Consider the following 109165-nt stretch of genomic DNA (forward strand, 5'->3'; position numbering starts at 1 on the left):
GCTCCTTCAAAATTTTTATATCCTCAGTTATGAAGGTAGCATCGCCTATCTGAAGGATAGGACTGTCGATGAAGCCCTCAACAACGGCCCTTATGAGCTCACTAGAAGAGGAAGAGACGTAGAGAGACATCATCAGAGAGAACTCTTATGCCTCTGTCAGGAATGAGCTCGCGCTTCCTCACCATCATGCGGGAAAACGTAAAGTAATCAACGTGGCTCACTTCAGCCTCACGGGCAATCTCGGGAGAAACGATGGCCATCTTCTCTATGAGCTGAGTATAGATATCGTAATTGTAGTTGAAAGGAAGAATCGTGTCCTCCTCTGTGGGTCTAAACTTTATCTCAACCCTCATTCCATCACCCCTTGCTACAGCACCCCTCTGTAATTGGCACTCATAGTTAATAAAAATTTCGCAAAGAAACCCGCTACCCATTACTTCAAAACTAAGTCAAGAAGAGTCCACACATCTGTTACCAAAAATATATAAAGAAACACAAATCAAAACTTATAAGGAAGGACTTATAATGTAAGGATAGAGTTAAAAAGGCCCTTCTACACAAGTTGACCCGTGAGAGGTGAAAGATTATGAGTATTGAAGATGTCGGGATAAAACCCTCCGAAGAGTACGATGATTACATCATGTACCTTAAAAAGAGGATTAGGCAGCTTGAGCTCCAGGTAAGAACCCTTGAGGCAGATAAGGAAAGGCTCGAGAGAGAGCTCTCACGGTTGAGAATGGAGATGTCAAGACTCAGGCAACCACCGGCTTTCGCTGGAACACTGATAGAGCTTCTCGACGAGGACAGAGCGATAGTCCAGAACTACAACGGCCCGCGCTTTGTCGTCAGGATAGCTCCCTGGATCGAAAGGGAGAACTTGAAGCCCGGCGCGAGGGTTGCCCTTGACCAGAGGACAATGGCCATCGTTGAGCTCCTTCCAAGCGAAAAGGATCCAAGTGTCCTTGGCTTCGAGGTCATTGAGAGGCCGACAGTAAGTTACAATGACATAGGCGGTCTGGACAAACAGCTCCAGGAGCTGAGGGAGGCAATAGAACTCCCGCTCAAGCACCCCGAGCTCTTCGAGAAGGTCGGCATAGAGCCCCCCAAGGGTGTTCTCCTCTACGGCCCACCCGGTTGTGGAAAGACCCTCATGGCAAAGGCCCTAGCCCATGAGGTTAACGCAACATTCATCCGCGTCGTTGGAAGCGAACTCGTGAGAAAGTTCATCGGTGAGGGCGCTCGTTTAGTCCACGAACTCTTCGAGCTGGCAAAGGAGAAGGCACCTGCTATCATATTCATTGATGAGATTGACGCCATTGGAGCAAAGAGAATGGACGAGACAACTGGTGGTGAGAGGGAGGTCAACAGAACCCTTATGCAGCTTCTAGCGGAGATGGACGGCTTCGACCCAAGCGGCAATGTCAAGATCATCGCCGCCACCAACAGGCCGGACATCCTCGATCCAGCACTCCTCAGGCCAGGGAGGTTCGACAGGCTCATAGAAGTTCCACTGCCCAACTTCAAGAGCAGGCTCGAGATACTCAAGATCCACACTAAGAGGATGAACCTCAAGGGCGTCGACCTGAGAATAATAGCAGAAATGACTGAGGGAGCGAGCGGTGCAGATCTGAAGGCCATAACCATGGAGGCTGGAATGTTTGCCATAAGGGACAGACGTGAGTACGTGACACAGGAAGACTTCCTCAAAGCTATTGAGAAAGTTCTTGGCTCGGAGCAGAGGCTCTCCCAGCAGATAGCCATGCACGAGGTCATGTACGGCTGAGATCTTCCTTTTCTTCTAGCTTTTCTTCAACTTTGATTATTGCCCAGGCAAGGAGATACATCACAGGAATTGATAAGAAAGCCATCTTGTAGCCAAAGCCATCTATCAGAAGGCCAAGGAAGTAAGGGCCTATCGTTGCCCCGAAGAATCCAACCATATTAACGAAGCCCATGACTGAGCCGAGGTTTTCCCCACTGGCCTTCTCCGAAGTATAAGCTGTGACTATGGCTCCCACGGAGTAAAAGGTGAGACCAAGAGGTACGATGACCAAGGGCGATGCCGTAACTGTTAAAACAAAGGTCAACAAGGCGTTGAGTCCAAATACAACCGTGATGCTCTTCCTTCCGATTCTATCGTAAAGTCCTCCCCCAAAGAGAGAACCCGCTATGCCTATGACAGATAGGAGCGAAAAAAGCAGGGAGGCCATCTCAATGGAAACGCCGGAATTTACAAGAAATGAAACGAGGAATGTGAGAAGGCCGAAAAAGGCAGCTAGAACTATGAAGTTGGCAGCACTCAAGAGGAAAACATTTTTGGGGATTGAAAAGCTCACTCTGCTTGGCTTTGAAACTTCTCCCCTTACCACAAAGGCCAGCGCAAGGCCAACGAGGAGGCTCATAACAGAGAGAACCAAGAAAGCATAGCGCCACTCAAGGTCGAGAGCTATGGGCACGACTATAATGGGTGCTATTCCACTTCCAACCGGAGGACCTATCATGAAGACGCCCAGGGCAGAGCCCTTTCTCTCACGGTAGACCTCGCTTATTAGAGCAGTTGCAGGGGCATAGTAGAGACCAGAAAATAGGCCGTAGATGGCCCTAACTGCAAGAAGCTCCCAGTACTCCCGTGCAAAGATTATCAGAGCGGATGAAAGTGAGTAACCTATTATGCTGAGCACGAGGAGTCTTTTTCGCCCGATTCTATCGCCGAAATAGCCCGCAGGAACCTGAATGAGAGCGTAAGGAAGGAGCAGGGAGGTCATCAGAAGCCCAGCCTCAGCGTTGTTTATTCCGAGTTCTGCCTTTATCATCGGAATCAGGGGTGGAATCGCCATCCTGTGGGCGTAGTTGAAAATCCAGCCAAGGGATACAAGGAGTAAAAGCCTGCGGCGCATGTTTTCGATAAAAAGTTAAGCGCTTAAAAAATTGTCTGTCCAAAGGCTTAAGAACAATTATAGATAGTAATTTATGGGCAGCTATGACGAAGAAAGAGTTATTCCTAGCTATCGGGATCATTGCAGTGGTCATGATTGGAATGCTATATCTGACAGCTCCAAGGGAACTGACCGTCAAAGAGTATCTAAGTGGGCCTGTGGAGTTTGGTAACTTGACAACCGTATTGCTCTATTACAAGGGGGAGAATCTAGCCCACGTCAGCACTCGAGCAGAGATGAACGGGCATATCCTGATCTCGATCCCCCATTCGGGAGATACAGCCATAACTTCCATCAAAGTGACCATAAAGAGTCCCGGAGACGGAACAGTGTATTTCCTCTTCCCGAGGGGTGGTCCTTGGAAGAGCATTAGGATGGAAAAGCAGTTTGAAGACTACCTCACGATCAATGTGGTGGAACTCAGCGATCTAGGCATTCTAGGAAAAGGAACAATTACACTTGAATATTTAATCGCACCAATTTGTGACTTCACCAATCCAGTTGAAGTTAGCGTAGAAATTCATCTAAGAAATGGATTACAGAGATATTCTGGAAAGGTACATTTCGTCTACAACTTCTGCTCCCAGGCCAACTAACGTTTATAAATATCCAACCCAAAGCGAATTCAGGGAGAGAACATGGTAAGCAAGTTACTTGCATTGGAGGCCTATCCAAAACTGCGAGACCTGGACTTCCGCATACTCAGAGGGATAGAGCTCAATATGCGTCACCACAAGTGGGTCCCTCTGGAGGACATAGCACGCTTTGCGAGGGTTGATATTGAAACAGCCTCGTTCCGCCTCGGAAAGCTCGACGACTGGTCGCTTGTCAAGAGAAGGAGTGACATCGGCTACATCGGTTACCAGCTGACGATACACGGCTATGATGTTTTAGCCATAAGGGCACTGGCGAAAAAAGGCGTTGTAGAAGCGATAAGCACGGCACAGATAGGCGTTGGCAAGGACGCGGATGTTTACATTGGCATAACATCAGGCGGAGAGAAAGTTGCCGTCAAGTTCAACCGCATAGGCGGGAGAACGAGCTCCAGAAAAGCTGGCTACCACGGAGTAGTCTTTCAGGATAAGCACCATACGAGCTGGCTCTACGTTTCGAGGTTGATAGCCAAGAAGGAATATGAGGCACTGACTCTGCTCAGCCCTATAGCCAGAGTTCCTAAGCCAATAGCCTGGAACAGGCATGTTGTGGTGATGGAGTTCGTGGAAGGAACTGAATTAGCGGAGCTCCGTGACACAGATTTAACCCGAGAAGAAGCGGAGCGTATACTTGACCGCGTCCTCGAGGAATATCTCAAGATAGTGCGCTTTGGAATAGTGCACTCCGACATGAGTGAGTTCAATATCGTCTTAACAAGCAATGACGACGTTCTAATAATCGACTGGGCACAGTACCTGACGACAGCCTATCCTGAAAGCTACGAGCTTCTGAAGAGAGACATAACAGTTCTCCTTAACGCCTTCAGGCGAAGGTGGCGCATCGAGAGGAAGTTTGATAATGTGTGGCCGGCCTTTGAGGAGGCCTGGAACGAGAGTAGGGGGGAGGTAAATGGTTATTAAGTACGAACCTCTCAACAGACGGGAGAGAATAGTGAAACTTTTTAGAGAGGCCATAGAGGCCGAGAACGTGAAGGATTTGAATGCCGCCAAGAGGAAGCTCGATAAGATAATGGAGCTCGCTAAGGACAAAGAGCCAGAGTTCTACTTCGAGGCCTGCTTCAGAATGGCAGACGTCTTTGTTCAGGAGGACAACTACCGTGGGGCTGTTAAGTGCGCTATCAGGGGTATATACCGAGCTCCAAGTAGGGACCTTTACAGGCTCGGCATCAAGAGATTAGGGGATCTCCTGTTTATTATGAAGAAAGAAGGCAGGCTCCGTGAACTGGCCGAGAGTATGGAAGTCACGCTTAGCCTCGTAAAGGATGACGAAGAGCTGCACCGTTTCACTCAAGCTCTGGTGAGGCTCGCGAAGGGAGAAAATGTCAAGCCAGACTTCTCGCTGAAGGAATTCAACGAAATTATAGAGGCACTTAAAGAATAGAGTCGAGGACTCTTTTTACGTACTCTTTTTCTGGTCTTAGAGGGAAGTTGTAAGGCTCCTTTTTGGGCCTCTCATTGTAGTAGGGTCTGTTGCAGCCAGGACAGCCGTGGGTTGCAAAAACATCAGGAGGAACTATCTCAACCAGCTCTTCTTTGGGAATCCCAAAGCTTATTAGCGAGCCGTTCACGTCGAACTCGAGATCATCCAGCCCGATAATTCCTTCCTCAAGCAAGTAGTTCGCGAGCTGAATCTTTCTGTAGCGTTCGAGGCTGGGCGGTTGTGCGGTCCCAAGGAGTGTTCCCCTAATTGGAGTGAATGCAAAAAGCGAGACCTGGGCACCCATAGAATAAGCCTTTGCTATGGTTTCAACTGCCTCTCTGTCAGTCTCACCAAGGCCAATTATCAGATGGACAAAAGCCTTACCATCACCAAAAACTTCGATGATATCCTCAGTAAAATCCCACATATCGTCCCACGAGTAAAGAGAGTCCTTAATCTCTGGATAGAGCCTCTCACTAGCCACGTCAAGGCCAACACCGATGTAGTCAACGCCAAGGGCTTTAAACTCTTCCAAGATTTCCCTATCCACTGGTGTTATGGAGACGGAAATGGGCAAGCCCAAAGGCCGGAAAAGTCCGAGGAGTTCAAGAACATCGTCCACTAGCCCTGGATGATCGACCGTCTGAAGGCAAATTCTGGCAAAGTTCCCATCGGAAAGCTTCTCCACGACCCTCTCAACCTCGAAAGTAGGCCACGTCACACGGGAAAGTCTGCTTAGATCCGCCCTGCTCTCCCTTGCCTGGGGGCAGAAGGCACAGTTGTTCCTGCAGCGGCCATCGTAATGTGTCATGAGGTAAGCGGTGGTTGGTCTGGCGAGCATCCTAGCATTGATTAGACCCATCGCTATAGCCGTCCCATAGGAGACCCTTATCAGCACCCTCATCCCCCTGTGGAGTTTTTACCATCTTTTAAAAGCCTTGGCAACTGGGCAATGAGAAGGGACAGCGCCATTATGATGGGTAGGAGCGGAAACACAGCGGTGTAGCCTTTGAGCTGGGCGACGTATCCAAGGACTATTGGCCCAGTCAAGTAGCCAAGGTCAAAGAACATCGTATAGACACTGGAACCAAAGGTTCTTATCCTTTTTGGCAGATTCGCCAATGCCATCATCTGTAGGGATGGAACTGCCAAACCGAAGCCGGCTCCAAGTATGGCAGCGCTAGCGTAAGCCCAAGGTGGCTCGGTGTATAGGGCCAGTAGAATATAGGCTATCAGAACACCGCTCAGGCCGACCGTTGCCACCGGCAGGGGGCCCCTCCTGTCAGCCTCCTTCCCACCGAGTACCCTCGTCAGAAGACTGGTCCCGCCCATCACGCTCGCGTAGAGGCCAAAGACGCTCGTTCCAAGGTCGATAGACTTATAGAGGGCCGGAAGGAAAGTACTCATCCCACCGTAGGCAACCGCCATAAAAAATAGGGCGAGCGAAGCGGCCACGAAGAAGGGCTTGAGCAGAGCCCTGTACTGCGGCTTTTCGTGCCTCTCATGGTGCCGAAGTTCAGCCCTACCTTTGACCTTAGAATACGCTAAGAGAACGAAGCCTATAGCTGTTATTGAAAGTAGCACTGTGAGCAGGAAAGCCGCCTGAAAGCCAAGTAAATCTGCCACGAAGCCACCTATGGCAGGCCCCATAAGGTTGCCAAAGGAGAACATCATCCCACGCCATCCAAGGGTCTCCCCAATCCTTCCCTCAGGGGCTAGGTCTATAGCGGAGGAGAGAGAGGATGGAAAGAACAGAGCCATTCCGAAGCCATGAACTGCCCTGCCAATGGCAAAGATCATCAGATTGTCAGTTAGGATTGAGACAACGTAGAGACCACCCGCAAGTGCGCCGAAGAAAGAGCCAAGAGCCATCATCTGAAAACGCAGGCCCCTGTCACCGAGGACTCCCCCCAAGGGCTTGGATACCAACGCCACTATTGAGGCTATCGCCGCAATCATTCCGACGACGAACGGATCAGCGCCGAGGGTCATAGCTAGGGGGGAGATTAGAGGATTGACTACCGCCATTCCAAGGAAGAAGAAAAACGTTGAAGCGTGGAGGAACCAGATATCCCACTTTCCCATTCAGACACCTGCGTGAGGTTCTTCCATTCCTTCTTTCATGAAAGCGTAGCTCATGTGTTTGGTGTTCTTGGCGAAGCCAATGTTTCCGCGGGAATCAACCATTATGATGCCCATGGTATCGGGGCCAAAGTACCTTGTGGCAAGGCTTATCGCGACCTCGCTGGCAGCCTGAGCATCCATTCCCAAGCGGACGAAGTCGGTCGCGCTCTTGGCCAGAGCCAGCTTTATAGCGACCTCACCGAGGCCAGTACAGGAAGCCCCGGCAACTTCGTTAGCGTAGGTTCCGCCTCCGATTATCGGTGTATCACCAACGCGGCCGAACATCTTGAGGAAAACGCCGCCGGTTGATGTACCAGCCACAACCTCCTCGCCGTCGAAGGCAACCGCACCAACCGTGCTCCTCAGGACTTCGGGATACTCCTTAATCAACTCACTCAGCTTCTTCCAGTGCTTTACTTCTCCAGTTTCAAGGAGCTTCTTCCTGAGCTCTTCCCACTGCTTGAGTCTCTCCTCTGTCCTCGGGTCGTACTCTTCAAAGCCCATCAACCGGGCGAACTTAACAGCACCCTCTCCACTGAGGATAACGTGATCGGTCTTCTCCATTACCTTCCTCGCAACGCTTATGGGGTTCTTAACGCCCCATATCCCGGCAACTGCACCGGCTTCAAGGGTTTTGCCGCGCATTATTGCCGCATCCATCTCGACCTTGCCGTCGAGAGTCAGGACGGAACCAGTTCCGGCGTTGAAGATAGGGTTATCCTCAAGAGCTTTGAGGGCCTCCTCAACGGCATCCAAAGCCGAACCCCTCTTCAGCTCGCGCCAGCCGGCAAGAACAGCCTCTCTAACACCTTCAATAACCTTTGGAATACGTTCCTCCTTCCTTATGGTACCAGCACCACCGTGAACTATTATCGCAACCATGAGAATCACCGTAGGCAATGAATCTCGAATGGTTAAAAGAGTTGTGGAAACGAAAAGATTGGAACTTCAGCTCAGCGCCATGTTGATTATAGTTTCACCTATGTTCTCCAGGTACTCCAGAATCCTGCGGTAGCTCTCGAGGGCTATTGAGCTGCGGTAGTCAATGGAGCGTATTTCCTCCTTGAGCTCGAGCATCAGCCGGTCTATTTTACCCAGATCACGCTCCTCTATCTGTGCCATCATCTGACTGAACTTTTCTTTGAGGTACGGGACGTTTATCTCGCTCGGGTTCTCGGCTATGCGCGTTATGTGGTCACCGATGCGCTCGATGTTCCTGACTATGAACAGTATGCCAAGAAGATCGAATGTCCTCCTGATTATGCCACTCTCCTCTGTGACGCCTCTTTTGGTGAGGAGCCTGTTGACTGCACGAATTATGAGGAAGTAGAATCTGTCGAGCTCATTCTCGAGGTCATTAATGTCACGGAGTATTTCTTCCTCCCCAGGCGCGGCTATAAGCATCTCGAGATCACCGAGCATAGAGATTATCAGTGAGCGTATCCTGTTGAGAAGCTCCGCAAGATTGACCTCCTCCTCATCAAGAAGGCTCTTGGCAACCATTCGCTGAGGCTCGTCGAGAATTATCTCAACACCAGGAAGGCTCTGGAGAACCTTGCGTATTTTGACCTTATATATTGGCATCTCCTCGGCGAGATGTATCTCGAGAACGTCATAGCCCTGAATGTACGCCGAGATGACAAGTCTCACTGCCATGTCTGGTGAGTACTCACGCGAGATCTTGAGAATCTTTCTCTCACTTACCTCCCTCGGCTCCTTTGGAAAAATCGTTATGCTTCCGTCGGGATTTATAGCTAGAGGAACGACGTCGCCCTGCTTCAGGTTGTGCTCCGTAACCCATTTCTTGGGTAGAGAAATTATGTAGGAGCTCCTTCCGGTAAATTGAATCTTCCTGAACTCCATAGATATCACCGCCGGTATATAGCTAACTGGGCATGTATAAAAGGCTTCACTTCGACAATCTTATAAACGCTAAGATTTAGATTGCAAACATGCTTGGAGAGTACACCAAGGACGCCAAGGTGCTCATACTCGCGAATGCCGCTGGACAGCTTTTCCTCCAGTTCTCGATATTCATAATGCCGTTTTACCTGACCGCCCTCGGCTACGACATGGCCCAAATGGGAACGTTCTTTTCAATCCAGACTCTCGTCGGGGGCCTCTTCTTCCTCATAGCGGGCCAGATTTCGTTAAGGATGGGATACAAGAAAACCCTAATACTAAGCGCTCTCTTAGGACTGACTGGAAGACTCCTACAGGTGCTCGCAATTAACGATTACGTCCTTGCCCTCGGCTTCTTCCTGGTGGGCGCAAATATGGGGCTCAGACAGCCCAACTTCTCGGCACTCCTCAGTGAGGAGGTAAAGGAGGAGCAGAGACACCATGCATTCTCGATAAGCTTTGGGCTGGGAACACTGTTCAACGCCCTTGGAGTCCTCATAGCGGGCTTTGCCCCCGAGTTCTTCATAAGCCTTGGACTGACGGAGAGCCTAGCCTACAGGCTTGTCGTTTCGCTCGCGCTCCTTCAGTTCGTCCTGGTTATTCCTGCGCTCCTCATAATCAGCGACGTCCCAGTTAAGAACCCGAAGATAGACTGGAACCGTGAGCTGATAATCAAGATACTCAAATTCTCCCTGCCGAGCGCACTAATAGGTCTCGGCGCGGGGATAACAATACCATACATGAGCCTCTACTTCAAGCTCCAGTTCGGACAAACGCTCGCCGCGATAAGCGGCATCTTCTTCTTTCAGCAGCTCGCGATGGGTCTCGGTTCCTTCGGGCTGCCAAGGCTTGTCGAAAGGATAGGGCCCGTTAAGGTCATAACGTCCTTCCAAAGCTTTGCAGCCTTTCTCTTCCTGATATTCCCATCGGTAGAGACGTTTTTGCTGGCGGCGGCGCTCTACATACTCCGCTCCATACTCATGAACATAGTCTGGCCCATAAACGACTCCTTCATGATGGGCTTCTTCAGTACCGAGGAGAAGGCGACCGCGGCCGGAATAAGAAGGGCCTTCTCAACCTTCATGCGTGGCGCTGGAAACTATATAGGTGGTCTCCTCTTCGGCATGTCCTTGAGCTATCCATTTTACACAACGGCATTCCTCTACATAGTAGCGACGGTGATTTTCTATGCATTTTTCATAAAACACAATAAGTGAAAATCAGCGGGCAAGCTCGATGCCCCTTTCCAGGGCTTTGAAGTTTACCTCCCAGAGCTTTTCGCGGAGGGTGGCCTTTATACCTCCGTAGATGCTCTCCTTCTTGAGGGGAATCAGCTCTTTGCCGTAGGCGTAGCCGAGCATGAGGACGCCCAGCGTTTTTGGGTTTATTTTGTCGGCTTCCTCCTGGAAGTTGAGCATGTCAACGGAGCAGATCCTACCGATGGCATCCTTAATTTCATCGAGATCAGGGTACTTCTCCTTGCCAACAAGGGTTGTTGCCGTGTGAATTGGATAGGCGTTGATTATTGCGTAACTGTTTTTCCCAAGGAAGCGGGCGTTCCTGAGGGCTTCTGCAGGCTCGAGGGCGAGCATAAGGTTCGCTTTTCCCTCCTCGATGAGCGGGGAGTAGACTTCTTCGCCGAAGCGAAGGTAGCTGAGAACGCTCCCATACCTCTGGCTCATTCCAAGAGTTTCACCGATTCTAACGTTGTATCCCTCGGCCATAGCGGCGTTCCCGACTATACGCGAGAGGGTCAAACCACCCTGGCCACCGACTCCAGTGATTATGAAATTGAACTCCATGAGCACCACCGTACATACTTAGATCCAGAGAAATAAAAAACCTATTGTCGAGAAAATTCAAAGAATCTCCGTGTCTTTCGAAAGAAATGTACATTCAAGCGGCAAATATTTAAAGAATAATGATAACCTCCAACCATGAGCTTCGAGAAATATTACACAGTCTTCAAAGCCTACAGCGATATATATTCCAATGAATATAAGAAAAGGATCAAGACGCTGGAGCCGCTGCTTCTCAAGCACATGACTTCCAGAGGGAAAGTTCTTGATCTCGCCTGTGGCGTGGGAGGCTTTTCTTTCCTGCTCGAAGATCTCGGGTTTGATGTTGTAGCCCTTGACTCAAGTGAGTCAATGCTAGAAAAAGCCAGGAAGTTCGCAAAGGACAAGATGTCCAGAGTTGAGTTCGTTAAGGGGAACGCAGAGAACCTTCCCTTTGAGGACAATTCATTTGAGTACGTGATCTTTATAGACAGCCTTGTCCACTTTGAACCAGCCGAGTTGAATGTGGTCTTCAAAGAAACTGCAAGGGTACTCAAACCGGGCGGAAAGTTTATCCTCCAGTTCACAGATCTAAGAGAACTTCTCCCGGTTCTAATGAGTGGTCAGGTTGTGGGAACAGAGTACTGGATAAGCAGGGTTCTTCCAGATCCAGAGGAAAAGACCGTCGTTATTGAGTTCCAGAGTGAGAATGACCATTTCCGAGTTCGCTTCAACGTGTGGGGAAGAACTGCCGTTGAACTCCTCGCAAAGCTCTATTTCAGACAGCTCCACAGTGAAAAGCTCAACGAGCATAGCTACTTCCAAGTGTACACCCCAAAAAAGTGATAAAATCAGGCCTCCATGCGGAGGCGCTTGATGACGAACTCCCTGTTCATTGAAGCGAGGAGCGGTGCCAGTTTTGGACCTCTATCTTTACCAATGAAGATATTGTAGAGCACCTTGAACCATTCTTTGCTCGGAATGCTGCGCTTCTTGGCCGCGTCGAAGATAATATTGTTGAGCTCATCGACGGTGAAGCTTTCGTTGGCCTCGAGCCAGTTGGCCACCTCCTCAATAGCATCCTTTATCTCAGGCGTAAGCTCAACCTTCGGCGGCTTTTCTAGGATACTGAACTTAACGTTGTCTGGCGCGTACTTCTCGATCCAGTTCTTGGCCAATTCAATGCGGAGCCTTATCCTCTCGATGTCCTCCTCACTCAGTTCTCTGGGTATGTGTCCCTGCTCCTTGAGGACTTCAATTACGCCGTCCTCGTCGAGGTGAGGCATCTGAACGAGTGTAACCAGGAACCTGAAAGGTGCCTGAGCGATGAGTCTCTCCGGAACCTTCGGCATCGAGAGCTCATAGGTTCTCTTGAGCTCCTCTTCCTCCTCGGGGTTCTTTGCGTGCTCAAGGCCAAAGTATATCCTCTCGACCTTATCAAACTCATCATAGAGGTTGAGCAGACCGAGGCCGAGGTCTATCTTAAGCTCCTTGTTGGGCCTGTGCTTGGCGTAGATGAAGCGAATTATACCGGGCTCAAGAACCTCGTAGAGGTCGCTGAGGAGAATCACGTTACCCTTGCTTCCGCTCATCTTGCCCTTCTCTCCCTTTATGCCGACAAACTCGTACATGAGCGTTAGCGGAGCGGGCTTTCCGAAGACCTTCTCCACTATCTCGCTGCCAGTATCGTAGGAACTACCGGCGGCGAGGTGATCCTTGCCAGCGGGCTCGAAGTCCACACTGAAGTGTGCCCAGCGCATCGGCCAGTCAACACGCCAGCGGAGCTTGACGTTGCCCTCGCGGATGTCTGTTTCTCCCTCGCTTCCGCAGTGGGGACACTTATAGGCTACCTTCCACTCGCCGTCCCAAGAAACGAACTCAGCCTCCCTTCTGCACTTGGGACAGTAAACCATGACAGGCTGCCAGCTCTCTTCGAGAGGCGGCTGCTTGGCCCTCTCGCGGTACTTGTCGAGGATTGCCTTTATCTCGTTGCGCCTCTCCAGAGCAAGCCTGATGTCCTCTGCATACTCTCCCGACTTGTAGAGCTCGCTCGCGTAGAGGAAGTCAGCCTCGATGCCAAGCTTGGCAACTTCTTTCTCGAAGAGGCTCATAAAGTGCTCGGCATAGCTATTGTGGCAGCCCCAGGGATCTGGAACCTCACGGACAGGCATGGTGAGGTATTCCTTCCACTCGCTCGGAACGTTCTTGGGAACCTTCCTAAAGCGGTCGTAGTCGTCCCACATGTGAATGTGGCGAACCTTCTTTCCCCTGTCCCTGAGGGCATGACCGACAATATATGCAGTGAAAAACTCCCTGAAGTTGCCTATGTGAACGTAACCACTCGGGGTTATGCCGCTCTCTACCACGTACTCCTCCTTGTCTCCCATTTCCTGGATGATCTTCTCAGCCATGTAGTCAGCCCAGTGCACCATTTTCTTCACCCGAGGTAGCTTGGTGGAGGGGCTTTTAAGTTTAAGCTCACTGACCCAATAACAACTAAAAGACGGAAAAATTTATAAGCATTGATAGTAAACAACTCAAGAGCGTAAAAAGGAGGTCTTCGAATGGAGTTAGAGCTCGAGAGGATGCAGATATTCTTTCCGGCGTCGCTGGAGATACAAGAGGAGCTCCTTAAGGCGGGCTTTAAGGTACCCTACGACAAGGAAACCGGGAGAAAAACACCGGTCCCCGTTGTTGTTAGCTCAAGAGATGGAAGAAAGCTTAGGAGGGACAGGCTGCTCAAAGCCAGTGACTTCGAAGAGTATGATAAATTCGCATTTGTGCCCGGAGGAAGGGCACTGGTCGATGTTGAGGCAACAGACAAGGGATTCCTAATACTGAAGCCGAAAGCCATAAAATACCATCTGGAGGACATGAACTTTGTCTCAATACCCCCTAGAGTATGGGGAACATGGGCAAGCTTTTCTCTTCCATTCTCAGCCTATGAAGCGCTCATGGATCTTCTGGAGGAGTTCAGGGGTGAGGAGCCAAAGGGATTCTACTTGGCATCAAAGAGTTCGGGGAGGCGAATAGAGGTCTACACGTACAAAGGCAGGAGCAGGAAGGATTTAGGCATACCCGTCTTCGGCTACGCGCTCGGCCTCCATGGGCTAACTTTAGTCGAAGAATACCTAAAAGAAAAAGCCGAGGAGAACGACATCCCGGGGGAGAGACTGCGCTATCTGAAGCTCTGCCTCAGGAAAAGGAAGGAAACAAAAGCCGGACTAAAGGTTGGAATAGTCTGGGAAGATGGGAAGCCTGTAGAGATAACGATGAAGCTCTCCACGACTGCACCCAGAGTCCGGATTCAGGGACTCTACGGCGAGCTAGTGGGAAAATCAAGGGGAGAGCTCGTTAAAACCGATGAGTGGTACTTTGTGGTACACGCCAGCGACCTCTACTGGGGTCTCAGGATAGTCCGGTCGGCTTTCGGCAGCTAGCTAAAAACACTAAGGTATTGAGCGAAAAGCATATTAACATTCTTTCATTTTTAACTTCAGGTGGAATCAAATGGCCTCGTGGCCCATCTACACAATAATCGCCGCGACGTTTATACTCGCCGCTATATGGCTAACACGGCATCTAGGAGAAGACTACGCATGGATCAACAGAAAAATCATTCACTTCAGCATTGTTCCAGCAGTTCTGATGTACTATCAAGGCTTGATCCCAAAGGAGGTCTTCAGTGCTGCAGCCTTTATCTTCGGCGCCTTTCAGCTTTGGCCGCACCTGAAGAACAGCGAGTTTTCGTGGTATCAGATCAAGCACAACTACGGAGAGGTCTTCTTTGCATTCTCTGCTTCAGCTGTTGCGTTTTTCCTGCCTAGAGAGTACGCAACGGCACTGCTTTTGGCCATGGCAGTAAGCGACGGAGTTACAGGGATCATCAGGCATCACTATTTCAAACGGCATGGTTTCAACGTCAAGCTCAAGAAGCACTGGACCGGAAGCCTTGGCTACGTAGTAACTGCCACGATAATAGCCTTCGCACTGCTTGATGGAGCAACAATAATGAAAATAGCATGGCCAGGAATTCTGATGCTTGCAGAGTACCAGCCCTACGTGGATGACAACTTGGCCGTTCCACTCGTGGGAAGCGCCCTCTTTTGGGCGTTTTAGCTCGCCCATCTGACCTTCAGACTGTCCTTCTTTACCTTTTTGAACTCCTCGACGAGGGCCTTTCCGGTTTTCTCCATGAAGCCGCCGATGTCCTCGATGCCGAGCTCCTTAAGGCCAATAGCCTCGACGCCCTCGGGAATTCCCTTTGCCTCGACATTAATGCCTATGTGGATCTTGATGCTGACAGGTGAAACGGTCGCTATTGATATGCTGAGTTTCCTCCCGTTAACGTAGATGTCGTCGCCCTTCCTGATGGTTTTGATACCGTAATCACCAAGAACTTCACAGAGTTTGGCCATGAAAAGCTTCTGAAGGGCCGAGGCAAGCAGGACATTGGGAAAGTCGAAGACCTCGATGATGTAGTGCACCATATCGTCGCTCTTTATCTCCTTGTTCTGCCTCAGATCCTCGATGTCAATCATCTCTTCCACTTTCACATCACACTTACCGCGGAAGACAACGAGTGAGTTGCCAAGTATTCCAAAGTTCCTATAAGTCCAATGGCTCTGGATTGCAGAACCGTCGTAGTCAATACGCTTGTCCTTAACTATGAGCAGCTCCATCACAAACCCTCCAGCAGTTTTTTCAGCTCGTCTAAACCTTTAACGTCCATCCACATATAAATGAAATGAATCTTTAAAAAGACTTCATCGACATGGAGCGTTCTGTCATCTACGTAGATTACTTCCCCGATTTCGTGGCCAATCGATTGGAGCTCTTCGATTGTGCGAAGTATCATGTCGGCCTTGTTCGGATGCCCCTCGATTTTAGGGAAGAGGAAGTAGTCCCACAATCCAAAACCCTCAAGAATTGGCCTAACCTTCTCTTCAAGATTCCAGCTAGCTATGCTGAGTATAAAGCGCTCGCTCGCCCACTCAATGAACTCGCGAACTCCTGAAAACAGACGGAGCTCTTCACCGTGGCATCTACGAGGTAATCGTCGTAAAATTCATAGGGTGGAGTAAGGAGTGATGCGTCTTCGTGATCCCAGAGTGTGCCGTCCAAATCGAGAACGAGCAGGCTTCACTGCCATCACCGAAGTTAGAATCCACAGGCAAGTTTTAACAATTGCGATTGAAGTGCACAGAAGCGCGAGAGGTTAAGGGCTTTGAGGACCGTGCATAGGTGGATTGACCTATCAAATGCCCAGCCCCCCTTTCAGAGGCAGAAACCTCGGGCTGTTGGGAGCGGCAGGCTGAACGGGTCGGTTTCCCTTCCCGCTTACACCCCCGCCCCATCAAACGGGTCTTCTTCCCGAGCCCTCGTCCCAGGCAAAGGACCGGTCGCCCGACCCCCTGCGCCCGGGAGTGGCCGCCTATTTTCGGGGACCGCTTCGGCCTTAGATGCTTTCAGGCCTTATCGGACGCGGCGTAGCTGCCCGGCTATGCCCTGTAGGACAACCGGTAGACCAGAGGCCGCGGCTCCCTGTTCCTCTCGTACTGGGGGAGCCTTCCCCTCAGGCGGCCAACACCTCCGGTAGATAGCATCCGACCTGTCTCACGACGGTCTAAACCCAGCTCACGTTCCCCTTTAATGGGTGAACACCCCCACCCTTGGCCCCTGCTGCAGGGCCAGGATGGGAAGAGCCGACAGCGAGGTAGCAAGCCTCGGGGTCGATATGGGCTCTCGCCCGAGACGACTCTGTTATCCCCAGGGTAGCTTTTCTGTCATCCCTGGCCCCCACCGGGGAGGCACAGGGGTTCGCTAGGCCACGCTTTCGCGGCTGGACCCGCCTCTGTTACGGGTCCAGTCAGGCCGGCTTTTGCCCTTGCACTCTACGGCGGATTCCTGACCCGCCTGAGCCGACCTTAGGGCACCCTCGATACCTTTTCGAGGGTGTGCCGCCCCAGCCAAACTGCCCACCTACCGCTGTCCCCCCATCGGGGGTTAGCTGTACGGCAGAGGGTGGGCGGTGTCTCATGGACGGCTCCACCCGCCCCGGAGGACGGGCTTCGACGCCTCCCGCCTACGCTGCGCACCCCCCGCCGTACAGCAACGGCAGGCTGCAGTAAAGCTCCATGGGGTCTTCGCTTCCCACCGGAGGTCCCAGGCATATGCGCCTGGCAGTGGTTTCGCCGGGCCCCAGCCGGGGACAGTGGGGACCTCGTTACGCCATTCATGCAGGTCGGCATTTAACCGACAAGGAATTTCGCTACCTTAAGAGGGTTATAGTTACCCCCGCCGTTTACCGGTGCTTCACCCGGTTGTACCCGGGCTTCACATACCGGCACTGGGCAGGCGTCGGCCCCAGTACAAACCCTTTCGGGCTAGCTGGGACCTGTGTTTTTACTAAACAGTCGGGCCCCCCTAGTCACTGCGACCTGCGGGTTACGCACCCGCAGGCACCCCTTCTCCCGAAGTTACGGGGCCAATTTGCCGAGTTCCCTCGGCTGGGTTTCCCCCGACACGCCTTAGGCTTCTCACCCAGGGGCACCGGTGTCGGTTCTCGGTACGGTCGCGGTGGATCGTTCCCAAGGGGCTTTTCACGGGCCCCAGGGATCGGCGGAACCCCCCTTACGGGAGGCCATTCGCGCTTTCACCCGGTTCTCGCCATTACGGCACTCCCCGGGCTTATACGCTTAGCCGGCCTTGTGGACCGGTCCGCCTACCCCGAGGCGTCACCCCTCGGGCTTGCGTTGCCGCACCTACCACCGCGGTACGGGAATATAAACCCGTTTCCCTTTCGCCAGCGCCGAGTTACGGGCTGGCTTAGGACCGACTAACCCACGGCTGACGAACATTGCCGTGGAACCCTGGCCCCTACGGCGGCCGGGATTCTCACCCGGCTATGCTGCTACTCCCGGCAGGATCCGCAATACCGACGGGTCCACTGGACCTTACGGCCCAGCTTCCGCCCCATCGGCACGCCCGCCTACCCGATCACGGACCAATCGGTCCGTGCGCCGGGGTCTCGGCAGCCGGCTTAAGCCCCGTCCATTTTCGGGGCCCCTGACCTCGACGGGTGAGCTGTTACGCACTCTTTAAAGGATGGCTGCTTCTAAGCCTACCTCCCCGCTGTCTAAGGCCAGGGACACCCTTTGGAGTAACACTTAGCCGGCATTTAGGGGCCTTAACCCCGGTCTGGGTTGTTCCCCTCTCGGGTGACGGCTTACACCGCCCCCCTACTCCGGCCATCTACGGCGGTGGTGGGTTCGGAGTTTGACAGGGAGCCGGGGGATTTCTCCCCCTAAACCCCCAATCAGTGCTCTACCCCACCACCTACCTCCGGCCGGGCTATCCTGAGGGATAATTCGGCGGGAACCAGCTATCGCCGGCCTCGATTGGCCTTTCACCCCTAGCCCGAGGTCACGGGAGCGAATTGCACGTCAGCATCCCTAGCGGGCCTCCATCCCTCTGTTGAGGGACTTCACCCTGCCCCGGGCTAGATCGACCGGCTTCGGGTCTCACGGCCGTGACTCCGGGCGCTTTCACACCCCGTCCCTCGGCGAAGCGCCTGCGGACCTGTCGGTTTCCCTGTGGCTTCGGGGCTTAACCCCCTTAACCTCGCCACGGCCGTGAACTCCCTGCCCCGTGATCCAAGACGGACGGTGCAACCCCGGTCCCCTCCCCTCGTACTCCACGGTCGCCCGTGTTTCCTTCGGGGAGGCTCAACCCTTTCGGGCCGCACCCACCTATCGCCGCCTGGTTTCAGGCTCTTTTCACCCCCTGCCAGGGGTGCTTTTCAGCTTTCCCTCACGGTACTAGTTCGCTATCGGTCTCGGGACGTATTTAGGGTTGGGAGCCGATGCCTCCCAGCTTCCCGCCGGATATCCGACCGACGGTACTCAGGAACCCTGCAGGAGCCTGAGGGCTTACGCCTACGGGGCTTTCACCCTCTACGGCGCCGCGTTCCAGCGGACTTCGGCTTCACCCTCGAGGCTCCGACGCAGGGCCCTACAACACCACATCCCCTCCGGGTTTCCCCGAAGGGTTCAGTTTGCCCTGTGCCGCTTTCGGTCGCCCCTACTCACGGCATCGCTTTTGCTTTCTTTTCCTGCGGGTACTAAGATGTTTCAATTCCCCGCGTTCCCCCTCCCGACTGGGAGTGCGGCAAATGCCGCAGGAGGTCCCATTCGGGAATCCCCGGTTCGACGGCTGCCTGCGCCTCGCCGGGGCTTATCGCAGCTTGCCACGCCCTTCGTCGGCGCCCCGAGCCGAGCCATCCACCAGGCGGCTTAGGTTTTCTGCCCCCTACTCAGGGGGCTGGGCATTTTTTGGGTCAATCCACCTATGCACGGTCCTCATCGTGACCCCTGTTCGGGGCCTAGGACCCTTCCACCCCGAGCCGTGCTCGGGATGTGCACCTCTTCGTGGTGGACCGGCCGGGATTCGAACCCGGGGCCTTCGGCTTGCAAAGCCGACGCTCTCCCAGGCTGAGCTACCGGCCCACGGATGGCAGGCCCGGCACCCCTTAAACCCCCCGGACGGATTTCCGGCGATAGGAGGTGATCGAGCCGTAGGTTCCCCTACGGCTACCTTGTTACGACTTCTCCCCCCTCACGGAGCCCAGGCTCGACCCGACCTCCCCGAAGGGAGATCAGGCCTCACCCGGACCCCGCTCGGGTGGAGTGACGGGCGGTGTGTGCAAGGAGCAGGGACGTATTCGCCGCGCGATGATGACACGCGGGTACTAGGGATTCCAGCTTCACGCGGGCGAGTTGCAGCCCGCGATCCGAACTGGGGGCGGGTTTAGGGGATTCCCTTCCCCTTTCGGGGTCGGATCCCATTGTCCCGCCCATTGTAGCGCGCGTGTAGCCCGGGGGTTTCGGGGCATACTGACCTACCGTCGCCCGCTCCTTCCTCCGGCTTATCGCCGGCGGTCCCCCCAGAGTGCCTCCTCCCCAACGGGGAGGACTGGCAACTGGGGGCGCGGGTCTCGCTCGTTACCACACTTAAGTGGACGCCTCACGGTACGAGCTGACGGCGGCCATGCACCTCCTCTCGGCGTGTCCGGCAAGACCTTCAGCCTGGCCTTCATCCTGCCGTCGCCCCCGGTGAGGTTCCCGGCGTTGAATCCAATTAAACCGCACGCTCCACCCCTTGTAGTGCTCCCCCGCCAATTCCTTTAAGTTTCAGCCTTGCGGCCGTACTCCCCAGGCGGCGGGCTTAACGGCTTCCCTTCGGCACCGGGCGAGCTCGAAGCTCGCCCGACACCTAGCCCGCATCCTTTACAGCCAGGACTACCCGGGTATCTAATCCGGTTCGCTCCCCTGGCCTTCGTCCCTCACCGTCGGACCCGTTCCAGCCGGGCGCCTTCGCCACTGGCGGTCCCCCTGGGATTATAGGATTTCACCCCTACCCCAGGGGTACCCCCGGCCTCTCCCGGTCCCAAGGCCCGCAGTATCCCCAGCAAGCCCCACGGTTGAGCCGTGAGATTTCGCCAGGGACTTACGGGCCCGGCTACGGACGCTTTAGGCCCAATAATAGCGGCCACCACTCGGGCCGCCGGTATTACCGCGGCGGCTGCCACCGGCCTTGCCCAGCCCTTATTCCCGGAGCTTTTTACACTCCGGAAAAGCCGTGGCGATGCCACGGCACTGGGGGTCCCCCCGTCGCGGTTTCCCGCATTGCGGAGGTTTCGCGCCTGCTGCGCCCCGTAGGGCCTGGACCCGTGTCTCAGTGTCCATCTCCGGGCTCCCACTCTCATGGCCCGTACCGATCTTCGGCTTGGTGGGCCGTTACCCCACCAACTACCTAATCGGCCGCCGGCCCATCCTCGGGCGGGCAGAAGCCCCTTTCGGCCTGAGGACCTTCCAGTACCTCAGGCCTATGGGGGATTAGCCCCAGTTTCCCGGGGTTATCCCCCTCCCGAGGGTAGGTTACCGACGTGTTACTGAGCCGTCCGCCGGTGCGCGCAAGGCGCCCCATGACTCGCATGGCTTAGTCGGACCCCCATAGCAGTGGCCTCCGGCAGGATCAACCGGAATTGAGCAAGGAGTACGGCCGGTGGGACTTCCCATGGCGGGAAGTACCAAATTCCGTCCGGGGTTTAGTCGGGGTACCGGGCCTGCCTTACCCCCGAGGGGTCCGCCTTTCGGCGTTTCCTCGGGAGCGCACATTGCTGTGCCCATGGCTGGAGGGCGGGGTTCATCTTGGGCGCTTTGCGCCCTTTCCCCCCGACGCCGCCGTCTTGGCGCCTGGGCTTCGTCGCGCCCTGTTCGGGCGCTCCACCCAATAGGGGGGAACCCCAGCAGTGAAAAATTTTTGCAAAACCTCTCTTGGACCATCTCCTTAAAAAAGAAATTATCAAAAAACGCCTTAAAAATACGGATTCTTAAACACAAAAGAAGCAAAAATTTTGCAAGATCAGAAGTAATGAAAAAACATAGCCATGAACACGAGAACAGAGGCAGTGACTCCTATAGTGAGGGATTCATCGTCATTTAGCTCAAGGCTATCACCTACCATTCTCGCAACACATCCTCCAAGGGAGATCATCGGAAGAGATGCCACAAATGGCAGTAAATGGCCGTCCATGTGAAACAGCAGGGCTAAAGAAGCAATCATGCGGACGTGGCAAAGAGCGTCATGAATGTGAAGACCAATGTGCAGCCCACTACTTTGGGACGCATTCACACATCCCCACAACCTGGACGGCATAGAACAGAACGACCGAAATAAGGCCAACGGTAGCGGTCACTCGTCTCGCGAGTTCACCATCAGGCTCAACACAGAGGACGAGACGCTTGGTGAGTGAGAGCACTAGTAACAGAGCAACACCACCGAGAGACCATCGCCCCAGGAAGACGACACATCGGCAAGGTTCAGAACTAGAAACGAGCTCAGGAGGAGCAAACCTATCCGAAAAATGATAGGAAAAAACTCAATGCAACCAAGCGTTTCCTGCGTTCTACATCCATAGAGCACCCCATCACAGATTCAGTATATCCGGCACTATGCTTATCCTCGAAACCGGCGTCGGTATTGTGTTGGTTACGGCGAGCTCATCCACGGCTTTACTAACTCTCTCTATTGCACCCTCAGCGAAGACGCCGTGCGTTGCCGCCACGAATATTTTCTCAGCACCCATCTCTCTGAGCAGGTTCGCGGCTCTAACCATCGTGCCGCCCGTGCTTATGATGTCGTCCACTATAAGCACGTTTTTGCCTTTCACGTCGATATCAACTGGCCACATCTGAACCTCAGTTGGGGAAATCCTCCTCTTCTCGAAGTGGCTGTACTCCAGCCCGAGCTTCTCGGCAACCACTCTAGCCCTCTCCCGGGCACCCTTGTCCGGGGCAAGGATTATACCATCGCCGAGTTTCTCGCCGAAGTACTCAGCTATCGCCCTTGCCGGCGAGAGGTTCACCGCCTTACCTAGGAAGAACCTGAGAGTTTCGGGATTGTGCAGATCAAAGACGTAAAGCTCGTCGTAGTAGAGGCCAAGCGCTCTCATGATAGCCCTAACGCTTACCGGTTCGCCCTCCTTTGTAACCCTGTCCTGCCTGGAATAGGCCAGGTATGGGACAATGGCACTGAGGTTCTCAAAGCCCCTCTCGCGGAGGGCGTCGCCTATGAGGAGCAGCTCGATGAGGTTCTCATCCTGCGGCTTAAATGTCGACTGAACCACAAAGGCCTCATCGCCCGAGCCAAGAACGCGAACATACTTCTCCCCATCCGGGAACTTCTTAATCTCGACGTCGAGAACCTCACCGCCGAGCTTCCTTATCTCGTCCTCCAGGTGCCTCGCACCGCTTCCGACCACTATCATGAGCATCACCCCATAACCGCGGATCTTGCCACTTCCATGTTTAACCCAGGCCTTATAAACCCACCGTTATGCCAGGAGAACGGCAATCAGACCGGCCAGAAAGATACCGTCGAAGGTTCCGGCCCCACCTATGCTCACCATCGGTGCGCCGAGGTTCTTGATTTTGCGCCAGTTCATCAAATCTGCCCCTATGAGAACTCCCATCGTTCCGCTCACGTAGGCCACCAGCGGAGGGTTTCCGTCACCAAGAAGAAGGGCTAGGATCAGAGCCATCAAAGGAGGCAAAAATAGCGGCATTGCTATTCCTAGACCCTTAACCGGCTTCGCTATGGCATGGCTAAAGAGGGCCGCTATCGCAACCGCGAGGAGCGTGTTGAAGAGTAGCCCGAATTGCCCGAGATAGACGAGCCTGAGAAGCTCGTAGATGACGATACTGAGGGGAACCAAAGCGCCGCCAACGTTTATGGCTATTATGACCTTTCTCTCTTCCCAATCAAAATAGGGGACTGGATAGGGGATTCCAAAGAACCGAACCTCCCCCACCCGTATGACCGGCTCGTAGGAGGTTTCCTCAGCTATGGGGATGTTGATGAAGCTGCCGAGCAATGCGAAAAGGAAAAGCGCATAGGCGACCTGCGGAGGGATTCCAAGCTTCGCAAAGGCCGCCATAACTATGCTCGAGAACAGGAGAAAAACGAGGAGAAAGAGGATGAAGATGACTACAAGGACTGGCAGTGAGACCGGCGGAATTATGAGGCGCCTATTGTTCATCCTTCATCACCACGTTCGCCCACACCTGGACTCCCTTGGCAATGTTCACCTTCGCAGGTTTTTCGAACTTCTCCGCGTTGCGGAGAACCCACGCATAGAGGGGCCTTCCATTCGAATAGGCCCTGAGGAACTCGAGATCAGCGAGGTGTTTGTCCCTGTGCTCAGCAAGCTCTTCGGGCGTGAATGGTCCAAGAACCTCGACCAGTTCAGCCTTTCCCAGAGCCTTCCCTCCATTCAGAATCAGGATCTCACCTCTCACCCTCGTGCGGGACTTCCTTATTTCCCAGACCTTTTTACCCTCAACGATGAGCGTCGCGAAGGGCTCTCTCACTATTAGACCCTTCTTTCGGGTTTCAACTTCCACCGCCATCAAAGAGATAATGCACTCCCGACTTATAAAACCAACGTCGGAAAGGAGCAAACAAAAAACTTTAAGTCCACCTCACCGAACCCATGAAAGGAGGTACTACCTATGAGGATTATCTGGTATGGACACGCGTGCTTCTGGGTCGAGACAAAGGGTGTGAGACTGCTCATCGACCCGTATCCCGAGGTTGACGACGACAGAATAGGCGAAGTCGACTACATCCTGATAACCCACGAGCACAGCGACCACTACGGCAAGGTCGAGCTCCTCTCGAGGTTGCGCGATGCAACTGTTATCGGACCGAAGCCAGTATATCTCATGGCTATCAGCGACGGGGTAACAAAAGTCAGGGAAATCGAGGAGGATCAGACCATAGAGCTCGAGAACGGCGTCAAGGTTACCGCAATATACGTTGAGCATCCCTCCAGCCAGTACCCGGTTGGATACCTAATAGAAGGGGACAAAACGTTGTTTCACACGGGGGACACATATTCGACGCCGACCATTCAGAGACTCCGCGGAAAGGTCGACGTTCTGCTGGTGCCCATAAGCGGCCGCTCGACGGCGAACGAACGCGAAGCAGCTCAGATAATCGAGGACATAAGGCCGAGAATGGTCATCCCGATGCACTATGGAGTCTACGGAGGGGGAAGCGTCGAGAAGCTCCTGGAGGAACTCAAGAAGAGGCGCATCTGGACCTTGGTGAAGCCCCTCAAGCTCTACGAGGAGCTCTCGCTTTAGCGGTGGAGGTAATGCTGAGCACGGGAATCAAATCACTGGATGAACTTCTCGGAGGGGGCATAGCCCCCGAGGTTCTGACCCAAGTTTATGGGAGTTTCGCCACCGGAAAGACCACCCTTGCCGTTCAGATTGGCCTCCTGAGCGGCGGGAAGGTTGCATACGTCGATACAGAGGGCGGCTTTTCTCCCGAGAGGCTCGCCCAGATGGCTGAATCCAGGGGCCTCGACCCTGAGGAAGCCCTCCAGAGATTCATTCTTTTCACTCCAGCAGATTTCAAGGAACAGAGAAGGACAATAGGAAGCCTGAAGAAGATCGTCGATAAGAGTTTCTCCCTCATCGTCGTGGATTCCATAACGGCTCACTACAGGGTTGAAGAGCAGAGGAAGAACCTCACCGCTGAACTCGGGAAGCAGTTGCAGGTTCTCCTGTGGCTCGCAAGGAAGCTCGGTATCCCAGTAATCGTGATAAATCAGGTGCACTTCGACAGCCGCGCCGAGAGAATGAAGCCAGTTGCCGAGCACACCCTCGGATACCGCTGCAAGGACATTCTGAGGTTGGATAAGCTGAACACACCTGGATTGCGCGTGGCCCTTCTGGAGAGGCACAGGTTCAGGCCAGAGGGCGGCATGGTGTACTTCAGGATAACCGAGAAGGGCATAGAGGACGCGCTCGGAGGAGAGAAATAGTCGAACAAATATTGCTGGCCAAGTATATTACTGATTGGTAATATCTCACAGGAAGAAAAGGAGGAAGTGTGTTCAGCCCACTAGGATTTTCTCAAGCTCCCTAACAAGCTCTATCGTCCTTTTCAGTATCTCAACGACCTTGTAAATGTGCTCAAGCTCCTCCAAGCTGAGCTTCCTTCCCTTCCTGCCCTTGAGGTACTTCTCTATCACGCGATAGCCGCCGATAGTGTACTCCCAGACCTCAGGCGGGATTCCGCAGAGCTTGGTGGTCTTGTTTATGGCCACGCAGTTCTTACCGTCGTACTTGACCTTCTCAACGGTTAGGTCGTCCCCTACGAGCTTCGGCTCGATTGGGAAGTCCACCTTCATTAGGTGGAGCTTGACCAGCTCCTCGCCGATGTCCCTGTACTTCTTGAAGGTCTCCCTGTCGTAGAGCGGTATCCTCGGGAAGTCAAACTTCAGGAACTCGGCGTAGCGCCTGCGATACTTGGGGTCGTGTAAAACCGCGTAGGCGTAGTAGAGGAAGTCCTCCGGCGTTATCTCCCCGTAGCGCTTCCTGAGCTCTTCAAGGAACTCGGGCTTGATGTTGGGCCTTTTAGTCTTGCTGTCGTCGGAGTAGAGATAGAGAGGAAAGAGATAGGTCCGGTTCACATTTTGAGCTGCAAAAATCCTATTAACAGTTATTGTTGTGACGACAAAAGCTGCATCAAATTCGTTAAGAACCTGCCTCGATGTTGCAAGTGCCATATTACCATGTGTAAGGTGTCTCATAGTGTCATGCTGGGCTCTTCTTAAGATCTGAGGCTCATAGTATACCCATCTCATATCAAAAGGCCGGTAACTCAATTTTCTGAACTTTGAATAATCCAACGGTGCTCCTACTATCCTTCTCCTTTTCTCTCTAAAGCTCCATCCTGAAGTCGAAGATATACCATACCTTTCTGCTAACTTAGAATCTGGAATGTTTGGATCTAGAATATCACTGATAACAGGTACTAGCTCATCTTCTGAAAACGCAATTAGGACATTATCCTTTCCAGTCTCGACTCCAGTGCTATAAACTTCAAAAATCTCGTCCAGCTTCGGGAACTTGCTGTACTCTTCCTCAAGGCTGAGGTCTTTTGGTACAAAGAAGTAGTATGGCTCTTTGGGCTTGAGTTCCTTCCACTCAACCGTTTTCCAGCTCTCGCTCCTCAGGAAATTATACTTCTCTTCCCTCGTCGTCTTTCCGCTATCGTGGACTATTGAGTAGTGATAGACTTTACATTCCTCGGCTTTGTGCTTCCCCTCCTTCAGCTTCACGAAGAGCGCTATGGCAACACCTTGCTGTATGTCAAAGACGTTCTCGTCGCTTTCGCCCTTCCTCGCGTTCCCGTGGAGGTTGAGAATGTAGATTTCATCGAAGCTCTCCATGAGGCTCTGCCTCATCCTCCTGTGGACGAGGCCGTCAAGGTACGAGTTGTTCGTGATGAAGCCGACTATTCCTTTACCGTTCTGGTCTATCTTCCACTGGGCGAAGCGGATAAACTTAACGTAATCGTCCTGTAGGGCGTTTCTGGATTTCTCCTTCTCAACCCCCAAGCCTTTCATGTAGTCTTTTAGGAGAGTCTGAATGTAAGTCTCATCTTTTCTTGTTTCATAAGGCGGGTTACCGATGACCACGAATATCTTTGCCTCCTTCTTCACCCTGTCGGCTTCCTCGCTCTCCTTGTCCAAAGCCCTCTCGAATAGACCAGCCTGTCCCCTCTCCCGCATCAAGTCAAGGGCGTTGGTGAGGTAAATCCTGAACCTCTCATCGTCCCTCAGAGTTATCCCCCACTGGTTGAGCACCATCGAGAGCTTGAGATGGGCGACAAGGTATGGAGAGATTAGGATTTCAAAGCCGTAGATGTTGTTCAACAGGCGTTCCTTGAGGTAGAGCTGGAAGAGGGTCCCCTTGATGTTTTTGTGTATCCTGTCGAGGACGCCACCCAGGAACGTTCCAGTTCCGGTGGCGGGGTCGAGTATAGTAACGCCCTCATCGTGGAGCCTCTTCCCAAACCTCTCGCGGAGTATCTCGTCCACCGAGTTGATTATGAACTCAACGACGGGAATAGGAGTGTAATAGACCCCCTTCGACTTCCTGAGCATGGGATTATACTCGGCTAAAAACGTCTCGTAGAAGTGAAGGAACGGGTCGAACTCGCCGTTTCCGAAGTGGAAGCGTCTCTTAAGCTCCTCAACGTCCACGTTGTTGAGTATCGCGATGAGCTCCTCCACTATCCATTCGAGGTAGTCGGGCAGGTCGGAAGCTACGTACTTGAATATCCCATGGACGACGCGGAGGGACTTGGGAACACCCCTAAATGCCACATTCTCCCTCGTGAGCCTGCCTTTTATCGTGAACCTCGCCATGAAGAGACCGTAAACTACCGTTTGAGCGTAGGCATCGGCGAAACTCACTCGGCTTCATTCCACTCATCAGGTGTTCTTTAAATGCCCTGTGCAGGTACTGGAGCTGTTCATCCTCCTTGAGGTTTTCCAGAACCACATCCTTTAGGATTTTTGCCCTCTTGGCAAGCACATGCGCAAGTGTTTCGGGGTCTTTGATTTTGGGAACGGTAAAGCTAAGAAATCCGTCGATGAGCCTCTGGAACCTCTCGACGTTCGATTCGATTAAATTGAAGTCCTCATCTAGAAGGGAAACCTCCTCTACCTTCTCACCTTTCTGATAGAGTATGAAGTCGCGGTAATTGGTTAGGATAAAGTTGTCGAGCCTCTCAGAATAGCGTTTGATCTGGCTTTTATCTCTCTTTGGAAGTCTGTGGAGGTCAAGTCAGGGGCTTTCGTCTCTATTTATCCGATTATTCCAGAATCCGTGAATATCTTGAAGTCTGGGGCACCAAAGGTTTCCCTACCCGGCTCGTGGATTATTTTGACGTTGTACTCCCTCGGGAACAGACCGCGCAAGAACTCGTGAAAAGCGGTACGGTAAGAATACTCAGTAGTCGCGCCCGCCCCATGAACCTTTTTGAGGGCCCTGGAATAACCCCTCAGAACACCCGGCTTCATTTTATCACCAGAGATAGAAAGTGCTCATTGCTTAAAGGCTTTCCCAGAAAACTTTTTATCACCAGATTCCAACTATATTTGGTGAGACTATGGGACTTACAAAGGTAACTAGGAACTATCAAATTACTATACCAAGCGATGTTAGGAAGAAGCTGGGGATTAGGGTAGGGGACGTTCTAGTGGTCGAGGTTAAAGACGGAAAGGTAGTGCTCAAAAAAAGCGAACTTGAGCTTCCCCTCCTTCCGGGAGGAAAAGGGTTGAAGGTGGAGGACATCGAAGAGGCCATAAGAAGAGGTCAGGGTGAAGAGGAGTGACGGTAATAGACACCAATGTCTTTATCTATGCCGTTCTGAAAGACTCGCAATTCAATGAAGAGGCAAGAAACCTCTTGGCATCCTTTGAGAGGTGGACGGTTCCAAGCATCGTCCTCTACGAACTGTACTGGTTCTTTCGGGAGGAGGGATACGAAAGGAGCGACATAGAAAAAGTTGTACTAGCCATCCTAAACAGCCCCCGGACTAAGGTGATAGGAGACAGTGGAAAGTACACCAACCGTGCCCTTCAACTCACCAAAAATCCAAAACGTTTCAACGACATGATTATACTGGCAACTGCTGAGGAGTTTGGGAAACTTGCAACCTACGATAAAAAGCTGAGAAAAGATGCAGAAAGGCTGGGCATCGAGGTGATGCCCTGACTCAAACCCTCTCAAACACTTCCTGGGTTATCCTGAGCACGGCTTTGTAGAGCTTCTCTGTGATGATGCCCTCTTCGTAGTGCTCGGTGAGCTTGTCCTTGTCGATTATCTCCTTCTTGCCGTCCGGCCACTTGACGATGTCGACCTCAAGGTCAACGTAGCGCGCCCTGTCAGGGTAAATCTCGACGGGAGTGTTGATGTTGTAGTACTCGCCCTTCAGGTTGCCGTCTCTGTCGTAATACCTGTGGACGAACCACCATTTACCTGCCTCTATCTCAGTAATCACATAGTCGCCGAACTCTATCGGAATGTCAAGGCCGTCGTAGAACTTGCCGGGCTTGAGGTGGCGCTTTATGGTAACCTTGAGCGGGTTCATGGAGACCTCAACTATCTCGCCCGGCCCTATCTTTATCCTCTGGCCGTCGGGCTTGTAGTGCTCCAGGCTGAAAAGCCAGCCCTTCTTCGGCCCCCTGTTACTAATCAAAGCCTCCCAGAAGCCCTGCCTCACCTTTCCCCTCTGGCCCGGAACCTTGGCGAGGATTCCCTCGGCTATTTCAACCGCAAAACTGAGCTCTGGGTCATAGGCTTTCAGCTGGTGGTGACCCTCAACGGTGGGAACAACCTTGTTTCTTATCTCGTCGAGCTTCTTCTTTGCCCCTCCACCGAACTCGACCTCGTAGATGTTCCTGCCCTCAATTATGACGGATGGAGCCGTGTAGGAGTCCGCCTTCTTGAGCTTGTCGGCGAGCTTGGAAAGCTTTATTATCTCATCCCTGAGGGTGTTCCAGTCCTTATAGGCTGCGGCAGTCCTCCAGAGTATTCCCCACTCCCCGAGGTCTATGCTGAGTCCGAGGATCCTAAGCCTCTCCCTCTCGCTCTGGTCGCGTATCTTTCTGGATATCTTCACGTGCCTCTGCGCCCCTATCGGCTTTGGAATGAGCACCGCGTAGTCACCGGGAATGGTCAAAGTAACGCTCAGATGCGGCAGGAGGTTGTGCTTCTTGACCTGGACGAGGACTTCGTCGCCTTCCATAGCGTTTGGAAGCTCGTCGGCAACGACTGTGCCTATGGCACTGCCTATGTCGATGTAAACGTAACGCTCGTCTCTCTTGACGATCATTCCCTTGTATATCCCATAGAGCTGGTAGGGAAGCTTTCTAAAGAAAACATCTATCAGCTCGTCCTCAAGGACCTTCCTAACCTCCTCAACCCTCGTCCCAACGAGAACGACACCGTGATGGTTCTTCTTGTCGTAAACATCAACGTCAAACTCGTCGTAGGTCTTTTCGAGGTTGAAGCGCTCGACGATCTTCTGGCTCGGCTGGGAGATGCCAAAGCCCCTGTCAAGGAAGAGCTTCGTGAGGGCCGTGCTGTAGATGCCCCTAACCCGAACTGAAACTCCTGTGTCTGTAGACACTTTCACCACCCCTCATTTTCTTTTCCACCACTCCTATGAGCGTCAGACCTTCGAGTATCTCGCCGGCTCTCCCAACGCCGCTGAGCTTCTCCACGTTCCTCGCCTCGACCCACAACAGGCCCCTTGAATGCCAGTCCTTTAGGGCCTCCTCAACCTTGTGAACGTCGCCAGGGTGAGAGTAAAGCCTGAGCATGAAGGTTTTCACAACCTCAAGCTCAGCCTCAAGCTCTTCAATCTTCCGGAGCTTGTCCATTATACTCACGGGTACCTTTTTCTCCTTTTCGCCCTCGGCCAGAAGGGTGAGTCCCTCAACCTCAGTGGCAAGTTCTTGAATTGCCCTGCTCACAGCGTAATCGTAAACCCGGTGGAAATGAACAAGTCTGTCAAGAGCAGTGTTCAGCCGTAGCCGAGCGTCATAGTCGGTTGCTTTCGCCAGCAGAGACAGGATCTCCTCAAGGCGGAACTTCATCTGGTGCTCGTTCCTGTGGAGCTCCTTGGCAAGTTCCTCAGCTCTTCCACCAATCTGGGCCATCTCCCGGTAGAGAACAGAGGCTATCTCAAGCTTCTCTCTGGAGAGCATGTAAAGTCCCTTGATCCTTGCAAGAAGAGCCTCATAGTCCTTCTCCTCGTAGATGCCAGGAAACTGATGCTCAAATTGAGCGTGGAGCTCCTCGAGACGGGACAGCCTGGCCCTCAGTTCGTCAACGTTCATGCGAAAACCCCCTGAGGGTTATCTAGATTTCTCCCCCTACTTGTAGTTTTCGATAATCGTTGGGTAAACAGAATCACTTACCCAAACCTTTTTTTAAGCCAAAATGTTAATCATCTTGGTGCTTGAAATGGTGCTCTATGACCGCTTTGGCAGGCCGGTGACGAACCTCAGGATTTCAATCACACGGGACTGCAACTACAGATGTTTCTTCTGCCATCGAGAGGGCCAGCACTTCAACGTAAGGTTAGAACTCACTCCAGCAGAAATCGAAAGGCTCGTTAAAGTGGCCTCAAACCTAGGGATAAAGAAGGTCAAGCTAACCGGCGGCGAGCCGACTGTGAGGGACGATATTATCGAGATAGTTAGAAGGATAAAACCCTACCTAAGGGACCTCTCGATGACGACCAACGGAAGTCGTTTAAAAGAGCTAGCAAAACCCCTGGCAAAAGCAGGCCTTGACAGGGTGAACGTCTCGCTCCACAGCCTTAAGCCCGATGTTTATAAGAAAATAACCGGCGTTGACATGCTCGATGTCGTTCTTGATGGCATTGAGGAGGCCGTCAGATACCTCAGCCCGGTCAAGCTCAACATGACAGTGATGAAAGGCCTCAACGACAGCGAGATATGGGATATGATAGGCTTTGCGGCCAAGACCGGCACGATACTCCAGCTGATAGAGCTCGAGGCACCGAGAGAGATGACACAAACGAGCTTTTTCAGGAAATATTTTTACCCGCTCAAGCCCGTTGAGCAGAAGCTCGAAGAGATGGCTGTAGAGACTCGTGAGAGAAGAATGCACAGGCGCAAGAAGTACTTTGTTCCGACAGAGTATGGAATAGCCGAGGTCGAAGTCGTCAGAGCTATGCACAACACGATTTTCTGCGCCAACTGCACTCGCCTTAGGGTCACCTCAGACGGCAAGTTCAAAACCTGTCTGCTGAGAAAGAGAGACCTCATAGACTTTGCAACTGCTCTAAGGAACAATGCCAGCGATGCAGAACTTGTTGAGCTCTTCCGGAAGGCAGTCCTAATGAGAGAGCCCTACTGGAAATAGTTTAATACTACTTTGCCCTAAACTACAAGGGTGACTGGATGGGAGTTGACCTCATAACCTTCGAGGGAATTTTGCTATTCATCATTACCACCTACTGGCTCGTCAGGGTTAGACGTTACTATTATCTCGCAAACAGCCACTCCAAAAAGGCTATTATTGGACTCGCAGTCACGCTAACTCTCCTCGGACTCCTCGGCGGGACAGTTATTATCCTCACGGCCTTTGGGAGAAACGTACTATGCCCCATACTCGAGCTTATAACAATCGGAATGTTCTTGCTCCTATCACTTCTGTCACTCAGGTGTCTAGAGCGGGAGATTTGTGAAATATATGCCAGGAAAGAAGAAGGGGAGAGCGGGATAAAAAAGTCTGATGTCTTTCTCGTCGAGAGCACTGAAGAGGCCAAGCTTTTGCTGAAGGCGCTCCACAGAGAGAAAGTGCCGATCCTCGTCATTAGCAGGCGAACATGGGAAGAGTGGGTGCGCGAATTTGGAATAGAGCCGGAGAGATTCCTGTGGCTCAGTGGGGTGTCCCACAGGCATGCCGTCAGCCCCAGCAGTCTGCATATCCTCCGGGAAGAGGCCGTCAAATTCATGAGGAACCACGAGAAAAGTGCAATTTACATCGAGGGAATAGAGTACTTGATGTTCTACTCGGAGTTCAGCGCCATAGCAAAGTTCCTCTTCACTCTCAAGGATTATGCAGTTGTCAGCGGTGCATACATGATAGTCCTCGCCATACCGCAGATTCTAGATGAGAAGCAGTTCAACATCCTGGCCAGGGAATTCAAGAGACCCAACATAAAAGAGATCGAGGAACTGCTTTCCAGCAAGGCATTCTTTGGAACTCTACTGCGCGAGGATTTAGACAAACTGGCAAAGAGAACAAACGTTAAAAGCCGGGAGCAAGAGGGAGAAAACAATGCCAGCAATAAGAGTGCCGAAGGAGAAAGCGGAGCCAGTAAAGAGGAAACTGAAAAAGCTTAACCTATATGATGGAAAGAGGAGGCCAGAGAGGGAAGAAAACCATGTTCTCCTGCCCGTCCTGGACGATCCCATAGTCAAGGAACTCGGCTACGAAGTCCTTGAGGTTGAGCTCCCCCTCAGACCGGAGAGGCAGATTTACAAAAACCTAGAAAGTGTTCTGGCAGAGCGCCTTAGCGAAGAGGAGCTCTCCTATCTGAGGCGCTACGACGTCGTGGGGGACATCGCAATAATCCAGATCCCGCCCGAGCTGGAGCACAGGATCAAGGATATCATCTGGGGCCTGAGGAAGGTTCACCCGTTTCTGAAGGTCATTGCAAAGAAGGGCTTCCATGAGGGGGCATTTAGAATTCGTGATTATTCCATAATCTGGGGCGAGAAGAGGCTGACGACAGTTCACAAGGAGAACGGCGTTAGGATAAAGGTGGACTTAAGCAAAGCCTTCTTCAACCCGAGGATGAAGGGCGAGAGGTATAGATTAGCTCAGCTCGTAAACGATGGTGAGATGGTTCTGATTCCCTTCGCCGGTGTTCTACCGTACGCCCTCGTCATAGCGCGCTATAAACGGGTCAAGATTACCGCCGTCGAGCTGAACGGAGATGCTTACAGGCTCGGCCTTGAGAACATCGAGCTGAACAGGAAAAACCTGAAGGGCGAGATAGAGTTCCTCCACGGCGATGCCTTCAAGGTTCTCCCAGAGCTGCCAGTGTTCGACCGCGTGATAAGCCCCACACCAAGAGGGGTGGATGCCCTGGCCCTAGCCCTGAGCAGGGCCGAGAAATGGCTCCACTACTATGACTTCGTCCACGAGGACAAGATCGAGTCCTTCAGACGGAGAATCCTTGAAGAATGCAGGAGGCAGGGAAAAGATTGCGAGGTTAAAGTAAAAAAGGTGAGCGACTTCAAGCCGCACGTGTTCAAAGTGTGTGCGGACGTGAAAATTTTGAAATAAAGCCTCACTTCTTCAGAAAGTCAAAGAGCGTAGCCTGCTTGCCCTTCTTCTTGGGCTTGTCGATCTTCTCGGCCTTCTTCTCCTTCTCGACGGCTTCCATCTCTTCCTCTGCCTTTTCGAGCTCCTCTTCTCTTATCCCCTCTTCTTCGAGCTCTTCTGCTTCCTCGACTTTTTCTTCGGATTCTTTCACCTCAGCTGTCTCGACTGCTGCCTTAACGTGCTCCTTGAGCTCGCTCCGCTCCTCCTTAAGGCGCTTGTGAATGTTGAGGCTCTTGCCCCATATCGTCTTCGCCTTCTCCTTGTCGCCAACTATGAACTCGACCTCCTTCTCACTCAGGTCGAGGAAGACGACGAAGTGCGCCGCCATGTCGGGATTGTGCTCGAATATAGCCTTGAGGATGTTGAGGGTTTCAAGGGCCTCGAGCTTCGCCATGTGCATCTCGCTCATTATCTTCTTGACCACCGAATCCCTGAGCGAGCGCTCCTCCTTGCTCTCGGTGAGGAGCTTTATCGTCTTCGGCGGGTAAATCCTCACGAAGCCCTTCTTCTTGACGCCAGCCACTGCAACGCCGGCGGTCATCATGTCCGTGGCGTACTTCCAGAGTCCGTAGTTACCCGTCCTCTGGGCCCTGCCAAGGTATATATCAGCTCTGCTAAGCGCTTCGTAGGCCCTCGCTATGTCCTCCGGCTTGTAATAGACGTAAGGCAGGTTCTCGTCTATCCACTGGAGGAGCTCATTGGGGAACATGTCAACGCCGAGAACGGCCAACTTTGCGCGTTTGGCGTTGTCCGTTGCGAACAGCTGAGCCAATGCCTGGAAGACGCTCTTCTCCACGTCACGGTACGCGAGAACCTCTCTGGCGTCCTCGATTCCACCCGAGACAACAGTCTGAAGGTCGTTTATTGCCGCCCTCAAGTCGCCATTGGCGCGCTTGGCTATCTCTTGGAGGATTTCCTTCGGAACGGTTACACCCTCTGCCTTTAGAATCCTTATGAGGGCCTTCATTATGTCCCTCTGGCTCAGACGCTTGTATTCAACTATCTGGGTCTTGTTTCTTATCTCCCTCGGAACCTCCCAGTAGTGGTTGGCTGACATGATTATCGGGTTCCTGGCTTTGTCGATGAGCTTCGCTATCTCTCTTGCTCCGCTTGGTTCTATGTTGTCTGACTCGTCGAGGAATATCAGCTTCCTCCTCTTTCCAAGAATGTCCATCGTGTATGCTGCTTGGACGTAGCGCTCTATCTTCTCGTAGGTCCTCTCGTCGCTCGCGTTGAGCTCGATGACCTCGAAGCCGTACTCTCTGGCCAGGGCGTAGATGGTGGTGGTCTTGCCCGTCCCCGGAGGTCCAGCGAGGAGGAGAGCCTTCTTCTTCGGCGGATTACCGTGCAGCCATGTCTCTATCCATGCCCTTACCTGCTCCAAAGCCTTGTCCTGATTCACTATCTCGCTCAGCCTTCTCGGGCGGTACTTCTCAACCCAGGGAACATCGAAGGAGGGCATGGCCATCACTTACCCATCAGGGTGAACTGAGCGAGCAGAGCCTCGAGCTGAATCATCTCGTTCGCTCCCTCAACGAGCCTGAAGTTGTACTCGCCTATCTTGTCCGCCAAAGCGACCTTTCTGTCCTCTGGAATTGTGAGGTTGAACACTTCCTTGTGCATCTGGATGAGAACGTCCTCGCCGCTGAGCCCCTGCTTGAGGAGAATCTCCCTCAGCTTCTCTCTGGCCTTGAGGAAGTTGCCCTCGAGGGCAAGGTTCATCATCTCACGTACATCTTCCGGACGAGCCCTGCTCGCAACGAGGAAGACGTTCTCATCGGTTATCTTTCTGTCGAGCGCAGCAGCTGCCTGAAGGACATTTATTGCCCTCCTGAGGTCGCCTTCAGCGACATAAAGGAGCGCCTGAAGGCCGTCCTCAGTGAGCTCAAGCCCCTCGTTCTCGGCTATGTACTTGATGCGCTTTGCTATGTCATTATCGTTGAGCGGTCTGAAGCGGAAGATGGCACACCTCGACTGTATTGGCTCGATTATCTTGCTGCTGTAATTACAGCTGAGTATGAACCTCACGTTGGTCGAGAACATCTCCATTGTTCTCCTAAGCGCCTGCTGGGCATCCTGGGTTAAAGCGTCCGCCTCGTCGAGGAAGATTATCTTAAAGCTTGCACCACCTATCGGCTTAGTTCTCGCGAACTCCTTCACCTTCTCGCGGATGACGTTTATACCGCGCTCATCGCTCGCGTTGAGCTCGAGGAAGTTGTGTCTCCAGTGCTCGCCGAAGAGTTCCCTCGCCAAGGCTAAAGCAGCCGTGGTCTTTCCGACACCAGGCGGTCCTGCGAAGAGGAGGTGGGGCATCGAACCAGTTTTAACGTAGTGTTTGAGGCGCTTGACTATATGCTCCTGACCGACTATATTTTCCAGCCTCTGCGGCCTGTACTTCTCAACCCACGGCTTTTCAAGGATTTTAACCTCCTGGACTTCCTCTGGCATAGCTATCACCTTTCCTAAAAGGCTTATGCGCCTCCGGGGTATTAAGCCTTTTGCCCTTCCGAACCCCCACTTCCAGGCTCTGATGAACCTAAAGGAGAAGTGCAAAACTTTTATACCTCGGTGTCCAAAAACTTTCGGTGGTTCTCATGGCGAAGCTCGACTGGATTAGGGAAGAGCTCCAGGAGCTTAAGGAAAAGGGCCTCTACGTGACTATTAGAAAGCTCGAGAGCGCCCAGGGGCCCTGGGTTGTAGTTGACGGAAAGCGCGTTCTCAACATGTGTTCGAACAACTATCTCGGACTCGCTGCACATCCCAAGATTAAGGAAGCTGCCATCAGGGCTATTCTCGACTACGGTGTTGGTGCCGGCGCCGTCAGAACCATAGCCGGTACCATGGAGCTCCACGTTGAGCTGGAGGAGAAGCTGGCCAAGTTCAAGAAGAGAGAAGCCGCAATTCTCTTCCAGAGCGGCTACAACGCCAACCTGGGAGCTATAAGTGCGCTCCTCAAGAAGGGCGAGGATGGAGTATTCATTAGCGAGGAGCTCAACCACGCGAGCATAATCGACGGAATGCGCCTTAGCGGCGCCCCAAAGGTCATTTACAAGCATCTCGATATGGAGGATCTCAAGAAGAGGCTGGAGGAGAACAAGGACAAGAAGAAGAAAATCATCGTCAGCGACGGTGTCTTCTCGATGGACGGCGACCTCGCCCCGCTCCCCGAGATGGCGGAGCTCGCCGAGCAGTACGATGCTATACTCTACATCGACGACGCCCATGGTGAGGGTGTCCTCGGAGACAGCGGAAGGGGTATAGTAGACCACTTCAAGCTCCACGACAGGGTTGACTTCGAGATGGGTACGCTGAGCAAGGCCTTCGGCGTCATAGGCGGCTACGTCGCCGGTCCTGAGGAGGCCATCGAGTACCTCCGCCAGAGGGCCAGGCCGTTCCTCTTCTCGAGTGCCCCGAACCCACCTGACGTTGCCGCGGCAATAGCGGCCGTTGAGATACTCCAGAAGAGCGACGAACTTGTCAGGCAGCTCTGGGACAACACTCACTTCCTCCAGAACGGATTGAGAGACCTCGGCTACGACCTCGGCAACACCAAGCACCCGATTACCCCAGTCATGCTCTACGACGAGAAGCTCGCCCAGGAGTTCAGCAGGAGGCTCTACGAGGAGTACAACATCTTCGCGCAGGCAATCGTCTATCCGACTGTCCCACTCGGAACTGCCAGAATAAGACTCGAGCCGTCAGCGGCCCACAGCAAGGAGGATCTCCAGTACGTCATCGACGCCTTCGAGGACCTCGGAAAGAAGACTGGGTTCCTGAAGTGAATCTGGCCTCTGTTCTTTTCTTCTCCATTACTCAGCCGCCAAATAAATAAACGGTCTGCCAGTTTTTCTGAATTTTGATAGTAAATTTTATAAGCCAATATAAAGCAATTAGTATGGTAACTCACTATGGTAAGCAAGAAACCTTTGTTAATAGTTTTGGTGTTGATCCTCCTCGGAGGAACCGCAGCAGGGGCCTTGAACTACACTGCAGGCAACGAAGACTCCGTAACCAGAATCCTTGGTTACGACGTATACAAAATAGAAGGCTCTGGTGATTACATCATCTACTATCCTCTCCCCAATGGGAGCATTAAAGTTCTCAAGAAAGGGGAAGCAGGGGGGTTCTTCCCAACCTTTGTGAAGGTGCCAAGGCAGGAATGGATTAGGGAGCTCTCGACGGGCGAAGAAGCCCTCTACGCCCCACCAACTCCCCTAATACTCTACGTCACCAAAGACGGAAAACTGGGGATCAAAAGTCTAACTTCCAGTAGGGTCGAACTCGACGGGGAGAAGACATTGAACCTGAAGGGAGGGGTTGGAGTCCAAGTCATCGGCTCGTGTCCAAGGGGCTGGATAGACTTCGGAGGCAGATACTGCCTTAACCCCCAATGGGACCTGTACTTTGAAAGCAGGGCAAAATCAAAAACCTTCAACGAATGGGTCTCAGTGATGGGACTAAAAATAGAAAACAAAGTCGCAGAAGAGATAGATTTCGACTGGGATCTCGTGCTCAGCAGGAGTACCTACAGCTACTGGACGATTGGAATTGACGTTGGGCCCTTAACGGTGCTTAGCGTATCCAAGGGACACCGCTTCGAAGGCTGGGCACTGGATATAAGCTATCAATCATTAGGGCCCTTAACAGTTAATTCAAACACTTGGGAGAGGTATCTTAACATCAAGGTGGAGTACATTGTGGCCCACGCTAAGGTTCCCGCGTACGACAAGCTCACGAGGAGGTATGTGGACATAGAGATAGCACAAACATACCCAATCAAAATCCACAGCACCGGAAAGTACACGATATGGGAGTCTCCTACAAGGGGCATCTACTTCACAGAGTCGCAAGGGAACAACCCTCCAAGGATCACCACAACCCCCAACATCTGAAGCATCTCAAAAGAAGCGGAGTGGAAAAGGAAGTGGATAAGTGCTGGGAGTTGGAAAAGTGCCGTCTATGTTAGACAATCTCAAAGTGAGGTCTTCTCATCGAGCTCCAGCCTGAGCATCCCAATAGGCTATGCCGCCGGAAAGTACCTTGCGGGCATAAATCCCACCCTTGGAAGACTGGCCAGCGCGCTCAGCCTGACGTTTGGGTTCCACAAGTACATGAACGCAGCTTCAATGGCAGAATACAGCGTCGACGTCAAGCCCAAAAAGAGTTGCTACGCAATGTACAGCGTTCTGGGGGTGAAGGTGAGGACTAGTGGGCCGAAGGTCAGCGTGCCGCTTGTGTTTGGCGTTATAACCGACGGCAGGTCCCCGTCCCCACCCTGCGATCCAAGAACAGGCATGTGCGTGAATTCTGACAACGATATCATAGGCTAAAGATCTCTTTCCTTTTTTCAGAACTTAACCCACTCAATCTTATAGTACACGACGTCATTGTCCTCATCAACGACCGCCATCACCATATTTTTCCTGACGCCGTGGGCAACTCTCACGCGAGCCGTTATATCGTTAGGGCTGAAGCGGAGGTTCTCCGGAACGACCCATATCAGCCACTGGGAGTGCTCGTCCATTCCGCGCCTGTAAACCCTGAAGTGGGAGCCGAACTTAAGGGCCGACTTGACGATATAGCCCCTGTCGCGCAGGTCTTTGTAAACGAGGTATTTGATGTCGAACTGGTCGTCTTTTTTCCGGCCGAGTTCAAAGAGCTCCTCAAAGGAGAGCTCCTTACCACCGTCAAGAACCTTTATCTTGCCCCTCTCCATCAGATAGGCCGCCTCGATGAGCGAAAGAAAGAGCTTTCCGTTGACGACCTCGCCGAAATAGCGCTTGTTGTAGAGCTGATTTATTGCCTTCTCCCTCTCGCTGAAGGCCCTGTCACCGCTGAGTTTGAACTCTATCGGCTCCTTCAATTCCTTCCACCCCACTCGTCGGCCGGCATAAGCATGTAGTAGGCATCCTCGCCGTCGGCGTAGTAGCCTATTATCCTTTTAATCTTTCTAAAGCCGAAGCGCTCGTAGAGCTTTATGGCATTTTCGTTGCTGACACGAACCTCAAGCCCTATGTAGCGCGCGCCCTTCTTTATCAGTCTTTCTATCGCCTCACTCAATAAAGCAGAGCCTATGCCGTTGCCTCTGTAAGCCGGATCGACGGCGATGCTCATTATGTGGCCCTCCAGGTCGGGCCTCAGGTAGGCCATGATGTAGCCGATAACCCTGCCGTTGTACTCCGCGACAAGAAATGTATCCGGGTTGTTTTCGAGAAAAATGAGAAAGACGCCCCTGGGGTACTGCTCACGAAACGAGGCACGCTCTATCCTAACTATATCTGGAATGTCAAAGAGCTTGGCGGGCCTTATAACCACCATCGAGAGGGGAATCCTTCCCCCCAGTTCCCGGACGGAGACACTCATATTATAACCTACGTGCCAAGGCTTTTAATGTTTAGCCTCAAAAAAGAAAATTAAAGAGAGCCCATTCTTCAGAATACTCTGTGGCCTCAATGCATATCCCAGTATTTGGATCGCATATCGGAATCCAATATGATTCTGGCACGTATATGTCCGCATACATAGAACCAAGGTAGTATCCCTGGCCGTTATAGTCAAACCTCACCGGACTGCGATAGAAAGTAGCCTGGAATGTCTTGTCTTTGTCAGTAGGCAGGACTGTTATACCAACAAGGGCATATTCCTGACGGTCTTCAGTTAGCCCAATTCCAACTGAAAGCAGCAGAGGGTAGAGAACAACGCCCTCTGGCAGTGAAAGAGCCGGTAAAACTGCCGCCGAAGCGCTAAGCAGCGGAATAGTCGAGACATCGTGTGCAACAACAATGTTGTTCACATCGAGGTAGTTTGTATTTACAGTACCTCCAGGTTCCCAGTATTTCTGTGTATAGTACATGATTCTTGATAATGTGCCACCATACGGAGAAGGATATCCATACTCCTTCAAGGAAACAGCCTGGAGTTGATTATAATTTACGACTGGCTGGGCCATGAGAATATATGCAGTTGGATCGAGTTCTACATCTACCGCACCAACCAAGTGCAAACGATATTTCGTTATGGCAGCATCACCTTTAATACCGACCCCAACTATGGTGGGATTACTAATTTCATCATTATGTATCCATTCTGAATACGAAAGCCAAATATTGTCCCCCCCTAGTGTGTAAACCGTTCCTACAACACTGCCCTCGTAACTTGAACCGGTTCCCGTTTTGTCAACCGCAGCGACGGCAGAGAAGGTTATTTCAATGCCATAGCTTGTGGAAGATTCAAACTGCTCTCTGAGAACAATGTCATCCATATCATTAACGTCCCCATGGACATACGCCACTGCCAAAGGAATCTCAGTGTCTCTTTCAATATCAATAACCTCCTCAAGCTCCCATACATAGCAATATGGATAATACGGATCAGAATAACACTCCTCTAAAAACCAATCCGGAGGAAAGCTCTCCACACTAACATCTTGACTTGTTGAATCGGAGCTAACATTTAGTTCAAGTTTTTGAAGTTGTTCCCTAGAAAGCAACTTTTGGAATCTCTTGGTTACTTGGATTTCTACGGTGTTATCTTCACGGAATTTTCCGATATCAAGTGGAACCCCACCGATGAAGTAGTAGAGCCCATCGTCTTCATAGCTCGTGCCAAGAAGAATTATTCCCGGTCTTACCCAAGAAGGATTCGTGCCAGAGGCCCTCAACTGCAGTTCCCAGTTTTCTGCATACTCCTTAAGTCTATTATAGTCAAGTTTAATTTCATTTCTCCCGGAATAAACTCCCAAACTCAATGGAGTCCCATCTGGAAGCATTGCAATAACTGTCACTGTTTTAAGACCCTTGCCCTGCAGTATTACCCTAACCACCGGCTCTTTTAGCGGAGGACTCTTGTAGTAAACAACTTTGACTCCGGCATAGTCGCTCGCCTCAACCGGCGTGCTGAAAACTGTCCACAGGAAGGGCCCTATTATCAAGAGGCCGAGAATTAACACAACAGCTTTTCTGCGTTCTATTGTCATAACCTAGGAAAGTAAACAACTTGTAGTATAAAAACTTTTCGATTTGATAATTATAACCTAACACACCAAAGCTTTTAAGGCTTGAGGGAACTCTAAGCGGGGTGGCCACCCCGGCGTGATGAGCACTCTCGAACCTGACCCAGGGATGATGACCGGATTCCTGGCTGATTGCCGCCGTTTTCTTCACTCCCACTATCCCGTTGAGTAAAACTTATAGCCCGGAAAAACCAACCTACTCGACAGGTGGTGTTATGCGAATTAAAGAGGAAGCCGTTGGAATAGTAACCGGTGAAGCCACCGTCAGCTCATTTCAGTTCTACGCTCAGCCCGATGTAGACCTGAAGTTCGGCGACTTCGTCGTCGCCAAGCTCTGCAAGGAGGCGAAAGAGAGAGACTGCCGCTGGAGTGACGACGTCGAGTGGGTAATAGGCACGATTAGAGGCCTCAAAAACATAAACTGGCTCCTTAGCGAGGGGAAGAGCACTTTCCACTCCCTCCAGCTCGACATAAAGGAGTACGGTGAGAGCATAGGCGAGAACGAGGCTTTGATAGTGAACGTCCGCGTGCTCGGTAAGGTCCTCCTTAACGGCGAGAAGGCTGAGATAGTGCCCAACCGAGTGCCGGTTCCAAACGGCAACACCGTCTATAAGGCCAGCTCGGAGCTGCTCAAGGCGATTTATTACGGTGGAGAGGGATTCATTGAGGTGGGAACACTCCTACTGAGAGAGGACGTGCCGATTTACCTCGACGCCGATGAGCTGGTTTCAAGGCACTTTGCGGTTCTGGCCGTTACGGGAGCGGGCAAGTCCAACACTGTTGCTGTTCTGATAGGAGGTATAGTCAACGATCTGAGGGGAACGGTGATAGTCCTCGACCCTCACGGCGACTACGTCAAGCTAAAGCTTCCGGGAACCGGGAAGGACTACGTCAAGCTCATCGAGGCAAAGATAATGCCGGAAGAAATGGACAGCGAAGAGTTGGCCGACCTCATAGAGGTCGCCAGCAACGCTACGATACAGAGGGAGTTCCTGGCCAAGGCATGGGAGACGGTTAAGTACGAAAACCCAGATTTAGGTGGAAGGGAGCTCATGGAAGCTCTGATGAACACGCTCAACGACTGGATAGCCAACAGAACTGCCTACTTCTGGGATGAGGGCAAAGGGGCCTATATCACGGAAGAGTTAAAGAGCGAGAGGATCGAAACGCTTCGCGGAGTGGTCTACAGGATTAGGCGTTTCCTGAGGAACTACGGCTCTCTCCTCACGAGCGAAGATTTAATAGCCCAGATAGAGCCCGGCAAGGCCAACGTGATCGACCTCGGTCCTCTTGACGAGGGTCAGATGAAGGTCGTTGTGGGCAAGCTTCTTGGAAAGGTCTTCGAGGCTCGCGTTGACTACGAACAGGCGAGAAAGAACCTCTTCAGGCTGAGGGAGGAGCTGAAAGAGAGACCGAACTCGAAGACAGCCGAAGAGATAGAGAAGTTCGAGAAGGTAATGCGCGAAATCGAGAGGAGGAGCCCAGCTTTAGCGGAGCCCGTGCTGATAATAGTCGAGGAGGCCCATATCTTTGCACCTCATGGGGAGCACAACGACGCCGTCAGGATTCTGAGCAGGATAGCGCGCGAGGGAAGGAAGTTCGGCGTTGGTCTTGGCATAGTCTCCCAGAGGCCCAACAAGCTCAACGAAGACGTATTGAGCCAGACCAACACAAAAATCATCCTCAGGATAGTCAATCCCAAGGACCAGGACTACGTTCTCAAGGCGAGCGAACAGCTGAGCTCCGATCTGCTCGGAGATATCGCAGCACTCGGCAAGGGTGAGGCGGTCATAGTCGGCCAGGCTATAAGCCTGCCCGCACTTGTCAAGATACACAACTTCAAGGCATTGGGAGGAGACTACGGCGGCGAGGACATAGGTGTAGTCGCCCGCTGGCGCGAAAGGACGCTTCGGGAGAAGGAGGAGCTGGAGAAACAGGCCTTCTACGAGGAGGAGGGCATAGAGATAGACCTCTGAGGTGTTAGAATGAGGTTCGCACACCTGGCAGACATCCATCTGGGCTTCGAACAGTACAGGTTGCCGTACAGGGCTGAAGAGTTCGCCCAGGCCTTCAGAGAGACAATAGAGAAAGTCGTCGAGGAAAAAGTCGATTTCATACTCATCGCCGGCGACCTCTTCCACCAGAGCAGGCCAAGCCCCGAGACCATAAAGGAAGCCATTGAAATCTTAAGCATTCCAAAAGAGAATGGCATTCCCGTCTTCGCCATAGAGGGCAACCACGACAGAACTCAGAGGAGGATTTCAGCCTATCACCTCCTCGAAAGCCTCGACCTCCTTTACCTCGTCGGCCTGAGGGAGGAGAAGGTCGAGAACGAGTACCTGACGAGCGAGAAGATAGGCGGGAAGTACCTCGTCAAGGGTGTCTTTGAGAGAGGAGGAAAAAGTGTCGAGATTCACGGACTCAAGTACATGAGCGCCGCCTGGTTAGAGCGCAATAGGTTGAGTGATATCTTCAAGCCAGAGAGCGATGCAATCCTCATGCTCCATCAGGGCATCAAGGAGCTCATAGAGAGAATGATGGGTGTCATTCCCGAGAGCCAGCGCGACTACTTCGAGCTGAAGATGGAGGACTTACCGAAGGGCTACGTCTACTATGCCCTCGGCCACATCCACAGGAGGTTCGAGACCAACTACGACATCGGGAAGGTCGTCTATCCCGGCTCCCTCCAGCGCTGGGACTTTGGCGACTACGAGCTCAGATACCGCTGGGACGGTAGAGCCTTCAAGCCGAAGGCCGGAATCGAAAAGGGCTTTTACATCGTGGAGGACTTCGAACCGCGTTTCGTTGAGCTTAAAGTTCGGCCATTCGTGGACATCAGAATAGAGGCAGATGAAGAAACCGCTAAGAGAGAGATTAAACGCTTGAGCACAAAAATCCCGAGCGAGGCCTTTGTGAGGCTCGACCTCAAGTGGGAGAGGCCCTTCGATGTCTCGACATTTCGTGATCTCCTGGACGTTAAGTATCTCTACATCAGGACGCGCTTCGAGAGGAAGCTGAAGACGGCTAAAGGTGGTGAACTGCCCAGGCCAAGCGAGTACTTCCTCCCGGTCGAGCTGAAAGCCATAGAGCTGACGGGCGAGAAAAAGTTTGAGGCTGTTGATGCCGTCGTTGAGCTCTTCCTCGGTGAGGGCTGGGATGAGAAACCCAAAAACAAACCGAGAGAAAAGCCCGAAGAGAAGCTGAAAGACGAAGAAAAACCGACAGAGAAAGATGAAATTTCAGAGAAAAGAGAAGCCAAAAAGCTCGAAAAAGTGGAGAAGAAAGAGGAGACCAAAGCAAAAGTCAAGCCTAAGAAGGGTTCTGACCTCTTAGCCTGGCTCGGTGGTGAGAGATGAAGATAGAAAAGCTCATAATCAAGGACTTCCGCTCCCACAAGCTCACGAAGGTAACCTTCACGAGTGGGATAAACCTCATAATTGGCCAGAACGGGAGCGGAAAGAGCTCCCTGTTGGACGCACTCCTGATAGGCCTCTACTGGCCGAGCAAGCCGAAAGACTTGAAGAAGGATGACTTCCTGAGGATAGGCGGCACCACGACTGAAATCACAGTCTTCTTCGAGAAGGACGGCGTCAAGTACCAGATACACCGCAACATAACGCGCGGACTTTCTTTCGTCAAGTACCACGACGGAAGCAGCTGGAGGGGATTGGAGAGCGGCCAGAAGCAGGTAAGGGACTGGATGGAGAAGCTCGTCCCCTACGACGTCTTCCTCAACGCGATTTACATAAGACAGGGTGAGATAGACGCCATCCTTGAGAGCGACGAGAGCAGGGAGAAAGTTGTCAGGCAGGTTCTCGGCCTCGACAGGTACGAGAACGCCTACAAGAACCTGCTCGAGGTAAGAAAGGAGATAGACGCAAGGATAAGGGCGATAGAGGACTACCTCAAGAGCACGGAGAACATAGACGAACTGATTGGAAACATGGAGAAGGAGCTGGCCGAGACCCTCAAGGTCATAAATGAGCTCTCGCCCGAGATTCCAAAGCTGATAAAGGAGCTGGAAGGCGTTGAAAAGAGGCTCAGGGATCTCGACGCCCTCGCCGAAGAAATCAACGCTCTCCAACTCGAGACCAGGAAGAGGGAAGGGAATGTAAAGGCCCTCGAAGCAAAGCTCCAGGAGCTGGAGAAGAGAATCGAAGAGAGCCGGAGCCGCCTTAGGGAGCTGGAAGAGAAGGTTAGGGAGTCCAACAAGCTTAAGGGAAGCGCCGAGCTCTATCTCAAGCTGGTGGAGTTCAGGAAGCAGTATGTTGATGAAAAGGCAAATGGAGAGAAGCTCGCCGAGAACTACAGGGTGCAGATTTCAGGCATAGAGGAGCGCCTGGCCGAACTCAGCGGTATGAAGAATCACCTCGGAGAGCTGGAGAAGAAGAGGGAAGAGCTCAAGAAAAAGCTCGCTGAACTCGAGGAGAGCGTTAAGGCCTACGAAGAGGCCAAAACCCTGAAGGCCAACCTAGATCGGCTGAGAATGAGGCTCAAGCTCGAGCCAGAAGAGATTGAGAGACTAGCCGCAGAGATTGAGGCTGCCAAAAAGAGGAAGGAAGAAATCCAGAGGGAGCTCGAGGAGATAAACGAGAAGAGGGGAGAGCTGAAGAACAGGGTCAGCGAGAGGAACAAGGCCATCATAGAGCTCAAAAAGGCCAAAGGCAAGTGCCCGGTCTGCAACAGGGAGCTGACGGAGGAGCACAGGAAGGGGCTGATGGAGAGGTACCTAGCCGAGGTTAAGGATGTCTCCAAGGAGATTAAGGAGCTCGACTCGCAGGAGAGAAAGCTCAGACGGGAGCTCGTGAAAGTCGAGGGGGTTCTCAAGGGGGAGCGCGAGCTGATAACCCAGCGGGAGCTCCTCGAGCAGATAAAGGAGCTCGAGGAGAAGCTCAAGTCCTATGACCTCAAGAAGCTCGAGAAAAAGGCAGAAGACTACGAGAACCTGAAGGGGGAGCTTGGAAAGATCGAAGGCGAGCTCAGAAGCCTGAAGGACGAGCTTGAAAAAGCCAAAGCCCTCGAGAAAAAGAAGGCAGTTCTCGAGAAGAAGCTGAAGAGCATCGAAGAAAAGCTCGCCGAACTCGAGAATGAACTCGGAGAACTCGGCTTCTCTGACATCAAGGAACTCGACGAGAAGCTCTCGGAGCTTGAGCCGATATACAGGAGGTACCTGGAGCTTAAAGGGGCGGAAAGTGAGCTTGAAAGAGAAAAGAAGCGCCTCAAACGGACGGAGGAAGAGATGGAAGAGACAAGAGAGAAGCTTCAGGGAGAGTTCTCTTCCCTCGAGGAGCTGAGGAAGAGGCTTAATGAGAAGGAGAAGCTCTACAGCCCGGAGGAGCACGCCGGGACCAGAGAGAGGTTCACCTCATTGAGAGAGGAGCTTGCAGGAAAGAGGGCTCAGCTCGAAGCCCTGGAGAAGAAGCGGAAGGAAACCCTGGAGAACCTCAAAAAGCTCAAGGAGGAAAAAGAGGAGAGGAAAGAAAAAATCAAAGGGCTTGAAAACCTAAAGAAGGCCCGGGAGAGAGTGCAGAACCTCAGGGAGAAAGTGAGGCGCTACAAGGCCATGCTGAAGGAGGGGGCCTTGGCCAAGGTCGGTGAGCTGGCAAGCGAGATATTCGAGGAGCTGACGGAGGAGAAGTACTCCGGAGTTACCGTCAAGGCCGAGGAAAACAAGGTGAAGCTGGGCGTCATCTACAATGGAAAGGAATACGGCCTCGGCTTCCTCAGCGGCGGCGAGAGGATTGCCCTCGGCCTGGCGTTCAGACTTGCACTCTCACTCTACCTAGCCGGAGAAATAAGCCTGCTTATACTCGACGAGCCAACGCCCTACCTCGACGACGAGAGAAGGAGAAGGCTCGTTGACATAATGCAGCGCTACCTCAGAAAGATTCCGCAGGTCATCGTGGTTTCCCACGACGAAGAGCTGAAGGACGCGGCCGACAGGGTGATACGGGTAAGCCTCGAGAACGGCGTTTCGAGCGTGAGGGAGGTGGAGCTAAGTGTATAGGCTCATAGACAGGGCGAGCGTCGACAGGATAAAGGCGATGCTCCAGAGGAGCTACGCGGAGGCACAGAACCAGCTGAAGGATATAGAGTGGCGTGAGCTTCCAGAGGAGCGGGTCAATAGCAGGGTTTATGCCGTCGACGGAAGCCAGGGCAAGCAGAGGCTCAGCGGGACGATATTCTACGCCGTTTCTTCTTATGCATTCGGAAACGGTCCGGCATACAGACTCGTCTATACCAACGCGATGCTATACAACCAGGGCATATCGGACCAGATTATCCGCCTCCAGATGGAAACCCTTGAGAACAAGCTCGGCTACCTCGCGGCGAAGATTGGAAACGTTGACTACGTCATGATGGACGGTACGCTTACCGGCTCGCTCACGAGGCCTCCGGTTTATCCGGAGAGTGTGAAGGGGATAACTACGATAAGGGGCGCTCTCGAGGAGGAAGGCCTCAAAGACCTCGTGAAGAAGTTCATAGGGATGCTCGACGAGCACTATTCGGAGCTTAAAGAGGGGCTGGAGGAAGGCGGGAAAATCAACGGGAGAGTGATTCTCGCCGATGAGAGGCTTGATGACTTTGAGGAGTTCTACAAGGCGATGGAGGGATTTCCGGTTAGAGACCTAGCGGCAACCCTGCCTAACAGAGGGGTCAGGATATCCGGAAAGACCCTCGACGCATACCTCAAAGGCGAGAAGAGCGCCGAAGAAATATTCCGGGAGATTCTGAATGAGTACGGAGAGGAGAAAAAGCTGTCCCTTGACGACGCCAGAAATGCCGTCCATGTCGTCCTTGGATACCTTGAGTACCTCTACTCCCTCGAGAAGCTGCTCAAGAAGAATCTCGTCTACATCGCCAAGAGCTTCTACAACAGGAAGATAACTCAAAAGCTTGGCATAGACATCGTGGACGTCCCCTATCTCGACGCCTACCTCAGGAGCCGCTTTGGAGAGGAGCGGGCAGGATACTACGTCATAACGCAGGGAGGAAAGGCGATAAGCCACAGGATGCCAAAGGTTCTGAGGAAGCACTTCCCCACCGTCGAGCACTACATCGAGAAGGGTGTGGCAATGGCCTACATCAGAACCATGAAGGGCGGCGTTATATACCTGCTCCAGAGCAACAGGGAAATTAACGATGAGCTTTTGAGCGAAATCCTCTGGCACGAGAGCAACGGCTACTTCAGACCCCTTCAGAGGGCGCATGAAGGAGTAAAGATAGAGAAGAAGGCCTTCGAGGCCGAGCTCGCGGCCCTGCTCAACATAATAAAGAGGGAATCGCCCGAGCTGAGAGTCTTCCTGAAGTACGGAAGGAGCCCGCTGGAGTGATACCAAAATCTTTAAACGGGTGGACAAATAATCCACGGCCATGAAGAAGTGGCTCCCCGCGCTGATAACCCTCTCCATTATCGCCTGCTTCCTGGGCGTTTACATCGGCTCGGTAAACGTGAGTCCTTCCGACGTCACTGGGAGCATATATTACGGGATAAAATCTGTCCTCGCACGATTATTCCCTTCGATTGAGACGGGGGAGGAGCCAAAGTACTTCATCATCATCTGGAAGCTCCGCCTGCCCAGGGTTCTGCTAGCTTACCTCGTCGGGATGAGCCTGGCCTCGGCTGGAGTCGCTTCTCAGGCACTTTTCAAGAACCCGCTAGCTGACCCGTACATAATAGGCGTAAGTGCTGGTGCCGGAATAGGGGCCGCGCTTGCCGCCATATACGCACCTGCGCATATGGGAGCTTTTGCACTGGTTTTTGCTATCATCTCTGTCTTCGTCGTTTATTCTGTTTCCAAAGTTGACGGTCACATCCCGGTCGATACGCTTCTCCTGGCTGGCATAGCTTACGGCTTCTTAGCGAGTGCGATAACATGGTACCTCGTCATAAGTCAGGGGGAAAAGGCCCACGTGACGTGGATGTGGCTCATGGGGACCTTCAATGGCTCTGACTGGGACGACGTGGGAGAGATGTTCATCATCGCCTTGTTTGGGGTTGGATTTCTCCTCTCGAGGTGGCGCGAGCTGAATCTAATACTCTTCGGCGAGGAAAGCATAGCGCTCGGTCTGGACGTGCACCTTTACAGAAAGCTGTTCATTGGAGTTATAGCACTTCTAACTGCCTTTGCCGTCTCCACTGCAGGAATAATCGGCTTCGTCGGCCTCGTCAGTCCCCACATAGTACGTCTCATTCTCGGCCCCAACCACAGGGAACTCACTCCGGCGTCGGCGCTCTTCGGTGGGGTCCTCCTGGTGATGGCTGACCTTCTCGCGAGAACCGTGGCGAAGCCAACCGAGCTTCCGGTGGGAATAATCACCGCCCTGATGGGGGCACCATTCTTCCTCTACCTCCTGATGAAGCACAAGAGGGGGGAGCTGTACTCATGATGGATGTGAGCGTTTCCTTCTCCTACGGCGAGAGGCAGATACTGAAGAGCGTCGAGTTTAGTGCAGATAAGGGCGAGCTGCTCGCGATAATCGGTCCCAACGGGGCGGGAAAATCAACGCTCCTGAAGTCCCTGGTGGGAATACTCAAGCCCATCGGCCACGTAAAGCTCAACGGGATTGACGTCCTCTCCCTCAAGCCCAAGGAAAGAGCGAAGCTGATAACCTACGTGCCGCAGAGCTCCTATCCGGAGTTTGCCTTCACGATAGAGGAGTTCGTCGAACTCGGAACCTACGCAACCAGGGGCGACGTCAAGGGAGCTTTGAAGAAGGTGGGCCTGTGGGGACGCAGAAAGGAGCAGATAACTAACCTAAGCGGTGGTGAGTACCAGCTCGCCTTGATAGCGAGGGCCCTAGCTCAGGGCAGCGACGTCATCCTCCTCGACGAACCGACTTCCCACCTCGATATCAATCATGCACTCCAGGTAATGGAACTGCTCCGCGAGCTTAGCAATGAGAAAATTGTGATAGCGGTTCTCCACGACCTGAATTTAGCGCTCCGCTACGCGGACAGACTGATTCTCCTCCACAGAGGAGAGAAGCGCTGGGAGGGAAGGCCCGAAGAGCTGAGCCCGAGAGTTCTGGGGGAAGTTTACGGCGTGAAAGCCAAAATAGTCGAGGTAAGCGGCCACAGGATAGTTCTTCCTGAGCTCGCAAAAGTTTAAAACGTCCGGTGAGAATATGGAGCAGAGGTGAGAGAATGGAAACGAAGAAGACCGGCACCACCACTGTGGGAATAAAGGCCAAGGACGGTATCGTCCTCGCGGCCGATACTCAGGCCTCGCTCGGCCACATGGTCGAAACGCTCAACATCAGGAAGATAATCCCGATCACCGACAGGATAGCCATAACAACCGCCGGGAGCGTCGGCGACGTTCAGGCCTTGGCGAGAATGCTCGAGGCAGAGGCACGCTATTACCAGTTCACGTGGGGCAAACCAATGAGCACGAAGGCAATGGCCAACCTGCTTAGCAACATCCTCAACGGGAACAAGTGGTTCCCATACCTGGTTCAGATAATCCTCGGCGGCTACGTTGAGGAACCAACTTTAGCCAACCTCGACCCACTTGGCGGATTGATATTCGACGACTATACGGCAACGGGTTCAGGAAGCCCCTTCGCGATAGCCGTCCTCGAAGACGGCTACAAAAAGGACATGAGCATCGAAGAAGCCAAGGAGCTTGCCGTTAGAGCGGTAAGAACCGCCGGAAAGAGGGACGTTTACACGGGAAGCAGGAAAATCCAGGTCGTTGCCATAACAAAGGAAGGCATAACGGAGGAGTTCGTCGAGTTCAATGATTGAACCAAAGCTCTTTTTAATTCCCTTTTTCGAGCTGGTCATATGAAAGATGGGACTCAACAGCTTGTATCAATAACACTCATCCTACTCCTCATTCTTGCACTCTACGGGGCCGAAAGGGTGACTGTTACTCCCAACATCGTTCTTGAGCAGGTAAATGAAATCCTCGACCAGGTTCAGGAGATAAGGAACCTCACCTTCAAGGAGATGCCCCAGATAATAGTGATCACCGAAAGCGAGGCCCTCGCTATGTGGAAACCCTCAAAAGCCGACGTGGAGAGGATGAAAATCGAGGAGCTCACCTACAAGATGACATTGATGCTCCCTCCAGATTACCAGTACATCAAGGAAGAGACCGAAAGGAGAGCCAACTGGATAGCGGCAACGATGGGAGACAGGATATATATCATTCAGGAGAACTTCATGGCCAGTCTCGACGTCGCAAAGAGAACGATAGCCCACGAGTCGGTTCATGTCCTCCAGAAGCAGTGGTTCGACGCCAAATACAGTGCCGACACTTTTGATGCAACTCTAGCTGTACGGGCGCTCGTTGAGGGCGACGCTGATCTTGTGGCGGATCTCTACTGCGAGAGGAACGGGATTCCAATCCACAAGATACGCTCCCTGAGCGAGAATCCGCTCACGGACATCAACATATTCTCCTACTTCTTTGGTGACAGGTTTGTGAGGTACCTCTACGAGAAAGGTAACTGGGAGCTTGTGAATGAAGCCTACAGCCGCTATCCTATCTCAACCCAGCAGGTTATGCACCCTGAGCTTTACCTTGAGAACATTGCGCCGGTAAACGTCACCCTGAGCATTCCGGAGAGCTCTCGGGTTCTGAAGGACGACAGGATGGGCGAGTTCTACGTTTACATCCTCCTGAGAGACCACGGCTACGACAACAAGACTGCGTGGAGTATTTCCTCGGCCTGGCGTGGCGACAGACTGCTTTTGACTCAAAACGCAAGCGGCTATCTTCTCCAGTGGAAGGTAGTCTTCTCCAACGAAGAGAGCGCGAAAGCCTTTGGAGAGGCCCTCGAGAAGCTGGCCAAAGGCAACGCCTACGCGAACTACACGATAAGGATTGAGGGGGATTCCGTTCTCCTCATCGCCGAGAGGAGGGAGTAGTGTGAAGATGAAGTGCCCAATGTGTGGGAAGGAGTACACCGAACCCGTTCAGAGGTGTGAGTGCGGCGAGCCCGTTGAGTTCGAGCTCTTCCATGGCGAGCCGTACATAGCAAAGAGTGTCTGGGAGCGCTTTTACGACTTCTGGCCGGTCGAGCCAAACCTCGAGCTGAGCCTCGGTGAGGGGGACACTCCACTGATTAGGTCAAGGCTCGGCAAAGAGCTCGGCGTAAAGCTCTACCTCAAGAACGAGACAGCCAATCCAACGTGGAGCTTCAAGGATAGGGGGACGTTTTTGGCGATGAGCTACGCAGTTAAGGTCGGCTACAAAGCCGTTGGGACTGTATCGACCGGCAACATGGCGGCGAGCGTTGCAGCCTACGCCGCAAGAGCGGGCCTGAAAGCCAGGATACTCGTCTCAGGGAGCGCGAGCGATGAGAAGCTCAAGGCCGTATCCGTCTACGGAGCCGACGTGATAAGAGTAATGGGCGACTACGGAAGGCTCTACTTCGAGAGTCTGGAACTCGGAGAAGAGCTCGGCATCTATTTCATGAACTCGGACAACCCCTTCAGAGTGGAGGGGTATAAGAGCATCGCCTTCGAAATCGCCGAGGAGCTAACGCCCGACTACGTTCTGATTCCGACCTCATCTGGCGGACTTTTCAGAGGAATAGCAAAGGGCTTTCTCGAGCTCTTCGCGAGCGGACTGATTGACAAGATCCCAACGCTCATAGCGGTTCAGGCAGAGGGCTGCTCGCCTATATGCAGGGCTTTCTCTGAAGGGAAAGAGAGGATAGAGCGCTTTGAGACTCCACGGACGATAGCCCATGCCATAGAGAATCCTTATCCCCCAAGCGGGAACGTCGTCCTTAAGCTCCTCCGTGAGCTGGGCGGAAAGTGCGTGACTGTTAGCGACGAAGAGATTTTAGAGGCACAAAAGAGACTCGCCGAAGAAGGCTTCTTCGTCCAGCCCTCAAGCGCGACAGGAATAGCCGCCCTCAAAAAGCTCAACATCCCCGAGGAAGCGAAAGTTGTCTCAATCCTCACCGGTTCCGGCCTGAAAACCATTTCCCAGATAGAAGGGAGAAGCGTTAGGGAGTGCGAGCTTGAAAAGCTTGAGGGATGTCTCAAAAGCGATTCATAAAGAATTTCCTGCCCCTCTCCCTGTTCAGCTCGTTCTCACTCTCCATTTTCCTAGGATTCTCAGCGAAGAGGAACAGGTAGAGCTTCGCCATGCCGGCCATCAGAAAGGCATACACTCCCACGAGTAGAGGGGCTATTCCACCGGTGAAATAGCCCCAAAACGCGAAGAGACCAGCTATTATCCCAAACGCCGATAGAATCATGACACGAAGGAGAATCTCGTAGCCGTAGCGCTCCATGAAGAGCGCGAAATCCATCGGCAACACCACTTTTACTTTCAAGTAAAAGTTTAAAAAGCTTTTGAACAAGGACACTAGGGCACATCAATATGCAGCAAGGCCTATAAATCGACCAGGATACTTCGAAACCGGTGGTGGCAATGCTCAGCGGAGTCGCCATGATGCCCCACGGCAACGACGTTCTTGACCCGAAGGATAAAAAGACGAAAAAGCTCGCCGAGACGCTGAAGGAAATCGGAAGGACATTCTCTGGAGCGGAAGCTTACGTTCTGGTCAGCCCGCACAACGTCAGAATGAGCGACCATCTCGGCATTATAATGACCGAACACCTCGTTTCGTGGCTCGGTTTTGCGGGCGTTGAGCTTCCAGGAGAATACGACACTGACCGCGAGTTGGCGGGAAGGATCTACGAGAAGGCTAAAGCCAAAGGCATTCCGGTGGTTGACATCAACTTCGCTGCCCTGAGCGGCGAGTATTCCCGCTTCCCGCTGACGTGGGGAGAACTAATACCACTCCACTTTCTCGAAAAGAGGCCGCTTGTCCTCGTAACGCCGGCGAGGAAAGTGCCGAGGGAAACCCTAGTCCGCTTCGGCGAGGTTCTTGCCGAGGTTCTCGAAGACTACGAGAAGAAGGTCGCCCTTATAATCAGCGCCGACCATGGGCACGCTCACGATCCAAACGGCCCCTATGGATACGCCCCCGAATCGAAGGAGTATGACGAACTCATTATGGGGCTCATTCGCGAGGACAGACTGGAAGAGCTTCTGAACATCGACGATGAGCTCATAAGAAAGGCCCTGCCCGACAGCTACTGGCAGCTGTTGATAATGCTCGGCTCGCTGAGAAAGGTTCCAATGGAGCTCAAAATCACCGCCTACGCCTGCCCGAGCTACTTCGGTATGGGGGCGGCGCTCTACGTGAGACCCTGAGTTTGTGCATCTCAAATACACAGCCCTTTATATACGCTTGGAAGTAGCAGTACACAGACTCAGAGCACGTCAAAGCTTATCTCCAAAAGCTCCTTGCTCTTCCTAAAGCGAACCTTCCTTATCTTTATCCTCCCTATTTCGCCCGTCGTTGCCGTGTGTTCCTCCTTGCAAGCATTTACGTTCCAGTCCTCGATGACGGCAACCTTGAGCGTTTTGACCTCCGGCAGTATCGGAAAGAGGTCGTACATATCCTCACCAAATCTTTTTTCGGCCTCATTCCTCGGAAGCTCATAGATGTGAATTGGAACGTTTTCTTTTACCTTCTCATTGGCGAGGCGCTCAATCTCTGCTACTTCCTCAGGAGTTAGTTTCCTGTCGAACTTGACGGTTAACCTTCCATGGTCCCCACCAACATAAACGCTCGTCGTCCACTTAGCACCCTCGCCAAGAACTTTAACGACCGCACCCTTGACCACGTGGAGGGCAGTGTGAGCTCTAACCTCAACTGGCTCCATAAGGCACCCTAATAGGTTGGAATATATGTTTATTAAAGCTACGGGTAAACTGAAACAGGGATTATTCAGTCTGATTTGAATGTTTTTCAGTTCATAAATGCCCCCATCGAATAATTCCCGCAAGGAACTTGCATTATTCAACAAAAACCGTTATAACTGTCAAGAACGATACATCAGTGCCAACCTAAAAACTTTTGAGGTGGTTAACATGGCTGAAAAGAAGAGAAAAAGGGTACTCATTCTCGGTGCCGCCGGAAGGGACTTCCACAACTTCAACGTCTTCTTCAGGGACAACCCCGAGTACGAAGTCGTTGCTTTCACCGCAACCCAGATTCCCGACATAGAGGGTAGACTCTACCCACCCGAGCTTGCCGGCGAGCTCTACCCGAACGGAATACCGATATGGAGCGAGGACGACCTTGAGAAGATAATCAAGGAGCACAACATTGATATCGTTGTCTTCGCCTACTCAGACGTCTCCCACGAGCACGTCATGCATCTAGCCTCTCGCGCTCACTCCGCTGGCGCCGACTTCTGGCTCCTCGGTCCAAAGAGCACCATGCTCAAGTCCAGCAAGCCGGTCATAGCGGTTACCGCCGTCAGAACCGGCTGTGGAAAGAGCCAGACCAGCAGAAAGGTTGCCCAAATACTTCAGGAGATGGGATACAAGGTCGTCGCTATAAGACACCCGATGCCCTACGGCGACCTTAGGAAGCAGGTCGTCCAGCGCTTCGCCAGCTACGAGGACCTCGACAAGCACGAGTGCACCATCGAGGAGAGGGAAGAGTACGAGCCATACATCGACAGGGGCATGGTTGTCTACGCAGGTGTTGATTACGAGAAGATACTCCGCGAGGCCGAGAAGGAGGCTGACATAATCCTCTGGGACGGCGGAAACAACGACTTCCCGTTCTACGAGCCTGACCTCTGGATAGTCGTCACCGACCCGCACAGGCCAGGCCACGAGCTCAAGTACCACCCAGGTGAGACCAACTTCAGGGCCGCTGACGTCATAATCATCAACAAGATAGACACCGCCAACAGGGACGACATCCAGAAGGTCAGAGAGAGCATCGAGAAGGTCAACCCGAACGCCATCGTCATCGATGGAGCTTCACCCCTCTACGTGGACAAGCCGGAGCTCATCAAGGGCAAGCGCGTTCTCGTCGTTGAGGACGGTCCGACCCTCACCCACGGCGGCATGAAGTACGGTGCCGGTTACATCGCCGCCAAGAAGTACGGCGCGGCCGAGATAGTCGACCCGAGGCCCTACGCCGTCGGTTCAATCGTTGACACCTACAAGAAGTACAGCCACCTTGACGTTATCCTGCCGGCCATGGGCTACGGTGCCAAGCAGATCAAGGAGCTCGAGGAGACCATCAACAGGGCCGACGCTGACGTCGTCATCATGGGTACCCCCATCGACCTCCGCCGCGTCATGAAGCTCAACAAGCCGGCCGTCAGGGTCAGGTACGAGCTTGAGGAGATCGGCGAGCCGAAGCTCAAGGATGTTCTCAAGGAGTTCGTCGAGAAGTGCGAGAAGCTCAAGAAGTGAGCTTCTTAATCTCCCGTTTTCTTTTCCATACTATTAGCCAAAAGTAATCTTTTTATAAAAAGAGACCCACTCAATCTTTGGTGAATGCCATGATAGGATCAGGAATATTTTTTGCACTATGGGGATTTGGATGGATTTTGGGCATTTTAGGCCTTGTCGCGATTGTGTGGGTGATCTACGACGTGCTGGTTAACCAGAAACGTATGCCCGACGTTGAGAAGGTGGTATGGATCATTGTAGCGCTCTTTCTCGGAATAATAGGCGCGATAATCTACTACGTTATCGTTAAGTCCAGCCACAAGTACGAGGAGCCGAGGGAGGAAAGTCCCTAATCCAACGATGACATTCCGGTTTACTGACCGGAAGCCTTTTAGGTATGACGACCAACTACCTCTGCCCGGGGAGCACCGCCGAAGGCGGAGTCAATGAACTTGGGCGGGTTATTACCCCCTTATAATTAGAACTTGCTCTTCTCAAGGTTCATAAATGGTTGAAAAGATGAGTTCTCAGCCTTTATAAATCACTCACCCAAGACCTGAACTATCACCCTTCTCCTCCTTGGCCTCACGTCGAGCTCAACGAAAAATATTTGCTGCCACGTTCCCCGGAGGAGCCTGCCGTCAGCGACGGGGAAGCACTCGCTCGCGCCGAGCAGGGTTGCCCTCAGGTGAGAGTGAGCGTTGTCGTCGATTCTGTCATGGAGGTAGTCTTTACCTTTGGGTACCAGCTCCCTCAGGGCCCTCCTGAAGTCCTCCAAGAGACCTGACTCGTGCTCTATCGTCACTATTGCCCCAGTTGCACCAGGAACAAAGACAAGAACCTGGCCGTTCTTTATTCCTGACTCCTCGACAATTCTCTCGACATCATGAGTTATGTCAATGAGATCAATTTCACCCTTCGTTGAGAAACGGAGCTCTTTCTTAACGACCTTCATACCACCACCCAAAGAGAACTCCAAGGGTAAAGCCTATTAGGTTTGCGGCCATGTCGTAGGGCGAGAAAGTCCTGCCCGGGACGAATAGCTGGAGAAACTCAAGGAGAAATGGCAGGGGAGTGAGGTAACGCCAGAGAGGCCAGCCCAGAAAACCTAGAATTAGGAACTCGGCAAAGTGTGCGAGCTTGTCGCCATTTTCAACCGGAGCGGAAGGAATCCTAGGGGTTAGATTGAGGAAGATGAGCAGAAGTATATAAAAAGCAAGGAGTTTTCGCCTCAAAGGAGTCCCACCAGCCTTTTGAGCTTCTCTACAACCTCGACGGGGTCTTTCCCGAAGAAGTAAACGACGGGCTCGACACCGAAGCCACCCTCGTCGATGACGGCCTCGTAGACTCCATCCTTGAAAACCGCTGCGATCCTCTTAATAGCCTCATCCTCACTCAGTCCACCGGTTTTAACCCTTGCAACCTTAAAGCCAGCCTTTTTGAGGGCATTCTCCACATCCTCACCGTACCTTATGTTCAGGACGCTCCTGATTTCAGGCCGTATTTTTCCAAGTTCAACGAGTATCCCGGCTGTAAAGCTGCTTGCACCGAACTCTGGGGGCAGTGCGAAGGATTTCCCTTTGACGGAGGTTATCCTACCCGGGATAGCAGCAACGTCCTCCGAGCCTCTTGGGTTGGGAAGAGCATAGGCGAAGTTGCTCCTAACCTCAGGAATCAGCGAGGGGAACGTCTCATCTCTAAGCAATTCGTTGAGGGCCAGACTGAGCATTTCAAGGATTTCTCCCCTAGCGGGCTGGGCCGAGAAGAGCGAGCGGCAGGATTCCTCACTTACTCCTGCATACTCAGCATAGAACCTGCACAGAAGGCCATTCTGGAAGAGCTCGAAGAGCCTGCGGGAGGTGAGAACTATGGCGTCTTCTCTGCTTCCCCCGAAGAGTATGAGCTTTGACACTTCTGAGGCCAGCTTTTCAAGCTCGCCCGCGACTTCCTTTGGCGGGACTTTGTACTTACTGGCAAGATACTTGCTCACCATCGCCTGAGTTATACCGAGGTACTCGGCAATCTGAACCTGCTTCATGCCGCTTTTGTACAGGCTTTCAGCTATCTTGGCCCTGAGGAACGGCATGAGTTCCTCGGCAATATAGAGGCTCGGCGTCCTCATGCTACCACCCTAAAACCCGGTTATTGAAAATTCGAACCAGAGTTTAAAGCATTACTGTCAACAAATTTATGTCAAAAAATGTTTAAAAACTCATCAATTTTTACATCAGAAGGGCACTTATGGAATGGAAAGGGCGCGACGTGATAAGCGTTAGGGACTTCTCCAAGGAAGACATCGAGTTTGTTTTGAAGATTGCCGAAAGGCTTGAAGAGAGACTTAACAAGAAAGGCCATCTTGAGTACGCGAGGGGCAAGATTTTAGCCACGCTCTTCTTCGAGCCATCGACGAGGACGAGGCTTAGCTTCGAGAGCGCAATGCATCGCCTCGGAGGCTCTGTGATAGGATTCTCCTCCGCGGCAAGCACGAGCGTCAAAAAGGGAGAGAGTTTAGCCGACACCATAAAAACAGTTGAGCAGTACAGCGACGTAATAGTTATACGCCACCCGATGGAGGGTGCGGCAAGACTAGCCGCCGAAGTGGCTGAAATCCCCGTCATCAATGCCGGCGATGGAAGCAACCAGCACCCCACGCAGACTCTTCTCGACCTCTACACTATAAAGCGCGCCTTCGGGAGGATAGACGGCCTCAGAATAGGCCTTCTCGGTGATTTGAAGTACGGGAGAACAGTGCATAGTCTGGCGGAGGCTTTAGCTTTCTACGACGTCGAGCTTTACCTCATCTCACCGGAACTCCTCAGAATGCCCAAGCATATAGTCGAGGAGCTACGCGAGAAGGGCGTTAAGGTCCATGAGACGACAGACCTAGAGGGAACGGTTCCCGAGCTGGACGTCCTATATGTGACGAGGATCCAGAGGGAGCGCTTCCCCGACGAACAGGAGTACCTCAAGGTCAAGGGGAGCTATCAGGTGAACTGCGCCGTTCTGAAGAACGCAAAGGAGAGCCTCAAGATAATGCACCCGCTCCCAAGGGTCGACGAGATACATCCAGAGGTTGACAGGACACCCCACGCCCTCTACTTCCGCCAGGTCTTCTCGGGCGTTCCGGTTAGAATGGCTTTGCTCGGACTCACTCTTGGAGTTCTGGAGGGATAAAGATGGCCGAGCTCAAGGTCACCGCTATTAAGGAAGGAACCGTTATAGACCATATTCCGGCCGGAAAGGGCCTCAAGGTCATCAAGATACTCCACCTAAGCAGGCCTAACGGGGGAGTTTTGCTCCTTGCCTCGAATGTCCACAGCAAGAAGCTAGGCAAGAAGGACATCGTTAAAATCGAGGGCAAGTTCCTGAGCGAGGAAGAGGTCAACAAGATATCGCTTATCGCGCCAACCGCCACGGTTAACATCGTGAGGGACTATGGGGTGGCGGAGAAGTTCAACGTGGAGATTCCGGACGAAATAGTGGGAATCCTCCGCTGCGCCAATCCCAACTGCGTCAGCAACCACGAATACGTCACTTCGAAGTTCTACGTCGTCTCAAGGGAGCCTCTGAAGGTGCGCTGCCATTACTGCGAGAGGACGATGGAGGAAAGTGAGATTCTGAGCAACCTCTGAGAAAGGCTTATAATCCATGTCCCCTTTATTTTTTAATTGTGAGTGGTATGAAAAGAGCCATCGCCGCGTTAGTAATTGCGTTCATTCTCATCGTGAGCATAGTAGGATTCGTTTACAGGGGGAGCCCATCAAAGACAGGCCCCCTCGGAACCCAGATCACAAAAAACGATGGAGATATTATGATATACGCAATGATCGAAAACAAAAACGCCGCCTTTGAGATGGCCCTTTTTAATATTGAGATCGGTGATGCAAAGATAAACGAGACCAACGTTCCGATGCTGGCATACACTGGAGCGCCCGGAAGGGTTGTGTTCAAGATTAAAGGATGGGCAATCAACTGGAACGGCATTGAATTTGATGTCAGTGGAGAAGTAACCGTAAGCACAGAGGCCGGAAAGACCTACCTGATAACGCTGGAGCCCGTTCACGAGCCGGGCATCTTTGTCATGAGGCTCGACGAAAAGCTCAGCGGCGTCATCGGCCGGGACGTGCCGACCACCATATTTCTCGAGGATTCTACAGCTGTAGGGGATACCCTCGCGCGGGCAGGCTTTCCTACCGAGCTCACGGTCAACAAAGAGCTGAGGGAGAAGTACTTTAACTTATGGAAGGAAACCGGGAACCCGAGCTACCTCCAGGCATACAGGGATTTAAGCTACCACATCAAAACACTTGGCCAGATGGCCAAGCTTGGCAGCCTCGATGGGCCCGCAGTCAGAACTCTAGTTCTGGGCCTCAGGGCCACGGATTATTACTATTCCCACTGGAGCGAGCCGGGAAGGAAAGACATGATCCTTGTTTTCTTCAATGACTCCCCGTATTACGGGGCACTCAAAGTCGCTGACGGCCCGATTTGGAGCAGGCTACCCTTCATCTACTACACCGCGAGGGGCTTCAACTTATACCCGGTCTCGGCACTCCACTGGACGGAGATATACTACAAGAGAGGCGATTACGAGGCCATGCTCGAAATCCTAGACGAGCTTCTTCCGTTCGCCACCTACGGAAGGTACAGAGGCACCGAATACGCTGTCTTCCACATCTATTTCCACTTCCAGAACGCGAGCGTCCCGTGGGTTTCAGGCTACGCCCAGGGCATGGCGGCAGGGCTTTATGCACTGGCATACAACCTCACCGGAAACGAAACTTATCTCGAAACCGCAAGGCTCTTCCTGAACTCATTCGACCTCCCGCTCGATCAGAACGGCTTCGTTGTCCAGACGAAATATGGCCCCTGGTACTTGGAGTACAACTACCACCCGGAGCAACTCGTTCTGAACGGCCATATAATAGCTCTCCAGGGGCTGTACCACTACTGGAAAGTCACCGGTGACGAGAGGGCTTACAATCTCTTCTGGGAGGGTGCAATGAGCGTCAAAAAAGCCCTGCCCGGCTTTGACACCGGGGACTGGAGCAGGTACGCGAGCATCTACGACTCCTCGAGCGAGTTCTACCACAGGCTGCACATAAAGCTCCTCATCTGGCTCTACATGAAAACAGGCGACGAGATCTTCCTGGAGTACGCGAAGAAGTGGAACGAATATCTAAAAGAAAGAGGACTAGAGCCAGAGAACATTCCCCGGCTACTCAAGGAGATGGGGAAGTGACCTCAACACGGGCAGCGTTGCCGCCAGACCAACGAAAACGTCAATGGCGCTCTGTACCGCGTTTGGAAGCCCTATCGCAACCCAGAAGGGAACACCCGTCCACTCCTCAACGGTGCTTATCACTGCCTCCCTCGGAACGCCGAGCCATATGGGGAGGGCGTAGTAGTAGTTGAGAGCCACCATGAGAGGTATCCTGATGGCTATTCCGGCGAGAAAGCCGACGATGGCGAAGAGGACAATTCTGTTTGGGGATGCACTCTCGATGTCAAAGCGCGTTGCTCTCTTCGCTATTTCAAGGCCAACCAGAACCGCCAGGGTCGCGGTGGCCTTCATACTGGCTCCGAGCCAGCTTGACGGGGAAATTATACTCAGCCCAACGAAGAGCAGGAAAAGCGCTATCAGTCCTCCGGTGAAACCCACGAGGAGGTAGACCATAACTATCGGGACTGCAACGAGGTCTATCTTCATGCCCCATATGGTGGGCATCTCTATTGGCATGACCTCAAGCATCAGCGAAAGACCGAGCATAATTCCTATTACCGCTATCTCCTTGGGCTTGAGACTCCTCATCCTCATCACCAGCCCGAAGTTTGTTCCACAATTTATAAATTTTTGTTCCCAATATGAAACACTCGCGAGGACAACCTCCAAAAGAATCCTTAAAAACCGGCCGGCCAAAATAGGGACGCTAAAAGGTGGTTCGATGATAGGCGTTGAAGAGATAACTAAGCTCGTGAGAGGAATCAGGTTAGAAAATGGATTTCCCGACAGCCCATTCAGGATAGACGAAGTTCGCTACGACCCCGAAGGAGACAAGCTTTTCATTATAGCCCACGATAGAACCGACAAGAGCGTCGTCATAGGCAACAGCTTCGTCATCGGAAAGCTGAAGGAAAGGCTCGGCGTCAGGCAGGTAACCGTTTACTCAAATCTTGACCTCGAGATAAAGCGGAGGAAGCTGAGGAAAAACGTGGAGCTCGTCAAAGGGACTGCTCTTGAGTTTCTCCTGCCAATAATCGAGGCCGAGCTAAACTTCCCGCCGAGAAAGTGGCCCGAAGTTGAAGGAGACCTAAAAACGCTCGTTTTCCTCAGCTTCAACGCAAAGGCTTTGCTCGGCTTCGCAGAGAGGCTCAACCTCCCATACGAGGCCGTCGGAATACGCTACGCGTTCCCGAAGATGAAATACGAGCCAATTGAGGGCGAACCAATCGAAGTTCTCTTCCCTGACGAGGAAAAGCTCCTGAACCTCGCGAAGGAGAGAAACGCAAAGCTTGTTCTGACCGATTTTCCATTTGATCTGAAGTTTAAAGACGGAATAGCACTCCTCAATCCCTTCCGCTCCCTGCACATGGGCTTCTTCGAGCTGAAGTACCTGTTTGGCTTCGAGAAGCCCGTGGTGTACGATAAAAAGGCCCTCGTGGATTTTGTAATAGACCTGACCTATGAGGGCCTGATGGAATCAACGGACGGTGCTAACTTAATCTGGAGGATGTGGCGGCGATGATAGTCGGCGTGGTTGGCAAGATAGCGGCCGGGAAGACAACGGTGGCGAAGTTCTTTGAGGAGAGGGGCTTCTGTAGAGTCAGTTGCAGTGATCCGCTTATAGACCTGCTCACCCACAACGTCGAGGACTACTCGTGGATTCCGGAGCTGCCTGAGGAGGCCGAGCCCACAAGGGAGAAGCTGATAGAGTTCGGTAAGTATCTTAAAGACAAATACGGCGGCGATATACTCATCAGGCTCGCCATAGACAAGAAGAGGCACTGCAAGAACATAATCATAGATGGCGTCCGCTCTCGGGAGGAAATCGAGGCGATAAAGCGCTTTGGGGGAAAGGTCATCTACGTCGAGGCAAAGCCCGAGATAAGGTTCGAGAGACTGGTAAGGAGGAAGGCAGGAAAGGATAAGAGCATCAAAAGCTTCGAGGACTTTAAGAGGATGGATGACGCCGAAGAGGAGCTGTACCAGACTTCAAAGCTGAAGGACATGGCGGATTACGTGGTAGTGAACGAGGGAACTCTGGAAGAGCTCCGTCGAAGGGTCGAGAAGATCATTAAAGAGGTGGTTGGATGAAGCTTCTCATCATTGCTCCCTGTTTGCTCAGCCCGTTTTACGTCTACAGGGGTCCGAAGGAGAAGGAGTACAAGACGGCGGAGGAACTGAGAAAGCTTTTCTCTCAGCTTGGCGATGAGTGGCAGGTTCTGGCCTACCCATGCCCCGAATACGAGCTGATAGGCTGGCCAAGACCGCCCATGAGCAGGGAAGCTTACATGCACCTCGGGATGGTAGAGAAGGCAAAAACGATAGCCGATTTCATAGGCCGGGTTCTGACTGAGGAGATGCCCGAGAAAGTGGTTTTTCTTGGGGTCAGGGGTTCCCCAACGTGCGGCGTCTTCCACACGAGCTCGAGTGACCCGGAGAGCTATCCCTACAAGGCTGTCCAGGAGTTCTTCTACCTGAGCAAGGAGGAGAGGCTGAAGCGCTCGAAGGAGCTGGTGATGGAGCAGAACTTCAGGCTCGTCCAGATGCCCGGAATACTGTTTGAAATCCTAATGGCGAGGTTCCCGGAGGCGGTTTACGTCGAGTTCGATAAGGAGGATATCGAGGATAGTATTGAAAGGGTAAAAGAAGCCCTTGGGAACTAAGCCCTCGCTATCGCCTCCTTCACCAGCCTCTCGGCCTTCTCCATCAGTTCTTTCGCCTTCTCTTTGGTGTGGGCCTCGAGGGTTATCCTCATTATCGGCTCCGTTCCGCTCGGTCTAAAGAGAATCCACCAGTCACCGTTCTCAATCCTGACGCCGTCGATGTCTATAAGTCGCTCGTAGTCGAAGGACTTCAGCGCCTCGTGAGCGATTATCTCCATGGCCCTTGCCTTCTTTCCGTTGGGACACGGAATCTTGGCCCTGAGTGTCACGTAGCGAGGCACTTCCTTGGCGAGTTCACTTATCGGGCCGAGCCTATCTATCATCTCAAGAACGAGAGCTCCTGCGAAGATACCATCGGGGGTGAGGTTCCACTGGGGAATGATCCAGGTTCCGCTCGGCTCGCCGCCGAAAATTCCGCCGTGTTTGGCAAGCTCATCGGCCACCGCAACGTCACCGACGCGCGTCCTCAGAACCTCACCGCCAAGGGGCTTGATGTAGTCATCTAGGGCAAAGCCGGCATCGACGGTTGTAACTACCTTACCCTTCCCGAACTTCCTGAGCATGTAGCCCGCGATAAGCGAGAGCATCACCTCATATTCAACGAAGTTGCCCTGGTCATCAACAACGCCTATTCTATCCGCGTCACCGTCGTGGGCGATTCCAACGTCGGCTTTCATGGCTTTGACTGTCTTAGCGAGCATGGCTAAGCTCTTCGCGTTCGGCTCAAGCTCCCTCACGAAGAAACCGCTTGGGTGAGAGTTAAGGCTGATAACCTTGTTCCCAAGCTCGCGCTGGAGGTAGGGACTGAGGATTGAACCGGCACCGTTGCCAGAATCAATTACAACGGTGTAAGAATTATCAAGGTGCACTATCCTCAGCGCTTCTCTAAGGTATTCCTCCTTAGGGTCGGCCGTTCTAACCTTCCCAATTTCGTTCCACGCGGCCTTTCTGAAGTTCCCGGAATCAATTATCGCCTCAAGCTGGTTCTCCATCTCTGGCGTGTATGCCATCCCGTTGGGCTGCCAGACCTTTATGCCGTTGTACTGGGAAGGGTTGTGGGAGGCGGTTATTGTAACCCCTGCGTCAGCCCCGTAGAGCTTGATGGCAAAACCGGTGAGCGGGGTAGGTGCGAGGCCTATGTCGATGACGTCAACACCAGTTGATAGAAGTCCGCTTATTAACGCCCGTTTGAGCATCCCGCCGCTCGTCCTCGTGTCCCTGCCGACGACAACGGTTCCGCCGCCGAGGTAGGTGCCCAGCGCCCTTCCGACGTTCAGAGCAAGCTCTGGAGTCAGCTTTTCGTTGACGATCTCCCTGATGCCGCTTGTGCCGAAGTACTTCCCCATGAGAACCACCCGTGAAAATGATGGAGAAAAGTAGAATGGGCAAAATATAACCCTTTCGTCACTTCTTCACGAGCCTGTATATGGCCACCTTGACCTCGTAGCTATCGACATTCATAGGAGCCTTGTAGTCCACCCTAACCTGGAAGGGCTGGCTTGAGCCGTAGATCATGCTCTCCATTTCAGATTCAGTCAGAACGTTGCCGTTCTCGTCGAGTATCACTATCTTCTCAACGGTTCCCTCGCTTTCAGCAGTGATGTAGTACTTGCCCGGCTCGAGGACGTTCGAAAGGTAGAAGACGTCTCCAGAGACCATTTCGGTCTTGCCCTCAACCAAGACCTGGTCGTAGGCGTTGAGGTAGTAGTACTGAACACCAAAAACAGCGACTACGCCTATGACTATGAGCAGGAAGAAGCCAACGATCAGCTTTTTGATCAGTCCCATATCATCACCTCCTCCGAGTTATTGCAATCACCAGCAGCGCGAGCAGGGCCATTATTCCCGGCCCGCAGGTCACGTCTACCGAAACTCCCCCGTCAGTGCCTGTTCCCTCGCTGCTGGAGCCGCTGGATGGGCTTGGGCTTGTGAAGCCGGAACCTTCAGATGTGGTGGCTGGCGAGTGAACCGATGTGGCAGGGCCGGCAGAGTCCTCAGTTCCCCCCTCGGATGAACCCGTCTGGTTGCAGGCTTCCTCAACGTGGAAGTACTCGCTTGGGTGGTCGTGAACCCAAACATCCACCGGGGCAACCCTGTACCACTCCCACGTCGGGAGGTCGTCGAACTCAAAGGTTCCTTCAAAGCTGGCCTCAGAGTAGAGGGGAACCTTCACGAACTTCACGTCGTCCTTTCCCAGGTCCACGAAGTTCGGAACCCACGCGGTCAGTTCGCCTCCCTTCTCGACATGGTGGACGTCACAGCCAGCAAAGCTCATGTTGGAGTCCAGCTTCAGGAGCCTGTCAGGAAGAAGGAAGATAGCAAAGCCGTTTCCGGCGCGGGCTATATACCAGCTGTGGGGCTGGACGTCGTAGTAAACTCTGAGAACATCTCCGGAGGGGGACATCTTAACGAGCGGGTCGAAGAAAACGTAGTTCCCGTCATCGGCGAGGGCAAAGCCGGCAGGGGATTCTCCATTGTAGAGGGTCGTGTTCCAGAAGCCGCTCCAGAGGATGTTGCCCTTCCTGTCGAGCTTTACCCAGATTGAGGCACCGCCGTCGTACTTCCCGGGAAGGCCGTTGGTGTAGAGCCATCCGTCGGGGACGCTGTAGAGCATCGGTCTTCCACCAGAGAGGGTGTTGAAGCGCCCCATCTTCCAGAGCTCACCGCCGTCTACCGCCTGCTTGTACTCCCTGACCCACTCAGGTTTTCCGGTTTCGGGGTCTATTGCCAGGAATCCGAGGTCCGGACCGCCGAGGGAGGAAGAGAATGCTATGGCAACTTCACTCCCGTCGAAGCCCACTGCGTTCACGTACTCGTGGATGCTCTCCCTGCCGTAGATGTGGATCCACTCCAGGTTTCCGGAGGAGTCGAACTTTATCGCCCCTATGTCAAGGGCCGAGGCTATGCCTTCCCAATCATATGGATCGTCCGGGTTTTTATGATGCATGTGCGCGTAGACGGGGGCCACAACAATGGCCCCATCGCCCGTGGGCTGAACCCTGATGCCCGAATAACCACCTTTTGAGTTCTTGAAGGCCCTCACCCAGACGGGATTTCCTGAGAAGTCGAACTTGACCAGCGTGAAAAGCGGGTCCCCCTTGATCCAGTCATCCGGTGCCGAGACATTGAGGACGCCGTTCGTTCTTAAGACAACATAGATGCCATCATTTCCTACGGCGATGTCCGATACAACCTGATACTGCCCGTAGGGGAGGTTAAGGGGAAGTTCCTGGCTGAGGCTGAGATTCTTGACCCAGAGTACCTCCCCCATCGGTGAGAGGTGTATCAGAACCGCCAATCCGGCCCCGTGGCTTCCGAGGAGGTAGTAGTCCCCCGCGTTCCCCGGAACGAATGCCACGGGGTTGTAGACGCTGTCGAACATCGTTTTATCGCGCTGGACGCCGTAAACAACCTCCCACGCGCTGGAGGGACTTGTAAGGGGCAGGAAAAGGCCCATAACAAGGAAAAATGCAACGAAGATGCCGGATTTTCTCATTTTCCACACTCCCTCATGGTTTTCTGATTTTAACAACGCTTATCGAGTTCGCGAACTCCTCTGCCGAGAGCTCCCCGGAGAGGGCCTTCAGTAGGTCGCCGCTGGAAACAGAAACGTTGACCTTCCTCTCCCAGAGGGAGACTATCTCCACTCTGCTTACCCAGGGCACGTCTTCAAGAACGGCGAGGCTCATCTTGGCGTAGTCCCTCCAGAAGGAGTCCTCCCCAGCTAAATACTCGAGGGAAACGCTCGCGGTATCGTTCGTAACCCTCACGTCGTGCACGATGCCGTCGAAGAGACCCAGGTCGTTCTCAATCCTGAACTCCGGGCGGCGAATGTCCTCGAAGACGGGGTTGTCGGAGTCCCCGTTTTTGACCGTCAGAGCCGACAACAGAACAACGCCTAGAAAAAGGGCCAGTTTTTTGAACATCATACCGACCTCCGAAGGAGCCCCAGGAACCACCTCGCGAGCAGGAGGAAAACTATAACTGCCCCAAGGATCAGAAAAAGCCCGATCAGCGGACCGAGAATGTGGAAGCCCGTGAGGGGTTCCGAACTCATATACTCACTTCCGCAACAAACCCATCTCGTGGAAAAGAAAAGCGGGACAGGGCTTGCATTTCTACAAATTACGCAGTTATGGGTAATAAGGCTTTTGGAAAAGAAAATTCGAAATTGGAAAATTCAGAACAAGCTTTCCCGAAGATTTTTCACAAGTTCAACCAGTTTTCTGGCCCTCTCAAGCGAGACCTCGTTCTCGACTTTTCCCCCGCGCTTTATCCACGTGCCAATTATGAAGCCATCCGCATGCTTCCAGAGCAGGGGAAGGTTGTCATAGGAAGTTCCAGAACCAACTACGACCGGCACGGGGGAGATTTTCTTCGCCAGGGCGAGCTTTTCTAGGTCAACGGGCTTTCCTGTTGCCCTCCCACTCACCACGACTGCATCGGCAAGACCTCTCTCTACGGTGTCCAGCAAGGCGTCCTCAAAGTCCCCGAAATGAACCGCGTGTTTGACGTGGACGTCGGCAAAGACCTTTATTTTGCTCGGAAGCAGCTTCTTGATCCGGGCGAGCTCGTGGGCTATGCCCTCTATTATCCCTTGGTCGGTGTAGGCCACTCCACTCAGGACGTTCACTCTGATGAAGTCGGCCTTTACGGCGTAGGCAATCGAATAGGCTGCAACCCCGTCGTTCCTGAGGACGTTTATCCCGAGGGGAATTGAAACCTCCTCGCGTATGGCCCTGGCAACGACCGCCAGAGACGCGACTGTAGTTTTGTCAACGTACTTCGGGAAGGGCACGTCCCCGAAGTTTTCCACCATGATCGCGTCGAAGCCAGCTTCCTCAATCGTTCTCGCGTCCGCTATGGCCCGCTCAATGAGGGAATCAAAGTCACCATCGTAGAGGTATGAACCCGGCAGGGGCTTGAGGTGCACCATCCCGATAAGGAGCTTTTTCTCAAAGTCCATGGAATACCACCAGTTAGGGTTGGAAGGAGAGATATTAAACTTTGCCCAGGTGGAACGTATCAGGATAGAAGCAGAGCTGAAAGAGAGACCTAAGGAAGTCTTTCTGAAGATGGGAGAGAAGAGAAAGCCCCTCAAACCCCTCATAGAAAGTGTTGATAGGGAGATGCTCTTTCTCCTGTATCGCAAGGAAAGTTAATATAACACGAACACCACAAGAACTGGCGGTGAGTTAACGTGGAGAAAGAACTACCCAAGGCCGTACTCAGGCACCTTGAGCACGGTGAGAAGGTGCTCTTTTCAATAAGGAAGAAGATCAGCCTGGAGAAACCCAAGTGGCTCCTCGTGACTGATAGGAGGATAATATACCTCGACGAGAAGATCCTCGGAAGATACGAGATGAAAGCTATCCCTTACCAGAAGCTGGAGCAGATAACGGTGAAGCTTGGAGTAATGTCCTCGGAGTTCATAATCCAGGGAGAGGAGGACATCACCCTCAGACTCGGCTGGATGAACAAGGAGGAGGCGAGAAATGCTATAAACGCTATAAAGGACGCCCTCAACGCTATAGCCGTCGAACCGGTTTCCATCGACGTGAAGAAGGGCCTGACTAGCGAGACGTGGACGTTAAAGAAGCCTAAGGAGTTCATAACGAGAACCGTGCCTGCAGAAGCCATCGTCCAGCACCCGCCTGCCAAAAAAGAAGAGGATCCGCTCGAAAAGCTCAAGAAGCTCAAGGAGCTCTACGATATGGGCGTTATTACTCAGGAGGAGTACGAGGAAAAGAGAAAGAAGCTGCTGGAGCAGATTTAGTTTTTTCCTCCCCTTAATCTCCCCAAAAGGGAGAAAAATCAAAGCCTGCCCTTTCTAAAGGCCAACAGGAGCAGGAGTGCTCCGAGTATCACAAGGCCTGCATAAGAAATCCAGTCAGAGGATTCGCCCGGCATTTCTGGGGACGTTGTGGTCGGTCTTTCCGTCGGAATTTCTATGGGTTCCGTGCTAAGGAGAACCGTTGAGTTTACCCTCCCGTAGAGGGTGATGTTAAGCGGCTCAAGCTCACCCCATGGCAGACCCCTGTAGAGCTCGACCGAAAAGATCGTCCCGTTGGGAAGCGGCACGACTGTAAAGTAGTAGCCCGTGCTCGACTTTATCAGCGGCCTCGGCTCGGCCAACTCCGGGAGGCTTCCCTTGATCCAGAGGAAGCCCGTCAGGTTGCTGCCATTGACGACTATCAACGAGGGAACGTCCTCACCGGAATAGTAGCGCAGCTTTACGGTGTTGCTCTTTCCGTAACTCGTCTCAACGTAGACGGAAATCCACGAGTCCTCAGTTTCCACCTCAGGGACCTCAACAAGTATCTGGTCGTCCTCCCACAAGAGCACCTTCGCCTTCTCGCCGCCGATGAATACCTCTCCATCGTTTCCAAAGCCCGCTCCGGCTATGAGAACCCTCTGGCCCGGCTGAGCCGGGTAAGGCGTGAGCGAGCCTATGAGAGGTTCTTTCTGCTCGCTCTCCACGTGGAAGATGTAGATGGAATTGCGCGGGAGTGTCACGCTTGCTCTACCATTTTCAACCACCATTTCGGCCCCATGGAGGGCATCGACGTATCTCCTATCGCTCCAGTCGAGCGAAAGCGTGAGGTTTTTGTCCGGACCCTTGTTCATGACCACAAGGAGTCTATGAGTCCCGAAGGCTCTCTCAAATGCCCAGACGTTGTAGTCAGCGTAGAGGGTTCTGAAATCGCCGAAGGCTAAAGCGTCGTTGGTCTTTCTCAGCTCCGCAAGGGTTCTGATTATCCGCGCCGCCTCCGTTGTGTTGTTGAAGACCATCATGGGCCTGTTGTAGGGGTCGCCCTTTCCGTCCTTGCTAACCAGATAGCTCTCGTCGCCGTAGTAGATAACCGGAATGCCAGGAAGAGTCATTGTCAGTGCTAGCGCCATGTGGTAGCGATCCAGACGATGATTCTCGTTGAGGAAGCGAACGAGGTCGTGGCTGTCGAGGAAGTTGACCTGTTTGTTGGGATAAACAAAGAGTGAATAATAATCCTCGAGCTCCCTCGCGAGATCCTTCATGCTTCCCCCGTAGGCGAAGGTTCTCACGATGTCGTTCCTTATCGGTATACCGAGCAAGGGAGAGACGTTCGAGTAGAGGTAGAAGTAGTACATATCGTCGGTTTTCTGGGGGCTGAGGGAGTAGTACTCACCGTAGATGAAGAGCGGCCTTTCAGAGCTCGAGTAGAGGTCCAGGTAGAAGCTCTCCAGCCATCCCAGATCCATATGCTTTACTGCGTCGATCCTGAAGCCGCAGGCGCCGGCCTCGACGAAGAGCCTCGCACCGTCCTTCAGGTATGAATCCACCCAGGGGTTGAGCTGATTGAAGTCGGCTAAGCCAAAGAGGTTAGCGTATTTGAGCTGAAAGCCAAACCAGTCGCCTATGTCCCCATTGTGGTGATATATTAACTCCTTACTGCCGGTGTAAGGGTTCACCGTTGCATTTTTGGCGTCGTAATAGTAGTTCGTCACGAGCGTTCCGTTGTCGTAGAGCGAGCCGAGTTCACCGTCCGTCGCAGGGTTCGAATGATTGGGAACGTAGTCAACGATGATGCAGATTCCCCTCTTTTCTGCATCTTCAACGAGCCTCTTGAAGGTTTTCCAGTCACCGAAGTGCTCCTCTATGCGTTTATAGTCGTGCGTCCAGTAGCCATGGTAGGGAGCGCTTCCACCGGCCATCCTGTTGATGTTGTCGTTCAGGGGCGAGAGCCATATCATCGAGACACCGAGGCTCTGGATGTAGTCGAGCTTCTCTATAAGACCCTCCAGATCGCCGCCCCAGTAGAGGCGGTAGTTGGTGTGCATTGGATCGTAGAAGGGTTCGTTGTTGCTCTGGTTACCGTCGTAGAACCTGTCCACCATGACCTGATAGATGACCCCGCGCTCGGGGACGCTGTACGCCTCCACTGAGGGCAGGATGAGAAGGAGTATGAAAACCAGCACGAGTGCTCGCTTCATTATATCACCAGAAGTGATAAGGGAAAGGGCTTAAAAAAGTTCATATTCCGGCTATGTCTCTGAAGCGCAGGGAGATGTTGGAACCCATTATCTCATCGTTCGCAGCCTTGAGGGTCCTGAGCCTGTACTTGCCCTTGTCGGCGTTCCATTGGAGCACAGTGCTGGCAGTCTCCTCGAGGAGATCCAGGAGCTCAGGTACTTTCTTCTCCATGACATCCCTGTTAATGAAGTAGAGCGCGAAGCGGCTCTTCTTCCCAACAAACATCGAGATATTACGGACGAGCCTTATAACTTCCTGCCTTTCAAGGGCCACGAAAAGCTTGTAAATGCCTAATACGGGATTGCAAATGACCTCTTTTGGTACGACTTTCTCGTAAATTTTTTCATAATACTTGAAATCCAGGGAGTACTTATCAACCCCAACCTTTCCAAGAACATTTCCTACCTCGCGATTTCCACCAATTTTTATTACGGGAACCCTCAGAAGATCATCAGTGTTCAGACCCATAAGATCAAGTCTAACAACGTATTCAGCGAAGGTGTCAGAGATGTCGTCGATTAAAATAGGACGACCTCTTTCCATGCACCTGCGGCACATAAGATACAGAAGAAGCTCGGGTGAGGACACTGAACTGTATTCAACCAGCACGGTCTCTCCTGGCCTGAGTTTAAAGAGTATCGAGTCAATTCCATGACCGACCATGCTTGTACCACCCAGCATATTTTTGACTACTGAAGTATAAAAGCTTACCGAGGGGATACAGGTTTCATATTATTTTGCCAATTGCTAGAACCCTGGGCGAGTAAAAGGAGCCTCTTCTGATGAGCTCTTTTCCAACGGCCCTTATTGAGTCCAGTAACTCAAAGACGTTGCCGACGAGCATGTTATCCTTGAAGGGCTCAACCTTACCATCTCTGACTACATATCCAAGCTCAACCGTCAGGGAAAAGTCGCCGCTTATCGGGTTTGCAGTGTGCTCGCCGAAGACCTTCTTGATTACAATTCCCTCAAAGTCCTCCAGGCTTTCCTTTCCCGGCTCAACCACCACGTTGCTCGTCCCTATGTGGGGGACGGTTCTAAAGTCCCTCACTGCATTACCGGTGCTTTCCATGCCCAAAAGCCATCCATAGGTTTCATCAAGGAGAAATCCCCTCAAGAAACCTTCCTCAACAAGCACCGTTTTCCTTCCCGGATTACCCTCGCCATCAAAGGGATAGCTCCCAATCCCGTTATCAATTGTGGCATCATCAGTTATCGTCAGCTTCTCGCTGGCAACTCTCTTCCCAAGATCAACAAAGCGCGAGCGGCCGTAGTGGACATTGTCTCCGAAGAGGTTCTCTAGAAAGATACCCACTATGGCCCTGAAAGCCGGGGGCTCGAGAAGAAGCTCGCCCTCGTACGGCCGAAACCTTTCCGCATCCCAGCTCATATCCGCCTCCTCAATCGCCAGTTTTATTGCCCTTTCCAGCTCTTCAAACGGCTGGAGCGAGCGGTAGGACTGGTAGTATGAGCCGCTCCCGGTTCTGGTTCCCTTCTTAACCGCGTATGTGCTCACGCTCATTCCGGTGCTTTTATCCTCCAGGAAAATTCCGTTGGAGTTCGCTATGCCATAGAAGTTCACTCCAAATGCTAAGGAGCCGGAGAGAGTGTACTCTCCTCTCCCCGCTTTCAGTTCGATCATTCTTTCGGCGAAGTTTTGCGCCATGGCATGGGCGTCCTCAAAAGGTATCTCGTCTATACGCTTATCATATAGATCCCTAATCTTGGCAGGCTTTTTCTCGGACGGGAAGCCCCTGAAGGGAACCTCACTGACCCTAGCGAGCTTTATCGTTCTCTTCACAAAGTTCTCAAGGGTCTCTATATCATGGCCGATGCCTGTTATATAGGAAAACCCAAGCCTGCCTTTATAACCGACCCTGAGACCTATTCCTGAGTAGAACTTCCTTTGGGAGCGCTCGAGCTTCTCGTTCTCTATCTTAAAGGAACCGCCACGACCCCTCTCCCAGTAAATCTCCCACTCAACGTTTTCCCGCTCCAGGATTCTGATGAGTCTCTCGATCATCTTAATCCCCCAACAACAGCCCTCGTTAGAACGTGCGGCCCACCATCGTCAACCGGAACCCACTGGCCCTTGCCGCAGTAGCCGGGGAACTCAACGACCAGGTCGCTCCCTATGGCACGTATATTCTTCAGGACGTCAAGTATCTTGCCGGATAGAGCGACGTCACGAACCTGCTCCTTTATCTCGCCGTTCTCGATTATGTAGCCCTCTTTAGCTCCAAAGGTGAACGTCCCGTTGGCGGTATCAACCTCACCGCCCTTGTCGCCTATCATGTAGAGGCCATGCTTAACCTCGCTCAGTATCTCCTCAAAGCTCCAGTCCCGGGGTTCAACGTAGGTGTTGGACATCCTCACGAGGGGCTGGTAGCTGTAGCCCTGAGCCCTGCCGTGACCGTTAGGCTCTAAACCCAAAACTGCCGCTGTCTCTCTGTCGTTGAGGTAGTTGAGGAGAACGCCGTTCTTGATTATCTCCACGCGCTTCGCCCTGATCCCCTCGTCGTCGTAGATATAGGAGCCGAACTTGCCGGGCAGAGTTGGGTCGTCAACGACGGTGAGCTCCTCCACGGCTATTCTCTCACCGAGCCTTCCCGTCAGGATGCTCTCGCCCGTCTTTATAGCATCTGCCTCGGCCGCATGACCCAGAGCCTCGTGGATGAAGACGCCTGTAAGCTCAGGATCCATTATCACGTCAAACTCCCCGGAGGGAGGGGACTTCGCGCTGAGCAGGGAGATGGCCTTCTTCCTCACAAAGGCCGTCCAGTGAGTCAGATCAACCCCTTCAACCAACTCCCAGCCGGCTGCTCCCCCGAAGCTCTTCCAGTACTGCTGCATCTCACCGTTGCCTTTGGCCGTGACCGAAAAGCTCAGCCTTATCCTCGGAACTACCGTCTCTATCTCGCTCCCGAGGGAGTTGAAGTAGAGCTGTTCCTTTAGACCGTCTCCATAGGAAACGCTCCTGTTTGAAATGGAATCTCCTTTAAGGAGTGAATCAACCTCCTTGACAAGAGAAAGCTTGTCCTCGATGTCAACGTCCAAAAAAGATTGCTTGACCTTTATCTCCGCCCTGTCCTTCACGGGATCGCCAAGGTATATCCTCGAGTCACCCTTCGAGAGCTTCGCTATCTTCATGGCCGTTTCTATCGCCCTCTCCGCCCTGCTCATGTCATTGGCGCTTGAGAAGCCCCAGGCCCCATTGAAGGCCCTTACGCCTATACCGATTTCGGTGTTAAGAGCAAGCTCCTCAAGCTGAGAGTTCTGCATGGTGAGGTGTGAAGCGGTGACCTTGGTTATCCGTATTTCATAATATAATATACCGTAACGTCTCGCCAGCTCCTCAGCTTTTCTCATCAATCTCTCCATACTCTCACCAGAGGACATAAAAGGGAGAGCATTTATATTCGTTCCTATAGAGGGGTGAACCACAAGAGTTTAAGTGTTGGACATGGAGAGGCGTAATGAAATCCTCCACCGCATCCAAAGCAAACCCGGGATAACCTTCAGAGAGCTGGCAAGAGAGCTGGGAGTAGGCATAGGCGACCTGCAATACCACCTCTACAGGCTGGAGAAGGAAGGCAGGATTTTTTCAAAAAAGCTCGGCAAGAGGCGCTACATCTTCCCCAGGGGCTTCGAGAAGGAGTACCAGAAGCTTGTCATAGCGATATCAACGGAAACGAGAAGGAAGATCCTGCTCCTCCTCATGGAGGGGCCCATGGGACAAAGCGAGATAGCAAAGCGCCTGAATCTCAGCCAGCCGACGGTGAGCTACCACATGGGAGAGCTGGTGAAGCTTGGAATAGTTGAGGCAAGACGAGAAGGAAAGAACGTGATATACACCCTCACCTACGACCCCGCGATAATAGCACGCGTAATAAGGGACTACCGCCCGAGCCTCTGGGAGAAGCTTGCCGACAGCCTGATAGACTTGCTCACAAGCGTGGGTGATGAGGAATGATTGAGACCGTCCTAGCAATTGTAGCAATAATCCTTGCCCTGGCTTTAGCCGGAGTGTCGCTCATAGCCTACAGAAAGAGCCACATCCGCGCGGCGCTCTACCTTATAATCGCCTTCCTCCTGATGGCGATAAAGAAAATACTGGAGGCACTTCACTTGGCCGCGTGGATAGAGAGAGACATAAGCATAGCCGTGGGCGGACTGGAGGTAATCGTCCTGCTCCTCTTCGTCCTGGCACTATGGAAGCGTTAGCGGACGATCATGACGGGCGGCTCTATGGAGCCCACGACCTCCTCAAGCAGGCTTCCTATTCTCGTCTTTCCGCTCCTTCCGTAGGCCCCCATGACAACAAGGCCATACTTCCCGGAGTTCGCCTCCTCAAGGATTTTCTCCTTCGCGTTCCCCTCCACTATCCTGAATGAGCAATTTACCTCTTCCTGGTGGCAGAGCTCAAGGAGGTTCGTCATTATGTCCCTTATGCTCTTCTTCATTTCCCTCCAGATCTCCTCCTCGAACTTCTGGACGTTTTTCAAATCCTGGCTCAGCATGCCCATATTGAAAGCAAGGGCCTTCGCCTCCCTTCTGTCGAGAACCGAGAAGAGGGTGACCTTACCCTTCTTTTTCTTGGCCATCGAGATAGCATGAAGCGCCGCCTTCTGACTCCACTTTGAGCCATCAACGAGCACGAGTATCCTCATCGTTCACACCCCTATGTACCTAATCCAGAGCAGGCCCATGCCAGCAGCAACCGTTGTGAACATTATGACCAGGCCTATCTTCAGGAAGTCCATGAAGGTGATTTTCACTCCCTCGCGGGAGGCTATACCAAGGACAACTATGTTGGCGGAGGCACCTATGGCCGTGCCATTGCCTCCGAGACACGCACCCAAGCTTAAAGCCCACCAAAGGGGATACACGTCCATTGAGGTTCCCATCGACTTTATGAGCGGTATCATGGCGGCCGTTAGCGGAATGTTGTCCACTATGGCCGACGCTATCGCCGAGAACCAGGTCACCATCACGAGCGCCTGGCCGGTTGTGTGAACGTAGCCTAAAAGCCACTGGGCGACATCATCGATAACGCCAGTTTCCACGAGGGAGCCGACTATTATGAACAGCCCCATGAAGAAGAATATCGCCGTCCACTCGATCTTTTCGAGTATCTCCGTGGGCTCCATCCTGCTCCACATGAGCAGAACCGAGGCTCCGGTAAGGGCGACGACGGCCGGCGGTATCTCCAGCCTGTCGTGGACGAAAAAGAGCAGGACAACGCCGATTATCACGGTTACAGACTTTTTGAAAAGGGTGTAGTCCCTTATGGCCTCGTCCTCCCTCAGCCTCTCAATGGTGGAAAGAATCCTCTCCCTCTTCGCCTTGCTGGTCTTCATCTCATTCCTGTAGGCGAGGTAGATTATTCCAAGTGCGATGGCCAGATCGATGGCAGCTATTGGCCCCATGTTCAGGAGGAACTCGGTAAAACTCAGCCCCGCAGCAGAGCCTATCATTATGTTCGGGGGGTCTCCGATGAGAGTCGCCGTTCCGCCTATGTTGGAGGCGAATATCTCCGCCAGGAGGAACGGGATTGGGTTAACGTCCATGAGGCGTGTTATGTAGAGGAGCATCGGGGTGAGCAGCAAAACCGTCGTGACGTTATCGAGGACAGAGCTTACAAGAGCTGTGACAAACGAAAACATGATCAGGACTTTCATCGGACTTCCTTTTGCAAACTTGGCTGTTTTTATCGCTATGAACTCGAAGAGACCGCTCGCCTTGGCAGTGTTGACAATTATCATCATACCTATGAGGAGGAGAAGCGTTCCAAGGTCAAGGTACTCCGGGAGCATCTCCCATGGGACAATGCCCAGAAAAAGTACTATCGATGCCCCAAAGAGAGCCGCTACAGTTCTGTGAACTCTCTCGCTGATTATGAGCGCATATGTAAAGAGGAACACTGCAACCGCTATGATCACCTGCTCCATCGACATCACCTAATAAATTATCGTTGGCTTAACCACGTGCTGAACTATCTTAAGGACGACCGGGCTGAGCGGGGACATCTTGGTTATCTCCGAGCCGTAGCCCCGTGAGATCACGAGGAGGTCAAACTCTTCGGCGAGTTTGATAACGACGTCACTCTTGCTCCCGAATATGTGCCTCTTGCTTACCCTCAGACCGATATCATTCAGGCTAGACGCTATTTCCGTGAGCATCTTCTCCCCCAACGCCCTTTCAGCGATCTTCAGTTTTTCGGCCTCAAGCTTTCCGAGGGTCTGCTCAATCATTCTGAATGCCATGCTCTCGGAGACGTAAACAAGTGTAACTGACGCCCCGGCGTAGGCCTCAAGCGTTTCGTAGAGCTCGGATGGAATCCCATGGGCAAAGCGGTCAATGGGAATCAGAATCGAGTTTATCTCTGGAAGAACGAACTCCTCAGGAAGGAGAAGGAACTCCCGATAGCGCTTCGTTATCTCTTCGTACCTATCGCCCGCGATGTTCTTGAACTTCTTCGCGATGAGTTTGCTGAAGATGTCCATAACCACCCCCAACCTGGGAGGATAAAGAGATGATTTAAGCTTTTTGCCGCCCATTTTAGAGGGTTGAACCACAAACGCTTTATTATGCCTTAACGAGCTAAAATCAGGGTGAGAAAAATGAAAAAGGCAGTAGTCTCGCTGCTGATACTCATGCTTCTGCTGCCGTTCGCGTCCTTCACAGCAGCTCAATGTCCCAGTGAAGGGCACACGGTAGTTCTCAAAGCTCCAGCCGTTTCAAGAACTGCCGAAGGAGAGCTCGTTGGCGTTGCCACGGACTTTGTCATAACAGTCGCCCCGGGAAGCGGACACGTCTACGTCGAGACGTGGCCGTTGGCGGAGGTGGACATGCAGGCGAGCGCGAGACTTGCGGCGCAGATAGCCGGAAAGGTTCTCGGCGTCGACATGAGCAAGTACGACGTTTTCATCCAGATAAAGGCGGATTCTCCAATCATAGGCGGTCCCTCAGCTGGAGGAACTATGACCGTTGGAATAATCGCGGCCCTTGAGGGCTGGCAGGTCAACCCGAAGGTCATGATGACGGGCATGATAAACCCCGACGGAACCATAGGGCCCGTTGGCGGGATACTTGAAAAGGCCGCCGCAGCCCATGATGTAGGTGCGGAGGTATTTCTCATTCCCCAAGGCCAGAGGATTCAGTACGTTGAAGAGACCCAGAAGAGAGAAATCGGGGGAATAGTTGAGATAAACACCCAGACCAAGAAGGTCGACGTCGTCGAGTACGCCAAGGAGCGCTGGGGTCTTCAGGTAATCGAGATTAAAGACATCTACGATGCCGTTTACTACTTCACCGGCCACAGAATTCCGAGGCCAGAGGCTCCGGCCTACGTCAAGATAGACACCTCATTCCTCAGGGATGACGCTCTGAAGGATTACCAGAACACAACTGCTTACTACCAAGAGACCCTCGAGAAGCTGAAGAAGAGCGACGTGAACTATGCGATGTACACGACCCTTAGGGAGGCCCTTAACAAGGCCGATGGAATACTGAACCAGTCAAAGAGCGCCCTCGACGACGGAAGGTACTACACCACCCTCAGCAAGGACTTCCAGGCGAGGATAATAATCCGCCACGTGGACTGGTACCTGGGTGTTGAGGGTCCCGAGGACGTCCAGAAGATTCTGAAAACCGTGGAGTCTCAGATAAACGCCTCTGAGAAAATAGTCTCCAACATCACGATAAGGGGCACTACGATGCTCCAGGCGGTGGCCGCCGCCGAGGAGAGGGTTGAGCAGGCAAAGAGCATACTCGACGAGGCCTGGAAGTACTACTACAGCAACGACTACTGGAACGCCGTTGGGGATGCCGCCTTTGCGTATGAGAGGGCAAAGACGGCCATATTCTGGGCCCGGCTCGGCGAAAGATTTGCCGGGGGCGATGTTATAAGCAGTGAAGTCGTCAAAGCCGTTGCGAGGGACTACATCGATGAGTCCAACCTTATAGTCACATACATAGAGTCAATGTACGGGACAGTCGGAGGAGACCTGAGTCAGAGCATAGTACAGGCGGAGCAGTACTACGAGGACGGCAAGTACTCTGCGGCACTGTTTACGGCAATGGAAGCCCGCGTACAGGCACAGGTATTCCTCGACACCCTCGGAATAGACAACCAGACCGTCCTCCTAGACAAGCTCAAGCGCATGAAGGAGGACGCCAAAGTTGCCATAGCCCTTGCCCAGAGCCAGGGCATAACGCCCGTGCTGGCGATGGCCTACTACGAGTTCGCCGAGAGTTACGAGGAGAATGGAAGCCCCGAGGACATTCAAACGGCTATGATATTCTACATGTACGCAAAGGAAACCGCTGGGCTCTTCCTCAGCACACTACCGACACCAGTGAACGTTCTGCAGGACAACACCACGGGCATTCCCCAGATAGTGATTCCAACCTCAACGGACTCCAAAACTGCAACGAACTCAGCAACGTCAACATCAAAGGCTCTAAGCGACGGACTGATAATAGCGCTCCTCGTTGGATCGTTCATCGTCGGAGCGGCCGTTGGTAAAAAGCTATGAATAGCCCGAGGGGAGAACCTTCACTCCCCTCTTCTTTAACAGTTTGACCTCCCATTCTGCAAGGCTCGGACAGACTGTGCAGCCCAGACGGTAGAAGCCTTCGTAATACAGTGGGTGCAGTTCGAAACCGCGCATGATAATGAAGAGCTGAACCATCATTCCGCTCCAGAACTTGATGGGCATGACTTCAAGGAACTTTCCGAGGATATCGTTCTTCCTCTCGATGACCGGAGGTTTAAGCCTCCTCCTTGCACTCTCCCCATCGCGGTCGCCGACCACTAAAAGCGGCCTCTCAAACTCACCCGCCGCTTTGTAGAGCGCCTCCACCTTCTGCCTCGTGCACCAGCGGTTCCTGTGGATCGGCATGCCAAACTCATCGAGCGACATCGGGACATCCACGCGAACTAAGTTGATTTTAAGTTTTCTGGCGAGCTTCTCAACGTATTCATCCGTGAGCGGCATCTCGTATTCCATTCTGACGTAGATAGCCGTGACGTCCTTGAAGACCTCGCTGGCCAGTATCAGTGTGGCAGTCGAGTCTTTCCCACCGCTCCATGGGACGATGATGTCATAATCCTCAAACTGCCGCAGGAAGGCCTTGCTCGCCTCTGCAAGGGCATCGATGTAATCTTGGTTGAGCTCTATCAGACTCTCAAGGGGAACGTCCTCCGGACATGGGCACCTCCAAAGAACCTCAGTCGGAACGCCGAGCTTTTTGCTGACCTCAGCAACTTTGTTCGGACCGGAGAAGTAGACCTCCTGATTCATAAGCTTTCTAAGAACGAGGGAGTTTTCTCCCAGCTCAACGTCGAGAATACCTTTCATCGCCTTTCTGAAGTCCTCGCCGAGAGCCAGGTAGATGTCATAGTCGGGGTTTATCTCGATGCCCAAGGGATTATCCGGATTGAGCCTGTAAGCGCCACTCCACTCGATTCCAAGTCTGAATCTGGCCTTTATCTCCTCCAGGTGGCCGTAGAGCTCATCGACGCGCATGTTTCTGACGCGCTTGGTTCTCAAGAGCCGAACGTAGAAGGGATTTCCAGTCTCGCGAAGGACCGGCAAAACATCTTCCATCAAATCCTTCTCCTTCTCGCCGAAGAGCAGAATAGGAATGTAGGGATCCCTCAGGAGTTCTTTGAGGACATTCTCAACCTCCCCAAAAGTCCTTCCGCCGCCGAGGCCCGAAACCTTTAGAAAACCCCCGTAGTTGCGCTCGTTTATATACTGAAGGGCTTTGGTGTCTTTCCTTGCCCTGGCCATCACGTGGAACATAGAAAAAGATTTTAGGAGAAGCTTAAAACCTTTGCCGCCGATGACGAGAACTCCCTGGACTGAGCCGTGATGAAGACCGGTTTCCTGAGGCTATGCCAGAGCCTTCAGGTACTCCACGTAGACCTTCTTAACCCTCCTCAGTGACTCTACACTCACCCACTCATCGGCGGAGTGCCAGTTCCCTCCAATGGGCCCGTAAACGATTGTTGGCTTGCCCAGATATGTTCCGAAGTAGTTGAAGTCCCCGACGCTCCTGCCATAAGTTATCCCCAGCCCCCTTCCGAAGAGCGAGCCGCGGACCTTTTTGAAAAGGTTCACAAAGCGGTCGTTTTCCCTTACAGTGTAGGGCAGCATCTCGGGCGTTGGCCTCGGGAACCTCTCTATTTTGAGTTCGACCTTTAGATCGAGCCTCTCAGCAAGTTTTAGGAGCTCGCCCCTGACTTTTTCCCAGTCCTCACCAACGACAACGTGCCTGTCTATTATCGCTTTCGCATAGTCGGGAACGCTCAGGCCGTCGGCGGTTCCTTCGATGTGGAGCGTGCAGTATGAGCCCGTGCCGAGCTTCCTGTGCCTCTTAAAACGTATCCTTGAGAGGTTTCCAACGAGTTTCCCAAGCTCCTCAACGGCATTGATTCCAAACTCCGGCCGGGCTGCGTGGGCCTTTCTTCCAAAGGCCTCGACTTGGATCACGAACCGTCCCCTCGCGCCGAGCATCAGCTTCTCGTTAGTAGGCTCGGCAACGAGCACGATGTCGGCATCACTAAGTTTTCCACTCTCTATGAGCCTCCAGGTTCCCCGGGAATAGCCCTCCTCGTCGGAGACTGCGGTGAATATGATGTTCGGCCGCTCTCTTCTCGGAAGCTCAGCTATCTCAATGAAGGCAGCCATGATAGCGGCAAGACCTGCTTTCATGTCCGCACTGCCGAGGCCGTAAAGTCTATCGCCATCGAGCTCGCCCCAGGGATTCCTTGTCCAGCCCTTCGAGAGATTCACGGTGTCCATGTGGCCGTTCAGAACAACGGTGTGGCCCTTACCAGGGAGATAGACAATCACGTCGTCGCCAAAGCCTTCAACCGGGAGGAGCTCCACCCTAAAGCCGTGCTCTTCAAGAAACGAGGCAATAAAACGGGAGATTTCTCCTTCTTCGCCAAAGGGAGAGCGAATGGAGACGAGCTTCTTGAGGAGTTCGAACTCCATGAGGATCACCAAAGACTAAAAACGAAGAAGGACTTAAGGGTTTTTCTTTAATTTTACAAGAGCATGGTAACCCCTATGTCTTTCTTTTCGTCTTGAATAAATAATTCAAATTGTCTACGATTATATAAACAACTATACAGAAAGTATTATATAGTTTAAATTCAAACAATATAGCTGATACCACTCTAGCTCAAAATAGGTTGGGGAGGTGAACTTATGGAGAGAAAAATGCTCAGAATTATCGCCGCGGTTGTGATTCTAGTTGTACTTTTTTTGCCCGTATTCCAAGCGTGTGAAGAAGTCCCATATCAAACCACAGAAAAGTATGAGGTACCAGTTAACTACAAAGTTGTGGATGCTTCTTGCTATGGGACAGGCATTCTGGATTGGGAAATCGAATGCACAGTCAAAATTGAAAATGTAGACTCGCAAGGAGGCACATTTACAGTCACGCTAGATTACTACGATTCTGGTAGTTTAGCATACTCAACTAGTGATTCCAAATACATAGGGCCAGGACAAAGTGTGGAATTCAGGTTTAAAAGCCATGGATTAAGTTATTCAACAGACTGGAAAAATAGGTACAGTGTGGATTACGATGTCGATCCCCCTAAAAAGATAGAAACAAGAGTTGTCACAAAATACAGAAAAGAATGTAGATCAGTAAATCTACTCCAATTAATACTCGGATCATGAGTTTAATCTAGTGATTTCCTTGCTTCTTTTTCTTTTTAACCGCTACCAAAAATTTTTAAACCCCTGCCAGATTCACTATAACCGGGAGTGGGCCGGTAGCTCAGCCTGGTATGAGCGCCGCCCTCGCAAGGCGGAGGCCGCGGGTTCAAATCCCGCCCGGTCCACCATAAGAAACTTTGTCTATGCAAAGTTCATCAAAGTTCGTACGTCTCCTTTGGACGAGTTTTCTTCCAAGAGCTTCGCTTCCAACTTGTTCGTTTTACAGTGTTTCACTGATAACAGCGTCTTTGGACGCTGGGAAAGTTAAAAACAAGTTCATACTCACCAGTTCCATAGACACAACGTAGATGAAAAATAGACGGTAGAAGGAAAGGCCATCACTTCTTTAGAATCTCAACTATCTGCTCGGCGACCTGGACGCCGGCCCTCATCTGGGCCTCGACGGTCGAGGCGCCGATGTGCGGGGTGAGGACAACGTTGTCGAACTTCGTAAGCGGATGACCCTCAGGCAGGGGCTCCTCCTCGAAGACGTCCAAGCCAGCTCCAGCAATCCAGCCCTCCCCGAGGGCCTTGACAAGGGCTTCGGTGTCTATAACGGCTCCCCTGGCCGCGTTGATAAGGATGGCGGTCGGCTTCATCAGCTTCAGTCGCTCCTCGTTTATCATGTGGTAGGTAGCATCGATAAGCGGGACGTGAAGCGTAACAACATCGCTCTCCTTGAGAAGCTCCTCCAGGCTGACGAACTTTCCTCCAACTTCTTTGGCCCTTTCCTCATCTGGATATGGGTCGTAGAGGAGGACGTTCATGCCAAGAGCCTTTGCTAGCTTGGCCACGTTGTAGCCTATTCTGCCGAAACCGACTACGCCTATGGTCTTTCCTTCGAGCTCGATCCCCATACACTGCTTCTTGGCCCAAACGCCCCCGCGCATCTTCCTGTCGGCGAAGGCTATCTTTCTGGCAACGGCAAACATGAGGGCGACGACAAGCTCAGCGACGCTCCTGCTTGATGCTCCAGGGCTGTTAACGACCTTTATGCCCCTCTCCTTGGCGGCCTCAAGGTCGATGTTGTCGAGGCCGACGCCAGCCCTTCCGATAACCTTGAGCTTTGGAGCCGCTTCAATAACCTTCCGGGTCACCTTAGGCTTGCTCCTGACTATAATCGCCTCAACATCCTTGGCAAGCTCTATCAGTTTATCCTCATCTGGATACTCCTCACAAACTACCTCAAACCCAGCGTTCTTCAAAACCTCTATTGCCTTCTCGTGAAGCGGTGCGGCAACCAAAACCTTGACCACATTCATCCCCTCCTCTTTATTGCCATGAGCATGACCTGATCGGAGGTGTCCTCAGCGCGGTCGGCTATGTCTCCAATTTTCGTCAGTATCTGGTTCCATACAAGTTTTGCATAGGTTGTGACAGTCTCGCTTTCAAAAACCTTGCCCTTAATGTCGTACTCAACTTCGTCAGCTTTCTCCTCGGCATCTTCAACGACCTTTGCGAGTTCTATGGCCCTGTCAACGTCGGAGTTGAGTGCATTGACAGCCTCGACAAGAACCTTGTACGTCTCGATGGCGGAATCCACAAGCTTCATGAGCTCATCCTTGAGCTCAAGCGGAACTTTCGGCTTAGCCAAGATGAGCGTGTGGGCAGCGCTTTCGGCAGCGTCTGCCACCTGGTCAACCAGCTCTGAAAGCCTGACGTAGTCACCCCGGTTGGCAGGAAGGAAAGCCCCCTCATAGAGCATCGTCTCTATGCTCCTCCTGAGCTTGTCAGCCTTGCTTTCCAGCTGATCCACTTCCCTCTCGAAGGCCTTAGCCCTTTCAAGATCTCCATCCAAGTAAGCAACCATAAGCTCCCTAAAGGCAACGAGGGACTCGTTGACAACCTCAAGGTGCTTTTCAATAGTATCAAAAACCCCACTTTCTTTTCCGCCAAATATGGGCATTTTTCATCCCCCACAATAACCTCGATTGGTGGGTTTATCTACTTTGCTCCTCCTTGGCCTTAATGAGCGCCCAGAGAAGCTCGTTCCGTGGAGCTTCAAGCCCCACACTCCTCGCGTACTCCACTATCTTTCCGTGAATGTAGTCAACCTCTGTCCTCTTTCTTCTCTTTATGTCTTGAAGGGTTGAGTTGTAGTTCTCACGGGTTTTCTCTATTGTGTCCCAGAGAAGCTCCAGTGGGTGGATCTCAAACTCTATCCCCAGCTGCCGCGCCACCGTGCATCCTTCGCGCGCTATATCCACAGAGATGCCCTCGAGGTAGGGATCATCCTTCAGAAAGCCGTTTTTCACTTCGAGAACAGTTCCAAGTCCATTGATGACGGAGTTGACTATGGCCTTCGCCCACTTCCAGCCGATAACGTTCTCGGTTGTGTGCGTTTCTATTCCGGCCCCGTTAAAAGTCTCCGCGACCTCTTCCACGAAGGGATGGGTTCCGGTAGGATACTTTCCTACGACAGTTATTCCCCTGCCGGTCCACTTCACTCTGCCCCACCCAACCAGCATGGCCCCATTGGTTGTTATTCCCCCCATGACGTTTGGAGTTATCTTCAAAGCTAACTCCTCGTTCCCGAGGCCGTTCTGTATACTCAGCACCCAAGTTTTCGGGCCGATGCAGTTCCTTGCACACTCCAGGGCAGTTTTAGTTGAATACGACTTTGTGGCCAGTATGAGAAGATCGGGGGGCTCTTCAGGAGCATAGAGGCTTGCATTGGGATAAACTGTGAACTCCTCAACGCCAAGGACGTGAAGACCGTTCTCATTTATCGCCCTCACCTGATCCTCCCTGCCGATGAGCGTTACATCGTTTCCAGCCCTCGTCAGAAGGGCACCGAAAAGTGAACCTATTGAACCCGCACCGAGGATGTAAATCTTCATCTCACCACCGCAATCATTTAAAGCCTCCCCCTTAAAGCCTTACCGATGAAGCTCAATGTGATTCTGGTCGAACCTGAGGGGCCTGCAAACATAGGCATGATAGCGAGAACGATGAAGAACTTCGGCTTCAATGAGCTAGTCCTGGTCAATCCCAACATCACTGAGGAGAGCTATCTCTATGCAGTCCACGCGCGGGACGTTCTAGAGAGGGCCGCCATCGTCGAGACCTTCGAGGAAGCACTGGGACTCGTGGATCTGGCTGTGGGCACTACCGGGAAGCCAGGGAAGCGCTACATCCCAGACAGGGCACCCATGATGCCCTGGGAATTGGCAGAAGCACTCCAGGGTTATTCAGGTAGGATTGGCATCTTCTTCGGGCGCGAGAGCATCGGCCTGAAGAACGAGGAGCTTGAGAGGATGGATCTAACGGTCACCATCCCGACAAGCGAGATTTACCCAGTCATGAACCTCAGCCAGGCCGTTGCGGTAATACTCTACGAGCTGGCCAAGGGCAGAAGGAAAGCCATCCACCCCTCGCTCGAACCGGCAACGCGGGAGGAGAAGGAGGCCCTCATCAGAACCTGGGGGAGGCTTTTGGACGTTCTGGATTACCCGAAGGACCCCGAGAGGAGAGAGGTTTTTGTCAAGATTTTCCGGCGCTTTGTGGGGCGAACCATCCTCTACGGAAGGGAGGTTCACACGCTCATCGGACCCTTGAGAAAAGCGGCGTTAAGACTGGAGGAATGTGGAGATGCTGAGCGTTGAGCGCTTTGATATTGCGAGGAAAGAAGTCTGGATCGCGGTGATTTTCGACGAGAAAATTCAAGGGATTACCTTCTCCCTAGATGAGGAGGGATTTCTGAGGGAGAGAATCGCCAACATGGCGTTCTTCCTCAAGAAAAGGGGTGTCAATGTCGAATTAACCCTGCTTGAGTCAGACTATCCCAGACTCGTCCGCGACGTCATTCTTGGAAAACTCGAGAACGAGGAGCTCCTTCCGGAGCTGGGTTTTCTGGGTGTAACATCCTTTGAGCGCCGTGTTTACGAATGGCTAACAAAAAGGGTTAAAAGAGGAAGCGTTGTAACGTATGGAGAGCTGGCAAAGACCCTTGGAACTTCCCCGAGGGCCATTGGAGGGGCGATGAAGAGGAACCCCTACCCCATAGTCGTTCCCTGTCACAGAGTCGTGGCCTGGGACGGACCTGGCTATTACACGCCAAAGCTCGAGTACAAGGCCTTCCTGCTGAAGCTTGAGGGGGTGGAAGAATGGACAAGCTCAAAGCGTACCTGATAGGATTCTTAATTGCCGTCATAGTGATAGCCGCCGGCATAGTCTGGTACGGTGGCTGGAAGCTGCTACTCCAGGTGGTTTTAGCCCTTGGATTCCTCAGCGTCACGCTGATGCTGCTCTTCTTCACCGCGCTGACGTTCTACGCCGAGAGCTGGAAGTACGGAGGGATACTGGCGATTTTCACCGTCATCAGCAGCTACGGTCTCTACTTAAGTGCCACTTGGAATCGCACCGATTGGCAGCATCTTTACCCCGTTGGTTGGATAATAGTATTCTTCGTTGCAATTCTTGCCTTCGGCATATGGTACATCAGCGAGCCCGATCTGGGCCTGGCCGACCGCTTCCGCTCGGCCGAGAAGCTCGAGAGGATGGGCAAGTACAAGGCAGCAGCCAGAAAGTACGAAAAGGCCGGCAACTATCTGAAGGCCGCCGAGATGTACGAGAGGCTCGGCTGGATGGAGAGCGCAGCCTGGGCCTACGAGAAGGCCAAGAAGTACGAGAAAGCGGCTGAGATATACGAAGCCCTCTATGAGAAGGAGAAGGACACCTACTACCTCAAGGAGGCCCACGAGTACTGGAAGAAGGCTGGGAACATGGACAGGGCAGCTAAGGCCCTTGAGAAGTACGCCGAGGAGGAGCCCTGGTTCTGGGAAGATGTCGCTAAGCTCTACGAGGAGCTGGGCAAAGAGGAGAAAGCTAGGGAGGCATGGGAAAAGGCCCTGGATTACTACACCAAGGAAGCACAGGAGGAAGGCGTCTTCTGGGAGGACGTCGGAAACATAGCAAGAAAGCTCGGAAGGGAGGAACTCGCCAGGGAAGCCTACAAGAAGTTCCTCGAGTACTGCCTCAAGGAGGCCGAAGAAGACCCGATGTGGTGGAAGCACGTCGCTGAGGCCTATGAGTACCTCGGCGAGAAGGAGAAGGCCCAAGAGGCAAAGAAGAGGTACGAAGAGTACAGGACGAAGATAATAAAGGCGAACGAGGAGACATCGAAGTTCCCAGAGGAAAGGTGATTCTCCACTCTTTCTTTTTCCGGGGGTGAGAAATTGTCAAGAGATAGACCCCCAAAGGAGAGGCCAAAGCTTAATATCCTCAAGCTGTCAAAGATGCCCATAAGGCTCGTGATGGAGAAAAACTTCCTCAGGCTCTCTCCCGATGATAAAATAGAGAAGCTCATAAAGGAGCTCGAGCATCAAACCTGCGCTGTCGTCACTGATGACGATGGAAAGCTTCTTGGATTAATTTCGATCGACGAGATAATAAACCTCGTAATCCCTCCTTCTGACTACATCCTCGTAGGACTTGACGCGATTAAGGAGGCACATTTCGACTGGGATAGACCCGTAAGTGACATAATGAACCCCCGACCAATAATCCTCAGTCCGAACGACAGTCTCGGCTATGCCCTCGAAATGATGCTTGAAACCGGTATCAAGCAGTTTCCAGTTGTTGATAAGAAAAAGACCGTCCTAGGAACGTTTTCCGCCCAGAGTATTGTGAGGATTCTCAGGGTATTTGTCAGGTGAGTTTGTATGGAACTCGAGCTGATACTCTACCTAGCCCTCATGCTCGCAGTTGCCGAGACCTTTGGATGGATATTCGCAAGGATAGAGCAACCCGTCGTCCTAGGCCAGATTATCGGCGGCATACTGCTCGGCATGTTCTTTCCCCCAACCACAGAAGTGAAGGATATTTCAATGCTCGGCGTCCTGCTCCTCCTCTTCCTTGCAGGCCTGGAAAGTAGCGTTGATGAGCTAAAGGAAGCCGGTAAAGCTGGACTCTCTGTGGCAGTGGTTGGAGTTGCAATTGCCTTCCTCATGGGTTTCGGCATTGTGTATCCCTTCAAGGGCTTTGAACAGGCTCTCCTATACGGTGCCCTGATGACTCCAACGAGCGTGAGCCTGACGGTTAGGGTTCTTATGGAGCTTGACGCGCTCAAGACTGTTGAGGGCAACACCATACTGACGGCCGCTATAGTCGATGATATTCTCGGCATAGTTATCCTGAGCATTGTCATTTCGATGCTTGTTCAGGGCGGCATTAATCCAATTGGGATAGGTCTCATCTTTGCCAAGGTTATCGTCTTCATACTGGCCTCGATTTACGTTGTCCCGCCTGCGATAGACAGACTGCTGAGAAAGGTCGTCCACCTGGGCTTTGCAGATTCGACGATAACCCTATCGATGGCGACTCTCTTCGCTTTTGCCTATTTAGCGGAGCACATGAATTTAGCCTCTATCCTTGGAGCCTACCTCTTCGGTCTCAGTCTAAGCGAGACTGAATTCAGAAGGCCAATATTCGAGCACACAAGGATCCTGGCCCACTCTATGTTCATTCCGTTGTTCTTCGTTGACGTTGGCATGAACATCCCGCTCAGAAGCATCTCCGAGGTAGGGGTCTTCGCACTGGTTTTCAGCCTTGGAGCGATAGCCAGCAAGGTTATAGGATGCGGCCTCGGAGCTCTCCTGGCCGGACTTGACCGCAGACAGTCGCTTAGGGTTGGAATAGGCATGATTCCAAGGATGGGCGTTGAGCTCGCGATGCTCGCCATAGCTATGAACGCTGGTATAGTCGGTGAGGATGCCTACGTGGTCATCGTGCTGATGATATTCCTGAGCACGCTTGTCACGCCGCCTCTCCTTAAGATGGCATTCAAAGAGGAAGCATCATCGGAATACTATCCCAACCTTTTGAGCTAGAAACCTTCCTTAGGTTTCAGCGTGTCATTTCCTGCCCTTCTTGTATTTCTTCAGGTTTCCACGCCATAATGGATCTTTCCGCTTTTTCCATTCCCAAATGAGGAGCAAAACAACAAATGTCATCAAAAGAAGAACTCCAAAGGTTTTCTGCCTCTCAACGTAGAGTATCCTGTAGAGGGTTGGGTGACGCCAGAACAGTTTGGATTCAAAAGAATCATCGCAGAGGTCTGGACATGCACCAAAGACCCAGCAAGGGTCAATCAGAACCCGCTGCTGGTATAATCTTACGCTTTCGTTCTTTTCCACAAGAGTGCCGTAAATCTCATCGTAACAACCAAGAGAGACTCCGCATTCTCCATAACACGCCTTTATTTTGTCGTGAACATTGCATTGTACGCTGTAATCGAGGCCTGCCACTTCCGAGAAGAAAAGGTTAAGTCTCCGGGAAGAATGCCAAGGGACTTGTTTTTGATAAGACTAAAGTTGTATTTGTTCAATCTAAAAGGATCCAAGGATGACGCAGGAGAAAGTTTCGCCGTAAGACTGTCCTTAGTTGCAAGTATTATCTGGTCATGAGTCTCGTTATATGGAATTCTCACAATGATTTTATCCCCAGTCAGGTCAAAAATCTCGCTAGCGGTGCAATTCCAACATTCTATACTAACCGACCTAACGGTTTCATCAGGGCTCACAACCTCGAAGAGGTTAACCGTGGCCACCTGCGGCAGAAGGAACAGGAACACCAGAAAGACCGCAAGTTCCCGTTTTATAGGCATCTAAGAAAATATGGGAGAAAGAACTTAAACATTACGCTCATAAATAGTCATCGAAACTCGCCAACCTTTTTAAAATCCAGCCCGGATTTTTCTCAAGGTGATAGCGATGATGGGAATGAACCCAAGGCAGATGAAGAAGCTCATGCGCCAGATGGGCATCAAGATGGAGGAGCTTGAAAACGTTGAGGAGGTCGTTATAAAGCTCCCAGACAGGGAGATAATCCTCCGTGACGTTTCAGCTATGGTGATAACCGCTCAGGGCGAGAAGAGCTACCAGATAGTTGCTGGCAGGGAGGAAGTAAGGCCAATCCTCAAGATTTCCGAGGAGGACATAAAGCTCGTCATGGAGCAGGCGGGCGTTGACTACGAGACGGCAAAGAAGGCGCTGGAAGAGGCAGAGGGCGACCTCGCGGAGGCCATCCTCAAGCTCACTGAAGGCTGAGAAATTTTCCTTATTATTAAATACAAAGTAGAAAGGGAAATCACTCCGTCCCATGCTCTTTTTCAAAGGTCTCTATGGCCTTCATGAGCGGTATGAGGTGCATAAGCGCTGGACCGCCGGCCATGAGAACCGCGACGAGACCGGCCTCGATGAGCTCTTCTTTCTTAGCGCCCGCTTCGAGTGCCTTCTGGGTGTGGAGATAGATGCACCACTCACAGCCCTGAGCTATGCCGAGGGCAAGGGCAATAAGCTCCTTCTCCCTCGTTGTGAGGGCCTTGTTGTCAACAACCTCGCGGAGGAACCTAGAAAAGGCGGCTATCTCTTTCGGGTGCTCCTTACCGAGTTTGTCAAGGAGCTCCCCTATTTCCTTCAACTTAACCTGGACGTCCTCACAGTCCATGGGGATCACCGTATAAAGATTGCATTCCAAGTTTAAAGGCCTATCCCAAACTTTGGGTTGAGAACTACCCGCTCCAAAAGGATATAAAGGGAGAAACCGAGGCTCTGATGATGAGAGCAATAGGGGTCATCAGAAAATCCAGGCGCGAGAGGATAAGCCGGGAAGAGTTCGAGGAGCTGTTAAGGAGTGCCGGCTACGAGGTAGTGGCGATTCTCGAACAGAACCGTGAAGAGCACCCTAAGTACAACATCGGAAAGGGAAAGCTCGAGGAGCTCAAAGAGCTCGTGAGGGAGCTTCAGCCGGATAAGGTCATCTTCGCCAACAAGCTCACGCCAAGCCAGGCCTACAACCTTTGGAAGGAGCTGAGGGTGGAAATAATAGACAAGTGGCAGCTGGTTCTTGAAATATTCGAGAGGCGCGCGCATTCAAAAGAGGCAAAGCTCCAGGTGGAGCTAGCGAGCCTGCAGTACGAGGTTCCCCTCGTGAAGGAGGCCATCAGGAGAATAAAGCTCGGCGATAGGGCAGGATTCAAGGGAATGGGTGAGTATCAGACCCAGCAGTACCTTAAGCACATCCGCTACCGCATGGGCAAGATAAGGAAGGAGCTGGAAAGGGTAAAGGCAGACCGAGAGGTTAAAAGGAAGCGCAGGGAAGAGGTTGGCTTCATCCTGCTCGCCTTAGCGGGCTACACGAACGCCGGAAAGTCAACACTCCTCAACACCCTCGCGGGGGAGGAGATAGAGGCGAGAGACCAGATGTTCACCACCCTGGACACGACGACGAGGCGCTTCAAGCTCGGCGGTAAGAGGGTTCTCGTCACCGACACGGTCGGCTTCATTGACGGTCTCCCGCCGTTTATCGTTGAAGCCTTCCACTCCACGCTGGAGGAGATAGTTAAGGCCGATATAGTCCTGCTCGTTCTCGATGTGAGCGAGCCCTGGCCGGAAATACGGAGGAAGTTCCTAGCATCGCTCAACGTCTTGAGGGAGCTTAAGACCCTGGATAAGCCCATGGTAGTCGTCCTCAACAAGAGGGACCTGACGAGCGAGGAGGACGTTAAAGATAAGGCTGAGAGGATAATAGAGATAGTCGAGGAGAGGGGGATAAACGTCTCCCGTGTCGTTTCCATCTCGGCCAAGTTCGGTCAGTTGGAGGAGCTTTATGGGGCGCTGGAAGAGGTGGTACTAACCCTGCCCAAGTACGGGGCCTTTGAGATAACCGTGAGGGAGCCTGAGAAAGTTCCTCAGGTCATGGCTCTGATAAATGCTATTGGTGAGGTTTTGTCCGTTGAGTACGGTGAGGAGACGAAAATAGAAGCCTACATCCAGACGGGAATGATAAAGGAGCTGACGAGGCTGGGGGTCGAGATAAAGCGGCTAAACCAGCCCCACCAATGAGAAAGCCTTGAAGATTCCAAGGGCAATGAATATCGCCGTCAGCGGCGTCGCTACCCAGCCGAAGACTATGTCCTTTATGACGGACTTGTCAACGCCCTCTCCCGCGATGAGACCGACTCCTATGACTCCACCGACTATGGACTGGCTGGAGCTCACCGGGAGACCGAAGATATTGGCAAGGCTCACAGCTATTGCCGAACCGAACTGTGCTGCGAAGGCCGAGATCGGGCCGAGGGCGGTTATCTTCTTTCCAACAGTGTGCATCACCGCGTAGCTAAAAGTTAGAGCGCCTATCGAGAGCGCTATCGCGCCAAAAATTCCGGCAATCTTCGGCTCCACGAAGCCGGCACCGACCAGAGGTCCAGATGCATTGGCGACCTCGTTGGTGCCGAAGTTAAAGGCCATGTACGAGCCGCCGAGTATAGCGAGAGCCTTGTAGAGGGCCTCAATCGTAGAGACGCTTTTTATGCTCGAAATAACCTTGGAATAGAACTTGTACAGGATTATCGCCAGAATCCCAGACAGTATGGGCGAGACAACCCACGCAGATGCTATTTTAACGAGCGTATACCAGTTGATTGGAGCATCTACAGCAAGACCGACTCCTATAACACCGCCAACTATGGCCTGAGTCGTGGAAACCGGAAGGCCCTTGACGGTGGCTATCGTGACCCATACTCCAGCGGCGAGAAGCGCTATTACCGCCATCTCCATCGTGAGGTAGCCTTCGGGGACGATGCCCTTGCCGACGGTTTTCATAACTTTGTATCCCTTCAGATAGGCACCCATCAGGACGAATATCGCTATGGTGAGGGTTGCTTGCCGGAAGCTGAGTATTCCGGCACCTACTGCCGTCCCCATAGCGTTGGCTGAGTCGTTCGAACCTATGTTCCAAGCTATGTAGAATGCCACTGCTATTGCTGCTATCACTAGCCCGTCCATAAGGATCACCTATATAGTCTATATATCTCCCTTTAGACTGTGGCTTAAAAAATTTTGCCAATGACTGTACGAACTTTTTTCGAGAAATGATGCCATAATTGTTCCATTGACGACTGACAAAGTTCATGCCTACCCAAAGACATCTGCCGAAGGCTGCTTAACCCAATACCGAAACTTAAATAAATGCAATAGATGAATAAGTTTTGACAAATTTAAGGAGGCAGGAATGATGATAGAGATTCGTTTTCACGGTAGGGGTGGACAGGGTGCAGTTACGGCTGCCAACATATTAGCTTCAGCCGCTTTCCTTGAGGGCAAATACGTCCAGGCGTTCCCGTTCTTCGGAGTTGAGAGGCGTGGAGCACCTGTTACGGCATTCACCAGGATCGACGAGAAGCCCATCAGGATTAAGACCCAGATCTACGAACCTGACATAGTCGTCGTCCTTGATCCGTCCCTCCTCGACACTGTCGATGTCACCGCAGGTCTCAAGGACGGTGGAATCGTTATCGTCAACACCGAGAAAAGCAAGGAAGAAGTCCTCGAGAAGCTCAAGAAGAAGCCCGCCAAGCTCGCTCTGGTCGACGCCACCACTATAGCCCTTGAGATACTCGGCCTCCCGATCACTAACACCGCCATTCTCGGTGCCGTCGCCAAGGCCACTGGCGTTGTCAGCCTTGAGCACGTCCAGAAGGCCATCCAGGACGTCTTCTCCGGAGCCCTCGGCGAAAAGAATGCCAAGGCTGCAGAAGAGGCCTTCAACAAGACTGTCATTTACGAACTCTGATTCTCTTTCCTTATAATCCTTACAAGGGGTGAAGAGGGTTGAACACGTTGTTTGGTGAAAAGAAAGAAGGGGCCACCAAAATCGTCCTCAAATCCGTGGACGAGTATCCAGAGGCCCCTATAACCCTGGGAACGACCCTCATCAACTTCACTGGTGACTGGAGGACGTTCATACCAGTCGTTGATGATAACAAGTGCGTCAAGTGTTACATCTGCTGGAAGTTCTGCCCCGAGCCAGCAATATACATCCGCGAGGACGGCTACGTCGGCATCGACTATGACTACTGTAAGGGCTGCGGTATCTGTGCGAACGAATGCCCAACCAAGGCCATAACGATGGAGAAAGAAGAGAAGTGAGGTGTTGAGCATGGAATACAAGCCAATTAGAAAGGTTGTGAGCGGCAACTACGCGGCCGCTTACGCCGCCAAGCACGCCCGCGTTGAGGTTGTGGCTGCTTATCCAATCACCCCTCAGACGAGCATCATCGAGAAGATAGCGGAGTTCATAGCCAACGGTGAGGTTGAGAACCTTCAGTACGTGGCTGTTGAGAGTGAGCACTCTGCCATGGCCGCATGTATAGGAGCTTCAGCAGCTGGAGCGAGGGCCTTTACGGCAACCTCCGCCCAGGGTCTTGCTTTGATGCACGAGATGCTCCACTGGGCGAGCGGCGCGAGGTTGCCGATAGTTATGGTCGACGTCAACAGGGCTATGGCCCCGCCGTGGAGCGTCTGGGACGACCAGACCGACTCCCTAGCCCAGCGCGATACGGGCTGGATGCAGTTCTACGCCGAAAACAATCAGGAGGTTTATGACGGCGTTCTGATGGCCTTTAAGGTTGCTGAGACCGTCAATCTGCCAGCGATGGTCGTTGAGAGCGCATTCATCCTGAGTCATACCTACGACATCGTTGAAATGATCCCCCAAGAACTCGTCGATGAGTTCCTCCCGCCAAGGAAGCCGCTCTACACGCTCACCGACTTCGACAACCCAGTCTCTGTTGGAGCCCTCGGAACTCCCGCTGACTACTACGAGTTCCGTTACAAGATAGAAAAGGCCATGGAGAAGGCTAGAAAGGTCATCAAGGAAGTCGGCAAGGAGTTCGGCGAGATGTTTGGAAGGGACTACAGCCAGATGATAGAGCTCTACAGGACTGACGATGCTGACTTCGTCTTCATGGGCATGGGTTCACTTATGGGAACCGTTAAGCAGGCCGTTGACATTCTCCGTGAGGAGGGCTACAAGGTCGGAGCAGCCAAGGTCCGCTGGTTCAGGCCATTCCCGAAGGACGAGCTCTACGAACTGGCCAAGAATGTGGAGGGAATAGCCGTCCTCGACAGGAACTTCTCATTTGGCCAAGAGGGCATACTCTTCAACGAGGCCAAGGGTGTGCTCTACAACACCGACGCAAGACCGATCATAAAGAACTACATCGTCGGCCTTGGAGGCAGAGACTTCACTGTGAGCGATGTCAAGAAGATAGCAGAGAACATGAAGGCAGTCATCGAGAAAGGAGAACTAGATGTAGAGGTGGACTGGTACCACCTTAAGAGGTGAGAATGATGGAGATTCCAGAGAACGTTAAGAAGAGGTTGAGCATTCCCGCGGAGGAGCACTTTTACGCGGGCCACACTGCCTGCCAGGGCTGTGGTGCCTCACTCGGCCTTAGGTACGTCCTTAAGGCCTATGGGAAGAAGACAATATTCGCAATTCCAGCATGCTGTTCAACCATCATCGCTGGTCCCTGGCCATACAGCGCACTCGACGCGAACCTGTTCCACACCGCGTTCGAGACTACCGGTGCCGTCATAAGCGGAATCGAGGCTGCTCTGAAAGCCAAGGGCTACAAGGTTAAGGGTGAGGACGGCATAATGGTCGTCGGCTGGGCAGGAGATGGTGGAACCGCCGACATAGGACTCCAGGCCCTCTCGGGCTTCCTTGAGAGGGGCCACGATGCGGTCTACATCATGTACGACAACGAGGCCTATATGAACACCGGAATCCAGAGGTCGGGTTCAACACCCTACGGTGCCTGGACCACCAACACCCCCGGTGGAAAGGAGCACTTCCTCGAGAAGAGGCACAAGAAGAAGGTCATCGACATCGTCATTGCTCATGAGATACCCTATGCGGCTACCGCAAGCGTTGCCTACCCAGAAGACTTCATAAGGAAGCTCAAGAAGGCCCAGAAGACCCCAGGGCCAAGCTTCATCCAGCTCTTCGCGCCGTGTCCAACTGGCTGGCGCTCACCGACCGACAAGAGCATCGAGCTAGCCAGGTTGGCAGTCCAGACCGCCTACTTCCCGCTCTTCGAGTACGAGAACGGCAAGTACAAGATCAACATGCCGAGCACCAAGAAGGATCCCAAGCCCATTGAGGAGTTCCTCAAGCTCCAGGGCAGGTTCAAGTACATGACCAAGGAGGATATCGATATCCTCCAGCAGTGGGTCCTCCACGAGTGGGAGAAGCTCAAGAAGCTCGCCGAGATCTTCGGCTGAGCTTTCCATCTTTACCCTAAAGGTTTAAGTGTCAAGTTGACAACTCACCCGAGGTGATATACATGGCCGAGAGTCCGTTTAAGGCCGACATTGAGAGGGTTCAGAAGGAGTATAGCGAAAAGATGACCCCGGGGGCGATTGTCTACCTCCCGGGAAGCAGCGTCGTGAACAAGACTGGAAGCTGGAGAGTTTTCATGCCGGAGTTCAACAGGGACAAGTGCGTTAGGTGCTATCTCTGCTACATCTACTGTCCGGAGCCAGCCATATATCTCGACGATGAGAACTATCCGGTCTTCGACTACGACTACTGTAAGGGCTGTGGAATTTGTGCGAACGAGTGCCCGACAGAGGCAATAGTTATGGTTAGGGAGACCAAGTGAGGTGGTGAAAGATGCCGATTAGGAAGGTTATGAAGGCTAACGAGGCTGCTGCCTGGGCGGCCAAGCTGGCCAAGCCAAAGGTTATCGCAGCGTTCCCAATTACGCCCTCCACTCTCGTTCCTGAGAAAATAAGTGAGTTCGTAGCCGATGGAGAACTTGACGCAGAGTTCATCAAGGTCGAGAGCGAGCACTCAGCAATTTCTGCTTGTGTCGGTGCTTCGGCGGCAGGTGTTAGGACCTTCACCGCGACCGCTTCCCAGGGTCTCGCTTTGATGCACGAGATACTCTTCATCGCAGCAGGAATGAGGCTTCCGATAGTCATTGCCGTTGGAAACCGTGCTCTCTCAGCTCCGATCAACATCTGGAACGACTGGCAGGACACAATCAGCGAGCGCGACACCGGCTGGCTCCAGTTCTACGCCGAAAACAATCAGGAAGCCCTTGACCTCATCCTGATAGCCTTCAAGGTCGCCGAAGACGAAAGGGTTCTCCTTCCTGCAATGGTAGGCTTTGACGCGTTCATCCTGACCCACACCGTCGAGCCGGTTGAGATCCCAGACCAAGAGCTCGTCGACGAGTTCCTCGGCGAGTACATGCCAAAGCACGCCTATCTCGATCCGGCCAAGCCGATAACCCAGGGTGCACTCGGATTCCCAGCCCACTACATGGAGGCCCGCTATGGCGTCTGGGAAGCTAACGAGAACGCTAAGAAGGTCATCGATGAGGTCTTCGCCGAGTTCGAGAAGAAGTTCGGAAGGAAGTACCAGAAGATTGAAGAGTACAGGACCGAAGATGCCGACATAATCTTCGTCACCATGGGCTCCCTCGCCGGAACCCTCAAGGAGTATGTCGACATGCTCCGCGAGAAGGGCGTTAAGGTCGGTGCCGCCAAGATCACCGTTTACAGGCCATTCCCAACCGAAGAAGTCAGGGAGCTCGCAAAGAAGACAAAGGTTCTCGCGCTTCTCGAGAAGAACGTCACTTTCAGCGTCGGTGGAGCCTTATTCCAGGACTTCAGCAGGGCCTTGGTCAACGAGAGTGAGAAGCCAAAGATAGTTGACTTCATCCTCGGCCTTGGAGGCAGGGACGTCACCTTCAAGGACCTCGATGAGGCCCTAGCAATAGCGCAGAAGGCCCTCACTGGGGAGGAGTTTGAGGAAGTCAACTGGATAGGACTTAGAAAGGAGATACTGTGAGGTGAGGAAGATGGCCGTTAGGAAGCCCCCAATTACCACTCGCGAGTACTGGGCACCTGGTCACGCCGCCTGTGCTGGTTGTGGCTGTGCAGCTGCTCTCAGGCTTGCCACAAAGGCCTTCAGCGAGGCCATGGAGGAGAAGTACGGTGATCCAAACGCCTTCGCTATAGCCCAAGCCACAGGATGTATGGAAGTCGTCAGCGCCGTCTTCCCGTACACCGCCTGGAAGGCCCCGTGGATCCACGTCGCTTTCGAGAACGCCGCCGCAGTTGCGAGTGGTGTCGAGGCCGCCTGGAAGAAGGTCGGCAGGAAGGGTAAGATCCTCGCTATCGGTGGAGATGGTGGTACGGCAGACATCGGTATGCAGGCCCTCAGCGGTATGCTCGAGCGCTGGCACAACGTCGTCTACCTCATGTACGACAACGAGGCCTACATGAACACCGGAATCCAGAGGTCGAGCTCAACTCCCTACGGTGCCTGGACGACCACCTCACCGCCAGGAAAGCTCTCCATCGGTGAGGACAAGCCCAAGAAGTGGGTTGCCCTCATCGCTGCCGCCCACCAGATCCCGTACGTGGCAACCGCCAGCGTCGCTAACCCCTATGACTTCATCAAGAAGATGAAGAAGGCCGCTAAGGTCGACGGCCCGGCCTTCGTCCAGGTCCAGTGTACTTGTGTCCCAGGCTGGCGCGCCCCGCCGGAGAAGAGCATTGAGATCACTAGGCTCGCCATCGAGACCGGTGTTTGGCCGCTCTTTGAGATCGAGAACGGTGACTTCCACAACATCAAGATACAGGCACCGGGAGGAGGCGCCAAGGTCAAGCGCGAGGGTGGCAGGATCGTTGCCATCGAGTTCAAGAAGCCCATCGAAGAGTACCTCAAGCTCCAGGGCAGGTTCAAGCACCTCTTCAAGCAGCCCGAGGCCATCGACATAATGCGCGAGCAGATCAAGGCCATGTGGAAGGTTCTTGGCGTCGATGTCATCCTCCCGAAGCCGGAGGAGTGACCTCCCTCTTTCTTCTTCTACCAATTTCTGCTTTCACCTGATGATTGTTCTACAAAAATGACCCATAAGGGTCTCTTTTATAACAAAGCTTTTAAGCTCTTAGGAAAACCTAATCCGGAGGTGGTTAAAGATGACTATCAAAACTCCCCCCACCCTGAACATAGCGGGGCTGGGTGCTGACCCACTCACTCAGAGGATAAGCGAGAAGCAGAAAAAGTGGAAGTACAAAATAGCCGTTCTCAGCGGCAAGGGTGGTGTCGGGAAGAGCACCGTTGCTGTCAACCTCGCCGCCGCCCTTGCAAAGAAGGGTTACTTTGTCGGAATCCTCGACGCAGACATACACGGGCCGAACGTGGCAAAGATGCTCGGTGTAGAGAAAGCCGAGGTTCTGGCAGAGAGAATGGAAGACGGTAGATTCGAGATGATACCCCCGATGAATGACTTTCTCGGCCAGACCACGCCTATAAAGGTCATGAGCATGGGCTTCCTCGTCCCAGAGGACCAGCCGATCATCTGGCGCGGAAGCCTCGTTACCAAGGCGATTAAGCAGCTCCTCGGAGACGTCAAGTGGGGCGAGCTGGACTTCATGATAATAGACTTCCCACCGGGAACGGGCGATCAGATACTCACGGTCACCCAGACCCTCCAGCTAGACGCGGCGATAATCGTCACCACACCGCAGGAGGTCGCTTTGCTGGACACGGGCAAGGCCGTCAACATGATGAAGAAGATGGAAGTGCCTTATATAGCCGTCGTCGAGAACATGAGCTACCTCATTTGCCCGCACTGCGGCAACGAGATAGATCTCTTCGGTAAGGGTGGTGGAAGAAAGCTCGCCGAAAAAGAGGGCGTTGACTTCCTCGGGGAGATACCAATAGACCTCAAGGCAAGGGAAGCCAGTGACACTGGCATACCGATAGTCCTTTACGAGGACACCATGGCCGCCAAGGCCTTCACGGAGATAGTTGACAAGCTTATCGCCAAGCTCGAAGAGATGAAGGGCGAAGAGACCAAAGAAGAGGGCAGCGAGGAATCTAAGGAAGAGTAAAGCCTTTAAGACCTTTTTCCCCTATTCTTTATCGCGGCCGAGGCCGGCAGACGCCGTTGCCGTGAGGCCGCGCTGGGCCGGGCTACATTAACTTTTTAACCATGTTTGGGTATCTCCCTGGGAGGGATATGATGAAGCGAACCCTCGTTCTAATAACCCTCATCATCCTCATGGCTCCCCTCGTTTCTGCCGGTGAGTTGACCTATTATCCAAGCCGGGAAGCTTTTCAGGCTTTTTTGGACTCGAATTCGACTTACACTGTGGTTGCTGGGAACGAGATATGGGCAAAGGCCTGGGCGTATTATGTCGATGAAAAGCTTTCAACTGTGAAAGAGCACGGGAACGAGACGCTAGTCCTTATTGGGAATGTTTATAACAACCCCATGATTATGATCCTCTGGCCCCAGACCGGCCTTCCCGAAAACCAGTCGCTTCTGCCCGGAATCATCGTTCTCAACCACTCCGTTATCATAACCGGCTCCGAGGACAACATCTACCTGACGGAGCGTGCTTTTGAGAAGCTTTGGAATCCTCCACTCGAATCAAAGGTCGGCTTTGTGGCACTGCTCGTCATTATAGCCTGGGTCTTCTTGCTGACTCTCCGCAACGATAAGAGCCATGCCGGCAGCTTCTACAGCCTGACCCTCTCCATATTCATGCTGTGGTATCTCACTTCCCCTATTCCAAAGATGAGTGAAGTTTTTCTCGAATACTTCTTCCAGGGACTCAAATTTGCCGTTGGAGGCTCCGTGGATTCTCCGTTAGGAGCAATGTTGGGTGTACTATTCAAGATAGTTCCACCCATCGAGGAGAATCTTGTTTTTGCCCACTGGGTGCTTATCCTTCTGCTGATATCATTCTCCTTTTATATCTCGCCAAAGCGCGCCCGCGAGTTGGGCTTCATAGTCTTCGGCCTCACCTTTGCCTCGCCAATGTTCAGGGAGCATCTCCACCACATTGACTGGAGCGTCCTCGGCCTGACATCTTTCCTCATCACGCTGGCAATAATAAGCAACGTGACTTTCTCGCCGGAGATAGTAAAGGCACTGTTGCAAACGCTGGTTCTGTCTCTGTTCACCCTGCTCACGATAGCAATAAATCCGTATCTCCTCCCAATTCCCGCCATCTTTGCACTGGCCTTCCCAAAAAGGCATCTAAGAAACTATGCCTACTTACTTATGAGCGCACTCGGCGTGGCCCTCATATATACCCAATTCGGCTTTCCTGTAAACATACCCAGCCACATGACTCCGGAGTGCTGGGACTACATAGCCAAGTTCTTTTTCAATACGGCCCTGGCGATCCTGGCTATAACCTACGCAGTAATTTACAGAGAAAAAAGCATGAAAATGAGGGGCCAGACGCCCTTTCTCGCGATGTTGGCGGTCTTTTACATTCCCCTTGCGCTGTTCATCCCGGAGATACTGCCCTACTGCTTCGTAATCCTCGCATCCCTCACGGCGAGGATGCTCTATGGGCTCACTCCTCAAACTTGATGGCACCTATTACAGCACCCTTAAGGTGCGGGCCGATTTCCTTGATTATTCCCGGTGCCTGAGTGCCCTTCTTGAGTATCAGGAGTGTCTCCATCAATCCGAGCTCCTCCATGCGCTTAACATCCCTGCCGTGCCCCGTCCTTATAAGGGCCTTTTCGACGTTTTCGCTTATTGTCCCTGTCACGAAGAGCTTGTCGTAGCCGTCGCTCAGCCAGGATTTTATGCGCTTGAGCTGAGCATCGCTGAAGGCAAGCTCAACCTCTCTCGCGCCGAACTCGACTCTAGTGACCGTAACCTCAACAGGAAGGTTGTCAACCCAACCGAACTTCCTTATCATTTCCCTGACCGGCATCTTTCCAAAGGTCTCCTTGAGGTAATAGAGCGGTAGAAGGGCATCCTTAGGCTTTGGAGTGAATATTCCAATGTCAACGTAAGCCCCGTAGCCAACTTTTCCCAGGTCTATGAACCTTCCCCGGTAGGTTTTGCCTTCTTCAACTGCCTTAAGCCTGTAGGGAATCTCGCCGAACTCCTCCCTTACGAGGTTTGCTGAGATTTCCTCGTCCTCACCGTTGAGACTTACCTTGACCCACTGCTTCTTAACCGCTGAGAGCCTCCATTCAACTTCCAGATCACCGAGGAGGGCCTTGAGCTTTTTATCAAGCTTCAAAAAGCCGCTCCTGTCCCCGTAAACCTTCTCCAGAATAACTACTTCCTGCATTCTCACCATCCCCGAAGTTCATCAAACCAAACCATTCAAATCTACTTTTTCGACTTCCTCGGTTTCTTCCTAAGGCCGAGCTCGATCTCGAGCTCCTCTATGCGCCTCTTGAGCTCCTCGACGACGACGGTATTATCGTACTGCATGAGCATATTACCACATATCGGACACTGGAACTCGTACTCCATGGCCTCATCGAAGGTGAGCTTCGGATGGCCTGGAGTGCCACAGTGGTAGTAGATCTCACTTGTCTCTTCCTCGAGCATCTCCTTGAGCCTCTTAAGCTCGGCCATCTTTTTGGAGCGGATTATCTCCGGAAGTCTCTTGGTTTCGAGACGCCAGTAGTAGTAATACCAGCCGGTCTCTTTGTCCCTTATGCGCTTGAACTCTGCCAAACCCTGGTCGTAGAGCATGTAGAGGACTTTCCTGACGGTGTTGACCCGGATGCCAGTCATTTCCGCGAGCTCCTCATCCGTGGATTCCTTTTTCTTCTCGAGAGCCTTAATTACCTCAACAGCTTCCTCTCCACCCAGGTCCATAGCGAGTTCCAGGAGCTCCTTGTTCTTTCTCCTTGTCACAATAACGACCTCCAGAGAATATTTGACCACCCTGAGTTTAATCCCCAATGTTTGTCCAATAATAGACTATATGGCCTGGAGTATATATAGGTTTTTGTCATATTTCCAACGCCGATGAACAGAAAAGAACGTTGGATAAGAATCAATCGGTAAAGTACTCATCAAGCAGCTCCTTAGCGGAGGGCTTGTAAAGCTCTATTACCTCAATGTCCTCGATGACGTTGCCTTCCCTGAGTTTGAGCCTGACTTTACCACCGTAAACCTGGAGATCATCGAGCATGCCGTATATTGCGTCCTCAGCTTCCAGCGGACTTTTAAACTTCATGATATATTCTCCGCTCTGGTCAATGAGTTTAACCCAGTACTCGTTCTTCCTCTTGAATGGCCGGGTAATCTTTGGTTTAAAGTTGTCCACTACGATTTCCAAACTGAGTCACCTCCGAAATCGGGGTTCACTGCTCTCTTAACCATTTGGGGTTCAATCTTTTAAGGGTTTCTAAAAAACTTAGGTCAGGGCTAAGGCCCAGACTCGGAGGATTCACTGGACTCGAAATGGCAGCTCAAGGCCAAGTTCTTCAGCAACCTTGGCAACCTTTTCCAGAGGAATTATGGCCGTTCTTGCACCAACTTTCTGAACAGTTAGGTAAGCAAGCAACATCCCCAGTTTGGCAGCATCATTCAGCTTCCATCCATTGAGAACGCCGTATATCAACCCAGCGTCGAAGGAATCACCTGCACCGGTAGAATCGACGACCTCTGCGCTCAGCCCCTTGACTTCGCATATCTCTCCGTTTTCATTCCTAATCAATGCACCCCCTCCGTTGAGAGTTACGATAACATTTTCCGCTCGAGCTTTAGAGAGGTCGAGCTCGCCGAACTTCCTCCTGAACTCGTCTTCGTTCATTAGGAGGTAATCAACCTTCTCCTCGATTTCCCCAGGAAGATGTGCTTCCCCTATGTCCAGAGAAACTGTTATGTCCCTCTCATGTGCGAAATTAACTACCTTAACTATGACTTCAGGGGGATTTGAAGAGAGATGGATGTGCCTTGTCCTAGCAAGGTAGTCAAAATCGACATCCTTCATGAGGTTGGCGCCGGGGTACTTCACTATCCTCTTGTCCTCTCCGTGTATCATGGCAACTGCTATTCCCGATGGAGCATCGACGACTCGTATACCACCCGTGTCGACACCTATCCGTCTGAAGTAAGAAAGGTGCGCCTCACCTATCTCGTCCCTTCCAATGGCACCGAGAAAGCCCGTTTTCAGCCCAAAGTGGGCCAGCCAGGAGATCGTGTTGGCTGCTGCTCCACCCAGACCGAAAAAGGCCTTCTCGGCACTTACCTTCTCATGAAACTCCGGAAAACGCTCGACGAGCATTATGATATCGTAGTTAAGGTTGCCGATTCCTATCACGTCGAACCCATCGTCCATCACACTCACCTCTGAAAAGTAGGATATGGGTGTCCCCGTTAATAACCTTGCGGTACTCTAAGAAAGAAAATCCATAGTCCTTATGAAGGAAAAGATTTAAATATCCATTCCTACCCACATGTGAGTAAGAGGTGAACAAAAATGATGCTCATACTCGAGGCCTATTTCAAGAACTATCCTGCCAGAAGGAAGGTTGCAGAGTTCCTTTTCGAGAACGGCCTCAGCATAAAGAACGGGAAGATATATCTCAGAGACGTTGAGGTGCCAATAAGCGAGCTGGCAAGAATCATTGGCGTCAACAGGAAGATAGTCTATCACACAATAGAGTACATCGAAAAGACCTATCCACTCAAGCTTATATTCGAAAAGCTCAATCCACTGCCAAGCCTCATAGACGTCGCTCCGCTGATGGGCTGGGAAGTGCTCGAGATAGAGCTGGAAAAGGACGCTTATTTAACTGGATTTTCAAAGGTTCTAAAGTTACTAGCGGAGAACAAAGTCCCAGTAATGGAGGTCTTCAGCAGGAACCTCCGCGAGGAGCCGAGCAAGCTCTACATAGTCATCGACGGAACGCTACCCGTAGAGGTCTTCATGAAGGTCAAGGAAATGGAGGGCTTCAAGAAACTCATCCTCCACACGCCGGAAAAGGACAAGGAAAAGTTCGTCTGCAACTACTGTGAGGTCAAGTACTGTCCCAAGAGGGTGCTCCTCGAGAGAGTCGAGGTCAGCCAGTGACCTCGAAGCCTTCCAGCCCTTCAGGTTCTTCCCATTTTACCTCCACTCTGGTTACCCTCGCCAGAGAGGGTCCCTGGTGGGCCCAGCCTATTAGAGCCTCAACCCTCTCGGGATCGCCCTCCACTACAGCCTCCACGGTTCCATCGGGCAGATTCCTAACCCACCCACTCACGCCCAGCTTTCTCGCTTCCCTCTGCATGCTCCATCTAAAACCAACTCCTTGAACGCGGCCGTAGATTTTAAGGTGTGCCCGCACCCGCTCCATACCACATCCCAACGATACTAACCCCACAACTGATTTAAGCTTATCCGTCGAAAGTTCACTAGGAGGTGAGATAATGGAAATGATACTCGTTTACACTACATTTCCGGATTGGGAGAGCGCCGAAAAGACTGTTAAAACTTTACTCGAGAAGAAGCTCATTGCCTGTGCCAATCTTAGGGAGCACAAAGCATTTTACTGGTGGGAAGGAAAAATCGAAGAAGATAATGAAGTCGGCGCGCTCCTCAAGACGGACGTGAGCAAGTGGAAAGAGCTACGGGAGACGATAAAGGAACTCCACCCCTACACCGTGCCGCTAATAGCAAGGATAGACGTCGACAAGGTGAACGGGGAGTACGCGAAATGGCTCGAAGAAGTTCTGGGGCAATAAGGAAGGTGAAGCCCCAGATTAGGGTTGTAGGTTTTGACGACGGAACTTTCTCCTTTTCTTCAAAACTAGAGAGGGAAAAGACGATTCTAATCGGCGTCATCATGAAGGGCTCTCAGGAGGTAGTCGGCGTTCTCTCGCGTTGGATAACCGTCGATGGGCGAGATGCAACGAACGCAATGATAGACGCCGTTAAGAGCTCACGCTTCAGGGATTTGAGGGTCATCATGCTCAAGGGGATAACCTACGCGGGCTTTAACGTTGTGGATTTGGAGATGCTCCACCGGAAGACGGGACTTCCAGTGATAGTTGTCGTCAGGAAGAAGCCAGACTTGAGAGCCATGGAGAAAGCTCTAAGGAAGCACTTTTCTGATGCTGGGGAGAGGATAACCCTACTAAGAAAAGCGCCACCTCTGGTGGAACTAATCCCCGGAAGGCTCTATCTCCAGGCGGTCGGCCTTGACTACGAAAGGGCTGCTGAGGTAGTCAGAGTAGCCACGAAAACCGGGCTCACTCCAGAGCCCCTTAGACTGGCCCACATGATGGCCAGTGCCGTGATGAGGGGCGAGAGTACAAGGGAGTAGGTTTATAAGCCGGGAGGAAAAGGAAAAATCGACCGATGATGGCAACAGGGTAGCTACCGAAACTTGATGTGGAAGCCGTTCCAGTCTGAGGTCTCATTCGCACGGAACCAGGAGCACCGGGATTTTTGAATCTCTTATAACCCTCTCCGCCGTGCTCCCAAGGAGTAGATCCTTTATGAAGCTCCTTCCCTTCTTGCCAATAACTATAAGTGTGGCCCCCTTTGCCAGGGAGGTTCCTATTATGGCCTGA

General features: G+C 52.5%; 118 protein-coding genes, 2 tRNA genes and 2 rRNA genes (1 of these 122 cut by a window edge). 63 read left to right on the forward strand and 59 right to left on the reverse strand.

The annotated features are described in order from the left end of the window. Positions 1–101: 101 nt before the first annotated feature. Positions 102–353: a hypothetical protein gene (locus E3E33_RS04780; protein ID WP_240912023.1), complete on the reverse strand. Its 252-nt coding sequence runs from the start codon at positions 351–353 to the stop codon at positions 102–104. 233 nt (positions 354–586) lie between these two features. Here E3E33_RS04780 and E3E33_RS04785 point away from each other — a divergent pair, with 233 nt between their 5' ends. Then, complete coding sequence (locus E3E33_RS04785) at positions 587–1783, forward strand: proteasome-activating nucleotidase (RefSeq protein WP_012572347.1); 1197 nt, start codon at positions 587–589, stop codon at positions 1781–1783. Here E3E33_RS04785 and E3E33_RS04790 read toward each other — a convergent pair. Beyond that, positions 1770–2897, reverse strand: coding sequence for an MFS transporter (locus tag E3E33_RS04790; RefSeq protein WP_012572348.1), 1128 nt, complete (start codon positions 2895–2897; stop codon positions 1770–1772). The two genes, E3E33_RS04785 and E3E33_RS04790, sit on opposite strands and share 14 nt — an antisense overlap. Positions 2898–2980: 83 nt before the next feature. Here E3E33_RS04790 and E3E33_RS04795 point away from each other — a divergent pair, with 83 nt between their 5' ends. Genes E3E33_RS04795 through E3E33_RS04805 form a run of 3 tightly spaced genes read left to right on the forward strand, consistent with a single transcriptional unit; the run spans position 2981 to position 4991 of the window. Continuing rightward, entirely contained in the window at positions 2981–3532 is a 552-nt protein-coding gene (locus tag E3E33_RS04795) for a hypothetical protein (protein ID WP_012572349.1), read from the forward strand. 42 nt (positions 3533–3574) lie between these two features. After that, entirely contained in the window at positions 3575–4510 is a 936-nt protein-coding gene (locus E3E33_RS04800; protein WP_167710851.1) for a serine/threonine-protein kinase RIO2, read from the forward strand. Beyond that, complete coding sequence (locus E3E33_RS04805; RefSeq protein WP_012572351.1) at positions 4500–4991, forward strand: hypothetical protein; 492 nt, start codon at positions 4500–4502, stop codon at positions 4989–4991. Before E3E33_RS04800 ends, E3E33_RS04805 begins: the two co-directional genes overlap by 11 nt. On the opposite strand, the gene E3E33_RS04810 is transcribed toward E3E33_RS04805, so the two are convergent. From E3E33_RS04810 to E3E33_RS04825, 4 genes are all read right to left on the reverse strand, one after another. Next, complete coding sequence (locus E3E33_RS04810) at positions 4981–5928, reverse strand: radical SAM protein (RefSeq protein ID WP_167710947.1); 948 nt, start codon at positions 5926–5928, stop codon at positions 4981–4983. The genes E3E33_RS04805 and E3E33_RS04810 overlap by 11 nt on opposite strands. Before the next feature lie 2 nt (positions 5929–5930). Further along, positions 5931–7115 carry an MFS transporter gene (locus E3E33_RS04815; RefSeq protein ID WP_012572353.1) on the reverse strand — a complete coding sequence of 395 codons (1185 nt, stop codon included), beginning with the start codon at positions 7113–7115 and terminating at the stop codon, positions 5931–5933. Then, positions 7116–8036 carry an isoaspartyl peptidase/L-asparaginase family protein gene (locus tag E3E33_RS04820; RefSeq protein ID WP_167710948.1) on the reverse strand — a complete coding sequence of 307 codons (921 nt, stop codon included), beginning with the start codon at positions 8034–8036 and terminating at the stop codon, positions 7116–7118. A 66-nt stretch (positions 8037–8102) separates the two neighbouring features. Continuing rightward, entirely contained in the window at positions 8103–9017 is a 915-nt protein-coding gene (locus E3E33_RS04825; protein WP_012572355.1) for a phosphate uptake regulator PhoU, read from the reverse strand. Between the two features lie 89 nt (positions 9018–9106). Here E3E33_RS04825 and E3E33_RS04830 point away from each other — a divergent pair, with 89 nt between their 5' ends. Next, a complete protein-coding gene (locus E3E33_RS04830) occupies positions 9107–10273 on the forward strand; it encodes an MFS transporter (RefSeq protein ID WP_167710852.1) in 1167 nt (388 codons plus the stop codon). A 3-nt stretch (positions 10274–10276) separates the two neighbouring features. Here the strand turns inward: E3E33_RS04830 and E3E33_RS04835 are convergent, their stop codons facing one another. After that, complete coding sequence (locus tag E3E33_RS04835) at positions 10277–10858, reverse strand: indolepyruvate oxidoreductase subunit beta (RefSeq protein WP_167710949.1); 582 nt, start codon at positions 10856–10858, stop codon at positions 10277–10279. 135 nt (positions 10859–10993) lie between these two features. On the opposite strand from E3E33_RS04835, the gene E3E33_RS04840 reads away from it, so the two are divergent. Further along, positions 10994–11680, forward strand: coding sequence for a class I SAM-dependent methyltransferase (locus tag E3E33_RS04840; protein ID WP_167710853.1), 687 nt, complete (start codon positions 10994–10996; stop codon positions 11678–11680). Between the two features lie 5 nt (positions 11681–11685). On the opposite strand, the gene lysS is transcribed toward E3E33_RS04840, so the two are convergent. Beyond that, positions 11686–13266: a lysine--tRNA ligase gene (lysS, locus tag E3E33_RS04845; RefSeq protein WP_167710950.1), complete on the reverse strand. Its 1581-nt coding sequence runs from the start codon at positions 13264–13266 to the stop codon at positions 11686–11688. Positions 13267–13398: 132 nt separating this feature from the next. Here lysS and E3E33_RS04850 point away from each other — a divergent pair, with 132 nt between their 5' ends. Next, positions 13399–14274, forward strand: a complete 876-nt coding sequence (locus E3E33_RS04850) for a PhoI (protein ID WP_167710854.1) — start codon at positions 13399–13401, stop codon at positions 14272–14274. A 70-nt stretch (positions 14275–14344) separates the two neighbouring features. Then, complete coding sequence (locus E3E33_RS04855) at positions 14345–14953, forward strand: hypothetical protein (protein WP_167710855.1); 609 nt, start codon at positions 14345–14347, stop codon at positions 14951–14953. Here the strand turns inward: E3E33_RS04855 and E3E33_RS04860 are convergent. The 5 genes from E3E33_RS04860 to E3E33_RS04880 all read right to left on the reverse strand — a co-directional run bounded on the left by E3E33_RS04860 (position 14950) and on the right by E3E33_RS04880 (position 20880). Further along, positions 14950–15516: a DUF366 family protein gene (locus tag E3E33_RS04860; protein WP_012572362.1), complete on the reverse strand. Its 567-nt coding sequence runs from the start codon at positions 15514–15516 to the stop codon at positions 14950–14952. The genes E3E33_RS04855 and E3E33_RS04860 overlap by 4 nt on opposite strands. Continuing rightward, complete coding sequence (locus tag E3E33_RS10955; RefSeq protein ID WP_240912024.1) at positions 15516–15746, reverse strand: hypothetical protein; 231 nt, start codon at positions 15744–15746, stop codon at positions 15516–15518. Before E3E33_RS10955 ends, E3E33_RS04860 begins: the two co-directional genes overlap by 1 nt. A 368-nt stretch (positions 15747–16114) precedes the next feature. Next, positions 16115–19144 (reverse strand): 23S ribosomal RNA (locus E3E33_RS04870). A gap of 120 nt (positions 19145–19264) precedes the next feature. Then, a tRNA-Ala gene (locus tag E3E33_RS04875) sits at positions 19265–19341 on the reverse strand. A 52-nt stretch (positions 19342–19393) separates the two neighbouring features. After that, a 16S ribosomal RNA gene (locus E3E33_RS04880) occupies positions 19394–20880 on the reverse strand. Together the 16S and 23S rRNA genes with 1 tRNA gene alongside form the textbook arrangement of a ribosomal RNA operon. A 617-nt stretch (positions 20881–21497) precedes the next feature. Between E3E33_RS04880 and E3E33_RS04885 the strand changes: the two genes are divergently transcribed. Then, entirely contained in the window at positions 21498–21650 is a 153-nt protein-coding gene (locus E3E33_RS04885; protein WP_167710856.1) for a hypothetical protein, read from the forward strand. Between the two features lie 174 nt (positions 21651–21824). Here the strand turns inward: E3E33_RS04885 and E3E33_RS04890 are convergent, their stop codons facing one another. The 3 genes from E3E33_RS04890 to E3E33_RS04900 form a co-directional block, all read right to left on the reverse strand. Further along, the gene (locus tag E3E33_RS04890; protein ID WP_167710951.1) at positions 21825–22664 is read right to left on the reverse strand and encodes a ribose-phosphate diphosphokinase; all 840 of its coding nucleotides are present in this window, start codon (positions 22662–22664) and stop codon (positions 21825–21827) included. A gap of 66 nt (positions 22665–22730) precedes the next feature. Beyond that, positions 22731–23435 carry a DUF1614 domain-containing protein gene (locus E3E33_RS04895; protein ID WP_012572366.1) on the reverse strand — a complete coding sequence of 235 codons (705 nt, stop codon included), beginning with the start codon at positions 23433–23435 and terminating at the stop codon, positions 22731–22733. Beyond that, on the reverse strand, positions 23425–23805 hold the full coding sequence (locus E3E33_RS04900; RefSeq protein WP_048055095.1) for an ASCH domain-containing protein: 381 nt from the start codon (positions 23803–23805) through the stop codon (positions 23425–23427). The genes E3E33_RS04895 and E3E33_RS04900 overlap by 11 nt, the downstream gene beginning before the upstream one ends. Before the next feature lie 102 nt (positions 23806–23907). Here E3E33_RS04900 and E3E33_RS04905 point away from each other — a divergent pair, with 102 nt between their 5' ends. Both E3E33_RS04905 and radB read left to right on the forward strand, forming a co-directional pair. Further along, positions 23908–24543 (forward strand): MBL fold metallo-hydrolase, encoded by a 636-nt coding sequence (locus E3E33_RS04905; RefSeq protein ID WP_012572368.1) that lies wholly within the window; start codon positions 23908–23910, stop codon positions 24541–24543. Between the two features lie 11 nt (positions 24544–24554). Further along, entirely contained in the window at positions 24555–25229 is a 675-nt protein-coding gene (gene radB, locus E3E33_RS04910; RefSeq protein WP_167710857.1) for a DNA repair and recombination protein RadB, read from the forward strand. Between the two features lie 72 nt (positions 25230–25301). Here the strand turns inward: radB and E3E33_RS04915 are convergent, their stop codons facing one another. Beyond that, the gene (locus E3E33_RS04915; RefSeq protein ID WP_206203342.1) at positions 25302–27671 is read right to left on the reverse strand and encodes a type ISP restriction/modification enzyme; all 2370 of its coding nucleotides are present in this window, start codon (positions 27669–27671) and stop codon (positions 25302–25304) included. A gap of 393 nt (positions 27672–28064) precedes the next feature. Beyond that, on the reverse strand, positions 28065–28280 hold the full coding sequence (locus E3E33_RS10860; protein WP_206203341.1) for a hypothetical protein: 216 nt from the start codon (positions 28278–28280) through the stop codon (positions 28065–28067). A gap of 89 nt (positions 28281–28369) precedes the next feature. Here E3E33_RS10860 and E3E33_RS04920 point away from each other — a divergent pair, with 89 nt between their 5' ends. Continuing rightward, complete coding sequence (locus tag E3E33_RS04920) at positions 28370–28594, forward strand: AbrB/MazE/SpoVT family DNA-binding domain-containing protein (RefSeq protein ID WP_167710858.1); 225 nt, start codon at positions 28370–28372, stop codon at positions 28592–28594. Then, the gene (locus E3E33_RS04925) at positions 28591–28977 is read left to right on the forward strand and encodes a PIN domain-containing protein (protein WP_167710859.1); all 387 of its coding nucleotides are present in this window, start codon (positions 28591–28593) and stop codon (positions 28975–28977) included. The genes E3E33_RS04920 and E3E33_RS04925 overlap by 4 nt, the downstream gene beginning before the upstream one ends. Position 28978: 1 nt before the next feature. Here the strand turns inward: E3E33_RS04925 and E3E33_RS04930 are convergent, their stop codons facing one another. After that, a complete protein-coding gene (locus E3E33_RS04930; RefSeq protein WP_012572370.1) occupies positions 28979–30394 on the reverse strand; it encodes a ribonuclease E/G in 1416 nt (471 codons plus the stop codon). Further along, positions 30360–31106 carry a hypothetical protein gene (locus E3E33_RS04935; RefSeq protein ID WP_012572371.1) on the reverse strand — a complete coding sequence of 249 codons (747 nt, stop codon included), beginning with the start codon at positions 31104–31106 and terminating at the stop codon, positions 30360–30362. Before E3E33_RS04935 ends, E3E33_RS04930 begins: the two co-directional genes overlap by 35 nt. Positions 31107–31236: 130 nt before the next feature. Between E3E33_RS04935 and moaA the strand changes: the two genes are divergently transcribed. Genes moaA through E3E33_RS04950 form a run of 3 tightly spaced genes read left to right on the forward strand, consistent with a single transcriptional unit; the run spans position 31237 to position 34095 of the window. Further along, entirely contained in the window at positions 31237–32160 is a 924-nt protein-coding gene (gene moaA, locus E3E33_RS04940) for a GTP 3',8-cyclase MoaA (RefSeq protein WP_342764290.1), read from the forward strand. Positions 32161–32198: 38 nt separating this feature from the next. Then, entirely contained in the window at positions 32199–33146 is a 948-nt protein-coding gene (locus E3E33_RS04945) for a DUF835 domain-containing protein (RefSeq protein ID WP_012572373.1), read from the forward strand. Beyond that, positions 33082–34095 carry a class I SAM-dependent methyltransferase family protein gene (locus E3E33_RS04950; RefSeq protein WP_167710860.1) on the forward strand — a complete coding sequence of 338 codons (1014 nt, stop codon included), beginning with the start codon at positions 33082–33084 and terminating at the stop codon, positions 34093–34095. Before E3E33_RS04945 ends, E3E33_RS04950 begins: the two co-directional genes overlap by 65 nt. 4 nt (positions 34096–34099) lie before the next feature. On the opposite strand, the gene E3E33_RS04955 is transcribed toward E3E33_RS04950, so the two are convergent. Both E3E33_RS04955 and E3E33_RS04960 read right to left on the reverse strand, forming a co-directional pair. Next, on the reverse strand, positions 34100–35602 hold the full coding sequence (locus E3E33_RS04955; protein ID WP_370519864.1) for a replication factor C large subunit: 1503 nt from the start codon (positions 35600–35602) through the stop codon (positions 34100–34102). Next, on the reverse strand, positions 35602–36582 hold the full coding sequence (locus E3E33_RS04960; RefSeq protein ID WP_167710954.1) for a replication factor C small subunit: 981 nt from the start codon (positions 36580–36582) through the stop codon (positions 35602–35604). The genes E3E33_RS04955 and E3E33_RS04960 overlap by 1 nt, the downstream gene beginning before the upstream one ends. A 146-nt stretch (positions 36583–36728) precedes the next feature. Between E3E33_RS04960 and E3E33_RS04965 the strand changes: the two genes are divergently transcribed. The 3 genes from E3E33_RS04965 to E3E33_RS10960 all read left to right on the forward strand — a co-directional run bounded on the left by E3E33_RS04965 (position 36729) and on the right by E3E33_RS10960 (position 39464). Then, the gene (locus tag E3E33_RS04965) at positions 36729–37916 is read left to right on the forward strand and encodes a glycine C-acetyltransferase (protein WP_012572377.1); all 1188 of its coding nucleotides are present in this window, start codon (positions 36729–36731) and stop codon (positions 37914–37916) included. Positions 37917–38075: 159 nt separating this feature from the next. Beyond that, complete coding sequence (locus E3E33_RS04970) at positions 38076–39026, forward strand: hypothetical protein (protein ID WP_240912025.1); 951 nt, start codon at positions 38076–38078, stop codon at positions 39024–39026. A 219-nt stretch (positions 39027–39245) separates the two neighbouring features. Then, a complete protein-coding gene (locus E3E33_RS10960; RefSeq protein ID WP_240912026.1) occupies positions 39246–39464 on the forward strand; it encodes a hypothetical protein in 219 nt (72 codons plus the stop codon). Between the two features lie 17 nt (positions 39465–39481). Here the strand turns inward: E3E33_RS10960 and endA are convergent, their stop codons facing one another. Genes endA through E3E33_RS04985 form a run of 3 tightly spaced genes read right to left on the reverse strand, consistent with a single transcriptional unit; the run spans position 39482 to position 42109 of the window. Beyond that, a complete protein-coding gene (gene endA / locus E3E33_RS04975; RefSeq protein ID WP_167710861.1) occupies positions 39482–39997 on the reverse strand; it encodes a tRNA-intron lyase in 516 nt (171 codons plus the stop codon). After that, positions 39994–40497, reverse strand: a complete 504-nt coding sequence (gene rimI / locus E3E33_RS04980; RefSeq protein ID WP_167710862.1) for a ribosomal protein S18-alanine N-acetyltransferase — start codon at positions 40495–40497, stop codon at positions 39994–39996. The genes endA and rimI overlap by 4 nt, the downstream gene beginning before the upstream one ends. Positions 40498–40534: 37 nt before the next feature. Further along, on the reverse strand, positions 40535–42109 hold the full coding sequence (locus E3E33_RS04985; protein ID WP_206203340.1) for a protein cytosolic protein: 1575 nt from the start codon (positions 42107–42109) through the stop codon (positions 40535–40537). A gap of 251 nt (positions 42110–42360) precedes the next feature. Here E3E33_RS04985 and herA point away from each other — a divergent pair, with 251 nt between their 5' ends. Genes herA through thrC form a run of 9 tightly spaced genes read left to right on the forward strand, consistent with a single transcriptional unit; the run spans position 42361 to position 54165 of the window. Beyond that, positions 42361–44121: a DNA double-strand break repair helicase HerA gene (gene herA / locus E3E33_RS04990; RefSeq protein ID WP_167710863.1), complete on the forward strand. Its 1761-nt coding sequence runs from the start codon at positions 42361–42363 to the stop codon at positions 44119–44121. A gap of 9 nt (positions 44122–44130) precedes the next feature. Further along, a complete protein-coding gene (gene mre11, locus E3E33_RS04995; protein WP_167710864.1) occupies positions 44131–45501 on the forward strand; it encodes a DNA double-strand break repair protein Mre11 in 1371 nt (456 codons plus the stop codon). Then, complete coding sequence (gene rad50, locus E3E33_RS05000) at positions 45498–48152, forward strand: DNA double-strand break repair ATPase Rad50 (protein ID WP_167710865.1); 2655 nt, start codon at positions 45498–45500, stop codon at positions 48150–48152. Before mre11 ends, rad50 begins: the two co-directional genes overlap by 4 nt. Then, positions 48145–49479: a DNA double-strand break repair nuclease NurA gene (gene nurA, locus E3E33_RS05005; protein WP_167710866.1), complete on the forward strand. Its 1335-nt coding sequence runs from the start codon at positions 48145–48147 to the stop codon at positions 49477–49479. The genes rad50 and nurA overlap by 8 nt, the downstream gene beginning before the upstream one ends. Before the next feature lie 40 nt (positions 49480–49519). Beyond that, positions 49520–50536 (forward strand): iron ABC transporter permease, encoded by a 1017-nt coding sequence (locus E3E33_RS05010; protein WP_167710867.1) that lies wholly within the window; start codon positions 49520–49522, stop codon positions 50534–50536. Further along, positions 50536–51258 carry an ABC transporter ATP-binding protein gene (locus E3E33_RS05015; RefSeq protein ID WP_167710956.1) on the forward strand — a complete coding sequence of 241 codons (723 nt, stop codon included), beginning with the start codon at positions 50536–50538 and terminating at the stop codon, positions 51256–51258. Before E3E33_RS05010 ends, E3E33_RS05015 begins: the two co-directional genes overlap by 1 nt. Positions 51259–51293: 35 nt before the next feature. Further along, positions 51294–51896, forward strand: coding sequence for an archaeal proteasome endopeptidase complex subunit beta (gene psmB, locus E3E33_RS05020; protein ID WP_167710868.1), 603 nt, complete (start codon positions 51294–51296; stop codon positions 51894–51896). Between the two features lie 39 nt (positions 51897–51935). Beyond that, positions 51936–53024, forward strand: a complete 1089-nt coding sequence (locus E3E33_RS05025) for a hypothetical protein (RefSeq protein ID WP_167710869.1) — start codon at positions 51936–51938, stop codon at positions 53022–53024. A 7-nt stretch (positions 53025–53031) separates the two neighbouring features. After that, positions 53032–54165, forward strand: coding sequence for a threonine synthase (thrC, locus tag E3E33_RS05030; RefSeq protein ID WP_167710870.1), 1134 nt, complete (start codon positions 53032–53034; stop codon positions 54163–54165). Here thrC and E3E33_RS05035 read toward each other — a convergent pair. Beyond that, positions 54149–54430, reverse strand: a complete 282-nt coding sequence (locus E3E33_RS05035) for a hypothetical protein (RefSeq protein WP_148202374.1) — start codon at positions 54428–54430, stop codon at positions 54149–54151. The genes thrC and E3E33_RS05035 overlap by 17 nt on opposite strands. Positions 54431–54543: 113 nt before the next feature. Between E3E33_RS05035 and E3E33_RS05040 the strand changes: the two genes are divergently transcribed. After that, positions 54544–55332: an extradiol dioxygenase gene (locus tag E3E33_RS05040; protein WP_012572392.1), complete on the forward strand. Its 789-nt coding sequence runs from the start codon at positions 54544–54546 to the stop codon at positions 55330–55332. 59 nt (positions 55333–55391) lie between these two features. Here the strand turns inward: E3E33_RS05040 and E3E33_RS05045 are convergent, their stop codons facing one another. Continuing rightward, the gene (locus tag E3E33_RS05045) at positions 55392–55847 is read right to left on the reverse strand and encodes an alanyl-tRNA editing protein (RefSeq protein ID WP_167710871.1); all 456 of its coding nucleotides are present in this window, start codon (positions 55845–55847) and stop codon (positions 55392–55394) included. Between the two features lie 208 nt (positions 55848–56055). Here E3E33_RS05045 and E3E33_RS05050 point away from each other — a divergent pair, with 208 nt between their 5' ends. Then, positions 56056–57402 carry a cyclic 2,3-diphosphoglycerate synthase gene (locus E3E33_RS05050; RefSeq protein WP_012572394.1) on the forward strand — a complete coding sequence of 449 codons (1347 nt, stop codon included), beginning with the start codon at positions 56056–56058 and terminating at the stop codon, positions 57400–57402. 89 nt (positions 57403–57491) lie between these two features. Then, entirely contained in the window at positions 57492–57734 is a 243-nt protein-coding gene (locus tag E3E33_RS05055) for a PLDc N-terminal domain-containing protein (protein WP_012572395.1), read from the forward strand. A 188-nt stretch (positions 57735–57922) separates the two neighbouring features. Here the strand turns inward: E3E33_RS05055 and E3E33_RS05060 are convergent, their stop codons facing one another. From E3E33_RS05060 to E3E33_RS05070, 3 genes are read right to left on the reverse strand one after another with little or no spacing between them, the layout of a single operon-like run. Further along, positions 57923–58336 (reverse strand): secondary thiamine-phosphate synthase enzyme YjbQ, encoded by a 414-nt coding sequence (locus E3E33_RS05060; RefSeq protein ID WP_012572396.1) that lies wholly within the window; start codon positions 58334–58336, stop codon positions 57923–57925. Continuing rightward, positions 58323–58616: a VanZ family protein gene (locus E3E33_RS05065; protein ID WP_167710872.1), complete on the reverse strand. Its 294-nt coding sequence runs from the start codon at positions 58614–58616 to the stop codon at positions 58323–58325. The genes E3E33_RS05060 and E3E33_RS05065 overlap by 14 nt, the downstream gene beginning before the upstream one ends. Continuing rightward, on the reverse strand, positions 58613–59503 hold the full coding sequence (locus tag E3E33_RS05070) for a thiamine-phosphate synthase family protein (RefSeq protein WP_167710873.1): 891 nt from the start codon (positions 59501–59503) through the stop codon (positions 58613–58615). The genes E3E33_RS05065 and E3E33_RS05070 overlap by 4 nt, the downstream gene beginning before the upstream one ends. A gap of 119 nt (positions 59504–59622) precedes the next feature. On the opposite strand from E3E33_RS05070, the gene pyrB reads away from it, so the two are divergent. The 3 genes from pyrB to E3E33_RS05085 are packed head-to-tail and all read left to right on the forward strand — an operon-like array spanning position 59623 to position 62623. Beyond that, on the forward strand, positions 59623–60555 hold the full coding sequence (gene pyrB, locus E3E33_RS05075) for an aspartate carbamoyltransferase (RefSeq protein WP_012572399.1): 933 nt from the start codon (positions 59623–59625) through the stop codon (positions 60553–60555). Positions 60556–60557: 2 nt separating this feature from the next. Beyond that, positions 60558–61013, forward strand: coding sequence for an aspartate carbamoyltransferase regulatory subunit (gene pyrI / locus E3E33_RS05080; protein WP_167710874.1), 456 nt, complete (start codon positions 60558–60560; stop codon positions 61011–61013). Between the two features lie 47 nt (positions 61014–61060). Next, entirely contained in the window at positions 61061–62623 is a 1563-nt protein-coding gene (locus tag E3E33_RS05085) for a D-glucuronyl C5-epimerase family protein (RefSeq protein WP_240912032.1), read from the forward strand. Here the strand turns inward: E3E33_RS05085 and E3E33_RS05090 are convergent. Next, positions 62600–63193, reverse strand: coding sequence for a hypothetical protein (locus tag E3E33_RS05090; protein ID WP_167710957.1), 594 nt, complete (start codon positions 63191–63193; stop codon positions 62600–62602). The genes E3E33_RS05085 and E3E33_RS05090 overlap by 24 nt on opposite strands. A gap of 133 nt (positions 63194–63326) precedes the next feature. On the opposite strand from E3E33_RS05090, the gene E3E33_RS05095 reads away from it, so the two are divergent. Genes E3E33_RS05095 through E3E33_RS05105 form a run of 3 tightly spaced genes read left to right on the forward strand, consistent with a single transcriptional unit; the run spans position 63327 to position 65268 of the window. Further along, positions 63327–64127 (forward strand): hypothetical protein, encoded by an 801-nt coding sequence (locus tag E3E33_RS05095; protein WP_167710876.1) that lies wholly within the window; start codon positions 63327–63329, stop codon positions 64125–64127. Beyond that, entirely contained in the window at positions 64124–64696 is a 573-nt protein-coding gene (locus E3E33_RS05100) for an AAA family ATPase (RefSeq protein WP_167710877.1), read from the forward strand. The genes E3E33_RS05095 and E3E33_RS05100 overlap by 4 nt, the downstream gene beginning before the upstream one ends. Next, positions 64693–65268, forward strand: coding sequence for a hypothetical protein (locus E3E33_RS05105; protein WP_167710878.1), 576 nt, complete (start codon positions 64693–64695; stop codon positions 65266–65268). Before E3E33_RS05100 ends, E3E33_RS05105 begins: the two co-directional genes overlap by 4 nt. On the opposite strand, the gene glmM is transcribed toward E3E33_RS05105, so the two are convergent. The 6 genes from glmM to E3E33_RS05130 all read right to left on the reverse strand — a co-directional run bounded on the left by glmM (position 65265) and on the right by E3E33_RS05130 (position 70234). Beyond that, on the reverse strand, positions 65265–66614 hold the full coding sequence (gene glmM / locus E3E33_RS05110) for a phosphoglucosamine mutase (protein WP_167710879.1): 1350 nt from the start codon (positions 66612–66614) through the stop codon (positions 65265–65267). The genes E3E33_RS05105 and glmM overlap by 4 nt on opposite strands. A 58-nt stretch (positions 66615–66672) precedes the next feature. Then, the gene (locus E3E33_RS05115) at positions 66673–67056 is read right to left on the reverse strand and encodes a hypothetical protein (protein WP_167710880.1); all 384 of its coding nucleotides are present in this window, start codon (positions 67054–67056) and stop codon (positions 66673–66675) included. A 4-nt stretch (positions 67057–67060) separates the two neighbouring features. After that, positions 67061–68764, reverse strand: coding sequence for a CGP-CTERM sorting domain-containing protein (locus E3E33_RS05120; RefSeq protein WP_167710881.1), 1704 nt, complete (start codon positions 68762–68764; stop codon positions 67061–67063). Between the two features lie 13 nt (positions 68765–68777). Beyond that, on the reverse strand, positions 68778–69194 hold the full coding sequence (locus tag E3E33_RS05125; protein ID WP_167710882.1) for a hypothetical protein: 417 nt from the start codon (positions 69192–69194) through the stop codon (positions 68778–68780). Then, entirely contained in the window at positions 69194–69325 is a 132-nt protein-coding gene (locus tag E3E33_RS11070; protein WP_255452922.1) for a hypothetical protein, read from the reverse strand. The genes E3E33_RS05125 and E3E33_RS11070 overlap by 1 nt, the downstream gene beginning before the upstream one ends. 123 nt (positions 69326–69448) lie before the next feature. Further along, a complete protein-coding gene (locus E3E33_RS05130; protein ID WP_167710883.1) occupies positions 69449–70234 on the reverse strand; it encodes a BtpA/SgcQ family protein in 786 nt (261 codons plus the stop codon). Positions 70235–70283: 49 nt separating this feature from the next. Between E3E33_RS05130 and E3E33_RS05135 the strand changes: the two genes are divergently transcribed. Further along, entirely contained in the window at positions 70284–70430 is a 147-nt protein-coding gene (locus tag E3E33_RS05135; protein WP_167710884.1) for a hypothetical protein, read from the forward strand. Between the two features lie 38 nt (positions 70431–70468). Further along, positions 70469–71044 carry a PH domain-containing protein gene (locus E3E33_RS05140; RefSeq protein ID WP_167710885.1) on the forward strand — a complete coding sequence of 192 codons (576 nt, stop codon included), beginning with the start codon at positions 70469–70471 and terminating at the stop codon, positions 71042–71044. Between the two features lie 38 nt (positions 71045–71082). Here the strand turns inward: E3E33_RS05140 and E3E33_RS05145 are convergent, their stop codons facing one another. From E3E33_RS05145 to E3E33_RS05160, 4 genes are all read right to left on the reverse strand, one after another. Continuing rightward, positions 71083–73239, reverse strand: coding sequence for an alpha-amylase family glycosyl hydrolase (locus E3E33_RS05145; protein ID WP_167710886.1), 2157 nt, complete (start codon positions 73237–73239; stop codon positions 71083–71085). Between the two features lie 40 nt (positions 73240–73279). Next, the gene (locus tag E3E33_RS05150) at positions 73280–73942 is read right to left on the reverse strand and encodes a DUF257 family protein (RefSeq protein ID WP_167710958.1); all 663 of its coding nucleotides are present in this window, start codon (positions 73940–73942) and stop codon (positions 73280–73282) included. A 64-nt stretch (positions 73943–74006) separates the two neighbouring features. Further along, entirely contained in the window at positions 74007–75302 is a 1296-nt protein-coding gene (locus E3E33_RS05155; protein ID WP_167710887.1) for a TldD/PmbA family protein, read from the reverse strand. Continuing rightward, a complete protein-coding gene (locus tag E3E33_RS05160; protein ID WP_167710888.1) occupies positions 75299–76660 on the reverse strand; it encodes a TldD/PmbA family protein in 1362 nt (453 codons plus the stop codon). Before E3E33_RS05160 ends, E3E33_RS05155 begins: the two co-directional genes overlap by 4 nt. Before the next feature lie 82 nt (positions 76661–76742). Here E3E33_RS05160 and E3E33_RS05165 point away from each other — a divergent pair, with 82 nt between their 5' ends. Together E3E33_RS05165 and E3E33_RS05170 are read left to right on the forward strand one after the other, a co-directional pair. Further along, complete coding sequence (locus E3E33_RS05165; protein WP_012572417.1) at positions 76743–77252, forward strand: metalloregulator ArsR/SmtB family transcription factor; 510 nt, start codon at positions 76743–76745, stop codon at positions 77250–77252. Beyond that, entirely contained in the window at positions 77249–77503 is a 255-nt protein-coding gene (locus E3E33_RS05170) for a hypothetical protein (protein ID WP_167710889.1), read from the forward strand. The genes E3E33_RS05165 and E3E33_RS05170 overlap by 4 nt, the downstream gene beginning before the upstream one ends. On the opposite strand, the gene E3E33_RS05175 is transcribed toward E3E33_RS05170, so the two are convergent. Genes E3E33_RS05175 through E3E33_RS05185 form a run of 3 tightly spaced genes read right to left on the reverse strand, consistent with a single transcriptional unit; the run spans position 77500 to position 79785 of the window. Continuing rightward, complete coding sequence (locus tag E3E33_RS05175) at positions 77500–77949, reverse strand: universal stress protein (protein WP_012572419.1); 450 nt, start codon at positions 77947–77949, stop codon at positions 77500–77502. The genes E3E33_RS05170 and E3E33_RS05175 overlap by 4 nt on opposite strands. A 3-nt stretch (positions 77950–77952) precedes the next feature. Further along, positions 77953–79230 carry an SLC13 family permease gene (locus E3E33_RS05180; protein ID WP_012572420.1) on the reverse strand — a complete coding sequence of 426 codons (1278 nt, stop codon included), beginning with the start codon at positions 79228–79230 and terminating at the stop codon, positions 77953–77955. A gap of 9 nt (positions 79231–79239) precedes the next feature. Further along, positions 79240–79785, reverse strand: coding sequence for a universal stress protein (locus tag E3E33_RS05185; protein WP_012572421.1), 546 nt, complete (start codon positions 79783–79785; stop codon positions 79240–79242). Between the two features lie 117 nt (positions 79786–79902). On the opposite strand from E3E33_RS05185, the gene E3E33_RS05190 reads away from it, so the two are divergent. Then, positions 79903–81819, forward strand: a complete 1917-nt coding sequence (locus tag E3E33_RS05190) for a S16 family serine protease (RefSeq protein ID WP_167710890.1) — start codon at positions 79903–79905, stop codon at positions 81817–81819. Here E3E33_RS05190 and E3E33_RS05195 read toward each other — a convergent pair. Both E3E33_RS05195 and E3E33_RS05200 read right to left on the reverse strand, forming a co-directional pair. Further along, the gene (locus E3E33_RS05195) at positions 81814–83091 is read right to left on the reverse strand and encodes a phosphoadenosine phosphosulfate reductase family protein (RefSeq protein ID WP_167710891.1); all 1278 of its coding nucleotides are present in this window, start codon (positions 83089–83091) and stop codon (positions 81814–81816) included. The genes E3E33_RS05190 and E3E33_RS05195 overlap by 6 nt on opposite strands. Before the next feature lie 90 nt (positions 83092–83181). Then, the gene (locus tag E3E33_RS05200; protein WP_167710959.1) at positions 83182–84288 is read right to left on the reverse strand and encodes a M20 family metallopeptidase; all 1107 of its coding nucleotides are present in this window, start codon (positions 84286–84288) and stop codon (positions 83182–83184) included. Positions 84289–84504: 216 nt separating this feature from the next. On the opposite strand from E3E33_RS05200, the gene E3E33_RS05205 reads away from it, so the two are divergent. Then, on the forward strand, positions 84505–84984 hold the full coding sequence (locus tag E3E33_RS05205; protein WP_167710892.1) for a hypothetical protein: 480 nt from the start codon (positions 84505–84507) through the stop codon (positions 84982–84984). 89 nt (positions 84985–85073) lie between these two features. Further along, positions 85074–85151: transfer RNA gene (locus E3E33_RS05210), tRNA-Ala, on the forward strand. Between the two features lie 210 nt (positions 85152–85361). Here E3E33_RS05210 and E3E33_RS05215 read toward each other — a convergent pair. The 3 genes from E3E33_RS05215 to E3E33_RS05225 are packed head-to-tail and all read right to left on the reverse strand — an operon-like array spanning position 85362 to position 87863. Further along, a complete protein-coding gene (locus E3E33_RS05215) occupies positions 85362–86285 on the reverse strand; it encodes a hydroxyacid dehydrogenase (protein WP_167710893.1) in 924 nt (307 codons plus the stop codon). Further along, positions 86282–86929 (reverse strand): TIGR00153 family protein, encoded by a 648-nt coding sequence (locus E3E33_RS05220; RefSeq protein WP_012572426.1) that lies wholly within the window; start codon positions 86927–86929, stop codon positions 86282–86284. The genes E3E33_RS05215 and E3E33_RS05220 overlap by 4 nt, the downstream gene beginning before the upstream one ends. A gap of 34 nt (positions 86930–86963) precedes the next feature. Beyond that, positions 86964–87863 carry a 2-dehydropantoate 2-reductase gene (locus tag E3E33_RS05225; protein ID WP_167710894.1) on the reverse strand — a complete coding sequence of 300 codons (900 nt, stop codon included), beginning with the start codon at positions 87861–87863 and terminating at the stop codon, positions 86964–86966. A gap of 45 nt (positions 87864–87908) precedes the next feature. Between E3E33_RS05225 and E3E33_RS05230 the strand changes: the two genes are divergently transcribed. The 5 genes from E3E33_RS05230 to E3E33_RS05250 are packed head-to-tail and all read left to right on the forward strand — an operon-like array spanning position 87909 to position 91853. Next, a complete protein-coding gene (locus E3E33_RS05230) occupies positions 87909–88628 on the forward strand; it encodes an RNA methyltransferase (protein ID WP_167710895.1) in 720 nt (239 codons plus the stop codon). Then, positions 88615–89154, forward strand: a complete 540-nt coding sequence (otg, locus tag E3E33_RS05235; protein WP_167710896.1) for a methylated-DNA--protein-cysteine methyltransferase — start codon at positions 88615–88617, stop codon at positions 89152–89154. Before E3E33_RS05230 ends, otg begins: the two co-directional genes overlap by 14 nt. Then, positions 89130–90167 carry a tetratricopeptide repeat protein gene (locus tag E3E33_RS05240; protein ID WP_167710897.1) on the forward strand — a complete coding sequence of 346 codons (1038 nt, stop codon included), beginning with the start codon at positions 89130–89132 and terminating at the stop codon, positions 90165–90167. The genes otg and E3E33_RS05240 overlap by 25 nt, the downstream gene beginning before the upstream one ends. Positions 90168–90200: 33 nt before the next feature. After that, complete coding sequence (locus E3E33_RS05245) at positions 90201–90680, forward strand: CBS domain-containing protein (protein WP_012572431.1); 480 nt, start codon at positions 90201–90203, stop codon at positions 90678–90680. A gap of 6 nt (positions 90681–90686) precedes the next feature. After that, positions 90687–91853 carry a cation:proton antiporter gene (locus E3E33_RS05250; protein WP_167710898.1) on the forward strand — a complete coding sequence of 389 codons (1167 nt, stop codon included), beginning with the start codon at positions 90687–90689 and terminating at the stop codon, positions 91851–91853. Between the two features lie 24 nt (positions 91854–91877). Here the strand turns inward: E3E33_RS05250 and E3E33_RS05255 are convergent, their stop codons facing one another. Continuing rightward, complete coding sequence (locus tag E3E33_RS05255) at positions 91878–92270, reverse strand: hypothetical protein (protein ID WP_167710899.1); 393 nt, start codon at positions 92268–92270, stop codon at positions 91878–91880. After that, positions 92222–92596: a hypothetical protein gene (locus E3E33_RS05260; protein WP_167731672.1), complete on the reverse strand. Its 375-nt coding sequence runs from the start codon at positions 92594–92596 to the stop codon at positions 92222–92224. Before E3E33_RS05260 ends, E3E33_RS05255 begins: the two co-directional genes overlap by 49 nt. Before the next feature lie 139 nt (positions 92597–92735). Between E3E33_RS05260 and E3E33_RS05265 the strand changes: the two genes are divergently transcribed. Continuing rightward, positions 92736–93071, forward strand: coding sequence for a nascent polypeptide-associated complex protein (locus E3E33_RS05265; protein ID WP_167710960.1), 336 nt, complete (start codon positions 92736–92738; stop codon positions 93069–93071). A gap of 40 nt (positions 93072–93111) precedes the next feature. Here the strand turns inward: E3E33_RS05265 and E3E33_RS05270 are convergent, their stop codons facing one another. Further along, positions 93112–93471: a carboxymuconolactone decarboxylase family protein gene (locus E3E33_RS05270; RefSeq protein ID WP_167710961.1), complete on the reverse strand. Its 360-nt coding sequence runs from the start codon at positions 93469–93471 to the stop codon at positions 93112–93114. Positions 93472–93581: 110 nt separating this feature from the next. Between E3E33_RS05270 and hflX the strand changes: the two genes are divergently transcribed. Beyond that, positions 93582–94868 (forward strand): GTPase HflX, encoded by a 1287-nt coding sequence (gene hflX, locus E3E33_RS05275; RefSeq protein ID WP_167710900.1) that lies wholly within the window; start codon positions 93582–93584, stop codon positions 94866–94868. Here hflX and E3E33_RS05280 read toward each other — a convergent pair. Further along, positions 94848–95810, reverse strand: coding sequence for an inorganic phosphate transporter (locus E3E33_RS05280; protein WP_012572437.1), 963 nt, complete (start codon positions 95808–95810; stop codon positions 94848–94850). The genes hflX and E3E33_RS05280 overlap by 21 nt on opposite strands. A 229-nt stretch (positions 95811–96039) precedes the next feature. Between E3E33_RS05280 and E3E33_RS05285 the strand changes: the two genes are divergently transcribed. The 9 genes from E3E33_RS05285 (at position 96040) to E3E33_RS05325 (ending at position 104218) form a co-directional block, all read left to right on the forward strand. Then, a complete protein-coding gene (locus tag E3E33_RS05285) occupies positions 96040–96597 on the forward strand; it encodes a pyruvate/ketoisovalerate ferredoxin oxidoreductase subunit gamma (RefSeq protein ID WP_048055181.1) in 558 nt (185 codons plus the stop codon). A 38-nt stretch (positions 96598–96635) separates the two neighbouring features. Then, entirely contained in the window at positions 96636–96953 is a 318-nt protein-coding gene (locus E3E33_RS05290) for a 3-methyl-2-oxobutanoate dehydrogenase subunit delta (RefSeq protein WP_048055100.1), read from the forward strand. 10 nt (positions 96954–96963) lie between these two features. Beyond that, positions 96964–98151 (forward strand): 2-ketoisovalerate ferredoxin oxidoreductase subunit alpha, encoded by a 1188-nt coding sequence (gene porA, locus E3E33_RS05295; RefSeq protein ID WP_012572440.1) that lies wholly within the window; start codon positions 96964–96966, stop codon positions 98149–98151. Between the two features lie 5 nt (positions 98152–98156). Beyond that, positions 98157–99092 carry a 3-methyl-2-oxobutanoate dehydrogenase subunit beta gene (locus tag E3E33_RS05300; protein WP_012572441.1) on the forward strand — a complete coding sequence of 312 codons (936 nt, stop codon included), beginning with the start codon at positions 98157–98159 and terminating at the stop codon, positions 99090–99092. Positions 99093–99154: 62 nt separating this feature from the next. Next, positions 99155–99472 carry a pyruvate synthase subunit PorD gene (gene porD / locus E3E33_RS05305; protein WP_012572442.1) on the forward strand — a complete coding sequence of 106 codons (318 nt, stop codon included), beginning with the start codon at positions 99155–99157 and terminating at the stop codon, positions 99470–99472. An 11-nt stretch (positions 99473–99483) separates the two neighbouring features. Next, positions 99484–100668 carry a pyruvate synthase subunit PorA gene (gene porA, locus E3E33_RS05310; RefSeq protein ID WP_012572443.1) on the forward strand — a complete coding sequence of 395 codons (1185 nt, stop codon included), beginning with the start codon at positions 99484–99486 and terminating at the stop codon, positions 100666–100668. A 10-nt stretch (positions 100669–100678) separates the two neighbouring features. Beyond that, a complete protein-coding gene (porB, locus tag E3E33_RS05315; RefSeq protein WP_012572444.1) occupies positions 100679–101674 on the forward strand; it encodes a pyruvate synthase subunit PorB in 996 nt (331 codons plus the stop codon). 130 nt (positions 101675–101804) lie between these two features. Then, positions 101805–102722, forward strand: coding sequence for an Mrp/NBP35 family ATP-binding protein (locus E3E33_RS05320; protein ID WP_167710901.1), 918 nt, complete (start codon positions 101805–101807; stop codon positions 102720–102722). 128 nt (positions 102723–102850) lie between these two features. After that, the gene (locus tag E3E33_RS05325) at positions 102851–104218 is read left to right on the forward strand and encodes a hypothetical protein (protein ID WP_240912027.1); all 1368 of its coding nucleotides are present in this window, start codon (positions 102851–102853) and stop codon (positions 104216–104218) included. Here E3E33_RS05325 and E3E33_RS05330 read toward each other — a convergent pair. From E3E33_RS05330 to E3E33_RS05345, 4 genes are all read right to left on the reverse strand, one after another. Beyond that, on the reverse strand, positions 104202–104936 hold the full coding sequence (locus E3E33_RS05330; protein WP_167710962.1) for a DUF2110 family protein: 735 nt from the start codon (positions 104934–104936) through the stop codon (positions 104202–104204). The two genes, E3E33_RS05325 and E3E33_RS05330, sit on opposite strands and share 17 nt — an antisense overlap. A gap of 41 nt (positions 104937–104977) precedes the next feature. Continuing rightward, the gene (gene tfe / locus E3E33_RS05335; RefSeq protein WP_012572448.1) at positions 104978–105514 is read right to left on the reverse strand and encodes a transcription factor E; all 537 of its coding nucleotides are present in this window, start codon (positions 105512–105514) and stop codon (positions 104978–104980) included. Positions 105515–105656: 142 nt separating this feature from the next. Continuing rightward, entirely contained in the window at positions 105657–105941 is a 285-nt protein-coding gene (locus E3E33_RS05340) for a hypothetical protein (RefSeq protein WP_012572449.1), read from the reverse strand. 111 nt (positions 105942–106052) lie between these two features. After that, positions 106053–106946, reverse strand: a complete 894-nt coding sequence (locus tag E3E33_RS05345) for an ADP-dependent ribose-1-phosphate kinase (protein WP_167710903.1) — start codon at positions 106944–106946, stop codon at positions 106053–106055. Positions 106947–107087: 141 nt separating this feature from the next. Here E3E33_RS05345 and E3E33_RS05350 point away from each other — a divergent pair, with 141 nt between their 5' ends. Continuing rightward, positions 107088–107681, forward strand: a complete 594-nt coding sequence (locus E3E33_RS05350; protein WP_012572451.1) for a hypothetical protein — start codon at positions 107088–107090, stop codon at positions 107679–107681. Here the strand turns inward: E3E33_RS05350 and E3E33_RS05355 are convergent. After that, positions 107671–107946 (reverse strand): acylphosphatase, encoded by a 276-nt coding sequence (locus E3E33_RS05355; RefSeq protein ID WP_012572452.1) that lies wholly within the window; start codon positions 107944–107946, stop codon positions 107671–107673. The two genes, E3E33_RS05350 and E3E33_RS05355, sit on opposite strands and share 11 nt — an antisense overlap. A gap of 73 nt (positions 107947–108019) precedes the next feature. Between E3E33_RS05355 and cutA the strand changes: the two genes are divergently transcribed. Together cutA and E3E33_RS05365 are read left to right on the forward strand one after the other, a co-directional pair. Further along, entirely contained in the window at positions 108020–108334 is a 315-nt protein-coding gene (cutA, locus tag E3E33_RS05360; RefSeq protein WP_012572453.1) for a divalent-cation tolerance protein CutA, read from the forward strand. After that, positions 108307–108915: a DUF99 family protein gene (locus E3E33_RS05365; protein WP_167710904.1), complete on the forward strand. Its 609-nt coding sequence runs from the start codon at positions 108307–108309 to the stop codon at positions 108913–108915. The genes cutA and E3E33_RS05365 overlap by 28 nt, the downstream gene beginning before the upstream one ends. A 93-nt stretch (positions 108916–109008) precedes the next feature. Here E3E33_RS05365 and E3E33_RS10965 read toward each other — a convergent pair whose 3' ends face one another. Then, positions 109009–109165, reverse strand: the final stretch of a protein-coding gene (locus tag E3E33_RS10965; protein WP_167710905.1) for a universal stress protein. Its footprint extends 680 nt past the window's final position; 157 of the gene's 837 nt are visible here — the last part of the coding sequence; the start codon falls outside the window, past its right edge; its stop codon occupies positions 109009–109011.

Origin of the sequence: Thermococcus sp. GR5 (assembly GCF_012027535.1) — an archaeon.
In the GTDB taxonomy this organism is placed as follows: domain Archaea; phylum Methanobacteriota_B; class Thermococci; order Thermococcales; family Thermococcaceae; genus Thermococcus; species Thermococcus onnurineus.

What these genes read in the sequence shown, in the direction of transcription:
- E3E33_RS05205 (WP_167710892.1), top strand. Translation starts at nt 84,505, where the DNA reads ATGGAGAGAAAAATGCTCAGAATTATCGCCGCGGTTGTGATTCTAGTT.
- E3E33_RS05050 (WP_012572394.1), top strand. Translation starts at nt 56,056, where the DNA reads ATGGCTGAAAAGAAGAGAAAAAGGGTACTCATTCTCGGTGCCGCCGGA.
- E3E33_RS05025 (WP_167710869.1), top strand. Translation starts at nt 51,936, where the DNA reads ATGAAAGATGGGACTCAACAGCTTGTATCAATAACACTCATCCTACTC.
- E3E33_RS05240 (WP_167710897.1), top strand. Translation starts at nt 89,130, where the DNA reads ATGGACAAGCTCAAAGCGTACCTGATAGGATTCTTAATTGCCGTCATA.
- E3E33_RS05070 (WP_167710873.1), bottom strand. Translation starts at nt 59,503, where the DNA reads ATGAGGACGCCGAGCCTCTATATTGCCGAGGAACTCATGCCGTTCCTC.
- E3E33_RS04885 (WP_167710856.1), top strand. Translation starts at nt 21,498, where the DNA reads ATGTGCAGCCCACTACTTTGGGACGCATTCACACATCCCCACAACCTG.
- E3E33_RS04785 (WP_012572347.1), top strand. Translation starts at nt 587, where the DNA reads ATGAGTATTGAAGATGTCGGGATAAAACCCTCCGAAGAGTACGATGAT.
- E3E33_RS04820 (WP_167710948.1), bottom strand. Translation starts at nt 8,036, where the DNA reads ATGGTTGCGATAATAGTTCACGGTGGTGCTGGTACCATAAGGAAGGAG.
- E3E33_RS04835 (WP_167710949.1), bottom strand. Translation starts at nt 10,858, where the DNA reads ATGGAGTTCAATTTCATAATCACTGGAGTCGGTGGCCAGGGTGGTTTG.
- E3E33_RS05215 (WP_167710893.1), bottom strand. Translation starts at nt 86,285, where the DNA reads ATGAATGTGGTCAAGGTTTTGGTTGCCGCACCGCTTCACGAGAAGGCA.
- E3E33_RS04825 (WP_012572355.1), bottom strand. Translation starts at nt 9,017, where the DNA reads ATGGAGTTCAGGAAGATTCAATTTACCGGAAGGAGCTCCTACATAATT.
- E3E33_RS05150 (WP_167710958.1), bottom strand. Translation starts at nt 73,942, where the DNA reads ATGGTCGGTCATGGAATTGACTCGATACTCTTTAAACTCAGGCCAGGA.
- E3E33_RS04855 (WP_167710855.1), top strand. Translation starts at nt 14,345, where the DNA reads ATGGCCTCGTGGCCCATCTACACAATAATCGCCGCGACGTTTATACTC.
- hflX (WP_167710900.1), top strand. Translation starts at nt 93,582, where the DNA reads ATGAGAGCAATAGGGGTCATCAGAAAATCCAGGCGCGAGAGGATAAGC.
- E3E33_RS05015 (WP_167710956.1), top strand. Translation starts at nt 50,536, where the DNA reads ATGGATGTGAGCGTTTCCTTCTCCTACGGCGAGAGGCAGATACTGAAG.
- rimI (WP_167710862.1), bottom strand. Translation starts at nt 40,497, where the DNA reads ATGAGTGTCTCCGTCCGGGAACTGGGGGGAAGGATTCCCCTCTCGATG.
- radB (WP_167710857.1), top strand. Translation starts at nt 24,555, where the DNA reads ATGCTGAGCACGGGAATCAAATCACTGGATGAACTTCTCGGAGGGGGC.
- E3E33_RS05285 (WP_048055181.1), top strand. Translation starts at nt 96,040, where the DNA reads ATGATAGAGATTCGTTTTCACGGTAGGGGTGGACAGGGTGCAGTTACG.
- pyrB (WP_012572399.1), top strand. Translation starts at nt 59,623, where the DNA reads ATGGAATGGAAAGGGCGCGACGTGATAAGCGTTAGGGACTTCTCCAAG.
- E3E33_RS04860 (WP_012572362.1), bottom strand. Translation starts at nt 15,516, where the DNA reads ATGGAGCTGCTCATAGTTAAGGACAAGCGTATTGACTACGACGGTTCT.
- E3E33_RS05155 (WP_167710887.1), bottom strand. Translation starts at nt 75,302, where the DNA reads ATGATCGAGAGACTCATCAGAATCCTGGAGCGGGAAAACGTTGAGTGG.
- E3E33_RS05195 (WP_167710891.1), bottom strand. Translation starts at nt 83,091, where the DNA reads ATGTTCCACGTGATGGCCAGGGCAAGGAAAGACACCAAAGCCCTTCAG.
- herA (WP_167710863.1), top strand. Translation starts at nt 42,361, where the DNA reads ATGCGAATTAAAGAGGAAGCCGTTGGAATAGTAACCGGTGAAGCCACC.
- E3E33_RS05185 (WP_012572421.1), bottom strand. Translation starts at nt 79,785, where the DNA reads ATGGACATCTTCAGCAAACTCATCGCGAAGAAGTTCAAGAACATCGCG.
- E3E33_RS10860 (WP_206203341.1), bottom strand. Translation starts at nt 28,280, where the DNA reads ATGAAGCCGGGTGTTCTGAGGGGTTATTCCAGGGCCCTCAAAAAGGTT.
- porA (WP_012572440.1), top strand. Translation starts at nt 96,964, where the DNA reads ATGGAATACAAGCCAATTAGAAAGGTTGTGAGCGGCAACTACGCGGCC.
- E3E33_RS05170 (WP_167710889.1), top strand. Translation starts at nt 77,249, where the DNA reads ATGATTGAGACCGTCCTAGCAATTGTAGCAATAATCCTTGCCCTGGCT.
- E3E33_RS05350 (WP_012572451.1), top strand. Translation starts at nt 107,088, where the DNA reads ATGATGCTCATACTCGAGGCCTATTTCAAGAACTATCCTGCCAGAAGG.
- E3E33_RS04830 (WP_167710852.1), top strand. Translation starts at nt 9,107, where the DNA reads ATGCTTGGAGAGTACACCAAGGACGCCAAGGTGCTCATACTCGCGAAT.
- E3E33_RS05165 (WP_012572417.1), top strand. Translation starts at nt 76,743, where the DNA reads ATGGAGAGGCGTAATGAAATCCTCCACCGCATCCAAAGCAAACCCGGG.
- E3E33_RS05345 (WP_167710903.1), bottom strand. Translation starts at nt 106,946, where the DNA reads ATGGACGATGGGTTCGACGTGATAGGAATCGGCAACCTTAACTACGAT.
- porD (WP_012572442.1), top strand. Translation starts at nt 99,155, where the DNA reads ATGGCCGAGAGTCCGTTTAAGGCCGACATTGAGAGGGTTCAGAAGGAG.
- E3E33_RS04950 (WP_167710860.1), top strand. Translation starts at nt 33,082, where the DNA reads ATGCCAGCAATAAGAGTGCCGAAGGAGAAAGCGGAGCCAGTAAAGAGG.
- E3E33_RS05180 (WP_012572420.1), bottom strand. Translation starts at nt 79,230, where the DNA reads ATGGAGCAGGTGATCATAGCGGTTGCAGTGTTCCTCTTTACATATGCG.
- E3E33_RS05175 (WP_012572419.1), bottom strand. Translation starts at nt 77,949, where the DNA reads ATGAGGATACTCGTGCTCGTTGATGGCTCAAAGTGGAGTCAGAAGGCG.
- E3E33_RS05010 (WP_167710867.1), top strand. Translation starts at nt 49,520, where the DNA reads ATGAAGAAGTGGCTCCCCGCGCTGATAACCCTCTCCATTATCGCCTGC.
- E3E33_RS05190 (WP_167710890.1), top strand. Translation starts at nt 79,903, where the DNA reads ATGAAAAAGGCAGTAGTCTCGCTGCTGATACTCATGCTTCTGCTGCCG.
- E3E33_RS05130 (WP_167710883.1), bottom strand. Translation starts at nt 70,234, where the DNA reads ATGGACTTTGAGAAAAAGCTCCTTATCGGGATGGTGCACCTCAAGCCC.
- E3E33_RS04905 (WP_012572368.1), top strand. Translation starts at nt 23,908, where the DNA reads ATGAGGATTATCTGGTATGGACACGCGTGCTTCTGGGTCGAGACAAAG.
- E3E33_RS05085 (WP_240912032.1), top strand. Translation starts at nt 61,061, where the DNA reads ATGAAAAGAGCCATCGCCGCGTTAGTAATTGCGTTCATTCTCATCGTG.
- E3E33_RS04960 (WP_167710954.1), bottom strand. Translation starts at nt 36,582, where the DNA reads ATGCCAGAGGAAGTCCAGGAGGTTAAAATCCTTGAAAAGCCGTGGGTT.
- E3E33_RS05200 (WP_167710959.1), bottom strand. Translation starts at nt 84,288, where the DNA reads ATGGAGTTCGAACTCCTCAAGAAGCTCGTCTCCATTCGCTCTCCCTTT.
- E3E33_RS05045 (WP_167710871.1), bottom strand. Translation starts at nt 55,847, where the DNA reads ATGGAGCCAGTTGAGGTTAGAGCTCACACTGCCCTCCACGTGGTCAAG.
- rad50 (WP_167710865.1), top strand. Translation starts at nt 45,498, where the DNA reads ATGAAGATAGAAAAGCTCATAATCAAGGACTTCCGCTCCCACAAGCTC.
- mre11 (WP_167710864.1), top strand. Translation starts at nt 44,131, where the DNA reads ATGAGGTTCGCACACCTGGCAGACATCCATCTGGGCTTCGAACAGTAC.
- E3E33_RS05300 (WP_012572441.1), top strand. Translation starts at nt 98,157, where the DNA reads ATGGAGATTCCAGAGAACGTTAAGAAGAGGTTGAGCATTCCCGCGGAG.
- E3E33_RS05060 (WP_012572396.1), bottom strand. Translation starts at nt 58,336, where the DNA reads ATGAAGGTCGTTAAGAAAGAGCTCCGTTTCTCAACGAAGGGTGAAATT.
- E3E33_RS04900 (WP_048055095.1), bottom strand. Translation starts at nt 23,805, where the DNA reads ATGGCGGTGGAAGTTGAAACCCGAAAGAAGGGTCTAATAGTGAGAGAG.
- E3E33_RS05120 (WP_167710881.1), bottom strand. Translation starts at nt 68,764, where the DNA reads ATGAGAAAATCCGGCATCTTCGTTGCATTTTTCCTTGTTATGGGCCTT.
- cutA (WP_012572453.1), top strand. Translation starts at nt 108,020, where the DNA reads ATGGAAATGATACTCGTTTACACTACATTTCCGGATTGGGAGAGCGCC.
- glmM (WP_167710879.1), bottom strand. Translation starts at nt 66,614, where the DNA reads ATGGGGAAGTACTTCGGCACAAGCGGCATCAGGGAGATCGTCAACGAA.
- E3E33_RS04790 (WP_012572348.1), bottom strand. Translation starts at nt 2,897, where the DNA reads ATGCGCCGCAGGCTTTTACTCCTTGTATCCCTTGGCTGGATTTTCAAC.
- E3E33_RS11070 (WP_255452922.1), bottom strand. Translation starts at nt 69,325, where the DNA reads ATGAGTTCGGAACCCCTCACGGGCTTCCACATTCTCGGTCCGCTGATC.
- E3E33_RS05160 (WP_167710888.1), bottom strand. Translation starts at nt 76,660, where the DNA reads ATGGAGAGATTGATGAGAAAAGCTGAGGAGCTGGCGAGACGTTACGGT.
- E3E33_RS05280 (WP_012572437.1), bottom strand. Translation starts at nt 95,810, where the DNA reads ATGGACGGGCTAGTGATAGCAGCAATAGCAGTGGCATTCTACATAGCT.
- E3E33_RS04815 (WP_012572353.1), bottom strand. Translation starts at nt 7,115, where the DNA reads ATGGGAAAGTGGGATATCTGGTTCCTCCACGCTTCAACGTTTTTCTTC.
- E3E33_RS10960 (WP_240912026.1), top strand. Translation starts at nt 39,246, where the DNA reads ATGAACGCAGCTTCAATGGCAGAATACAGCGTCGACGTCAAGCCCAAA.
- E3E33_RS04840 (WP_167710853.1), top strand. Translation starts at nt 10,994, where the DNA reads ATGAGCTTCGAGAAATATTACACAGTCTTCAAAGCCTACAGCGATATA.
- lysS (WP_167710950.1), bottom strand. Translation starts at nt 13,266, where the DNA reads ATGGTGCACTGGGCTGACTACATGGCTGAGAAGATCATCCAGGAAATG.
- E3E33_RS05095 (WP_167710876.1), top strand. Translation starts at nt 63,327, where the DNA reads ATGATAGGCGTTGAAGAGATAACTAAGCTCGTGAGAGGAATCAGGTTA.
- E3E33_RS05105 (WP_167710878.1), top strand. Translation starts at nt 64,693, where the DNA reads ATGAAGCTTCTCATCATTGCTCCCTGTTTGCTCAGCCCGTTTTACGTC.
- thrC (WP_167710870.1), top strand. Translation starts at nt 53,032, where the DNA reads ATGAAGTGCCCAATGTGTGGGAAGGAGTACACCGAACCCGTTCAGAGG.
- E3E33_RS05055 (WP_012572395.1), top strand. Translation starts at nt 57,492, where the DNA reads ATGATAGGATCAGGAATATTTTTTGCACTATGGGGATTTGGATGGATT.
- E3E33_RS05220 (WP_012572426.1), bottom strand. Translation starts at nt 86,929, where the DNA reads ATGCCCATATTTGGCGGAAAAGAAAGTGGGGTTTTTGATACTATTGAA.
- E3E33_RS05365 (WP_167710904.1), top strand. Translation starts at nt 108,307, where the DNA reads ATGGCTCGAAGAAGTTCTGGGGCAATAAGGAAGGTGAAGCCCCAGATT.
- E3E33_RS05320 (WP_167710901.1), top strand. Translation starts at nt 101,805, where the DNA reads ATGACTATCAAAACTCCCCCCACCCTGAACATAGCGGGGCTGGGTGCT.
- otg (WP_167710896.1), top strand. Translation starts at nt 88,615, where the DNA reads ATGCTGAGCGTTGAGCGCTTTGATATTGCGAGGAAAGAAGTCTGGATC.
- E3E33_RS04955 (WP_370519864.1), bottom strand. Translation starts at nt 35,602, where the DNA reads ATGGCCATGCCCTCCTTCGATGTTCCCTGGGTTGAGAAGTACCGCCCG.
- E3E33_RS05090 (WP_167710957.1), bottom strand. Translation starts at nt 63,193, where the DNA reads ATGAGGAGTCTCAAGCCCAAGGAGATAGCGGTAATAGGAATTATGCTC.
- E3E33_RS05355 (WP_012572452.1), bottom strand. Translation starts at nt 107,946, where the DNA reads ATGGAGCGGGTGCGGGCACACCTTAAAATCTACGGCCGCGTTCAAGGA.
- E3E33_RS04945 (WP_012572373.1), top strand. Translation starts at nt 32,199, where the DNA reads ATGGGAGTTGACCTCATAACCTTCGAGGGAATTTTGCTATTCATCATT.
- E3E33_RS05230 (WP_167710895.1), top strand. Translation starts at nt 87,909, where the DNA reads ATGAAGCTCAATGTGATTCTGGTCGAACCTGAGGGGCCTGCAAACATA.
- E3E33_RS05325 (WP_240912027.1), top strand. Translation starts at nt 102,851, where the DNA reads ATGATGAAGCGAACCCTCGTTCTAATAACCCTCATCATCCTCATGGCT.
- porA (WP_012572443.1), top strand. Translation starts at nt 99,484, where the DNA reads ATGCCGATTAGGAAGGTTATGAAGGCTAACGAGGCTGCTGCCTGGGCG.
- E3E33_RS05115 (WP_167710880.1), bottom strand. Translation starts at nt 67,056, where the DNA reads ATGGGACTGATCAAAAAGCTGATCGTTGGCTTCTTCCTGCTCATAGTC.
- E3E33_RS05100 (WP_167710877.1), top strand. Translation starts at nt 64,124, where the DNA reads ATGATAGTCGGCGTGGTTGGCAAGATAGCGGCCGGGAAGACAACGGTG.
- E3E33_RS05330 (WP_167710962.1), bottom strand. Translation starts at nt 104,936, where the DNA reads ATGCAGGAAGTAGTTATTCTGGAGAAGGTTTACGGGGACAGGAGCGGC.
- E3E33_RS05125 (WP_167710882.1), bottom strand. Translation starts at nt 69,194, where the DNA reads ATGTTCAAAAAACTGGCCCTTTTTCTAGGCGTTGTTCTGTTGTCGGCT.
- pyrI (WP_167710874.1), top strand. Translation starts at nt 60,558, where the DNA reads ATGGCCGAGCTCAAGGTCACCGCTATTAAGGAAGGAACCGTTATAGAC.
- E3E33_RS04895 (WP_012572366.1), bottom strand. Translation starts at nt 23,435, where the DNA reads ATGAACAATAGGCGCCTCATAATTCCGCCGGTCTCACTGCCAGTCCTT.
- E3E33_RS04890 (WP_167710951.1), bottom strand. Translation starts at nt 22,664, where the DNA reads ATGATAGTGGTCGGAAGCGGTGCGAGGCACCTGGAGGACGAGATAAGG.
- E3E33_RS04795 (WP_012572349.1), top strand. Translation starts at nt 2,981, where the DNA reads ATGACGAAGAAAGAGTTATTCCTAGCTATCGGGATCATTGCAGTGGTC.
- E3E33_RS05145 (WP_167710886.1), bottom strand. Translation starts at nt 73,239, where the DNA reads ATGAAGCGAGCACTCGTGCTGGTTTTCATACTCCTTCTCATCCTGCCC.
- E3E33_RS04850 (WP_167710854.1), top strand. Translation starts at nt 13,399, where the DNA reads ATGGAGTTAGAGCTCGAGAGGATGCAGATATTCTTTCCGGCGTCGCTG.
- E3E33_RS04935 (WP_012572371.1), bottom strand. Translation starts at nt 31,106, where the DNA reads ATGAACGTTGACGAACTGAGGGCCAGGCTGTCCCGTCTCGAGGAGCTC.
- psmB (WP_167710868.1), top strand. Translation starts at nt 51,294, where the DNA reads ATGGAAACGAAGAAGACCGGCACCACCACTGTGGGAATAAAGGCCAAG.
- E3E33_RS05225 (WP_167710894.1), bottom strand. Translation starts at nt 87,863, where the DNA reads ATGAAGATTTACATCCTCGGTGCGGGTTCAATAGGTTCACTTTTCGGT.
- E3E33_RS04800 (WP_167710851.1), top strand. Translation starts at nt 3,575, where the DNA reads ATGGTAAGCAAGTTACTTGCATTGGAGGCCTATCCAAAACTGCGAGAC.
- E3E33_RS04985 (WP_206203340.1), bottom strand. Translation starts at nt 42,109, where the DNA reads ATGACAATAGAACGCAGAAAAGCTGTTGTGTTAATTCTCGGCCTCTTG.
- E3E33_RS05040 (WP_012572392.1), top strand. Translation starts at nt 54,544, where the DNA reads ATGCTCAGCGGAGTCGCCATGATGCCCCACGGCAACGACGTTCTTGAC.
- E3E33_RS04920 (WP_167710858.1), top strand. Translation starts at nt 28,370, where the DNA reads ATGGGACTTACAAAGGTAACTAGGAACTATCAAATTACTATACCAAGC.
- porB (WP_012572444.1), top strand. Translation starts at nt 100,679, where the DNA reads ATGGCCGTTAGGAAGCCCCCAATTACCACTCGCGAGTACTGGGCACCT.
- E3E33_RS05265 (WP_167710960.1), top strand. Translation starts at nt 92,736, where the DNA reads ATGATGGGAATGAACCCAAGGCAGATGAAGAAGCTCATGCGCCAGATG.
- E3E33_RS04805 (WP_012572351.1), top strand. Translation starts at nt 4,500, where the DNA reads ATGGTTATTAAGTACGAACCTCTCAACAGACGGGAGAGAATAGTGAAA.
- E3E33_RS04965 (WP_012572377.1), top strand. Translation starts at nt 36,729, where the DNA reads ATGGCGAAGCTCGACTGGATTAGGGAAGAGCTCCAGGAGCTTAAGGAA.
- E3E33_RS05250 (WP_167710898.1), top strand. Translation starts at nt 90,687, where the DNA reads ATGGAACTCGAGCTGATACTCTACCTAGCCCTCATGCTCGCAGTTGCC.
- E3E33_RS04780 (WP_240912023.1), bottom strand. Translation starts at nt 353, where the DNA reads ATGAGGGTTGAGATAAAGTTTAGACCCACAGAGGAGGACACGATTCTT.
- E3E33_RS05270 (WP_167710961.1), bottom strand. Translation starts at nt 93,471, where the DNA reads ATGGACTGTGAGGACGTCCAGGTTAAGTTGAAGGAAATAGGGGAGCTC.